This is a genomic window from Devosia sp. WQ 349K1 (assembly GCF_016595685.1).
GTDB lineage: Bacteria > Pseudomonadota > Alphaproteobacteria > Rhizobiales > Devosiaceae > Devosia.
Window position 1 is genome coordinate 968,150 of the sequence record NZ_JAENGO010000001.1, and the last position, 115,343, is coordinate 1,083,492.

Sequence of the window (115,343 nt, forward strand, 5' to 3'; positions counted from 1 at the left end):
CAAACGGCTGTGGGCGCTAGGCGAGGACAAACCCCGCTTTCATGGCCACAATATGAACTGCGGCCATGATCCCATCATCCGCCACCCCGTCTGAACGGGGGATGAACGCCTCTTACGGGCGGCGACCGAGCAGGCGCGCGAGTGCCAGAACCAGATTTGACCGGTTCAGCGTAAAGAAGTGGAACTCGGTTATGCCTTCATCGAGCAATTCGGTGACCTGTTCCGCCGCAACCGCCGCAGCCATGAGCGCATGCGTTTCTGGGTCTTCGTCGAGCCCATCAAACCGCTCCGCGAGCCATTCTGGGATCGACGCACCGCAGCGGCCGGCAAAGCCAGAAATCTGCTTGAACGAGTGGATTGGCTGAATGCCGGGCACGATTGGCGCGGTGATACCGGCCTTTTGCGCGCGCTCGACATAGCGCAGATAGTCCGCGTTCGAGAAGAACATCTGCGTAATCGCACGGTTCGCACCGGCATCGATCTTGCGCTTGAGATTGTCGATTTCGACATCCCAGCTTTCGCTCTGTGGGTGCTTTTCGGGATAGGCGGCAACCGAAATATCGAAGTCGCCAATCTTGCGAATACCCGCAACCAGATCGGCCGCGTTCTGATAGCCTTCCGGATGCGGCGTAAACGGCTGCCCAATGCCTTCTGGCGGATCACCGCGCAGCGCCACAATGCTAGTCACACCGGCATCCTTATAGCCGCGCACAACCTCATCCACTTCGGCCTTGGTCGCGCCAACGCAGGTCAAATGCGCCGCTGCCGGAACGCCGGTGTCCGACGCAATGCGGCTCACCATGCGCAGCGTACGCTCGCGGGTCGAACCACCGGCACCATAAGTCACCGATACAAAGCGCGGCTTAAGCGGAGCAAGCTTGTGCACGCTTTCCCAAAACCGCTCTTCCATAACGTCGGTCTTGGGGGGAAAGAACTCGAACGAGATCTGCAGATCCGGCCGCGTCTCTGCGGTCTTGCGGCTAGCGCGCAAATTGTCATCGAGCATTTTAGTTTTCCGTCTTATTTCGATCGACCAGAGACCACAGACACACGGTCAGCCCCTGATCATTTGTGTCGCTTGGGAACAGACGCACAGACTGCACATCCATTCCCGCTGAATTGGCCCAACCCGACATCTGCTCATCGGAGAGACCGAGACGTCGGTGCGCGTGGTCGGTGCGCAAAAATTCGAGTGTGTGCGGCGCAAAGTCAACGATCAGCACCTGCCCACCGGGTTTCAACAACCCCTTGGCCTGCGCCAGCATTCGGCCCGGATCGTCAAAATAGTGCAACACTTGGTGCACCACGATCACGTCCGCTGGTCCCAGCGTGCTATCCAGCGCCGCCATATCGCCAAGACGGACCTGCGCATGGGCGAGCCCGGCTTCCACCAGGCGCGCTCTGGCAACCGCCAACATTTCACGGCTGGAGTCGATGCCGATCCCGCGCTCATAAGCAGGCGCCAGCACCTCGAGCATCCGCCCTGTGCCCGTCCCCAGATCAAGCAGCAGCTCAATCTTGCGTTCACCCACTGCTTCCAAAACCGCAGCTTCAACCGCAGCTTCTGGCACATGAAGGGTTTTCAGCAAGTCCCAGCTATCCGCCACTTGCGCGAAGTAATTCGCCGCCAGAGCCTGCTGCGCGCTCCGCGCTTCGGCCTGTCGCGCTCTGTCGCGCAACCGCTCAGGGTCAGTGGGGTCAACACGTGAGGTCAGCCAACGGGCCAGATCTGCGCCCTGCCCCGATGGGGTCAGGCGATAGTAGGCCCAGGCCCCTTCCGCATGGCGTTCGATTAGGCCTGCATCGGCAAGCAGCTTCAAATGACGGCTGACACGGGGCTGACTTTGATCCAATATCTCGGTCAGGTCCTTGACCGAGTGATCGCCATCGGCCAGAAGCGCCAAAAGGCGCAGCCGGGTGCTTTCCCCCGCCGCCTTCAAAACGCCCACCAACTCGTTCAGATTGCTCATACACACCTCAGATATAAAGATATGTTTATATCTTTATCGTGACGAGGTCTAGCCTGTTCTTAACCCCTTTGCCGTCATTCTGCCACGCGGTTCCTTTTGAAGGGCCCGCCCGGCAAACCGCCGTATTCCAGCGGATGCCCGCTGATAGGAGTCTTTATGCTGCCACTTGAGTGGATCGACAATCACCCGCTGGTCAGCACAAGCATAGCGCTCATCCTGCTCGCACTCGCCGCTTATGCAGCGAATCTGGTGATAAAGCTCGTCCTCTTGCGTGTTCTGCATCGCCTGCTCAAGTTCACGCCCTATGGCAAAGACCCCGAGCTCAGCCGCCAGAATGTCATTGAGCGCCTCTCCCAGGCCGCGCCACCACTGATCATCGCACTCGGCATCGCCATTGTGCCAAACCTGCATGATGTTGCCGTCGTCGCCATTCGCAACGTCGCCAATGCCACCATTATTCTGATGCTGGCCCGCGCCATTTCGGCTGTGCTCAACGTCGTTGACGTTATCTACCATCGCCGCCCCAAGGCCCGCCTTCGGCCGATGAAGAGCTATATTCAGGTTCTCAAAATCGCGGTCTATGTCATCGCCACGGTGATGATGATCGCAACGCTGATGGATCAATCCCCGGTCATTCTGCTCTCGGGTCTTGGCGCTATGGCCGCCGTCTTGATCCTTGTGTTTCAGGACACGCTGCTCTCGCTGGTCGCAGGCATTCAGATTTCGTCCACCGACATGGTCCGCGTTGGCGATTGGATCGAAGTGCCCAATCAGGACGCCAATGGTGATGTTCTCGCCATCGAGCTGCATACGGTCAAAGTCCAAAACTTTGACAAAACCATCACCACCATCCCCATTCGCCGCCTCGTCACCGATCCGTTCAAGAACTACCGTGGTATGCAGGAATCCGGTGGCCGTCGCATCAAGCGCGCCATCAATATCGACCAAAGCTCCATCCGCTTCCTCAACCAGGACGAACTCGATCGTCTGGCCTCAATCGGCCTTCTCGAAAACTACCTCAAAAAGAAGCGTGAGGAGATTGCGCAGTGGAACGCCAGCCTGGGCGAGCGCGCCACAGTCCCTGCGAACACGCGCCGCTCAACCAATATCGGCGTCTTCCGCGCTTACGCTGAAGCGTATCTGCGCAACCACCCCCACATTCACCCCTCAATGGTGATCATGGTGCGCCAGATGGAGCCCACCTCCACCGGCTTGCCGATGGAGTTCTATGCCTTCACCAACACTGTGGTTTGGGTGAATTACGAAGCTATCCAGTCGGACATCTTCGATCATCTCTATGCCATTCTGGCAGAGTTCGACCTGCGCGTTTTCCAAGAACCCGCAGGTCACGATATGCAACAAATGGGCAAGCTACTCGCTCAGCCAAGCCGGGCCACTCAGGCCGAATAGCGCTCTAGGCTGGGGCCTTTCTTACGAAAGGAATGTGCGCGCCAGAGGGCGAAAATCTCTCTGGCGTCTTCCAGCTCCAGCGCCTTAAACCGCGACAGAACCATCCGCTTTTCTTCTTCAGACGGCAGATCGCGCCACGGCAGTGTGGCAACAATCGCCTCATAAAGGTCTGCGTTCAGCCCCAGCGCCTTCAGCGCCACGGTGAGCGCTGCGTAATCCTGCGAAGCCAGCCAGCGCACCACGATCTCCGGGCCGACCTTGAGCATCACCGCGATCCCCGCAGCCGAATGGTGACCATAGCCAAAGCGGGCAAATCGCGCCAAAGCCCGGTCATCAAGCTGACGGCGATCCGCCAAGCCCTTCACCTGATTATAAGCGACCTTCCACTCCTGCGCATTGAACCCCGCACGAGCGCGCAAGCGGTTGTAAACCACCGCGTTGATCTTGCTCGCCGTAACCGGATCGAGCGCCACGTTGGCTTGCGGAATGGCCTGCAGAACCTTTTCAGACGCCTCATCGATCTCGTTGCGAACCGAGGACCAATCGATGTCATTGCGTCCGCGCAAATCGTCAGCCAGCGCGGCGTCCTGCTGGGCACGCTTGATGAGTTTCGCCAGCGTTTCGCGCGCAAACTCAGCCTTGGGGTTTTGCACCAGACGCACAACCGAAGCGCCGTCGCCATGCTCAACAATGGCTTCCCCAACCCGCTCATTGACGCCATTGCGGCTAGCAATGGCGATGCGATGCTCTTCGGTTTGGTTGGCAATGATGTCGATCAGATCGTCATCACTGAGAACCGTCGAGAACTCGAGCAGAGGATGCGCCACTTCGATCGCGTCATTCGCGAGCCGAAGCACCACCGTGCCGGGTGCGCGCTCCAGTGGAGCCAGAATTTTCGCGACATGCGCCCGCGCTTCGATCTCGACATATTCAGCCAAACGGCAGAGCGCTTCGTCATACTGATTGACCTGATCGTCGTCGCAGCGGTCAGACACAAACGAAAACAGCTGCGCCATGTTCCGAAACAGCATCGTGCGTTCAGACGTATCGCTTTCGGTCGTCAACACGCGAAAACTTGCGAACGCTCTTTGCCCATTATCATTCTCGCCCATGCGCCCTATCTCCGAGTGTGGCTTTTTGGGAGAGATTGAACCCCTATCTGCTTGTGGCTGCTAAAGCTTCACTCCAGCATTTGAATAAAATTGTAGCAAATTGAGTTCCGCGAGCACTTCCGGCGGCATGAGGTTAAGCTCAGGAAACTGCTCATGCAAAACCGCCGTCAACCCTGACAGCACCTGCCGTCTATGCTCGACAGATAGAAAATGACGCGCTGAGGTATAATACAGGTGCTGGATCATCGCCGTGGCGCGCTCAGGCGTTAATGCCGCCAGCATGGTTTCTTGCTCGGGCGTCATGCTCTGCAAGGGCGAGATAAAAAACAACGCAATGGCTTGGGCATGAGGCCACGCCTGAAACAATTCCAACGTTGTCGTCTGAACCTCGGCGCGCCGTCCTCCGGCCATAAGAGCGGTGCATTTGAGGATCAGGAGATAGGCGTAAAACTCTGTACCAAACTCTGCCAGTTCCAGCCCGAGGTCATAGAGCCTTAGCGCCTCCTCGAGTTTCCCCGCACACATATAGAGCTGCGCCCGCGTGGCATAGGCGGCGGCGAAAGCGGTCGATTCCGCAAACGCTTCTTCGGCCAATTGCTCTGCAAATTCATGATGACCGCGATTGATGAAAAACAACATCTTGGCGGCCGCCAACTTCAACAACGGATTGTCTTCCGTGGCCTGCAAATGTCCTAAAACAAGGCTCTCGATCTCATCCTGCAAAGCCTCCACTGCGCCCGGCGCAGACAGAGCCGCATCCGGGGGCCAATCAATGCTTTGCACCATGCGATTGAACGCCCAAAGCATCGCCAAAGTTGAGTCATCGGGCGCATGCCCCCGCGCTGCCTGGAGCTCGCGCTCGCCCACTCGCCAATGCGCTACAGGCGCCATGAGCGCGCGGTTCGCCTGACTCAAGCGGATTTCCAGAGGAACATCGCTCGCGCTGATCGGCGCTGTATGGTCGGGTTGGGCCATATTTTGCCAAATGGCGCTCCGCACCCAACGCGCCAACTCAATCGCTTTTGGCAAGGCATGACCCCGCTCAACGACCAGACGCACGCAGGCCAAAGCACGCGGACTATCGTGACCGGTCAGCGTGAGCACGCCATGAACGCGCCCCTCATCGGCAATACAGGCCAGCGCCAAGCCATATTGATGTTGCCCCTGTCCCCCACCACTCGCGTCGATGACCACAGCGCGGCCGCGTCCGAGAATACTGGTGAGTTGCCGATGGAGTTGGGCGACAAGCTCCTGCGCCAGAGGCGCGCCCACCTCTCCTTGAAGCGGTCCAAGCACGAGAAATGCGTCTGAAGTTTTGCGCGTCTCTTGCGCCACCCACACATAGCCTTCGCCATATTGCGTGGCGACAAACCGGGGCTCCCTTGCGTCGTCCTGCAAATGCCGGCGTAGCTTATTGACGAGAAAATCGACATTCCGCTCGCCCGCCTCGCGACCAGTTTGACTGAGGGATTGAGCCAACTCACTCCGGGTCACCACGGCCCCTGCCTTCCGTGTCAGGGTCAGCAGCAAGGTGCGTTCTTGTCGGGTGAACACCACGACACAGCCATCCGCACGTCGTGCCGACCGCATCGAAGTTTCAAAATCAACACCTTCGTATGAAGGCATTCCCCCTCCTAAAAACCAACCCCATCACAAACAAAATTCAAAAATCAAACAGTGAGCTAACAATCACACAATAGTCTTCATCACTCAAACGCAAATACCACAAAGGAGTGATCATGACCAAAACCAATCACGACTATGGAAATACACCCCTTTGGAGCGCCATGATTAGCGCCAGATCGAACGGCGCCATCAAACAAATGTCAGAGCGTTATTCATGTGACGCTTCAGCACCACCCGACACGCCTTCAGCCACTGTGTGGCAGCGCATGGCTGGCTGGCTAAAACGCACCGATTAGAAGCAAAAAAGCCCCGATGCTGAGCACCGGGGCCTTTATATTCAGAGCAAAGCTCTAGCGATTAGCGCAGATCGAAACGGTCTGCGTTCATCACCTTGGTCCAAGCCGCTACGAAGTCACGAACGAACTTCTCAGCATTGTCGGCCTGACCATACACTTCGGCGATTGCGCGCAGCTGGCTGTGCGAACCAAAGATCAGGTCAGCGCGGGTCGCGGTCCAACGCGCTTCGCCAGTCACACGATCAACGCCTTGGTAGAGGTTGTCGCCAGCTGGGGTCCACTTGGTGGACATGTCCAGCAGGTTGACGAAGTAGTCGTTGGTCAGCGCTTCTGGGCTGTCGGTGAAGACGCCGTGTTCGTTGACGCCAGCCTTCAGCACGCGCAGACCACCAACCAGTGCGGTCATTTCCGGAGCGGAAAGGCCGAGCAGCTGTGCACGATCCACCAGTGCGGATTCTGGAGCCAGACGCTGCTTGAGGTAGTAGTTGCGGAAGCCGTCAGCAGTTGGCTCAAGCCACTTGAAGCTGTCAGCGTCGGTCTGTTCGTCGGACGCATCTACGCGGCCCGGGGTGAACGGAACTTCGATAACAACACCAGCGTCGAGCGCTGCCAGTTCAACACCGACCACACCGGCCAGAACGATCAGGTCAGCAATCGAAACGCGCTTCGAACCGGTCTGGCTTTCGTTGAACTCAGCCTGGATTTCTTCCAGGGCGGTGAGAACTTCAGCCAGCTGTTCTGGCTGGTTGACAGCCCAGTCCTTCTGCGGCGCCAAACGGATACGAGCGCCGTTTGCACCACCACGCATGTCCGAACCGCGATAGGTCGAAGCCGAAGCCCAAGCGGTCGAAACCATTGCCGATACCGAAAGACCAGCAGCCTCAATGTCGCCCTTAAGAGCCACGATGTCAGCATTGTCGATCAGCGCAAAGTCACGCGCTGGAAGCGGGTCCTGCCAGATCAGTTCTTCCGATGGAACTTCCGCGCCGAGGTAACGAGCCTTCGGGCCCATGTCACGGTGGGTCAGCTTGAACCAAGCGCGCGCAAATGCATCAGCCAGTTCATCTGGGTTCGCCAGGAAGTGACGGGAGATCTTGTCGTAAGCTGGGTCCATGCGGAGCGCCAGATCGGAGGTCAGCATCGCTGGAGCCCAGCTCTTGCCTTCGATATGCGCATCCGGAACAGTGCCAGCACCGGCGCCGTTCTTTGGCGTCCACTGCTTTGCACCAGCTGGCGAAGTGGTCAGTTCCCATTCAAAACCATAAAGGTTTTCGAGGAACTTGTTGCTCCACTGGGTCGGGGTCTGCGTCCAGATGACTTCGAGACCCGACGAAATGGTGTCTGCACCCTTGCCCGAGCCAAACTTGCTGTTCCAGCCGAGGCCCTGTGCTTCGATTGGCGCGCCTTCTGGCTCCGCTTCAACCAGCGATGCGTCGCCCGCACCGTGGGTCTTGCCGAAGCTGTGACCACCAACGATCAGCGCAACGGTTTCGTAGTCGTCCATCGCCATACGGGCGAAGGTGTCACGAATGTCACGAGCAGAATCCAGCGGATCGGCGTTACCAGCCGGACCTTCTGGGTTCACATAGATCAGGCCCATCTGCACAGCCGAGAGGGCGTCGTCGAGCTTGCGCTCGCCGGTGTAACGCTCAGCGTCCGAAAGCCATTCGCCTTCCTGACCCCAGTAGATGTCCAGTTCTGGAACCCAGGTGTCAACGCGGCCGCCAGCGAAACCAAAGGTCTTGAAGCCCATGGATTCGAGCGCAACGTTACCGGTCAGGATGAACAAGTCAGCCCAGGAAATACGGTTGCCGTACTTGCGCTTGATTGGCCACAGCAGACGGCGGGCCTTATCGAGGTTGACGTTATCTGGCCAAGAGTTCAGCGGCGCGAAACGCTGCTGGCCTTCGCCACCGCCACCACGACCGTCCTGAACACGGTAGGTGCCAGCGGAGTGCCAAGCCATACGGATCATGAACGGGCCATAGTGACCCCAGTCGGCTGGCCACCATTCCTGGCTGTCAGTCATCAGCGCGCGAAGGTCTGCCTTGAGGCCTTCGTAGTCGAGCTTTGCAAACTCTTCAGCGTAGTCGAATTCTTCGCCAAGCGGGTTCGCCTGAGCAGAATGCTGGTGCAGGACCGAGAGGTCGAGCTGGTTTGGCCACCAGTCGCGGTTCTGCGTACCGGTCTGCTGCTTGCCATGATTCACCGGGCACTTGCCTGCCGGTGCTGCGTCTTTCTGGTCAGGGAATACGTTATCTTCCACAGCGGGGCTCCTTTTTATTGGCCCCACATATACGGATTCGCACGCCATAAGGCCAATTGATAATTCTACCAATCATGATAAGATTATCTTATCATGCAAATCTCGTTGAAACAGATGCGTTACGCCGTTGCAGTCGCCCGCGCTGGCCATTTTGGCCGTGCTGCGGAAACCTGCGCAGTCACCCAACCTGCCCTGTCTCAACAGATCCTCGCCCTAGAGGCGCTGTGTGGCACGCCTTTGTTCGACCGGTTGAAAACCGGCGTTCGCGTCACCCCATTCGGTCAAGAGTTCGTTCTGCTCGCCGAAGAGGCCCTCCGCAGTGCGGAAGCGCTCGACGCTTTCGCCTTGCGTCACGCGGACCGCCCAGATCGCCCGCTCCGCTTTGGTCTTATCCCCACGGTCGCGCCTTATCTGCTGCCCGAAATCTTCCCGGCGCTCGGCCAGACCATGCCCGATTTGCGCTTTGCGATTTCCGAAGCGCAAACAGATAATCTGCTCACCAGCGTCCAAGACGGACGTCTTGATCTCGCGCTGATCGCCACCGAGCCACCGCAAACCGGCCCACGCCTTGTGGTTCATGCCCTATTTGAAGATCACTTCGTTCTGGCCACGCCCAGCAATGAAATCGTTCAGCAGCCGGTTTCGCTTAACACCATCGCGCCTGAACGCATGCTGCTGCTTGATGAGGGCCATTGCTTCCGCGATCAGGCCATTGCCGCCTGCGGCCTGCCGGGCCGTGGCAAGAGCACGTTTTCCGCGACCTCGCTCTCTACCATTGTGGAGTTCGTCGCCTCAGGTCAGGGCGTCACCCTGCTGCCTGAAATTGCGATGCGCAAAGAAGGCCATAACCCGCGCATTGCGGTCCATCGGCTCAATGACCCAACCGCAACCCGTCAGTTGCGGCTCGTCTGGCGCGAAGCCACGCCCTTTGGCAAAACCTTTGAAGCCATTGCTCACCAGATCCGCCAGGCGCAACCGCCAACCGCCGCCTAGGCCTTGCTGCGCCGGTAGCGTCTCAAACCGTCCCACGAGTAGATCGCCAAGGCGAACCAGATCAGGGCAAAGCTGGCAAATCGGACCGGATCAATGCTCTCACCAAAATAGGTAATCGCCAGCACAAAGGTGATCGATGGTGAGAGATACTGCAGCATGCCAATGGTCGTCATGCGCAAGCGACGAATGCCATATGCAAACATAATCAACGGCAAAGCTGTCGCCGGACCGGTCAAGACCAAGAGCGTCATCAGCTTAGGGTCCGCATGAACCCCCGCCCCGTTCGCCGCAAAATAAAGCCCCACCAGCACCATGGCGATGGGCGAAACAACAATCGTCTCGACAAACAGCCCTGAAGTTGAGCCCACCTGTGCCGTCTTGCGGATATAGCCATAGGCCGCAAAACTCAGGGCCAGGCTGAGCGCGACAAGGGGCACCTTCCCCAGTGCCACCCACTGAATAGCAATCGCGAGACACGCCACCGCAATCGCCGAATACTGTACGCGGTTCTGTTTTTCTCCCAAAAGCGCGATGCCAATGGCGACGTTGACGATGGGGTTGATGAAGTAGCCAAAGCTGACCTCCAGCACCTGCCCGCTTTCGACCGCCCACACATAGATCAGCCAATTGCCAAACAGCAGCAGCGCCGAGCTGGCCAAAACCGCCAAGGTCCGCCGATTGGCCAAAACCGCTTTGACCTCTCCAAATCCAGTGGTGAAGGCGAGCAAGAGCCCAACAAACAGCACCGACCAAAACGCCCGCTCTGCCACCACCAACACCGAGCCCGCGGGCTCAAGAAAGTGGAACAACACCGGCAATACGCCCCAGGTGGAATAGGCCCCGACCGCCGCCAGCACCCCACTATTGTCGTTCGCCTTGGCAGGCTGTGGACCACGAACACGATTTGGCGAAGACATAGAACTACCCCGGCACGGACCCGTGCCCCTTGGCAGTAACAGGCTCACAGCACGCCATCAATTGGCCCCGCGCGCCTCCGGTATAAACTTTGCCACCCTTGGCAAACTTTTGACTCTATCCCACGTTGTACTCAGTGACCGCACTTGAACGCGGGACCATAGAGAGGAGAAACAGATGAAAACTGTCACCTGGATCCTGATTGCCAACGGCACGCAAGCCCGCGTTGTCGAATACAACGGCCCCAATAAGGGTCTCACCACAATTGGCGCACTCGATTGGTCGATAGAGCCCCTGCAAGCGCAAGACATCAACACCGATAAAGAGGGCAAGGGCAAAACCTCAGACAAAAGCCCCGCTCAATTGCGCGAAGCCGATTTCATCAAGGAAGTTGCCGCCCGCCTCGATAAGCGCGCTCTCAAAAACGAATTCCAACGCCTCGTCATCGCCGCCGCCCCGATTGCCTTGGGCAATCTGCGCAAGGCGATGTCCGAGCACGTCAAAAAGACCATTATCGCCGAGTTGGACAAAGACCTGACCAACATCCCCACCGACCAAGTCGGCAAGCATTTCGACGGCATTATTCCCGTCTAACTCAAACCTTCGGCACACTCGCTATCGTCCCTCCCCCGACCAAGGGGAGGCTAGGTGGGGGTATGTCCGCCACCGTCCGAAGTCAAACCACCCCAATGAGATGATCGGGGGGTAGACAGCCATGACTGCTACGCTCAACTGGCTGGATTAAGGAAGGTGTCACACCAGCCTCGCCACACACCCGATCTGCCTCCCTCCCCCTAGAGGGGAGGGATTGAGGGTGGGGGGACGAAACCCTCAAACGCGAACGCCTAAACCGCGTCCTCGTCCTCATCTTCGTCATCCACCCCGCTTAGCACGTCCAAAAACTGCAAGAGCAGTGAATTGACCAGGTCCGGCCGTTCAACGCTTGGAATATGCGCCACGCCCTCAAGCACCACGGCAAATGCATTGGGCATGGTTTCCGAGAGGGTTTCGTGTCGCTCAACCAGCGCCGTAAAATCCTCATCACCAACGATCAGCAGCGCTGGCGCCGTCACATCCTCTGTGCGATCCCACGCCTTTGGCCGCGCGATCTCTCCCGTCAGCTCCGGCTTACGCAAAATAGTGCCGTTCATCTCCATAAACAGCGCCCGCGCATCCCCGCTCACACGGCCACTTTTCGCCCGAGGCCCATCCAGCCATTGATGAGTGATAACCTTATTGAGCATGTCGAGATCGCCGCGATCCCATGCGTCTTCTTCGGCCATTTCAATGGCGCGTTCTTCCGCCGTCGCCGTCCATGGCGCGCCTGTCACTGAAGTCCCAATCAGCACCAAACCCAACACGCGTCCCGGATGCGCCAGCGCAAAGTCGATGGCGAGGCCACCGCCCATCGAGCAGCCGACAAACAGCGCCGCGTGAATATCGAGCGCGTCGAGCAAGGCTTCGAGATCGTCGAGATGGTTGAAGGCTTCGTCGGCGCTGGTGGTCTCGCCATAGCCACGGCGGTCATAAGCAATGGCGTGCCAACCGGCATCCGCCACCGCGCTCATCTGCTCGGCCCACATGCGTTTGTCGCAAACACCGGCGTGCAGGAAAATGATCGGGAGCCCGTCCCCCTGTTCTACCCCCTCGATGGTTGCGCCACCAATGTCGATAGAAAAGGGTTCTGCGGTCATTTTAGGAACTCACTCTGCGATACTGGCGCAGAAGGTAATCTCTTTGATCGGCGCAAACCAGCAACCGTCTCGATCCGCTACCGGAAAAAAGCGCCCCAATTGTGCGGGCGACCGACCGGGCTGACTATCCGCCGCGATCACATAGCCAGGACCAGCGCCATCGGCCTCATGGGCGAAAACGAAAGTGTCGCCGTTTGGCAGAGCAAAGGTAATGCCGCCACCGTCGACTGCCACGTCACACGCGAAGCTGTCGTAGCCAGTCAAAGAGCATTCCCCAGAAGCCCCCAGCGCGGGCACTGCGAGAGCGCAGCTGAACAGCAATGCCGCTCCCGTCAAAAACCTCTTCATCAAATCCCCCAGAAAGCCAAGGCTCCGCAACCGCGGTGGTTTTGCACAGCTTACCGTAGAAAGTCCAGCGGCCTCAAAGGGTTTTCGCATCCTCCTGCCGCAATGGTAAAACAGCCCCTTAATTGAGCTTGAGCAGGGTGTTAAGCGCGTTCGAAATGTCGGCCTGAGTGTAAGGCTTTGAAACCACAGGACTGTCCTGCCATTCCGCCGACAGCCCCTCGCGTCCGTACCCCGTTGCAAAGAGGATCGGCACCCCACGGTCGGCCAAAATCTTCGCCACGGGGAACACCGAGGAACCACCAATATTGACGTCCAATATCGCAGCATCGGGCTGTTCAACCGACGCCGCCAGCGATTGGGCTTGGTCGATCCACATCGCTTCACCCACGATTGTGAACCCCAAATCCTCCAAAATGTCTTCGAGATTGAAGAGGACGAGCGTTTCGTCCTCAACCACAAAAATCTTGCCGGATGGATTAGCCAAAATCGCCCTCCTGCGCGCCATAGGCCGCGGGGGGCACCGACAACAGTGCCGAAAATCCCTCAGCGGCATAACGCTGGTTGAGCGTCCCACCCAATTCACCGGTCACGACTGTGCGCAAGAGGCGCGAGCCAAATCCGGTTCGCGTCGGCTCCGCCACACGTGGGCCGCCGCGTTCCACCCAGTTGATCATCAACTCCGTGTTGGCGCCCTGCTCCCAACTGACCGACAACACACCATCGGCCGAGGACAGAGCGCCATGCTTGGCCGCATTGGTCGCCAGTTCATGCAACACCAACGCCAGCGCAATCGTCGACTTGGCATTGATCGGGATGATCGGCCCGCCATAGCGCACGCGCTCATCGTCAAACGCCGAGAGCTCCTCGCGCACCAATTGGCCGATTTCCGTGTCGCGCCAACTGCGCTGGCTCAAAATCGTATGCGCCTTTGAGAGCGCAATCAGCCGAGATTCAAAGTTTGATCGCGCCGTATCGAGGTCATCGGTCGTCCGCAGGGTCTGCCGCGCGATCGATTGCACCGTCGCCATCGTGTTCTTGACCCGATGGTTCAGCTCATCAATCAGCAGGCGCTGCCGCCGCTGCGCTTTGACCGCCTCGGTGCGATCAATCCCATGCACGAAGACCCCGGAGATATGGCCGTCACGATCTTTGATCGGGTTGAACGTGAAATCGAGATAGCGTTCCAATGGAGGCTGGCTCGGATCATTGTTGATGATCACCTTCGCCGCCTCGGCACTATGGAAATAGCCTTCGTGATAGACCCGGTCGAGCAACAGGAAGAACCCTTGCTCGATCATTTCCGGCAGAGCGTCTGCGCCAGCCATCCCCACCGTCGCGCGATTGTTCACCATCGTCGCGAACCCATCAGAGGCGAATTTGATTTCGTGGTTCGGGCCGGAAACCACCACCACAAAGCCCGGAGCCTGCTGAAACAGCCGCCGAAATTCATCAGCTGTTTTCTCAGTCTCCCGCGTGCGCTCGATCAACTGCGACGCCGCCGGAAGCGCTGCGAATGCCAAGGTCCCGTCCGGATCGGCATGGGCCAGCTCGGACACGTCCGAGGCCTGTTGCAGAATATATTGCACCTCGCCATCCTCGCCCAGAATAGGCACTTGAACGGCGGTCCAATATTTTTCGCGGATCGTGCCGTCCGCGCCAGCGATGGGATAATGCAGATAGGGCAGTGTCTGACGCAGCCCCGTCTCTAAAACGCGCTCATAGGATTGCTGGAGCTTGACGCGCCCTTCCCCCGAATTCGGGAACAGCTCGAGCACCATGCGCCCCACGACGTCTTCGCGCTTGCGTTCGGCGGCCTCCAAATAGGCCGCGTTCACAGCCAAAATGCGCAGCTCGCGATTGAGAAGGAGGTAGGGACTGGGGAGCGCCTCAAAGACGCGGGAAAAGACCGTCACATCCATGCGCGCGTCAGCCCCTTACAAAAATAGTCCCAAACCGGAAGACGTTTACGTCTGACATTGGTTCCCGTCAGAAGCAGAACTGCCGGAGGAAACCGGCAAACAAGAGCAGCTTTCCCTCACATTGCTTAAGGCCCAATGAAGAGAACACTGCGTTTTTCTCTAGGTGGAGGCCGGAGAACTTTTCTAGACTTATCCCCGCCGACATAACCTAAGTTAGTTTCATGCCCGTTGCGCCCATGAGCACGGTCATGACGAGTGAACGGGACGCAACGGCAGACGCAATGGGGTCGCCCATTGCTGATCCAACCTCTGGACCTGGTAGTCAGCGTGATACCCTAGGGCCAAGATCGTGGCGGCCGCTGCCAGCGCTGCCACAGCCAAGCCCAAATGCGGCAGCGCAATTGGGCGACAGCTTCTTGCGATGACGGGCCTCGTCATTGGCCAGATCGCCCAGAGGTGAGGATGGTCTGTCACTCCGGCGAGGCGGAAACCTCACCCTTTTCACCACCCCTTTTATCGAGGCCAAGCCTCGCCGGGGTTGCTCATCCAACAAAAAACCGGCCCCGAAATTCGGGACCGGCTGAATTTGCTATGGCGCAGATGGTTTCGAGAAAGGCACAACGTTACTCGCGCCCCCTGCATCAATCCACTCATCACCAATCATGGTGATCAGCATATCGGAGGAAATACCCAACTCATCCAGAACCGACTTCAATCTTCCAGGCTTTGAGGTAATTTGCCTCATAGCGGCGACCATCAATTCGGGAACTTCAAGCGCCAGTTCGTCGTCGTATCGCTCAACCTTAGACTGACCTGTCTTCATCAGATGGATGTTTGCAGACCGATACTGAGACGGGGAAATCAGACCTAGATCGAATGCCCGGTGGATGATTGCGCGCAGCGACAGTTTCCACTTCAGCTTCATTCTGTAGAGCGCGTTCCAGTCGATCCTACTGGTGAGAGGGAAATCTATTTCAAACTGCTTTGCCGGTATCATAAAGGCGCCTGCGAAACGGTGAGCTTGCCGCTCCGTAACAGCATCACCGGTCACTAACCCCTGATGCATAATCAGATGCCCGATTTCGTGCGCTATATCAAAACGCTGTCGAGCTAAACTTGCCTTCGCGTCACCTCGCACAATTATTGGACGCGGCCGGTCCATAGACAATGCATCCACCCGTTCAGAAAGCCCGCTAAAATGAGTGACTACTGCTCCAGCGTTTTCTGCAACACGAATGACATTGGTGATAGGGGCGTCGCTACCCAAGCCCCAGACTGCACGAGCATTTTGCGCAGCTCGCTCAACGTCATGGAAATTCTCAACTTGGACGCGCGGGAAGTTTACAGCAGGCAGCCGAAGGTGTCGTTCCACCACTTCGACTAGCCGATCCATCATCGTTCCTCGCGCAACTACCTGAGAAGCAATATATAGAGGCGTCGTGGCCTGTTTCCTGAAGTGGACCTGCTCTACTCTCACTTGGTTTTGCGCATTCATCGAAAAGAATTCGGGTTTCACCCCTAGCTCGGCCGCGAGTACCGCAATGAACTCAGAAGATGGGAGTTTGATCCCACTCTCCAGCTGATGAAGATACTGCCTACTGACTAAACATTTCTGCCCAAGCTCGTCGAGAGACCACCCTCTACACATGCGCACGAGTCTCAGTTGGTCGGCTGAAAATGTAGCCAACTGGTTCATTTAGGCACTTTTATTCCCGTCCTCATGATCATCATTATCCTGATTATCATCTTCGTCCGCCTCGCGCTCACCCACCGGCGGAGCGCCAAGCTCGACTTCGTCCGCTTCGCGTTCACCGACCGGCGGAGCGCCAAGCTCGACAGCCCCCGTATGTTCTGGCGCAGTTCGAAGATCAATAGGCGAGCTGAAAGGAATGTTCCAATTAAATAGGATCTCGTCAGCATGGGAACCAACGCAAAAAATCGCCAGTGCAGCGCCCTCGGCATCCGTCTCAATGGCGATGCGAACAGTAACATCCAAAAGGTCGGGCGTATCAAAAGCAAGACTTAACTGGCGAAGCTCTGGGAAAGAGACGTTTTTAACGCGATGATTCTGATCTTCAGGATCTCCCCTATAAAATCGTAGAGGAATAGAGCCTAAGCGAAAAACAAAACGCTTCGAAGGATCTACAATTGACAGCCAATTCACGTCTTCCTGCTCAGAAAAGCTAGTAATCATGTGACATGAAGAACGAAATGCGCGGCATCCGAGCACCCAGTCATCATCCCCGATAGACGGCTCATGACGATCAACCACCATGTCTCTCGCCAGAGCAATAAGCCTTGCAACGACTTCTAGACGATCCGCAGTCAGGTCTGGATGAAATTCCCAAGGCTTCATTTTATAGAATCCGTCGTTTCAACAGTCGCTATTGAAATGGCAATATTACGATTCTGTCAACCACCTATAGATATGTCAACTTGAGTAGCTCATCCAACAAAAAACCGGCCCCGAAATTCGGGACCGGCTGAATGTGTTGCTCGTCTTGAAAAGACTTAGCGGGTCAGCGGCTTGTAGGTCGCGCGCTTCGGGTTGACAGCATCGGCGCCAAGACGACGGACCTTGTCCGCTTCATAGTCCTGGAAGTTGCCTTCAAACCATTCAACATGGCTGTTGCCTTCAAAGGCCAGCATGTGGGTCGCCAGACGATCGAGGAACATACGATCGTGGCTGATGATCACTGCGCAACCTGCGAATTCTTCCAATGCTTCTTCAAGCGCTGCAAGGGTTTCGGTGTCGAGGTCGTTGGTCGGTTCGTCGAGGAGGAGAACGTTCGAGCCCGCCTTGAGCATCTTTGCAAGGTGAACGCGGTTACGCTGACCACCCGAAAGATTGCCAACCTTCTGCTGCTGATCGCCACCCTTAAAGTTGAAGGTGGAGGTGTAAGCGCGCGAGTTCATTTCGCGCTTGCCGAGCATCAGAACGTCGTCGCCGCCAGAAATTTCTTCCCAGACGGTCTTATTGCCATCGAGCGCATCGCGGCTCTGATCGACATAACCAAGGTCAACGTTTTCAGCGACCGTGATGGTGCCCGAGTCTGGCTTTTCCTGACCGGTGAGCATCTTGAACAACGTGGTCTTACCCGCGCCGTTCGGCCCGATGATCCCCACGATACCGCCCGGAGGCAGCTTGAACGAGAGGTTGTCGATGAGCAGACGATCACCAAACGACTTGGAGATGCCTTCAACGTCGATAACATTGTGGCCGAGGCGTTCGCCTGGCGGAATGATGATCTGAGCGGTGTGCGACTGGGTACGCGCATCGTTGATCTTGACCAGTTCGTCATAGGCCTTGATACGCGCCTTGGACTTGGACTGGCGTGCCTGAGGCGACATGCCCATCCATTCCTTTTCGCGTTCCAGAACCTTGGCGCGAGCTGCGTCTTCGCTCTTTTCCTGCGCAAAGCGCTTGGCCTTGGCATCGAGGTAAGCGGAGTAATTGCCTTCGTAAGGCACGCCACGGCCACGGTCGAGTTCGAGAATCCAACCGGTCACGTTGTCGAGGAAGTAGCGATCGTGGGTGATGATCAGCACTGCGCCTTCGAATTCACGAAGGTGACGTTCGAGCCATGCGGTCGTTTCAGCGTCCAAATGGTTGGTCGGTTCGTCGAGCAGCAGCAGATCTGGCTTGGAGAGCAGCAGCGCGCACAGAGCCACGCGGCGCTTTTCACCACCCGAAAGGTTGGCCACCGAAGAGTCGCCCGGAGGGCAACCAAGGGCTTCCATAGCCACTTCGACCTGGCTTTCCAGATCCCAAAGGTTTTGGCTGTCAATAACGTCCTGGAGCTTGGCCGCTTCGTCAGCGGTCTCGTCCGAATAGTCCATCATCAACTCGTTATAACGGTCGATGACAGCCTTCTTCTCCTTAACGCCGAGCATGACATTGCCCAGGACGTCGAGGTTTGGATCGAGCTGTGGTTCCTGCTCAAGATAGCCGACCTTGGCGCCATCGGCTGCCCAGGCTTCACCGGTGAATTCGGTGTCGATACCGGCCATGATCTTGAGAAGGGTCGACTTACCCGAGCCGTTCGGGCCAAGGATGCCGATCTTCGCATCGGGGTAGAACGAGAGGTGGATGTTATCCAGAACCTTCTTGCCCCCGGCGTAAGCCTTGGACATGCCGTGCATGTGATAAATGAACTGTCTGGCCATCGCCGCGTTCCTCGAATGGAAATTTGTGCCTCATTTAAGTGATACCCACCAGCTAAGCAACCGCCGCAGCAAAAGCCAAATGCCGCGCTTGCTAGGAATGTCGGCGTAATTTGAAGTCGGAGCTTATAAGTCAATGAACAGGACCATCTCCTGGCCCCTTATCTCTGTTTTTCTGGTGTCACCGGCATTTGCCGAAGATCTCCAGATCATTCCTGATATCAATCACTACACCTTGGATAATGGCCTGCAGCTGGTGGTGATTCCCGATCACCGTGCACCCGTCGTCACACAAACAGCATGGTACAAAGTCGGCTCAGCCGATGATCCCACCGGTCAATCCGGCATTGCCCACTTCCTTGAACATTTGATGTTCAAGGGCACCGAGAAATTCCCCGGTGGCACGCTTGATCGTTTGGTCAGCGAATCCGGCGGCAACCACAACGCCTTCACCACCTATGACACCACCGCCTATCTCCAGACCGTGCCAGCCGGTGTGCTGCCACAGATCATGGAGATTGAGGCCGACCGCATGCGCAATCTGCTTCTGCCCGAAGCAGTGATTGCCTCTGAGCGTTCCGTTGTTGAGAACGAGCGCCGCCAAGTCGTCGACTTCGACCCCGGCAGTGTTTTGACTGAAGAGATCGACGCCACACTCTTCCAGAACCACCCCTACCGCATCCCGATTATCGGCTGGGCCCACGAGATCACGCAGCTCGATCAAAAAGATGCTCTCGGTGTCTATGAGCGGTTCTATGCTCCCAACAATGCAATCGTTGTGATTGCGGGAGACGTAACCCCCGATGCAGCGCTCAAGCTGGCTGAAGAAACCTATGGCAAAGTTCCGCGCGGGCCAGACCTGCCGGAGCGTGTTCGCCCGCAAGAGCCAACACAAGAAACCACGCGCACGGTGACCCTTTTGGATGACCGCGTGTCAACGCCGAGCTTTATCCAGTCTTGGATTGTGCCCTCTTACCGCACCGCCGAACCGGGCGAAGCGGAGGCACTCGACGTTCTCAGCGCCATCCTGAGCAACGGCACTCTGAGCCGTCTCAATCAGGAACTCTATATCAATTCCAGCGACGCCTCTTATGCTGCTACCTATTACGATGGTGGCGCTTACGACTATGGCCGGTTCAGCCTAACCGCTTCGCCCCAGCAGGGCGTTGACCTCAGCGCGCTCGAAGCCAAAGCCTATGGCGAAATCGAAAAGATCATCGAAAACGGCGTCACCGATGCCGAGCTGGAACGCATTAAAAACCGCTATCTGCGCAATATGATCTTCCGCCTCGATAGTGCTGAGGGTGTGGGCGATTACTATGGTTCTTGGCTCGTCAACGGCATGACCATTGACGAGATCAATAAGCGTCCCGACCAAATCCGCGCCGTCACCTCGGCCGATATTCAGGCTGTCGCTGCAAAATACCTGCGCCCCGAAATCTCAGTCAGGGGATATCTCCTGCCCAAGGCCAAAGCTGAAACAGGTGATGCGCCTGCCCCGGCAGAACCCGCCCCAAGCTTGGCCCCAGTAACCGAGGAGACAGCGCAGTGATCGCCTTCCCAATGACCAAATCTGCCCGTCTCGCCACCCTGCTCGCTCCAGTATTGTTGGGCACGCTCACGCTCCCGGCTGTCGCTGAATCCAAGTTCAAGCAGTTCACCACGCCCGGCGGCATCTCCGCATGGATGGTGGAGGATCAGACCTTCCCCATCATCTCCATGGCCTTCGCTTTTAAAGCCGGCGCAACCCATGAGCCTGCCGACAAGGCAGGCGTTGCAGGCCTCACCGCCGCAGTCATGACCGAAGCCACCGCGCAGCTCGACCCCAACCAACTCGCCGCCAAGGTCGAAGAGGTTGGGCTCGAACTCCAGCTCTCTGCTGACCAAGATTACTTCTGGGGCAGCGCCCGCACCACCAGCGACCACGCCGATGAGGCTTTTGACCTCATGGCCGAAGTGCTCAATGAGCCTCGCTTCGCGCAAGTAGATCTCGATCGCGTGCGCCGCATCGCCATTGAAAACATTCGCAGCAACGCTGAAGACCCGAGCTATCGCGCCTCGCTATTGTGGAACGCCGCCATTTATGGCGACCACCCCTATGCCCGCCCTGCTATTGGCACCGAGCAAACTCTGACCGCAATTGCGCCAAATGATCTGCGCGCCTTCTACAAGGCCGGTCTCTCGCGCGACGCGCTCAAGATCGGCATCATCGGTGCTGTGACCGAAGCTGAAGCTGGCGCGATCATCGACAAGGCTTTTGGCTCTCTGCCTGAAAAGAGCACCCTGCCAACGGTTGAAGCCGCCGAGCTCAACATTGGCGAAACTCTCGCCGTGACCTATCCGCTCCCCCAAACGAGCCTCCGTATCACCTATCCAGGCATCGCTATCGAAGACCCGGACTATTACCCGGCTCAGGTGCTCGTTGAGATGCTGGCAGGTGGTGGGATCAGCTCCATCCTCAACACCGAAGTGCGTGAAAAGCGCGGCCTGTCCTATGGGGTCGGCGGCGGCCTAGCCAATTTCCGCTATTCCAACCTCATCACGTTTGACACCTCCACCGAGCCTCAAAAAGCGGTCGAAGCGCATACTTTGATCAATGACATCTTCAAGCAGATCGCCGAAGAGGGCCCGACCCAAGAGCAGGTTGATCTCTACAAGCGCTATCTGGTCGGCTCCTACGCCATCAACAATCTTGGGTCCACCGGCGGTCTCGTCGGCACCATGGTCAGCAATCAATTGCTGAACCTGCCCCTCGATTACGTCGACACCCGCACCGAGTTGATTGAGGCGGTAACACCGGAACGCGTACAGGCCGTCGCCAAACGCATCTTTAGCGCAACGCCAACAGTTCTCACTATCGGCCCAGAAGCCACAGAGTAAAACGCCAAGTTGGCGCGCCGATCACTTCTGCTCGGCGCGCCAGAATTGACTTAGATTAAGCGGAACGAAGTCATCACGCCTTTGTTATGCTGACACTTAGGGATTGTCAGCATGTCAGAACTTCTAACGCCTCCCGCGACGCATTCACGTCGCCCCTCCGCTTTTGAAAGCGTCGCCACTTTCTGCCTCATAGCCGCATTGCTTTTCTTCGGCGCAGGCATTTTTGTTCCTCTGGTTTTGGCGATCCTTCTCGCGTTTGCCCTCAACCCGGTCGTGTCCATGCTCAATCGCAGACTGGGTCTTCCCGACCCTGTCGCGGTTATTTTGGCCGTCCTTTTGGCCATGACCCTTTTGGCCGGTTTTGCGCTCCTCGCTGGCTCGCAAATCGCCCATCTGGCGCAAGAACTGCCGGGCTATCGCCAGACCATTCAAGGTAAGATTGAAGGCCTGCAAAGCCAGTTCAGCGGCCTGACATGGCTGGATCAGTTCAATGGCATGATCTCCAATATCGGCGCAGGCTTCGGCGGCAGTAGCGACGCGCCAGCCGTTGCCGGCCAGATGAAGCCGATCCCGGTCTCCATCTCCAATGAACTGGGGCCCCTAAGCATTGTCACCTCGGTGATGGGCTCTATTGTTGGCCCTGTCGCGACCATTGCCATCGTCACCGTGTTCCTGATCTTCCTGTTGATGGGCCGTGCAGATCTGCAAGATCGCTTCATTCGCCTCGTCAGCGCCGGTCGCTACTCGCTCACCAATCTCGCCATCACCGACGCCAGCCGTCGCGTTGGCCGCTATCTCATCATCCAGCTGTGCGTGAACATCACCTATGGCGTTATCTTCGGCATTGGCCTCTGGCTCATCGGTGTACCTAGCGCCCCGCTCTGGGGCATGATGATCGTGCTGTTCCGCTACATTCCCTTCGTTGGCGCGCTGATCGTGGCCGTGCTCCCCTTCGCCCTCGCCTTCGCGGTCGATCCGGGCTGGAACATGCTGCTGATGTCGGTCGGTCTCTTCCTCATCATCGACCTCACCACCGCCAACGTCATCGAACCGCGCCTCTATGGCACCAGCACGGGCGTTTCCCCGCTCGCCATTCTGCTCTCCGCCATGTTCTGGGCCACGCTCTGGGGTCCGGTGGGCCTGATCCTCGCCACGCCCATGACCGTGTGCCTCGTCGTGATCGGGCGACACCTGCCGCAGTTCCAATTCCTCGAAACCCTTCTCGGCAGTGAACCCGTACTCTCGCCCGCCGAACGCCTCTACCAGCGCATGCTCAAGGGCGACACCGAAGACGCGATTGATCTCAGCGACGACTATCTCGAAGAAAATGGCCGCGCCGCGCTCATCGCCGATGTCATGCTCCCGGCTCTGCGCCTGGGAACAACCGAGCTGTCAGACCGCCCAGAGTCCCTGCCCCAGCGTCGCCAGCTCATCACCTCGTTTGAAACCGTCATTGCCGACGTCTTCGAACATGAGTTTGCCGATAATGCCTCCGTCCTCATCGTGGGCGGCCGCACCGAGATTGACGAAGCGGCCGCGCGGCTCATCGGTCTAGAGCTGGCTGAGCGGACCATCCCCGCCACCATTCTTCCTCCCGGCGCGATCCGTCAGGAATCCATTGGCCGCCTAGACCTCGATCCGGTCGAAACCCTCGTTCTGGTGTTCATGGGACGCGATGTACGCGCTCAATGCCGCTATGTCGCGCGCCGTATCCGCCGCATGAGCCCCAATGTGCGCCTCATCGCCATTGTCACCAATGCGCTTGCTGCCGACGAAACCGCAGACTCGCTCCATGTCGACAACGTCTACCGCGACTTCCACTCCGCCGTTGATGGCATCTCGGAAGTGGCAACACCAAAAACCATTGAGCCTTGGGAAGAAGTACCGCAACCCTTCGCCGGTCTTGGTCGCGGCGATGATGCTCTGGGTCAGGAACTTGACGCGATTGCCGAGCGCTTCGGCGTCCCGGCAGCGCTCATCAATCTTATCGATGATGACCGTCACCTCGACGATGGCGATGCTGCCAAGCTCACCCAGCTTGTCGTTTCCGACAACGCTCCACTGATCGTCCACGCAGCAACGCCGGACGAGCGCATCGGCGACAACTCATATCTGGTGACCAACGGCATAGACTTCTACGCGGCAGTGCCGTTAACGGTCGCCAACGGCACCACCCCGCTCGGCGCACTGGTCCTCTTGGACTATGAGCCACACGAAGGCTTCACGGAGGACGATCTCGCACGCCTCAAACAAGAGGCCGCAAAGCTCGTCGAAAACTTCGCTTAGCAACAATCCCAGTGCCCGCGTAACAGCGGGCACTACTCCGCCGGCAGCGCGGCGACGGACGAACGGCCATCGGCAATGACCTGATCGCGTCCGGCCTTCTTGGCAACATAGAGCCGCCTGTCCGCCTCTGCCAGCAGCTGTGGTCCGCTCAAAATACCCGTCTCAACCAAGCCAATGCTCACCGTGACCTTCAATCCCGGGGCCAGATCACTAAAGTCCGTATCCCGCACAGCGGCAGTGATTTTCCAAGCCAGTGGCGCCGCAGATTCCAACGACAGATTGGGAAACAACAATCCGAACTCTTCCCCGCCGATGCGATAGGGCAGCATACCCCCATCGATCGTGCGCAGAAGTTGCGCGATCCTGCGAAGCACCGCGTCCCCGACCATATGCGAGTATTGGTCGTTGACGAGTTTGAAGTGGTCGATGTCGAGGATGGCTAACGACGACTTCTCATGGCCGATGGTCTCGAAGGCACTGTTAAACGCACGCCTGTTCGGGATCTCGGTGAGCGGATCAACGCCCGCCTGCATCTCGAGCTCTTCAGTCCGCTTGCGCAATTTGTCGTTCGCCAACTGCATCTCAATCACGAGCGCGCGTTGTCGTGTCCGATCATTACTCTGCCGGATATAGGCGGCGTGAAAGCTACGGTGGAATGACAAGGCTCGTGCGAAATCGCCCTTTAGCTCCCAAACATCAGCCAAGCGCTGCAAGCTTTGGACGATCTGATCAAAGATCGAATTTTGCGATGCGATCCGCTCGGACTCGACGTAAGCGGCAAGCGCCTCATCAATGCGCCCCATATTCCGAAACACTTCGCCCCGAGTGTAGAGCATATGTGTTCGCGCTCGCGGGCCAGGCTTGCCAGGCAAGGTCTCTGCTTCCACCAAGTCTTTGAGAGCTTGGTCGTAATGCCCGCAATAGGCTGACAGCTCGGCACGGTTACACAGCGCCACCGACAGGTTCCAAAGATCGCCAGCGGCCCGCGACACATCGGCTGCAGCCCTTAGGATTTTGATCGCTTCATCAATGACTTGCTCACCATTCATACCCGGGTCGAGCTTTTCGGTCACGAATATCGCCGAGAGGAGGGCGTAGGAACGGTTGACCAGCGTCAGGGCAATCGTGCTCTCGTCACCAGAAGCATAGGCAAGATCGAGCGCCTCTGTCAGCATCTGCGATGCCAAGGCTCTCTCGTTGCAAATGACCAGCGCCACGGCCTTGCAGTTCAGCGCAAACGACTGAAGTGCGGGATCACCCGTTCGCGAGGCGATAACCACAGACTCACTGGAGGTCTCAAAGCTAATGTCGCTCAGCCCCAGTTCCAAAATCAGCCAAGAATAAACCGCCAGCGATAGCGCATGGCCCCAGTCGTTCTCGGTCTGCGAGAAATAATTGCGAGCTGCGTCAGCGGCCTGAACGCCTTCTTTGGGATAGCCCAACTGCAAGCAGAACCATCCGATACACCGGTTGCATTCCGCCTCAGCCTCGGCATCGCCAACAGCTTGCGCTTCGGCCAACAACGCGCGCGCTTGTGCCAGCCCCTCAAACGAGCGACCAACACGTCCATGGTCCCAGCACTCTCGGGCGAGCTCTACCAGCTGCTTTTTTGAAACGTCGTTCAATAAACCCTCCGATAGAGCTAACCTGACCGACTTATGTAAATAAATTTAGAAATAAAAATCAAAAATCTACATCAGATGACAAGAGACTGTCTGCGCCACTAAAATACTTCCCTACAACATCGGCCGAATGCTAATCGGAACTGATTTAAAAGCGGGCGTCTTACTGCGCGGATCAACTTCCGTCCCCACGAGCACATTGGCCTCGGGGTAATAAGCCATGGCGCTTCCTGCCGGCAGATCGAAGCTGGTCGCAAAGCCAACCATTTCGCCAGCCTCTGAAGAAACGGCAATTCGCTCCCCTTCGCTGACCCCAAAACGTGCCATGTCTTGCGCATTGAGAAACACCGAATAGCGCCCCGCCTTGCCGCGATAACTGTCCTCTTCCTCATAGATAATGGAATTGAACTGCCCCTCGCTGCGCACGGTCGCGAGCATCAACTGATCTGGCCTCATCGCCGGAATTGGCGTCACCACAAAATGCGCCTTGCCATCCACCGTGCCGAAACTTGGCGTGTGCATGACCCGGTTCTGGATATGGAATTCGCGCTTAGCGACATCAATATCGGCCAAGCCCTCCATGCCCGGAACAATGGCCGCAATGGCGTCGCGAATTTTGCTGTGCTTGGAAAAGCCGTCAAAATCAATTGGACTGTCCGGCAGCATCCGCTGACCCAATTGCCCCAAAATCCAGCTTTCCGGACGCACTGTTTCTATGCGTTCAATGCCGCCGTCCGAGAGGCGAACGAAGTTGAACATCGACTCTTGCGTTGTCGGTTCCCATTCTTCGTCGCGCGCCGTTACCGGCAAGATCATCACCTCACCATCGCCCAGCCCATGAACATGGCCCTGATTGAGCGTCGTGGTCAGAAACAGCTTGAACCCAATATTGCCCATGGCCCGGCTGGAAAATGCTGTGTCTGGCGTCGCCGCCCACAGATTGCCGCCCATAATCACAGCGGCATCAATTTCCCCCGCCTCTGCGCGCTTCATGCACGCCATGGTGTCGAGACCCTTCTCCTCAGGGAAGGTGACACCAAAAGCCTCCTCCATTTTGGCCAACACATCCTTGGCCAAAACAGGCTTCACACCAATCGTACCAATGCCCTGCACATTGGAGTGCCCGCGCAGTGGCAACAGACCCGCGAAGCGTTTGCCCAACATGCCGCGCACCAGAGCAAGGTTTGAAATCGCCTCAACATTGGCAACGCCATGAACATGGTGGGTCATCCCCATGCCCCAGGCAAAAACCGCGTGTTTGGCCCGCCCATAATTGGCCGCCACCCGTTCAATCTCTTCTCGCGCAATCCCGCAGGCCGAAACGATCTCGTCCCAGCTCAGCCCCTCAAGATCGCTCCTGAAAACCTCGAACTCGGCGCTATGGGCTCGGATAAAGTCCGCGTCCTCGGTCCCCTGCTCAAGCACGGCCTTGGCCAGTCCCTTGAACAGCGCGATGTCCGAGCCGATACGCGGCTGCAAATAGTCTGACGCAATATCGCTCCCGCCCTTGAGCATGGACATCGGCGATTTCGGCACCGCAAACTTGACCAGACCCGGCTCCTTGGCCGGGTTGATCACAATCACCTGCCCACCCCGCTCGCGGCAGTTCTTGAGCATATGAATAAAGCGCGGGTGGTTAGACGATGGATTGGCCCCGATGACAAAGATCAAATCGGTCCCGGTCAAATCCTCTAATTCAACGGTTGCCGTGCCCTTGCCGATTGTCGTCACAAGGCCCTCGCTGGTCGCCTGATGGCAATAATAGGAGCAATTGTTGACGTTGTTGGTCCCATAGGCCCGCGCCAGCAATTGAAACAGGAACCCAGCCTCATTCGAGCTGCGGCCGGATGAATAGAAGAATGTGCGCCGCGGGTCGGTCTCGGCCAAACGGTGTGCTGCATGCTCAAGCGCACTGTCCCAATCGATTGGCACAAACCTGTCTGATCCGGCGCGACGGAACAACGGCGTCCCCAAACGCCCCAGATGCTCCATTTCCTTGCCGGTCAGTTCGCCCAACTCAGCAATGGTGTGTTCAAAAATTGGATGTGGAATAGCGGGCTGGATATCAGTCGATTGCGCCTGCACACTCTTGTTGCAAACCGATGGAAACTCATCGAGTTCGTTGGTCATGCCGCCGTGCTGGCCACCCATGCCATAGGCGCAGGCCTTGCACGTGTTCTTGGCCGTAAGTGCCTTGGTCGCTTTGCCCACCCCCATCTTGCCGATGGTTGAGAGCGTATAGAGCACCTTCTTGGGGCCACCGCCCACAATTGCACTGGTATCGGCCACGAAACTTACCCTCCCCCGAAACAGGTGCGGCTATCCTCATGCCCTGGCGAGGCAGACGCAAGTGCTGGCTGCACGAGTTTGAGAAGTGAGGATGGTTTTGATTTTCAAGAAAACCCGCCCCGATCTGTTCCCGTTCCCTCCGTTGAACAAATCGGGGCGTTAAGCCCGGGCGCCCTTATCACCCGAGCCGGGTAACTGAAAACTCAGTGGAGGCAACTGCTACATGCTCATTGCCCTGCACGCCATTGGCCAAAAGGTTAGTGCGCCATCAGAAAAACCTAGGCCCTGAACCTGTGCAAGCATTTTCAAACAAAATCGCCGCGAAAATCTTTTGCTGCCTATTTCCTGCGCTTTGTGCTGCCTTTTTGAAGGCCACAAAACCGAGAAGGGCCGGCCACAGGCCGACCCTCTTTTGCTGCTGTTTTGCTCTTTTAATAAACGAACATCGTCAGCTGCGAGCCATTGCGATGAACTGCAAACACTCTGTCTGGCTTGTGCGAGGTTCGGCTCAGCGAAGCATTGAGCAATGCATCACCCGAAACCGCATATTGAAGATTTGGGGCCATGCCGGTCTGGGCCATGGCCGACTTCAGCCAGTTGCGCAGTTCTGGACAGACATTGACCTTCTGCACCTGCACGTTGCTCGCACGGTTCCAACCGTCAAACTTAGTGCCCTGCATCATCTGTGCGAGCTGACCGCTCGAAACGCCATTGCAGACGATCCCTGCAGCACCGGGGCCGCCGCTACCGTTTCGACCGCCTGCGCCAAGCGCACCAAAGTTGATGACCTGCATCCCGCCACCAGCACCAGGTGCGCCCGGATTACCGGGAGTACCCGGCCCGCCAGGACCACCAGGACCACCAGGGCCTCCTGGGCCACCCGGAAGGATACCGATGCTCACAACGTCTGGCCCAAGCAGGCCAACGTCAACAAGCGTCGTTCCACCCAGACCAACATTAGCATTGATGCCACCGCTGGTGTTCACATTAGCCGTAACGGCGCCATTGCCGATGTTGGCATCGAGCAAGCCGCCACCGCCACCACCAAGACCGACGTCAATCAACGCCCCCGTATCCGCATCGCCAGAACTAACGCCAACGAGACCGCCAACATTAAGGCCACCACCGGAATCCGAGCTGGAGCCTCCACCTCCGCCCAAACCGCCGGTAACAGTCTCGGTGACCGAGCTCAGTGTGTCCGTGACACCGCTGAGCAAGCCACCGCCACCGCTATCACTTCCGCCGCCACCAAGAAGACCTCCCAAAAGTCCCTGAGAATGTGCCGGAATAACCGATCCTACCATCAGCGCCGCAGACAGTAGGGCAATGCCCATTTTCGTCATGATCAACTCCCGTAAGCGCGAAACACGCTATACGGATAAATCCGCATGAATACTTATGTTGCATCACGAAGATCCAAGCTAAAAACACAGAAATCAAAGAGTAACGACACTCAATTCAACTTAATTCAAATGCAATTCAGATTGAATTCTCAATTCACTACGCCCTTAGTAAAAGAGCGCGAAGTCGAAACTTCGCGCTCCTGGGAACTGAGCAAGGAGCGTCAGCCTCACTCACTTCACCCTCTTAAGGCCGACAGATCGCCAGCCTATTTTATGTCGGGGATTGGTAGATTTCCGAAGGCCACGCTGGCGCTAAACATCCCGCAAAACCGTGCAACTGCAGATCCCAATAAAAACGCCCGGTCGAAACCGGGCGCTTTTAACGGAGTGTGATGGGTTACTGAACCCAACCACCGTCCTTGCACTGCTCAAGAGTGATCCCGCTGAGATCAATCGTGGTTGTGGCCTGAGCTAAACCCTCGGCAGGCGGCTTGTCGCCATCAGTTGGCTCTGCATTCGGCAGCGCCCCAGCGGCAGCGTCGCTCAGAGTATTCTTATCAGTCGAGTTCATTTCTGAGGAAGCCCCTGCAGCGAGAGCGATTTCATCGCATTTGGCCTGCACAGCAGCCACATCGCCTTCAATCACGGGATTACCAGAGATGGTCTTGGCGTCTTGCGCCATCGCTGGAACGACCATCATGCCAACAGTTAGTGCAAAAATTGAAATTGCTGATTTCATATGCATTTTAGTGTCCTGTATGGTGTTTCGTACAAGAGCTCTTGCTCGTCCGACAAATGGTAGTGCGGTCAAAACGTTCCGATGGGTGCGATCACGGCAGAAAAACTGATCTATGCTGACCTTCAACGAGCTCGCGGCATTGGCCGGGTCTCGACGAAACAATTCGGCGGTCGGACGCATTTAGCCAGCTTGTACCAAGATGGCTGCGCCAAGATCCGCCTGCCAAAAACTCATTCACAATCGCTGGAAGCAGTGCTGATCAACACTGCTGGCGGCATCACCGGTGGCGATCAAATTGAGTGGGAAGCGTCCGTCGAAGCAGATGGCCACCTCGTTCTGACCACCCAAGCCTGCGAACGCAGCTATCGCTCCACCGGCCAAACGGCCCGTATCCAGACCACTCTTGAAGTTGGTGAAAACGCCCATCTCGATTGGCTCCCGCAAGAGACGATCCTGTTTGAAGCCAGCAAGCTCTCCCGCCGCCTCAACATTCAGCTGGCAGAAGGGGCGACCCTCACCGCCATTGAGGCGATATTACTCGGTCGCGAGGCGATGGGCGAAGATGCACGCGACGCCGAACTCTCCGACAACTGGCGCATCTATCGCTGTGGTCGGCTGATCCACGCCGAAGCCACCAAACTGACCGGCACCGCTGCCGAGCGCGATGCTAACGCCCTTTTGTCCGGAGCGCGCGCCTTCGCCTCGATTGTACATATTACCAAGACCAGCGAGGAAGCCGACCGTATCGCTGACCGCCTCCGCGCCATCATCGCTCCACACAGCCGCACTGCCATATCGGCCAATGGCGAGCGCGTCGTCCTGCGTGCGGCAGCGCCCTCAGGGATAGAATTGCGCCGAAACATCGTTCCTATCCTCGCAAATCTCACCGCAACCGGGACCCTACCCCGCCTTTGGCATCTCTAGGAAACGCCGATGAACCTCACGCCTCGCGAAAAAGACAAATTGCTCATTGCCATGGCTGCCATCGTGGCGCGTCGCCGCCTTGAGCGTGGGGTCAAACTCAACCACCCCGAAGCAATCGCCCTGATCACCGATTTCGTCGTCGAAGGTGCTCGTGATGGCCGCCCCGTCTCGGAGCTCATGGAAGCAGGCGCTCACGTCATCACCCGCGATCAGGTGATGGAGGGCATCCCCGAGATGATCCACGACATTCAGGTCGAAGCGACATTCCCCGACGGCACCAAGCTCGTCACCGTGCATCAACCCATTCGGTAAGGCCGTACCATGCTCAAACGCCTTCTTCTTGCCCTAGCCGTTTCAACGATCGCCACCGTCCCGGCATTCGCCCACCTCGACCCAGAGGCTCATGGCTCCTTCGCTGCGGGCTTCAGCCACCCCCTGTTCGGCCTCGACCACATCCTGGCGATGATCGCCGTTGGGCTGTGGGCGGCACAGCAATCAGGTCGCGCCATCTGGCTCGTTCCAGCCGCGTTCGTTGGGACCATGGCGCTCGGCTTCCTCGCAGCTGTCCTCGGCATGCCCCTCCCCTTGGTTGAGCCGGTCATTCTTGCCTCGGTCATATTCATCGGCCTCGGCCTTGCCTTGGCCCTCCCCGTGCCACCAGTCGCTGTGGCGGGCCTTGTGGCCTTCTTCGCCTTCTTCCACGGCCACGCTCACGGTGGGGAATTGGGTGCGGCTGGCGCATCGCAATTCGCGCTAGGCTTTATTGTCGCAACTGCTATTTTGCACGCCGTCGGTATTGGGGCCGCTCAGTTGTTTGCGCGACTGTCCGCTCCCCTTGCGACGCGTCTGGTCGGCGCAACCACAGCATTCGCGGGTGCGTGGCTTGCATTTGCATAAGGAGTCGTGATGATCCCCGGTGAAGTCATTCCTGCAAGCGGCGAGATTGAGCTCAATCGTGGCGCAGTGCAGATCACCCTCGAAGTTGCAAATGCGGGTGATCGGCCCATCCAAGTTGGCTCGCACTACCACTTCTACGAAACGAACCCAGGCCTGCTGTTTGATCGTCAGCAGGCGCGTGGCATGCGCCTCGACATACCAGCGGGCACGGCGGTGCGTTTCGAACCCGGACAGGCGCGAGAGGTCAAACTCGTGCCCATCTCCGGCGACCGCAAAATCTATGGCTTTCGCCAATCCGTCATGGGCGCCCTGTAAACGCCCAATTCCTTAAACTCGATGTGCGCTGCACACGACCGGCAAAGAAAATGACCCAGGAAACAATCAACGAAAACAATAAAGAAGCGTTCTTCAAGCGTCATTTCATTGCCGTGATCGAGGACTTGAAGGAAAATGGCTTCAACGACGGCGAAGCCATGGCCATGATTGGCTCTCTAGCGCTCACCGTGTCTGAAGGTCTCGGACACAAAAAATGGAGCGAAGCGAAGGCCGCGTGCACTCGCGAGCAATATGACGCTCTGCTCCTGACCTTCCAGCAGCAGGGCGAAAAGGCCCATGCCGAAGGATTGAGCAAGCAGGCCTACGCCATCCAAACGCTCTCCACCGCACTCGTGGCCGCGACCCAGCGCAAAGACCCACACATCGCGCAGGGCGAGCCCCTGCTCGACGACATCATCGATGAAGCGATCACCTTCTACGAAACCTTCAAAGACACAACGGTCAACTGATTCAGAGCTGGCGCAAGCCAGCTCTCTTGTTTTCAGCCGCCAAACCGGCCAATCTGAGCCTTGGGAAGCTTCTGTTCCGGGCTCATACGGGACTCAAAATGCCAGCACGTATCTCGCGCGCCAGCTATGCCGACATGTACGGCCCGACCACCGGCGATAAAGTCCGGTTGGCGGATACGGAACTCTTCATTGAGGTGGAGAAGGACTTCACCACCTATGGTGAAGAGGTCAAGTTCGGTGGCGGTAAAGTCATCCGCGATGGCATGGGCCAATCGCAGCGCACCCGCGCTCAGGGCGCCGTTGATACGGTCATCACCAACGCACTCATCGTCGATCACACCGGCATCTATAAAGCCGATGTTGGCCTTAAGAATGGCGTCATCTCCGGCATTGGCAAAGCGGGTAATCCCGACACCCAGCCGGGTGTAGACATCATCATCGGCCCTTCAACCGAGGCGATCGCTGGCGAGGGTAAAATCCTCACTGCCGGCGGCATGGACGCCCATATCCACTTCATCTGCCCCCAGCAGATCGAGGAAGCGCTGATGAGCGGCGTCACCACCATGCTCGGCGGCGGCTCCGGCCCGGCTCATGGCACGCTCGCTACCACCTGCACTGGCGCTTGGCACATCGAACGCATGATCGAAAGCTTCGACGCCTTCCCGATGAACCTTGCCCTCGCTGGCAAGGGCAATGCTGCCGTGGCCGCCCCGCTCGAAGAAATGATCCTCTCCGGCGCCTCCTGCCTCAAGCTGCACGAAGACTGGGGCACGACCCCGGCCACCATCGACAACTGCCTCTCGGTAGCTGACGATTACGACGTGCAGGTGATGATCCACACCGACACGCTCAATGAATCTGGCTTCGTCGAAGACACGGTCGGCGCCTTCAAGGGCCGCACCATCCACGCCTTCCACACCGAAGGCGCGGGCGGCGGTCACGCTCCGGACATTCTCAAAGTCGCGGGCCTGCCCAACGTCATTCCCTCCTCGACCAATCCGACCCGTCCGTACACGGTCAACACCATTGCCGAGCATCTCGACATGCTCATGGTGTGTCACCACCTTGATCAATCGATCCCGGAAGACGTCGCCTTCGCCGAAAGCCGCATCCGTAAGGAAACCATCGCGGCCGAAGATATTCTGCACGACATGGGCGCGCTCTCGATCATTTCCTCCGACAGCCAGGCCATGGGCCGCGTCGGCGAGGTGCTGATCCGCACATGGCAGACCGCCGATAAAATGAAGCGCCAGCGCGGTCGCCTGCCGGAAGAAACCGGCGATAACGACAATTATCGCGTCCGCCGCTACATCGCTAAATACACCATCAATCCAGCCATCGCCCACGGCATGAGCCAGCACATCGGCTCAATCGAAGTCGGCAAGCGCGCCGACCTCGTCCTATGGAACCCAGCCTTCTTCGGCGTCAAACCTGAAATGATCCTGCTCGGCGGCTCAATTGCAGCAGCGCCAATGGGCGACCCAAACGCCTCCATCCCGACCCCGCAACCGATGCACTATCGCCCCATGTTCGCCGCCTATGGCAAATTGGCCTCACGCTCCTCGGTCGTATTCATCTCACAAGCCGCCCATGACGCTGGGCTGCGCAACCGCCTCGGCGTCGACAAACAGCTTCTTCCGGTCTCCAACACGCGTGGCGGCATCGGCAAAGCCGCGATGAAGCTCAACACCGCGACACCGAACATCGAAGTGCATCCTGAGACCTATGAAGTGCGGGCCGACGGCGTCTTGCTCACCTGCGAGCCCGCAACAATACTCCCTATGGCACAACGGTATTTTCTCTTCTAAGTCTGTTTGACACACCCCCCTCGCTGCCGCACATTGCTGCCGTTGCGAGGGAGGTGCGCCATGTCTAAGTCCAAAGGATTCCCCAAGAATCCCGCACAGGCGCTGCGAGCCCAAGAACTCCTCACGGCGCTGCAACAGCTTACGGCCGCCAATGATTGGAAACGCGCCGCTCCGCTCAGCCTTGAGCTCACCCGCATTGCGCCAGAGCTGACAGAGGCCCATGATATCATGGGCCGCGTCGCCTTCCAAACAACCGCCTTCGATATTGCTGAAACCTGCTTTGAACGCGCTGTTGCGCTCGGGCCAGTCAACGCCATGCGGCTGCACGCTTGGGCCACCGCGCTCATCGCCCGTGGCAATTTCAAAGCCGCTGAAAAGGCGCTGGAGCGCGCGCTCGTCTTCCGCCCCAAAGACCCGCAGATCTCCTGCGATCTGGCCGACGCCTATCTTGCCCAAGACCGCTCGAGCGACGCCTTCAAGCTCTTCCGCTCGGTCGCCAAGCAAAACCCAGCCAACAGTTATGCCCGCCATATGCTGTCGGCGCTGTCAGACGCGCGCCAGCCAGATCGGACCTATGTCACAAATCTCTTCGACAGCTACGCGCCCATGTTCGATCAGCACCTAACGGGCGCGTTGCACTACCGCATCCCAGAAATTGTGGCCGAGGCCGTAACGCCCTACAGCCCCTTCGCATCGGTACTCGACCTCGGCTGTGGCACCGGTCTCATCGCGGAAGCGCTCAAAGGCAAATATGCAGCAATCGACGGCGTCGATCTCTCGCCCCGTATGATTGAGAAGGCGACAGAACGGAGCCTCTACCGAACCCTCACGACGGGCGACTGCGTCGACGCTCTCAAAGCCAGTGCCGAGCTGGCATCGACCTATGACCTAATAGCAGCGCTTGATCTGCTCATCTACATCGGCCCCGCCGAAGACTTGTTCCAAGCCGTAGCCACAAAACTCAGCCCAAAGGGTCTCTTCGTCTTCACCACCGAAGCCGCGGACGACACAGGAATAGTCATCCGATCCAGCGGGCGTTTCGCCCACTCGTCTCAGTACATCCGCTCGTGCTTGGCCGCCAATAGGCTCGTTGTGCTGGACCAACAGCATCACACGATCCGGCTCGAACACGAAAAACCAATCCCCGGCGAAGTCTATATTTGCCGACGAAACTGAACTTGCCTAATCCACGAATAGCCATGATTGTATGTCCGTGATTGGGCTATTCGCATCAACCGCGTGATTGGAGAGTTCCTTGACAGTGATCCGCATAATTTCGGCCATCGGCCTTATCTTAGCCAGCACTGGCGCGGTTCTCAGCCAAGACGCTGTGGCCCCTGAAGAAGTTCCCGCAGCGACAGCTCCCGCGCTCAACACGGCAGGCGTTTCGCTGACCATCTCCATCGATACCGCAGGCGACATTGACCGGAAAATGGTCAGCTATGCCTGCGAGAACGGCGTCACCCTGCCCGTTCAATATATCAATGCCGCGCCGAACTTCCTCGCAATCGTGCCGGTAGACGGCGCAAATCTGGTGATGGTCACCACCCTATCCGGCTCGGGGGCACGATATGTCGCTGGTCCATATGAGTGGTGGAGCACAGGGGATGACGCGACCTTGCGAGACCTTATGCAGGATGAGGATAGTGACCCACTCCTCAGCTGCACCGCTGTCGTAAACACTCCATAAAAACCGGAGGGGGAGGCGATGGACTTAGAAAGTCACACTGTCGACCTCTTCGCTCATACCCGCATCGTGATTGGCATGGTGATCGGTCTGGGGATCACCCGGACCCTTCTCACCTTCGCCAATATCATTCAAACACCGAAGACCCACACCAGATCGCTGCTCCACCTGCTATGGCTCGGGGCCATGCTCGTTGAGCTGGCCCTATTCTGGTACATCCACATTGAACTGGTTCTGCTGCCGCATTGGAACTTCGGCTATTTCGCCTTCTATGTCGGCTATGCGATCGTGCTCTATATGCAGACGGCTCTGCTAACCTCAGACAGAGCACCAGACCATGGTGGCTATCAGGAATTCTTCATTGAGCGGCGCCACTGGTTCTTTGGCTTCTTCATCGCAAGCCAAGTCTTTGATATCTTGGATACAATCTTCCTAGCGCCAAAAGAACAGTTGGAACCGGCCGACCTGATTGTTGGCGGCGTCTTTATCGTTCTAGGCCTCGCTGGATGGATATCGAAGAAGAGGCGTGTCCATTACACCATTATCACGCTGCACATGCTGGGCTTGGCCATTGTGAGCTTCTTCTATGCGATTGAAACAATCTAGCGCTCAGACAAAATAATAAATGTTCAATACTAAGCCATTAGGCTTGGTCCTTGGGTATATAGCTCTCGTGCATTGAGCCATGCCGCAAGGATAACCATGGAACACTTGACGTCTTCCGAAATCTTCCTTCACGTCCGAGTACTTCTCGGCACGGTGATCGGCCTGGGTCTCGCCCGTTTGATCATGACCGTCGCTGGCATCATTCAGCACCCCAAGCGCGCAAGATCCTCACTCCTGCACATGCTCTGGGTGTTCTCCATGATCATCGAGCTGGTGCTCTTCTGGTGGTGGGAACTCTCCCTCTACTCAGTTCACGAGTGGACCTTCGGCGTCACCGGCTTCCTCGTCATCTATGCGATGCTGCTCGTTCTCATCGCCACCATTCTCGCGCCCGACCACATTTCTGAATATTCTGGCTACGAGGACTTCTTCCTCAAACGCCGTCGTTGGTTCTTCGGCCTCTTCGCCGTCGTCGCCATCTTCGACGTTATCGACAACGCCATCAAAGGCGGGGTCTACAGCGCACGCTTTGGCGATGGTTATGCCGTGCAGGCCGGAACTGGCATCATTGTTGCTTTGATTGCGTGTTACAGTAGCAATCGCGCCCTCCATCTCACGATCGTGGGGCTGCATTTCGTCTATCAAGCCTATCTGATGAGCAAGTACTTCAACGGCTAGCTCACGACGAGGAACATTCATGCGCCGAGTGACCGACATCATCCCCTCCGATCCGTCAGCCACCCCGCCCTATGACAACATAAAGCTCGAACACGCTGAGCGTCGTCTGCGGCGCAAGGTGTTGCGCCTCTCTGGAGGCGATGAAGTCCTCATCGACCTGCCGCAAACCACAACACTTGATCACACCAACCTACTCTTGCTGGACGACGGACGCACCGTCAGCATTATTCCGGCCGAGGAACTTCTCTACGAAATTCGGGCCAAAGACCCGACCCACCTCATCCGTCTGGGCTGGCATATCGGTAACCGCCATACCCCCGCCCAACTAGAAGAAACCCGCATCCTGATTCAGCGCGATCACGTCCTCAAAACCATGCTCGAAGGCTTGGGCGCGACAGTCACCAATGTGAGCGAGCCCTTCTTCGCTGAGCACGGCGCTTATCACAGCCACGCGCATGCCGATGCAGGCCACGCCCTCCTCGCCAAACGCTCATGACCTCAGACCTGCAAAAGCTCCTGACTTGGTTGTCCCCGGCCTTCCCAGTGGGCGCATTTGCTTGGTCTGCTGGTCTCGAAACAGCCATTGTGCAGGGCACAGTTAGAGATCGCGCCACGACAGAGGAATGGGTAGCAGCAACGCTCGAACACGGCGGCATCAAGACCGACGCGATCCTCCTCGCGCATGCCCATCGCTCTCATGCCGATCAGGCGACACTGCGCGACTTGGCCGACTTGTGCCTGGCCCTCACCCCAGCGCGGGAGCGCCACGCCGAGACGGTCCTAACCGGCAACGCCTTCGTGCTGGCGAGCGCCGCCTGGCCGACTGAGAGCCCTCTCGCCCTGCCAAAACCCTGTCCCTATCCAATAGCGATAGGGGCAACAGCCGGTGCACACGGCATCGACGCCCTGGCCACACTTACCGCCTTCCTCACCAGCACAGTGCACAGCCAAGTGTCTGTCGCCGTGCGCCTCGTCCCGATTGGTCAAAACGATGGCCTCGCCATCATGGCGAGCCTCGAACCCAGAATTCTCAAATTGGCCGAAATTTGCTTGGCAGCAACACTGGACGATATCGGTTCGGTAGCCTATTGCGCAGACATCGCACAGATGCAGCACGAGACTCTGGGCACGAGGATATTCCGATCATGAGCATGTTGATTGCCGCTTTTGTTTGTATCGCCCTCTTGGCGATCTCCGTCTCCCACTTCGTCTGGGGCGTCGGCCTGTCTTGGCCCTTGAAGAACCGCAAACTACTTGCGCAAACCGTCGTCGGCTTTACTGGCGTTGAGAAAATGCCAAACCCATTGCTGACCTTGGCCGTTGCCATCGGCACCTTCTATGCGGCCTTCATCGCCCTCGCGATGGCCGATCATGACGGTGGCGGCACCAATCTCAATCTTGTCGGCGGCGTCATTGCCGTGATCTTTCTGGCCCGCGGCATCGTTGGCTACACACCCAAGTGGCAAGCCATAACCGCCGAACCCATTTTCCGCTTCAACGACAAGCGCGTATATTCGCCACTCTGCCTGTTTATTGGGCTGGGGTTCCTGTCGCTCATCCTCCTTCGCCTCATCTAGTCTCTCGGAGCACGCAATGTCCAAAAGCCTACACGGTCCCCTTCGCATTGGTATTGGTGGACCGGTAGGCTCGGGCAAAACCACCTTGTGCGAGATGCTCCTCAAGGCCATGCGCGACCGCTATTCCATGGCAGTCGTGACCAACGACATCTACACCCAAGAAGACGCGCTGATCCTCGCCCGGGCTCAGGCCATCTCCGAGGATCGCATCGTTGGCGTTGAAACCGGTGGCTGCCCGCACACCGCTATCCGCGAAGACGCCTCTCTCAACCTCGCCGCCATCGACGCGCTCAACGAAAAATTCCCCGAGCTCGACATCATTCTTATAGAGAGTGGCGGCGACAACCTTGCGGCAACCTTCTCGCCTGATCTTGCGGACCTCACCATCTACGTCATCTCCGTCGCCCAAGGCGAAAAGATCCCACGCAAGGGTGGCCCCGCCATTTCGCGCTCCGACCTCTTGGTCATCACCCACACCGACCTCGCGCCCTATGTCGGTGCCAGCCTTGCGGTTATGGACAGCGACACGCAAAAAATCCGCGACGGTCGCCCCTATGTCTTCACCGACCTCCTGCGCCGCGAAAGCCTCGACCAGATCATCGGCTTCATCGAAAAGCACGGCGGCTTCACCGCCGAGGCAGCCGAGTAATGAAAAGCGCAGCGCCCTACCTCAGATTGCGTAAGGCGCTGATCGCTCCCCTTCCCGCGCCCATCTGGCCGACGGGCCTCGTCAAGGCGACGCTGTCTCACGTCCCTCCCGAGGCAGTCCATAAGCTCCTCAAGGCAACCTTCCGCGACATAGCAAAGCCTTGTTCTGCTTGGTATGCAGCGCTGTCTACCGACGAAGAGTACGATCCCGCATTAGCGATCCTCGCGCTCGGACCTGACGGCACAGTCGCGGGCTATATCCAAAGCTGGACTTCGGGCTTCGTCAAAGACCTCGTGGTGGCCCCAGAGCATCGCCGTCAGAACATCGGCACTTTGCTCATGGCCGAAACCTTCGCGCTATTCGCCGCGCGCGGCCTCTCTCACGTTGACCTCAAGGTCGAACGCAAAAACAAACCCGCGCAGAAGTTCTACGCGGGCTTGGGCATGATTGAGGTGCTTGATTAGCCTGCAGCAGGCCGAACGAGCACCACCACCGAACGCGGCGGCAGGGTCACAGTCGCGCCTGAAAACGGCACATCCGCATTCGTATCGGACTGAATACCCACCGCCCATTCACCTTCTGGAATGTGCGCGACAACGGGTTCAATCTTTCGATTGTACCAGATGATCACCTCATCTTCCTTATGGCGCAAATGCTGGCCGAGAACCGAAGCGCTGCTGTCGTTCCAGTCGCCCTCATTCATTTCGCGACCATCAGGGTGCATCCACACAACATCGCGCACGCCATTCTTGTCGTGCCCGGTCAGGAAGTGGTCGTGATGGATCGCCACGTGATCCCGGCGGAAATGATTGAGCGCGGCGACATAGTTGACGAGGTCCCCGTCGACATTGTCCCAATCGACCCAGGTAATCTCATTGTCCTGCGCATAGGCATTATTATTGCCATGCTGGGTGCGATACATCTCATCGCCCTGCTGGATCAGCGGCACACCGCGCGAGAAGAACAGGGTCGCTAGCATGGCTCGCACATCGCGCTTCCGCGCCGCGACAATCCCCGCGTCGTCCGTTTCGCCTTCGACGCCACAGTTCCACGACAGATTATGGCTGTGCCCGTCGCGGTTCTCTTCCCCGTTCGCCTCATTGTGCTTGTCGTGGTAGCTCACCAAGTCCCTCAGTGTGAACCCGTCGTGCACGGCCAGCATATTGACCCCGTGGCTCGGCTTGCGCCCCGCCACGTCAAAAATCTCAGCCGAGCCTGAAACCTTCCCGGCAAGCGCACCCAAGGCATGGCTCTCGCCCTTCCAGAAGCCACGGATTTCGTCGCGATAAGTGTCGTTATGCTCGGCAAACTCCTTGCCGAACTGACCCACCGCATAGCCACCCGGACCCGGATCCCACGGCTCAGCCACCAAAATGCATTTGGACAGAACCGGGTCTTGCTTGATCTTACGCAGCATCTCCGCGTCCGCGTTAAAGCCCGGATCACGCCCCAGTACCGTCGCCAGATCGAAGCGGAAGCCGGAAACCCCGCATTCCTCGACATAGTAACGCAGGCTGTCGATCACCAACCGCTGCACCGCCGGATGATCACAGCGCAGCGTATTGCCCGTGCCCGTGTCATTGACGAGGTGCTTCTTCCCATCAACTTCCACGAAGCGATAATAGGTCTGCGGATCAAGCCCCATCATCGACAGGATCGGCCCTTGCTGGTCACCCTCACCGGTGTGGTTATAGACCACGTCAAGGATCACCGAGATATTGGCCTTGCGATAGGTGTCCGTCATCACCCGCATCTCTTGCGGCCCACGCGGCGCGAGGCGCGGATCAACGGCAAAATAGGCCACGGGATTATAGCCCCAGGCATTGGTCAGCCCAAGCGCCGGAAGGTGCCCCTCATCAATCCAGGCCGCTGTCGGCATGAGCTGGATCGTATCGACGCCGATATGCTTGAAATGGTCGACCACCCACTTGGTCGTCAGCGCCGCAATAGTGCCGCGCAACGGTCCCTGCACGCTGGGGTGGCGCATGGTGAAGCCACGAACATTGAGTTCGTAATAAAGGCTCGGCGCCTTCTTGCGTGGCACGGCCGGCTCATTGCTCGCGCCCGGCACAATCGCTTTCGGCACCAGCGGAGCGGTATCCACCGCCTCGTCTCGTTCGAGACGCAGCTTTGGCGAGCGCACAAACACCCGATCCAAAATCCGCGCATAGGGGTCAACGAGCAGCTTGTTGGGGTCAAAGAAAAAGCCCTGATCGGGCTCATAAGGCCCGTCAGCGCGCAAGCCATAGCGCGCTCCGGGTCCAATATTGGCGATCAATGCCGCCCTGATGTTGTCCTGATGAACATCAAGCTCAAAGCGCTCGATCTCTTCGTCCAGTTCATTGAACAGACAAACCCAGATCGCCGTGGCGCTTTCGGAGTAAACGGCAAAGTTCACTCCGTCAGCGGTCACGGTTGCACCCAGGTGCTCGATACGACCAGCACCAGGCACCAGTTCCGGCTTCGATGCGAGAGCCAGATTAGGTGATAACGGTGGGAGCGTCCCGTCCAGTTCGGCTCCGGATTCCTGCGATGGCATCTGCGATCCCGATAAGTTCTGCAAGGGCGACTTGAGTGTCGAGATCGTGGTTTCCATCGGCTGCCTCATAGCGTTCAATATAGAGACGCAACGTAGCACCAACGGTCCCGGTTCCTGACAAACGCAGGACCAATCGCGACCCGTCCGTAAAACCGATCCTCACACCCTGCTTGGCGCTGGTCGAACCATCGACAGGATCGAGATAGCTAAAGTCATCGGCATAGGCGACCTGCAGATCATCGCCCAATACCTGACCGACCAGACCCGGCAGCTTGGCGCGCAGATCATCAACCAGCGTGTTGGCAATCCCAGCATCGACTTCTTCATAGTCGTGACGGGTGTAATAATTGCGGCCGTAGGTCTTCCAGTGCTCGCGCACGATCTCATCGACGCCCTGCTTACGCACGGCAAGAATGTTCAGCCACAGCAGCACAGCCCAAAGGCCATCCTTCTCGCGAACATGATCCGAGCCGGTTCCGGCGCTCTCTTCCCCGCAGATAGTCACGCGGCCAGCATCAAGCAGATTGCCGAAGAATTTCCAGCCCGTTGGCGTCTCATGCATTTCAATGCCGAGCTTCTCGGCCACACGATCCGCCGCCGCACTCGTCGGCATGGAGCGTGCAATCCCCGCGATGCCCTTCTTATAGCCCGGCGCCAAATGCGCATTGGCCGCCAGCAGCGCCAGCGAGTCCGAGGGCGTCACAAAACGCTTCTTGCCGATGATGAGGTTACGGTCCCCGTCACCATCCGAAGCCGCGCCAAAATCTGGCCCTGCATCGGTCATCAGCAGATCATGCATGTCCTTACAGTACACAAGGTTCGGATCGGGGTGCCCGTCGTCAAACGACGGCGACGGCGTACCATTGATAACCGTGCCCTTGGGCGCACCCAGCATGTCCTCAATGATCTTGTGCGCATAGGGGCCAGTCACCGCCGACATCGCATCAAAGGTCATGCGGAAACCGCCCTTGAACATCGCTCGGATCGCGTCGAAGTCGAAAAGGCCCTCCATCAGCTTGGCATAGTCGGCGACCGGATCGATCACCTCTACCACCATGTCACCCACCTTCTGGGTGCCAATCGTGCCGAGATCAATGTCCGCCGCGTCGACGCTCTTATAGCTGTCGATGACCTTCGAGCGCGCATAAACCGCGTCGGTAATCTTCTCCGGCGCTGGCCCACCATTGCCAATGTTGTACTTGATGCCGAAGTCACCATCCGGCCCGCCCGGATTGTGCGAAGCGGACAGAACGAGTCCACCAAACGCCTTATAGTGGCGGATCACATGGCTCGCTGCCGGGGTAGAGAGCAGTCCGCCCTGCCCGACAAGCACCTTGCCAAAACCATTTGCCGCCGCAATGCGGATCGCCTTCTGAATGGCGACGTCGTTATAAAAACGACCATCGCCACCGATCACCAGCGTCTGCCCTGCAAAACCTTCAAGGCTATCGAAGATCGCCTGAATGTAGTTCTCGACATAGTTCGGTTGGCTGTAGACGGTGACCCGCTTGCGCAGCCCTGACGTCCCCGGCTTCTGATCCTGATAGGGCGTTGTCTTAATCGTCTGAATTGTCATCGAGCTTATATCCGATCAGCGAAGCGTAGAGTTGGGCGTAGCGGCGTGCACTTGCTTGCCAGCTCACCTCCGACTTCATCCCGCGCTTCTGCATTTTCTTCCAAGATTTTTCATCGGCGTAGAGCGCCAGCGTGCGGCGGATGGCGTTTGCCAACGCCCCTTCGCTCGGCGGCGAAAACTGAACGCCCGTCGCAACATCGGCGGAGAGCGCCGCCACATTGGCGTCGATTACGGTATCATTGAGACCGCCCACACGCGCCACCAGTGGAATACATCCATAGCGCAGCGCATAGAGCTGGGTCAGTCCACAGGGTTCAAACCGTGAGGGCACCATCATCACATCGGCCCCGCCCTGAATAAGATGGCTGAGCGCTTCGTTGTAACCGGTCACGAGCCCGACCTTTCCCGGGTGGCGCTGCGCAGCAGCCCGAATGGCGTTCTCCAACCCCACTTCGCCCGAACCCAGCACAGCCAACTGCGCTCCCGCCGCCACCATCATATCGATATTGGCGGCGATCAGGTCGATCCCCTTCTGCCAGGTCAGGCGCGACACCACCGCGAACAGCGGTCCATCGCTCTTGTCGAGGCCAAAGCTCTCCTGCAACTTGGTCTTATTCGCCTTGCGATACTGGATCGTATTGGCAGAATAATTCTGCGTCAGCGCCGGGTCGGTGGCCGGGTTCCAAGCCTCAAGGTCAATGCCATTGAGAACGCCGTCCACCGTCGATGGGCGATTGTTGAGAATGCCCTCAAGCCCCATGCCAAACTCATGGGTGCGGATTTCAGCGGCATAGCTCGGGCTAACAGTGGTCACAAAGTCAGCGCATTCAATGCCCGCTTTGAGGTAGCTCACGCCGCCATAGTATTCGACGCCATCGACCGCGAAGGCATGAGGCGGCAGGCGCAACTGTCCGAAAATTTCGCCACCGAAATTGCCCTGAAACGCCATGTTATGAACGGTCATCACCGTCTTAACGGACGATGCTGGACCGAACTTCACATAGGCCGGAACAAGACCTGCTTGCCAATCATGGCAATGGATGACCTGTGGGCGATATGCCTCAACCAGCCCCGCACCCAGCTCCGATGCGACCCAAGACAGGGCCGCAAAGCGTTTCCAATTATCCGGCCAATCCCAGCCTTCCGGCCCAAGATAGGGGTTCCCCGGTCGATCATAGAGCGCTGGCGCATCGAGAACGATGAGATCGAGCCCTGCCGCCTGCCCGGCGATGAGCTTGGCCTTGACGCCAAACAAATCGTCGAAACTGGCCACGACCCGACCATCGGTCATCTTCGCCATAATGGCGGGATAACCCGGCACCAGCGTGCGCATGGTCACGCCCTGTTCGGCCAAGGCGGCAGGGAGCGCGCCGGCGACATCCGCCAGCCCGCCCGTTTTGATCAGCGGATAAATCTCCGCCGTGACCGAGAGAACTTCGATCATCTATCCGCCAGATATTTGTTAATCATGGCCTGCGTCACGAGCGTGACCCCTTCTTCAGTTCGCCGGAAATACTTGGCGTCAAATTCTGGGTCTTCGCCCACGACAAGTCCTTCGGGAACACTCACGCCGCGGTCGATAACCACCTTGCGCAAGCGAGCATTCCGCCCGATTTCGCAATAGGGCAGCACCACCGCCTCATCAAGCACCGAATAGGAATGGACGCGCGCCCCGGTGGACAACAGCGTGCGCTGCACATGCCCGCCCGAAATAATGCAATCCCCTGACACCAGCGAATTCACCGCCGAGCCCCGACGCCCGTCATAATCATGCACGAACTTGGCTGGCGGGGTGATTTCGGCGTGGGTCCAGATCGGCCAGTCACGATCATAAAGATCAAGCTGCGGGGTGATGTCGGTCAGATCGATATTGGCCTTCCAATAGGCGTCGACCGTACCCACGTCACGCCAATAGGCGACCTTCTCATTGCTCGAGCGGACGCAGGAGCGATTGAACCGATGCGCCCAGGCTGTACCGTTCTTGACGATGTAAGGGATAATATCCTTGCCGAAGTCACGGCTTGAGCCTTCCGTCGCCGCATCGCGACGCAATTGCTCCATCAGGAAACGCGTCTCAAACACGTAAATGCCCATGGAAGCCAGCGCCATGTCTGGGCGATCCGGAATGCCCGGCGGGTCCTTCGGCTTCTCGACGAAATCGACGACGCGGTCGCGCCCATCAACGCGCATCACGCCGAAGCCCTGGGCTTCCATACGCGGCACTTCGAGGCAACCAATGGTCACATCAGCGCCGGTATCGACGTGCTGACGGAGCATGATTTCATAGTCCATCTTGTAGATATGGTCGCCCGCCAGAATGACGATATAGCGCGCGCCATAATCCTCGATGATGTCCATGTTCTGATACACGGCGTCGGCCGTGCCAGCGTACCACATGTCCTCCGCCACGCGCTGGGATGCAGGCAGCACGTCAAAGCTCTCGTTACGCTCCGTGCGCAAGAAGTTCCAGCCACGCGACAAGTGGCGGATCAAGCTGTGTGCCTGGTATTGCGTCGCCACCGAAATGCGGCGGATGCCGGAGTTGATCGCATTGCTCAGCGCGAAATCGATGATGCGCGACTTGCCGCCAAAGTACACAGCTGGCTTAGCGCGGCGATCCGTCAATTCCATAAGCCGCGTGCCTCGCCCCCCAGCCAGCACATAGGCCATCGCCTCACGAGCTAAAGGCGACGGGACCCGATATTCAGCCATAGTAGTCTCCCTCCTCAAGCCCGGTAAACGCCACCGGGCGCTACTCAAACACAGCCCTTCATTCGGGCTCGAATTTTAAGAAAAGCGTCGCCAGCGGGGGCAGATAAAGTTCGGCCTCCGCAGGCCAGTGTTGCCCCTTCACGGCCCGCGCTTCAACGCCGCCATGATTTCCCGTATTGCTGCCAGCGTACCAGCCAGCATCGGTGTTGATCCGTTCGACCCATCTGCCTGCAGCTGGCAGCGGCACCTTGTATCCGGTGCGCGGTACGGGAGTGAGATTGGTGATCACCAAAACCGGGTCCGCACCCGGCGCCTTACGCACCCAGGCCAGAACCGAATTCTGCTGATCATTGCCGATCACCCAATTGAACCCCTCGGGCTCGCAGTCGCGCTCATGCAATGCGGGCAGGCTCCGATAGGCCGCATTCAAATCGGCAATCAGCCGGCGCATCCCCTCATGGTTGGGCTGATCGAGCAGATACCAGTCTAGCGCCTTGCTTTCATTCCACTCGGCGCGCTGGGCAAATTCTTGGCCCATGAACAAAAGCTTCTTGCCCGGATGCCCCCACATAAACGCCAGATAAGCGCGCAGATTGGCAAATTGCTGCCAGTCATCACCCGGCATCTTCTCGAGCAATGTCCCTTTGCCATGCACCACCTCATCATGGCTCAGCGGCAAAACGAAATTCTCGCTAAAGGCATAGACCATGCCAAAGGTCATATCGGCGTGGTGGAACTTACGATGCACCGGGCTGCGGCTCATGTAGCGCAGCGTGTCATTCATGAAGCCCATGTTCCATTTGAAGCCGAAGCCCAGCCCATTGGCATAAGTCGGCGCCGTCACGCCCGGCCAGCTGGTGCTTTCCTCGGCGATCATGAACCCACCGGGAAACTGCCGATAGACCTCGGCATTCACCCGCTGCAGGAACGCCACCGTCTCAAGGTTCTGATTGCCCCCGTGCTCATTGGGCACCCATTCCCCCGGCTCACGCGAGTAATCGAGGTAAAGCATCGAAGCCACCGCATCGACCCGCAGACCGTCGATATGGAACTGATCAAACCAATAGAGCGCATTATTGGTAAGGAAAGCCGAAACCTCTTTGCGCCCCAGATTATAGATCGCCGTGTTCCAATCAGGGTGAAACCCTTGGCGCGGATCGGCATGCTCATAAAGCGCCGTACCATCGAAATTGGCGAGGCCGAATTCATCGGTCGGAAAATGGGCTGGCACCCAATCGAGGATCACCCCAAGTCCCGCCTCATGCGCCGCATTCACAAAGCGCGCAAACCCTGCCGGATCGCCAAAACGCGCCGTTGGCGCATAGAGCCCCGTCGGCTGATAACCCCAGCTCGGATCATAGGGATGCTCAGAGATCGGCAGCACTTCGATATGGGTGTAACCCAAGTCTGCAACATAAGGCACAAGCTGTTCAGCCAATTGGTCATAGCTCAAAAAGCCGCCATCCGGCCGCCGCCGCCACGAGCCTAAGTGCACCTCGTAAATCGACATTGGCGCGCGCCGCCAGTCCTTGGCCTTGCGCTCTTCCATATACTGTGCGTCCGTCCAAACGAACGGCGTCGGATCGGGCACAACCGATGCATTTTTGGGGCGCATCTCGGCCTGCCGCGCAAACGGATCCGCCTTGAGGGGCAAGATTTGGCCGTCTGGCCCAACGATCTCATACTTGTAGATCGTCCCCGTACCGAGCACCGGGATGAACACTTCCCAAATGCCCCCGCGGTTGCGCATGGGGTTGCGCCGCCCATCCCATTCATTGAACGAACCAACGACCGAAACGCGCAATGCGTTGGGCGCCCAGACCGCAAAATGCGTTCCGTGAATGCCCTCAAACGCCATCTCATGCGCGCCGAGCTTATCGAAGAGCCGCAAATGCGTGCCTTCTCCGATATAATAATCGTCCATTGGCCCGAGCACTGGCCCGAACGTATAGGGGTCGTAAACGTCCCACTCCCCGCCCGCGTTCTTGGCCCGATAGCGAACCGGTTGCGGGGTATCGATCGCAACCTTGCCCTCAAAGAACCCCGCACCATGACGTGGGATCAAATGACCAAGCTCAGCGCCATCCAGCGTATAGGCGGTCAGCGTTTCCGCATTGGGCACAAAGGCACGCAATACCCACGCACCTTCGATCTGATGCAGGCCGAGAAAGCCGAAAGCGTCACTGTGCCGACCGGCAACAATGGCTTCGACCTCATGTGTCTCGGCTTGCCAGACTTCCTTACCCAAGCTCACGCGCTTCCCCTCATCACGACCGTCCAATCCGACCCGAGCCTAACGCTGCATAGTGCTATGTGTTCATTCTTACTGACGCCAAGCCAGCATTTATTTCGTTGGCACTCCCCAAATCTCCGATGCGTACTGCCGAATGGTTCGGTCCGAGGAGAAGAAACCAACACTGGCCGTATTGCGAATGGCGATAGCATTCCAACGCGCACGATCCTTCCAGATCGCATCCACTTCCGCCTGCGCCGCCACGTAGGCATCGAAGTCGCGCGCCACCATGAACCAGTCATGGTCATAAAGCCCGCCGATCAAGTCACGATAGCGATGCGGATCATCGGGCGAGAACACGCCAGACGAGATCGACTCCAGCGCTTCCTTGAGCGCGTGAGATTTGACAATCGCCGACCGAGGCACTTCCGCCCGCGAGCGCTTCTCAGCAACCTCATCCGCCGTCATGCCGAAGATAACGATATTGTCGTCGCCAACTTCCTTGTGCATCTCGACATTGGCACCGTCCATCGTCCCGATGGTGAGCGCACCATTGGCCATGAACTTCATATTGCCGGTGCCCGATGCCTCCATCCCCGCAGTCGAAATCTGCTCGGACAAATCCGCTGCCGGAACGATCACCTCAGCCAAGCTGACATTGTAGTTCGGCATGAACACGACCTTGAGCAGCCCGCGCACCGCCGGATCATGGTTGATCACGCGCGCCACGTCATTGATCAGCTTGATGATCAGCTTTGCGTTCCAATAGCTCGGCGCGGCCTTACCGGCGAAAATCTTGACGCGCGGCACATATTCCCGCTCCGGATGCGCCCGGATTTCATCATACAGCGCCACCGCATGAATGATGTTCAACAGCTGGCGCTTATATTCGTGGATACGCTTGATCTGCACGTCGAACATCGCGTCCGGCGACACCACAATATTCATCCGGTCCTTGATGACCTTGGCCAGTCGCTCCTTATTGGCGCGCTTCACCGCCGCAAACTGGGTTTGGAACCCAGGGTCCTCAGAGTGCGGGATGAGCGCCTTAAGCGCATCGATACGATCCAAAAACTCAGGGCCAATCCGATCCGACAACAGCTTGGTCAGCGCCGGATTACACTGCATCAGCCAGCGGCGCGGGGTGATCCCATTGGTCTTGTTATTGATGCGCTCGGGATAAAGCTTATGGAGGTCCGCAAACACGGTCTGCTTCATCAGATCAGTATGCAGCGCCGACACGCCATTGATCGAGTGCGAACCCACGAACGCCAGCTGACCCATGCGCACGCGACGGCCACCATGCTCGTCAATCAGCGACACAGCAGCAATCTGCTGATCGGTAAACTTGGCCCGTGTCCGCGCTTCCGACAATACATCAGCGTTGATCTGATAGATGATCTGCATGTGGCGCGGCAGCAGCCGCTCCAGCAGAGCCACCGGCCAGCTCTCCAACGCTTCGGGGAGCAGCGTATGATTGGTGTAGCCAAATGTGCCCTTGGTCAGGCGCCAAGCCTCAGCCCACTTAAGCCCATTCTCATCCACCAAAATGCGCATCAATTCGGCAACGGAGATCGCCGGATGGGTATCATTGAGCTGGATCGCAACCTTATCGGGCAGCGAGCCCAAGTCACCAAATTGCTGGCGATGACGACGCACAATGTCCTGCAAAGACGCCGACGAGAAGAAGAACTCTTGGCGCAGACGCAGCTCTTGCCCCGCTGCCGTCGAGTCCGCTGGATAAAGCACGCGCGTAATCGCACTCGCCTTCCCACTCTCCTCCAGCGCACCAATATGATCGCCCGAATTGAACCGATCGAGAAGGATCGGATCTATGGGCTGCGCGCTCCAAAGGCGCAGCGTATTCACGCGCTGCCCGCGCCACCCCACGATGGGCGTATCATAGGCGACAGCCAGCAAATGCTCATTGGGGTGCCATTCCTGGCGCACTTCCCCATCGGGGTCCATAACAGGTTCGACCTTGCCGCCAAAGCCAACCTCATAGGCGCTTTCCCGACGCTCGAATTCCCATGGATTGCCGTGCGTCAGCCAGTCTTCAGGCAGCTCCACCTGCCAGCCTTCACTCATTTCCTGACGGAACAGGCCGTGGACATAGCGAATGCCATAGCCATAGGCCGGAATATCGACCGACGACATGGACTCCAGAAAACACGCCGCCAGACGACCGAGACCACCGTTGCCCAGCGCGGCGTCAGGTTCGAGATTGATCAGCTCGCCAAGGTCAACATCGAGGTTCTTAAGCGCCGCTTGCACAGGCTCCATCAGCCCCACATTGCTCATCGCGTCGCGCATCAGGCGACCAATGAGGAACTCTAGGCTGAGATAGTAGACGCGCTTATTGGAGGTCCGCCACGTCTCGCGGGAGCTCTCCATCCAACGATCCATGACGCGGTCGCGCACCGCCAAGATAGTAGCGCGCAACCAGTCATGTGGACGAGCAACAATCGGGTCCTTACCGACTGAGTAAATCAGCCTCTCAAGGATTTCCGCCTGTATCGCTTCAACAGTAGTGGCACGTGGCTCCGGCGTAGGGGCATCGTAAACAATAGGCTTTTGCGGCATGACGCAGTCCAATATTCATTGCGATGTTCCCCTCAGAACTGCACTGACTGTTGCACTTATTTTTCAACACGAAAAGCCCTAATAACGCCCGCCTAGAGAGGGCTAGTTGGCCCTCTCTTCTTTCCCCTCTGCGACGGCAGGCTTAACTGTTGGTGCTATTCCGCTTTCTCGTGCCTGATCTTCGGCATTCGACAACAGCAAGCCCGTTCCTGCTGTCACGCCGCCCAGCACCTGAGCCTCAAATCGAGCACGATCGCGGACGCGCACGCCCTCGATCATCTCTTCGATTTCGATCTCGTCCGCACCCATCACGCGGATCGCGTGAGCACCAAATTGCAATGCCGATTCAAACGTCTCACGCAGCTCGAAGTCGACGCCAATCTCACGCAATTCGATTGCATGACCACGGTCGTAAGAGCGCACCATGACCTTCACCAGCGGAAATTCATGACGCAAAAGCTGCGCAATCTTGGTCGCATCGTCCTTCTTGTTGACGCACACGAGCACGAGATCGGCATTACCCGCCCCTGCCGCATGCAGCACATCAAGACGCGTTCCGTCACCGTAATAGATCTTAAAGCCAAACGGCTGCGCCGCCTGGATCATCTCGACATCATTATCGATGATGGACACCTTGTGCCCCTTGCCCAGCAGCGATTGGCTGGCGATCTGTCCAAACCGGCCAAAGCCGATCATCAGCACGCTGCCATTCAGGCCATCCGCCAGTTCAACACCATCGAGCGACTGCACGCGCTTGGGCATCAGCTTCTGCATAGCAATGATGGCAAATGGGGTGAGCACCATCGAGACGATTACGGTCGCGGTGAAAATGGCATTGGTCGGACCGTCGATAATCCCCGCCGTTACCGCCGTCGTATACAGCACGAAAGCGAATTCGCCGCCCTGCCCCATCAGCACCGCGCGCTCTAGCGCTTCGGCATGATCCGACTTCAAAACCCGCGCGATGACATAGATCGCCACGGCTTTGACCAGCATATAGGCCACGACGCTCAGCGCGATGATCTGCCAGTTCTCACCTACGATCCCCAGATCGAGCGACATCCCAACCGCAAGGAAGAAAAGGCCAAGCAGCAGACCACGGAAGGGCTCCACATCTGCTTCAAGCTGATGCCTAAAGGTTGAGGTTGAAAGCAACACGCCCGCCATGAACGCGCCCATGGCCATGGACAGGCCGCTCAGTTGGAACAACAGCCCCGCGCCGAGCACAACAAGCAGCGCCCCAGCCGTCATAACTTCACGCACTTTAGCGCGAGAGAGGATGCCGAAGAACGGGTTCATGATGCGACGACCAAGGAAAATCAGCAGCACAATGGCGCCAACCGCCACGCCAACCGAAATCAGTCGCGTCGTCAGCGAGATCTCTTCGTGTGGTGCCAACAAAGCGACAACGCCAAGAAGCGGCACAATCGCCAGATCCTCGAGCAGCAGAACGGAAACCATCTTCTGGCCGCTCGGACTGTTGAGTTCGCCTCGCTCCCCCAAAATCTGCATGACAATCGCAGTCGAGGTCAGAACGAAGCCCATGCCGAACACAAAGGCCACGACGGGTGCAAAGCCGAGCAAAATACCAACGCCCGTGAGCAGCGCGCCGCACAACCCGACTTGGATCACGCCGAGCCCAAATATCTGCTTGCGCAACGCCCAGAGCTTGGACGGCTCCATCTCAAGGCCAATAATGAAGAGGAAGAGCACCACCCCGAGTTCCGAGGCGGCCAAGACCGAACTTGGGTCAGCAATCAGAGCAATGCCCGATGGCCCGAGCAATAGACCCGCCGCCAGATACCCCAATACCGATCCAAGCCCCAATCGCTTGAAGATCGGCACAGCAATCGCGGCAGCTGCCAACAGAGCAACGATTGGGATCAGATCAATCCCATGATTCGCCGCATCGCCTGCGTGACCGGCCAGTTCACCTGCCATTCTCGTTCCTCAATCTAAAAAGAGGTCGCAAACTCTGCCTCTCTAGTGCAGCCGTCAAGCGCTCAAAAAGCGGCCAAATACAGTCGCAAACGCCATTGGGCCACAGAAATCAGGAGGTAATTACACGCGATCTCGACCGCTTTTTCTCGCTAGGCGAGCACCTTAGTCAAAGCCGTCTTTACCCCTCTGAGGTGTGTCGACCCCGCCAATGCGATCCGATAAAGTGACCTCAAACTGCGGTTTGTTCAGAGAAGCCATCTATGTCCCGTAAGATTATTATCGACACCGATCCCGGCCAAGACGATGCCGTTGCCATTCTGTTGGCGCTGGCATCCCCAGAGGAACTCGACGTTCTGGGTATTGTCGCTGTTGCCGGTAACATCGGTCTCAAGCAGAACGCCATCAACGCGCGCAAAGTGGTTGAACTCTCCGGCCGCACCGACGTCCCAGTCTACGCTGGTTGCTCGCGCCCAATGCGCCGCACCCTCGTCACTGCCGAACATGTTCACGGCGACACCGGCATGAACGGCCCGGTTCTGCCCGATCCGACCATTCCGCTGCAGGAGCAGCACGGCGTCGATTTCATCATCGACACCATCATGAACAACCCGCCCAAGACCATCACCTTGGCAACGCTTGGCCCACTGACCAACATCGGCATGGCGCTGGTCAAAGAGCCAGCCATCGCTGAGCGCATTCAGGAAATCGTCCTGATGGGCGGCGCTTACTTTGAAGTGGGCAACATCACGCCCGCAGCCGAGTTCAACATCTATGTTGACCCGGAAGCCGCAGATCTGGTGATGAAGTGCGGTGCCAAGATCACCATCCAGCCGCTCGACGTCACGCACATGATCCAGGCCACCCCTGCCCGCCTCAACGCCATTAAGGCGCTGGGCAATAAATCGGGTGCAGCCGTTCACGCCATGCTGACGTTCTCAGAACAGTTCGATCTCAAGAAATACGGCTGGGAAGGCGCTCCGCTGCACGACCCAACCGTCATAGCCTACCTCTTGAAGCCAGAGCTGTTCGAAGGTCGCGTCTGCAACGTCTCGATCGAAACAGCTTCCGAGCTAACTGTCGGCATGACCGTCGCCGACTATTGGCATGTCACCGACAAGCCCCGCAACGCGCTCTACCTGCGCTCGGGCAATGCCGAAGGCTTCTACGCGCTCCTCACCGAACGCCTATCCCGCCTGCCTTAATCGGCCTCGCGTTCATAATGAAGACCCCGATAGTTCACTCTATCGGGGTCTTTTTTTATGCCGAGCAAACCCCCGTCGCCTCCATCCCGCTTGAATGGGGGGACCGAGGGTGCGGGTAAAAACCTCCCACCCTCTACCCACCAATCTCCACCCACCGGGTCACCCCAATATTCTCCAAAAACGCCGTGTCATGGCTCACCACCAACAGTGCCCCGTCAAACGCGCGCAACCCCGCCTCCACCACCTCTATCGCTTCAATATCGAGATGGTTCGTCGGCTCATCCAGCACCAGTAGCATCGGTGTTGTCACGCCTCCGAGCACGCAGGCCAATCCCGCCCGCAAAAGCTCACCGCCACTGAGCGTCCCCACGGTTTGCTGTGCTGCATCATTGCGGAACTTAAACGCCGCCAACACTGCTCGGCCATCATTGATCGTATTGTCCGCGTTGAGCCTCTGAAAATTCTCCAGCACCGTCTCGTCCCGATTGAGCAGACCAACATGTTGGTCGAGCATAGCGACAGGCCCAAAAGCCTCCACCCGCCCAGCTGTTGAAGGCAGCGCCCCGGTCAACAATTTCAGTGCCGTGGACTTCCCCGCCCCGTTGCGACCAACGAGCGCCACCCGTTCCGGCCCAATGATCTCAAAATCAAAGCCACGGATCACAGGCGCATCGGGAACATAGCCCCCCGTCAGTCCACTTGCGCGCAACACGACTTTGCCCGCATGCAGACCGGTCGGCGCCAGTTTGACCGCGAAAGGCGCCAACACTTCGATCTGCTCACGAGCAGCCCTAATGGCGTCATCGGCCGCCGCAGCCTGCCGCTGACCAAGCTTATCGATAGAACCCGATGTGCCTTCCGCCTGCCGCTTGAGCCCGCCGAGCAGTATCTTGGGTGCGCCGCCCCGTGCAGCACTCTTGCGCCCACTGGCATTGCGCCGATCTTGCCGCTCCTTGGCCTGCTGCGCCGACCGCGCTGCATCGTCTTTCTGCTGCTGCGCCACATCCAGATCATGCTGAGCTGCCGCCAGCTCCAGCGCCTTCCGCTCCCGATAGAAACTGTAATTGCCGCCATAGCTGCGGGCGCCCAGTCCCGTCAGCTCAACGATCGTATCCATTTCTTCGAGCAACTCACGGTCGTGGCTCACCACAATGGCCGTGCCGCGCCAGCGCTTAAGCAGATGCAAAACAGCCGCCCGTCCCTCGCGGTCCAGATTGTTAGTCGGCTCATCGAGGAGAATGATGTGGGGCTGAGAAAATTCGAGCGCAGCCAAAGCCGCCCTGACGCGCTGCCCTCCCGACAACTCGGCCAGCACAGTTTCAGCCGTAGCCACGAGACCAAAGCTGCTCAACGCCTCCTCGATCCGCGCATCGAGCGTCCAGTCTATGGTGTCGAAGTCCTCAAGCGCGGCATCACCCGCAATGGCTTTCTGCATCGCCTGCCACGGTGCGCTGACATCAAACAAATCCATGATGGTTTCACCATCGGACGCGCCGACATCCTGCCGCAACATGGCAACCCGGCCGTGCACGGCAACAGTGCCACTGGATGCCACAAGCGTGCCCATCGTGAGGCCCAAAAGTGTGGACTTGCCGCCACCATTACGCCCAACGATGCCAGTCCTGCCGGCGTTGAAACTAAGGTCGATTTTATTGAAAAGCTGGCGGCCGTCAGGCGCAGAATAGCTCAGCTGAGAGATGGTAATAGCGGAAGGCATGGCTGGAACAGTCCTCAAAAGCAAACGGGGAAACTCGTGTTTGCGGGACAAATTCCATTGGGCACCTACCGGTCCAGTTGCGACGTTCTGACCATAACCCCTTCAAGCCAAACGTCAACTCCCCCTAGGCAAGGCCAAAGTCTAGCGCTAGAGATGTTTGGATAATTGGATGACCGCCATGGATCTGTTTACGCTTTTTGCTTTCACCATTGCCTATTTGATTGCCCTGATTGTTCCGGGCCCGGGCATCGCAGCAGTGGTCGCCAGAGCGCTCGGTGGCGGATTCAAAAATGCCATCCCGATGACCTTAGGCATCCTCGCCGGTGACCTCGTCTATTTCTTCTTCGCCATCTTTGGCCTCGCCGCGCTCGCCACCTATTTCGCGCCCATCTTCGTTATCATCCGCTGGGTCGGTGCGGCCTATCTGCTTTATATCGCTTATCAATTCTGGACGGCCAAGCCTGGCTCCGAACAGATGCGTCCGAAAAAAGAAGACGCCATGAAGACCTTTTTGGCCGGCTTCTCGCTCACCATGGGCAATCCCAAAACCATTATTTTCTACCTCGCAATTCTGCCCACAGTGGTTCCTCTCGGCCAGATCAACGCCCTCGCCATCGTCGAGTTGACCATTCTGGTTATCGTCTGCCTGCTCCTCGTGTGCAGTGCCTATGCCGCCTTGGCATCAGCCGCCCGCGACATGTTCCGCAGCGAAAAAGCCTTGCGCCGTCTCAATAAAACCGCTGGCGCCATGCTGGCGGGCGCAGCAACACTTGTGGTCCTACAGCACTAAACTCTTGGGCGGCCGTGCTTTGCTGCCCAACTTATTCCCACAAGTTCGCGCCAAGTCTACAATCACCCTTGACCGCGCAGGCCGACACAAACTAGGAAAATCCCCGTGCGACGCACATGGGGGCCTATAGCTCAATGGTTAGAGCCGACCGCTCATAACGGTCTGGTTCCAGGTTCGAGTCCTGGTGGGCCCACCAAATTTCCTCACCTCATGCGCTCTAGTCTTGCCAAGCTTCGCGGTTTTTGACGCCGAGAAAATGCTGCGCGGAATCTCTGCCGACATGTGGTAAGGCCTTAGCCAACCACGAGGACCAATATGCCAACACTCTATTACGTTCAGGGTTTCCGCGCTAAAGGCCGCAAGCTGGACCCTGATGTGCCCCAGGCAAAGAAGACTGCTGAAGCGGCGATTGCCGCCGCCGAACGGATCGCTCCAACGCGCGCTGGGGTCTGGGCCTACTCCGCCGATGTCGACGTGGAAGCGGACACTTATGACGAGCCTAAAGTACTGTTCAGCGCGGGCACCCTCCCGGAAGGCCTCTTGGGGTAATCCAGACTGGCAAGCTGATAATCCCGCGCCATTAAAACGCTATCGTGAGCTCTGGCGCTCGCGATAGGCCTGCCTTCACAAATCTGCGCACTGCAGCACTGTTGTTTTAGGTGCGCAAAAGCCTATCTATGCCACATGGCCAGCAAACGAAAATCTCCTGAACCAGCAGTCCATATCGCGGAGTGGTCACTGCCAACAGCGGCGACACTGGGCTCCGCCGTGCGCACCAAAGGCATCATGCTGGAGATGCGCGCCAAGCTGCCCACAACGCTCCGCAAATTTCTGGATGTACGACCCGGCACTCTCATCTTGGGAATGCCGGAAGGCCACGAACAAGAGTTCGCTCGCGCCTCAGAGACGATTGAGCGCAATCTCGCGGGCATCGAGAAACTCGCTATAATTCCACGCGAAATTCAGGACATTCTCACGATCACCACCAGCGAACGCCATCGCTGGCTAAAAGATGGCCGACTCCCAAGCGCAGGAACACGTACCGTCAAGCTCCACGGTCGCGCCCGCAAAATCACCTTTCACGTGTTTGACCCTAAGGTCGTCGAAGACATGCTCAACGACGATAAAATGAGTGAATGGCGCGAACAGGATAAGCTCACCGCGGCCGAAAACCGTCGACAGGCCGCTTGGAAACGCCGCCTCGCGCGCGAGGAAAAAGCCAAGCCTGCCGAGACCCCTAAAGATGCGAAAGCAGCAAAACTAGCGGGTTGGGCCGAGTTCGAACGCGAAGGCCTCTTGCGGTAGAGTGTCCGGTGTTAGCGGCCCCGACACACTGACTTTAGCGCGCGCACACACAAAGCCGAACCGTGCGGCATCGATGGCAGCACTTCCCGTGAGCCAAGCCCACAAGAACGCCCCGCAGAAAGTGTCACCCGCCCCATTGGCATCAACGACGCTGACAAGATCGTTCGTCTTCGGCAATTCGTACTGGGCTGAAACCTCGCCCCCCTGCCCTTGGTAGACACCTACCCATTCGTGGTGCCGGGATACAATCATCCAGCCAGACTGCGCCAATCGCACACCGACGCCGCTAATATCCCCGGCGCTTGATTTCATGAGATGCTCAAGCTCTTCATGATTGAGGTGCAAAATGTCGGTCTGTTTGAGGATCTGCGCAAAGCCATCCCCGCCCGGAAACACCCACGCAGCGCCCGGATCAAGCGAGAGCTTCAGCTCCGGATTGACCTGTTTGGCATCCGCCACAATGCCCGCCAGCAGCGCAGGCACCTCGGCATCGAGAAACGAGGTGATATGCACCACATCACACTCGGCGACGGCAGACACGATGCGCGCGCGCTCCGCGATAAGAAATTCGCGCACCTTCGCATTGGCGCCCAAAGCCGTCAGCAGCGTGCGTCCGCCCGGCTCAACCATGGCGAGACAGGTGGCCGGGGGCAGCTCGAGCATCGCTATCTGGCGCGGAGCAATCCCGAGTGCGGCCAAGGTTTCGACATGCGGCCAACCGCCATCAATCGCGCCTGCGATCCCGATAAATTGCCCGTCGATTTTTCGGTTTGTTTCGTTCAGCAGACCGACGACGCGCGCAACATTAAATGCAGATCCGCCCAAAAAGGTTTTTGCGCCAAGCCGCGCCAACGCTTCAGCACCACTGTTGGCCGCCTCATCGCTGACCGCAGTCTCGACCAATAGCACGGCCTCAACGCCGATTTGTTTTATCAAATCCGCGCCGGATAGATTTGCCACCAAATCGCGATTCATCGCGCCGAGAAAACCAAGCTTTGTCATGTCGCTTTCGTTGCCATTCTCGGACGCGACACGCAAGCGCTGTGCAATCACGCGAGCGAAGGATTGTCCCTGAGTCTGGAGTCAAATCGGCCAAAGTCGAGCATGGAGCGGCGCTTCAGACCTCAATCCAAAAATATTCTTAGCGACCCATCGTCGCCCCCTGCACTTGAACAAAGATAGGTAAGTACTTCTGTCATTTCAATTCTTCGGCGTGAAGCCATCCTAACCCCTCGATAGTATTAAGAATTCTCCGTACCCGCCGGTACGTTGATCGTTGACAGCGTCTCATACTTTAGACATGTTCGCGCCATGTTGGCTCATATGGCAGAGATCATTGTGGAGCCTTTGCGGGGTATCCCCGTCGAAGGATTACAGCCCGCGGCCGCGCTGAATAGCACGGCGCGCGGGTCAGGTTAGTATTTCCCTCCACAACACGGTCTCACAAAGCACGTCGAACACAGCCCCGGCACGGCGACCACCGAATTGTCCATCATGATCCTTCATCACCAAGCCATAGCTGAATTTCTATGTCTTGATCCGTCGCAAACCCAGCGACGCCCTAAGCGCGAGACGCACGGTGCTCAGCCTGCCGCCTCCGCCGCCGAGGGTTTCGTTTCAAAGTCCATTGCGAGTTGGACTTTCGGGGTTGTGACACTCCATTTACCTGCAGTGTTCTAGGAGGAAGCTAAGAACATGACGGATACACTACTGTCCCGCGCCCTTGTTCGTCTCGATGAGGCTGCGTCGCATATCGATGTCGACGCCGACGTGCTTGAAAAGCTGAAATTCCCGCGTGAAACGCATAAGATGCGCCTCATGATCCGTATGGATGATGGTTCGCGTAAGTCTTTCCTGTCCTGGCGTTGCCGCTACGATGATACCCGTGGCCCAACCAAGGGCGGCATTCGTTTCCACCCGCACTCCACTGAAGACGAAACCGAAACCTTGGCGTTTTGGATGACCTTCAAGTGCGCGGTTATGAACCTGCCTTACGGCGGTGGTAAGGGTGCGGTTCAGGTGAACCCACGCGACCTTTCCAAGTCTGAGCTAGAGCGCCTTTCGCGCGCTTACATGCAGGCTTTCTCCCGCGTCATCGGTCCAGATCGCGACATTCCGGCTCCAGACGTTTACACCAACTCCATGATCATGGGTTGGATGGCTGACGAATATAACCAGATCGTCGACGCAGTTACTCCAGCCGTAATCACCGGTAAGCCAATCGCTCTCGGCGGTTCGCTGGGTCGTGACGACGCAACTGCACGCGGTGGCTTCTATCTCGTCCGCCGCCTCGCCAACGACCTAGGTCTTGCCGACAAGTTGCGCGTAGCGATCCAGGGCTTTGGTAACGCAGGCCAGCACATGGCTCGCCTTATGGCGTCCGATGGCCACATCATCGTTGCTGTCTCCGACACCGGTGGCACCGTTTACAACGCCAACGGCCTCGACATCGAAAAGCTGTTCGAAGCCAAGAAGAACGGCAAGTCGGTCGCTTCCCTAGTCGCCGACGGCCAGGCAACGGCAATCGACGACGTCGTCGGTGTTGACTGTGACGTGCTTGTTCCATCGGCGATGGAAGACATGATCACCATCGACAATGCCGATCAGGTCAAGGCCAAGCTCGTTGTTGAACTCGCAAACGGCCCTGTCACCGCGCAGGCAGATGCGATCCTCAACAAGAAGGGCGTCATTGTCCTCCCAGATATTCTGGCGAACGCTGGCGGCGTGACTGTTTCCTACTTCGAGTGGGTTCAGAACCGTCAGGGCTTCTACTGGCCACTCGACGAAATCCATGAACGCCTTCGCGTCATCATGGAACGCGAAGGCGCTGCTATCTGGCAGGTGGCAAAGGACAAGAACATCAGCGTCCGTACGGCCGCCTATGTGACTGCACTGAGCCGCATCTCGACCGCCATTGAAGCGCATGGCACTCAGCCGTTCTTTCAGAGCTGAAAAGCCGTAGATCGCTGAACCTTACCGCCCGGATGGTCCCAGACTGTCCGGGCGTTTTCGTTTTAGGCGGAAGCCAGAGCCTTAAACCGCTCTAGCTGATACAAATTCCGACAATTAAAACAAACTAATCCAACAATAAAATCTCAAGCACAAACAACGCATTACCCCGCCATATTTAATCTCGAGTTAGGAAGATAGAGACATAATACAAGCAACAGCAACTGGTTAATGCCATGCAAAAAACAGTATTACGATCCGCCTGCCAAGCTTTCATGGCAACACTATTGTTCATCACCCCAAACTTTGCTGCCGAAAACACACGCCCAATTCTCACGATATCAGGGCACAGCGGCGCAACGTCTGACGCGGACGAGATCACTTATGATCAGGCCAGCTTAGAGGCGATGATGACTGCATCGATCACCACAAGTACGCCGTGGTTCGATGGCACCTCCGTTTTTGAGGGCATACCCCTCGAAGAGCTAATCGGCGAGCTGAATGCGGGCGCCACCAAGATCACCGCCATCGCGCTAAATGATTACATGACCGAGATTCCGTTCGACGACATCAAGGCCAACAAGCCGATCCTCGCCCTCAAGCGGGATGGTGAGTTTATGAGCGTTCGCGACAAAGGCCCGCTGTTCATAATCTACGCGTACGACTCCAAGCCAGAGCTACGCACGCACCTCTATTATTCACGGTCAGCTTGGCAGGTTGCAAAACTTGTCATCGAATGAGGCCAACCAGCTCGGCATAATAAGACTGCTCAACTGGCTTCTGGTTGGCACAGTGGTCCTGTTTGCCGCCGCGACCTACTATGTCAACTCGATCGAAGTTGAGCGTCAGCAAGCACACGACACCTTCTCACCCTACGAAGTGGCCTTCGCGGTCGCTCAGACGGTGAATGAGTATTTGCGTTTCGAGCAAACCCTAGCGATTTACGCTCTGCCGGGAAGCCAGCTGTCTATTGACGATGTGCGGCTCCGCCTCGACATCATTATTGGTCGCTTGCAGCAGTTCGAGCGCAGCACCGATCATGTCGGCGAAGAGCGCCTCGTCGTACACTTCATGCACACAGATCCAGGCTATGGCGAGACCATGGCGGAGGTCAAAAAGGCGCTGGATATCGCCGATATCGCCATCAACTCTGGCGACACCCCAAACATGGCGCTTGTTCACACCAGCCTTCGCGCTCTCAATCGGCTGGATAGCAAAATGGCAAGTTTCGCGGCGCAAGCGTCCAGCCATTCCGCTCAGCTTTATGCCGGCGACAAGCGCGAGTTGCAGGATATCGCGCGCTTCTCTGAAATCCTCAAAGCCATTCTGATCGGGTGCGGCGCACTCCTCGTCGGCGTCCTCACGCTCAAGCTGCGGCTCCTTGATCGAACACAGGTCAAGCTTCGCGACCTGACGGCCGAACTCACGCGCACCATGCAGTCCGTGACCGTCCAGAACGAGCGGTTTGATGCGGCACTCAACAACATGAGCCACGCGCTCTGCATGTTCGACAAGCACCGGAAACTCGCCGTCTATAACAGTCGGTTCAGTGCATTGACGGGCATCGACGAGAGCGAACTAGAGGGGCTTTCAATCAACGCCCTGCGCAAAAAGGGCAACCGCACCTTTCAATATCTGTACGATGCCATTGCCCCCTCCGTGATCAAGCGTCTGCCCCAGCTCGTCATCACGGATCTACCAAATAAACACAGCTACACCGTCAACCAAACCCCAATGGCAAATGGCGGTTGGCTCGCAACTTTTGAGGATATCTCTGGCGTCCGCGAAGCCGAGGCGCGGATCACCCATATGGCACTGCATGACTCATTGACCGGCCTGCCCAATCGCGCGCACTTCCGCCAGCGCCTCGAGCATGTGTTGGGCCAGAAGGATGAGAAGGACAGCCATATGGCCTTCTTCTTCCTCGACCTCGATAAATTCAAAGACATCAACGACACGCTCGGTCACCAAGTTGGTGATGACCTCTTGCGCGCTGTCGCCGCCCGCATGCTCGCCGCCCTTCCAGACGGGTACTTCCCCGCGCGGTTTGGCGGCGACGAGTTCGCGGTGATGAGCACATTAGGCGAGGCCAAAGACCACCAGCGCTTTAGTGTATGGCTGATTGACCAGCTCTCCCGTCCCTACCTTATCGGGACGAACTCTTTACGTGTTGGCGTCAGCATTGGCATAGCGACGTGGTCTAATCGATCTCCGATTTCGTCCGAGGAATTGATCCGACGCGCCGATGTGGCGCTATACCAAGCCAAAGCTGACGGACGCGGTCAAACCAGCTTCTATCTTCCGCAGTTGGACGAAACTCGGGTCCGTCACGCACGACTAGAGGCTGACCTAGCGGTGGCCCTTGAGCGCAATGAGATGTCGTTGGTCTTCCAACCCATCGTCTGCACAATTTCGGGCAGACCTATCAGCTACGAAACCTTGGCGCGCTGGGCGCATCCGGAGTTTGGTCCCATTCCCCCTGAGACCTTTATCGCGCTCGCAGAAGCGAACCAGACGATTTTCAGCATTGGAGACTGGGTGCTCAATCAAGCATGCGCCCAAGCGGCGACTTGGGAGGAAGACACCTGCGTTTCTGTCAATATATCCCCTGTCCAGTTCCGCGACCCAACGCTCGCTTACAAGATATCATCCACCCTCGAGCAAACTGGATTACCACCGTCGCGTCTCATTTTGGAGATAACCGAAACAGCATTTCTATCCGCGTCAGACACAACACTATCGACATTGAAGCACCTCAAAGACTTGGGCGTTAAATTTTCAATGGACGATTTTGGCACGGGCTACTCTTCACTTCAGAGCCTGCTTCGCTTTGAATTTGACAAGGTAAAGATCGACCAATCCTTCATACGCGAACTTCCACACTCAACCCGTGCCCGGGCCGTTGTTGAGATGGTCACACAAATCACCAAGAAGATGAACATTACCAGCACGGCTGAAGGGGTCGAAACTGAAGAGCAACTTGCCTGCCTAGCTGAGCTTCTTTGCCCAGAAGTCCAAGGGTTCCTGATTAGCCCACCGTGTCCATTAAATGAGCTGCCGGCGGAACTTCAGCCCAGAATAGCCGGACCAACCGCCGAAGCTTTACTGCGCGCATAAAACTCGCCCACTGTTCGCGGGCTGCCTGTTGAAAATTGTTCACAAAATTAATCAAATTGACCAGCTACGCTATTGCAATAGCGCCCCAAATTGCTGCCAAATAGGGCTGCACAGCGCTGCCAAGGGTAAAAGATTCTACTCATAGGTTAGCGGCCCCCTTACACTGGAGACCAACCGCGTGAACCGATGCCCGGCATAACTATCGCTTTCTTGTGTGTCGTGCCCTTCATCGCCAGTGCACTGGTGCTGAATTTTCCTGCTGCTGCTCGAAATGCTGTTGCCTGGGTGGCCGGCGCTGTTTGCGCTGCGGGTCTTGCGGCAACGATCAGCTTCTTCCCCCAAATCGCGAGTGGTGGGGCTGTTCAACACACGATCGAGTGGATGCCTTCGGCAGGACTCAACCTCACGTTCCGCATGGACGGCCTTGCTTGGCTCTTCAGCATTCTGATCACCTTTATCGGCGTTCTGGTTGTTCTTTACGCGCGCTATTACATGTCGCCGCGCGATCCCGTTCCTCGTTTTTATGCCCTTTTGCTCGCCTTCATGGGCGCCATGCTCGGCGTGGTGCTATCCGGTAATGTGATCCAACTCGCCATCTTTTGGGAAATGACCAGCTTGGTCTCCTTCCTGCTGATCGGCTATTGGTATCACCGTGGCGACGCCCGCGATGGCGCGCGCATGGCGCTCATTATTACCGGCACGGGTGGGCTCGCCCTGTTCGTGGCGCTGCTGCTCATCGGCCATATTGTGGGTAGCTACGAGCTCAACGACATTCTCGCCTCTGGCGATCTGATCGTTTCGCACGAGCTCTATCCGGTCACGCTGATCCTCTTCCTGCTTGGCGCTTTCACCAAAAGCGCACAGTTCCCCTTCCACTTCTGGCTGCCGAACGCGATGACCGCGCCGACCCCTGTGTCGGCCTATCTGCACTCCGCAACCATGGTGAAGGCGGGCGTGTTCATGCTCGCGCGCTTCTGGCCTGTTCTGTCGCAATCTGACCTCTGGTTCTGGATTGTTACCTATTCCGGCCTCGCAACGCTTCTGCTCGGCTCTTACGTCGCGCTCTACCAGCGCGATCTGAAGGGCCTTTTGGCCTATTCGACCATCAGCCATCTGGGCCTGATCACCACACTTCTCGGCATGGGCACACCGCTCGCTGCGGTCGCTGCGATCTTCCACATTGCCAACCATGCGACCTTCAAGGCGTCGCTGTTCATGGCAGTGGGCATCATCGACCACGAAACCGGCACCCGAGACATCCGCAAACTGTCGGGCCTACGCAAGGCCATGCCATTTACCGCGCTATTCTCGATCATTGCCTGTGCGGCCATGGCCGGCGTTCCGCTGTTGAACGGCTTCCTCTCCAAGGAAATGTTCTTCACCGAAACCGCAGAGTTCGACGAGAACCCCTTCGTCAACATCTCGCTGCCACTCATCGCAACGATTGCAGGCGCCTTCTCGGTCGCCTACTCGCTGAAATTCGTCCACGGCGTCTTCTTCGGCCCGGAAAGCACCGAGCTCGAAAAGACCCCGCACGAGCCCCCAGCGCTCATGCGTCGCCCGATCGAGCTCTTGGTTATCATCTGTCTCGCCGTCGGCATCGTGCCCGGCCTGACTATCGGGCCTTACCTCGCCGCCGCTGTAGCATCAGTGCTTGGGCAAGATGTGCCTTACTACAGCCTGTCGATCTGGCACGGCTTCAACCTGCCGCTGATCATGAGCTTGATTGCCCTCGCGGGCGGCGTGCTCATCTACATGCTTTACAACCGCCAGCTGCGCGACACCGATCAGGCGCCACTGTTCCGGGGCATCATCGGCCAGCGTATTTTTGAGCGCCTCTTGCTGACGGCGACCAATCGCTGGGCCAAGAACACCGTCCAAAAGCTCGGCACCACCCGTCTGCAAACACAGCTGCTTATCGTTGTCCTCGCCTCCCTCTTCGCGGGCTTTGGCGCCGGTTGGGCACGCATGGGCAATTTGCCGCTGCCAGAGAGCTTCGACCCGATTTTGGCCATTGTCTGGCTTTTGGGCGGCTTCAGTGCTTTGGCCGCAGCACAGCAAGCCAAATTCCATCGCCTTGCTGCGCTTATTCTCATGGGCGGAGCGGGTCTTGCGACCTGCCTAACCTTTGCATGGTTCTCCGCTCCTGATCTTGCCCTAACCCAACTTCTGGCCGAAATTGCCACGACCGTACTGATCCTACTTGGCCTGCGTTGGCTGCCAAAGCGCAGCCCCGTTGCTGAAGACACCACTTGGGCGGTTCGCATTCGCCGTCACCGCGACTTCGCCATCGCAACTGCCGTTGGCCTCGGCGTTGGCTTGGCAGCCTATGCCATTATGACCCGCCCTGCCGTCGATGGCATCTCGCGCTACTTCGTCGAGAATGCCTACGCCAAGGGTGGTGGCACCAATATCGTCAACGTGATGCTGGTCGACTTCCGCGGTTTTGATACCTTGGGCGAAATCACCGTTCTCGGTGTTGTCGCGCTCACGGTCTTCGCCCTGTTGCGCCGCTTCCGTCCAGCCAGTGACTCGGTCTCTCGCCCTGAGCAGCAGGTCGCGCAAGCCACCTTCGCCGAAACCGAAGAAGACGACCGCAAGGCGCTCAACGAGTTCATGCTCGTTCCAGCCCAAATCATGCGCTGGCTTTTCCCGGTCATTGTCACCATTGCGCTCTACATGCTGTTGCGTGGCCACGATCTGCCAGGTGGTGGCTTTATTGCCGGCATCATCATGTCGCTGGCCTTCATTCTCCAGTACATGTCGAATGGCATTCGCTGGGTTGAGAGCCGCCTCCGTATCCGTCCGATCCTCTGGATTGGTTGGGGCCTTATGGCAGCCTTGGTCACGGGCTTAGCGTCTATGGCCCTCGGTTATCCGTTCCTAACCACGGCTTTCGCCTATCTCGACATACCGCTCATCGGCAAAGTGCCGCTAGCGAGCGCTCTCATTTTCGACATTGGCGTGTTCACACTCGTGGTCGGCGCAACTGTGCTCTTGCTCATTGCTCTCGCCCACCAGTCCATCCGTGGACCAAAGCCTGCCTCCGCGCCGCGCCGTAAGCCAACCAAGGGAGCCGACCAATGGAACTGACCCTTGCCATCGCCATTGGCGTTCTCACCGCGTCCGGCACCTATCTCGTCCTGCGTCCACGCACCTTCCAGGTGATCATTGGTCTGTCGCTCATTTCCTATGGCGTGAACCTATTTATCCTCTCGATGGGCCGCCTGCGCACGGACGCCCCACCAATCATCACAGACAAAGCAAACATCGACCCATCTCAATATGCAGACCCGGTTCCGCAAGCGCTAGTTCTGACCGCAATCGTCATCGGCTTTGCGATGACTGCTCTTTTCCTCGTCGTCATGCTGGCCACCCGTGGCCTGTCGGGCAATGACCACGTCGACGGAAAGGGGAGCTAAGGATGGATCTCGCTCACGTCGCTATTCTACCGATCATCATTCCGATGATCGCCGTCGTCACCAATCTGCTGATTGGTGACGGTCGCAGCGATCGTTTCGTCGGATTGAATATCGCATTTGCCGCAATGAGCGTACTGGTTGCAGTACTGCTCGTCGCTTCGATCATTCTAGCGGGCGATGCGGCAGTGGCCGTTTACCCGCTTGGCAATTGGCCCGTACCATTCGGCATTGTGTTGGTTGCGGACCGACTGGCAGCAATCATGGTATTGCTTACAGCGGTCCTCGCCTTTGCCGCCTTGGTGTTTGCATCGGCCCATTGGTATCGCAATGGCACGAACTTCTTCCCGCTCTTTCACGCCCTGACCATCGGTCTCTATGGCGCGTTCCTGACTGGGGACTTGTTCAACCTTTTCGTCTTCTTCGAAATCCTGCTGGCCGCGTCCTATGGTCTGGTTTTGCACGGTGGTGGTCGCAATCGCGTACGCCCTGCCCTGCACTATATCGCCGTCAATCTGGTCGCCTCGTCGCTCTTCCTCATCGGCGTTGCCTTGATCTATGGCACCACCGGCACGCTAAACATGGCCGATATCGCTCGCGTATCGGCGCAATTGGGTGAAGAGAACCGCGGTCTGTTCGAAGCAGGCGCTGCTATTCTCGGCGTTGCGTTCCTCGTCAAGGCTGGCGCGTGGCCCCTGCACTTCTGGCTCCCGACCGCCTATTCGGCAGCAGTTCCGCCGGTCGCAGCACTCTTTGCGATCATGACAAAGGTTGGCTTCTATGCCCTCTTGCGTCTCTGGACCCTCGTCTTTGGCGAAGGCAATGATTTCGGTCAGAACACGCTGTTCGTGCTCGGCCTTCTCACCATTGCCTATGGCAGCTTGGGTGTTTTGCAGTCGAAGGCACTCGACCGCCTCGCGAGCTACCTGATCATCGTCTCTGCAGGCACGCTGCTGCTCAGCGTTGCCTATAATGACCCCGGCGTTACAGCTGGCGCGCTGTTCTACGTGATCGTCGCAACTCTGGCAGCGGGTGCGCTTTTCCTCCTCAAAGACATCATCGACCAAGGCTTGCCTGCGGAAGCGCAGGTTCTCGCCGTTTCGCTCGAGTTCTACGGCGACGAAGAAGATGAAGAGATCGACGAAGATCAGGAAGTTAGCCCCACGATTCCCGCCGGAACGGCGCTGATCAGCTGCTGCTTTGCCATTATCGCCCTGCTGATGGCTGGACTGCCGCCTTTTGCTGGCTTCTTGTCGAAGTTCATCATGCTGTCCTCAGCGTTCGACGCAAGCAATGCTCCAACTGCGGCGACCTGGTGGTACACCGCAGCCATGATCATCTCCGGGCTTTTGGTGCTCATCGCCATGGTGCGTAACGGCATCAACATCTTCTGGACCTCCATGCCTGAAGAAGGCATCCAGGTGCGGGTGGCCGAAATTCAGCCCATCATCGGCTTGATCGGCATCTGCGTGCTGATGACCTTGTTTGCCGGGCCCATCCTCGACATCCTCAACGACACGGCCGCCCTGTTGCATTCGCCTCAGGCCTATATCGACGCTGTCTTCACCAGCATGAGGAACACACAATGAGCAGGCTGTTCCCCTATCCTGTCCTTTCGCTCATGCTGCTGTTGTTGTGGCTCACGCTGCAGCAATCTGCCGGGCTCGGCCACATCATCATGGGCATCGCCATAGCGATTGCCGTGCCCCACTTCGCACTCCCCGTTCTGCCGGATCGTGTCCGCATCAAACGGGTCTTGCCCTTGGTTAAAATGACCTTTGTTGCAGGGCTCGACATTATCCGGTCGAACTTGGCCGTGTTCACTATTCTCATTCAGAGACGCCCAAAGCCCACGGCGGAATTCATCGAGATGGAACTCCAACTCACCAATGAGTTTGCCCTGGCCATCTTGGCCTGCATCGTCACCGCCACGCCGGGCAGTGCTTGGCTGCAATACGACAAAGAACGCAATGTCGTTTTGCTCCACGTCTTCGATCTTATTGATCCCGATGAATGGATCAACACCGTCCGCAATCGCTACGAGAAACCGCTGTTGGAGGTATTCCAATGAGCCACGATATTCTGATGTGGAGCATTACCAGCGCACAGGTCATGCTTGCGGCCGCGATGATCGCGACCCTCTATCGTATGTTCATGGGCCCGCGCGCCCAAGACCGCATCCTGGCGCTCGACGCTCTATACGTCGTCGCCATGCTCCAGCTGATCGCTTTGGGCATTCGCACGGCAAACCAGATCTACTTTGAACTGGCCATGCTCATCGGTCTTTTGGGCTTTGTCGGCACCGTCGCCTTGGCAAAGTTCCTCATGCGTGGCGAGGTTGTCGAATGATCCCCGATCTTCCCCTCTGGCTCGCAATCATCGTTTCGGCATGCGTGGTTATTGGCTCCTTGCTTACTCTTGCAGGGTGCCTTGGCCTGGTACGGCTCAATGATTTTTATCTGCGCATTCATGCCCCCACGATGGGCACAAGCATGGGTGGCGGACTGATACTCTTGGGCTCGGCAATTTATTTTACCGTCATCCAAGAGCGTCCTGTCTTCCATGAGATCGCGATTTTTGTCTTCATGACACTCACGACCCCGGTGACGCTGATGCTGCTCGCACGTGCGTCCTTGTTCCGGGATCGCTATGAAAAGGCATTGACGGAGGCCAATAAGGCCGAAGACGTCAAGATCGAGAACCAGCCTACAAACTAGTAGCGGCGTCCAAGAACGCGGTTCGCAACCTCATTATTCCGGCGTGAAATCATGCCGGGAATAAGCAAGGCATCAATGAGCCACCACGCGCCCATGATGAACCACAAAAATGCGAACAGTCCGAAGCTGACAAAAGTCAGCAGCGCAAAAAGCGCAGACATCGCCAGCATGATAAAGCCGCTTACCACACGCCCGAGGTAAAAGCGGTGTACACCGATATAGCCGAGGAAAAACCACAGCACATAGGCGATGATCGGGGACTTCTTTTCGATGTCATACTGCGCGTAAGCACGATCTTGCGTCATTTTTTCTCCTAGAAAATTGCGCCTTATGTGGTGGTGGAACCACCAAAATACAAGCGTATCAACGGAACCGCGCTTGACCTTGTTCCGAGACAACGCGACAAAGCTCCCATGCGTGATGGCGATATCATTCACGGCCTGATTAGAGGCCTATCGGTTATCGAATGTTTCGATGAGGAACATTCACGGATGTCGATCACCGAAGTTTCCGCGAGAACTGGTCTGGAGCGCGCAACCGCACGCCGATGCCTGCTCACTCTCGTGCATCAAGGCTATGCCACTTATGATGGTAAGTTCTTCCAGCTCACGCCACGCGTCCTAAAGCTTGGGCATTCCTACCTCGCCACCACGCCCCTACCCCGCCTGATCCAGCCATTTTTGGAAGAGCTATCGCGGGATACCAATGAGTCAACGTCGGCAGCAGTGCTCGATGGAACCGACATTCTTTATGTCGCGCGCGTCTCGACGCGCCGCGTGATGTCCATCAATCTGGCCCAAGGCGCGCGCCTACCGGCTTATTGCACCTCCATGGGACGCATATTACTAGCCGCCCTGCCCCAAGACCAAGCGCGCGATATTCTCGAACGGTCCGAGTTGATCGCCTACACAGAGCGCACCAAGGCAGATATGCCCTCAATTCTGACAGAGCTGGCCGTAGTCGCGGCTCAGGGCTTTGCGGTCATTGATCAAGAGCTCGAACTCGGCCTCTGTTCCATCGCCGTGCCGCTCTATAACACGTCCGGAAAAATCGTCGCCGCCGTCAACATTGGCGCCCAAACAGCGCGTGCCCCGACCTCGAAAATGATTGCGCATTTCCTGCCCCTCATCCGCAAAATTCAGTCCGAGCTGCGCCCCCTTCTGCGCTAAACGTCTCAGATTCTCTGTGTCACACTCCGTCACATAAGATGTCACACAGCATGTCATATCTGTTTTTCACCATATCTGTCAGCATGTTAGCGCGTCACATACCTGTCACTGAACTGCAATAAATCTGTCGCCGTGCAGCAATATGGTCCTCCACGTTCAGGGCGGCCAGACAGATGGCTGGCCAAGACCTAAAACGAATTTCGAGAGGGAATTCCCTATGAAGATCGCACTCTACGCTAGCACCGCTGTTGTCGCCCTCGCCGCTTTTGGCACTGTCGCCGCTCAGGCCCGTGACACTATCCAGATTGCTGGCTCCTCGACCGTTCTCCCATTCTCTTCCATCGTCGCTGAAGAGTTTGGCGCGACCTTCCCTGAATTCAACACTCCAGTGGTCGGCTCCGGCGGCACCGGTGGTGGCTTCCGTCAGTTCTGCGAAGGTGTTGGTGAAAACACCATCGACATCGCCAATGCATCGCGTCCAATCCGTGACAGCGAGCGGGAAGCTTGCAACGCCGCTGGCGTTACCGACATCCGCGAAATCCAGTTCGGCTTTGACGGCATTGTCTTCGCATCGGCCGCAACGGGCGCTGATTTCGCCCTGAAGCCAGAACACGTTTACAAGGCCATCGCCGCTAAGGTTACTGTTGATGGCGCCCTTGTCGACAACCCATACACCACTTGGGATCAGGTCGACCCATCCCTGCCGAACCAGCCAATCGCCCTCGCGATCCCTGGCTCGAACCACGGCACCCGCGAAGTCTTCCAGGAGAAGGTTGTCGCTCCAGGTGCTGAAGCTGCAGGTCTGCCAGAAGGTCTTTCGGAAGAAGAAGCCGAAGCCGCTGTCACCACCTTCCGTCAGGACGTCGTTGTCGAAATCGCCGGTGACTACACCGAAACTCTGGCGCGTCTGACCGCAGACAAGAACACCATCGGCGTGTTCGGCCTCTCGTTCTACGACCAGAACAAGGACACCCTCAAGGTCGCGACCATTGATGGCGTTGTTCCTTCGCTCGAAACCGTTGCTGCGGGCGAATACCCAGTTTCCCGTCCACTCTACTTCTACGTCAAGGGTCAGCACATCGGCACGATCCCGGGCCTAGCTGAATTCACCGAATACTTCATCTCTGAAGGCATGTCGGGTCAGGGTGGCACTCTCGAATCCGCGGGTCTGATCCCGCAGCCGGCAGAAGTCACTGCCGAAGTACTGGCTACCTTCCTGGGCCAGTAATTCTCCCAAACAGCGGGCCGCATCTGATGCGGCCCGCATCTCTTAGGGCCAGTAAGGACCCCACAAAGTGAACACAGCGATCGTTGCCGGATTACTCATCGTCCTGCTTGGTCTTGCTTACCAGCTCGGCTGGTCCAAGAGCCGCGCTCTCGCAACGCCAAACGGCGTTCGCGTCCATTCTCGTTCCCAGTATCACGGCTCCCTCGCCGCGATTTGGACTCTGGTGCCTGCCGTTCTCGTGCTGGCCATCTGGGCCTTTTTCTCCCCCGGCGTCACCCACTGGTTCACGGTCTCGCAGATCCCAACGGATGTTCTGACGGGGCTCGACCAAATGGGCCTCAACGCCCAACTCAAGCGCATTCAGGATCTTGCCTCTGGCTTCGGTGTCACTGGCGAGCTTTTGCCGTTTGAACAAGCCGCAGGCGAAAATCTTGGCCGCTTCCAGCTTCTCTCGTTTCTGATCATGCTGGCGTCCGCAGCAGGTCTGGGCGTCCTCGGCCTACACCTTGCCCGCCGCCGCATCAGCCCGCGCCTACGCGCCCGCAACGAAGTTGAACGCGCCATTTCCTGGCTGCTGATCGCCTTCTCGGCCGTCGCGATCCTCACCACCGTAGGCATTGTTGCCTCGCTGGTCAGTGAAGCGCTGCGCTTCTTCACCTTCGTCAATCCGCTCGATTTCTTCTTCGGCACCGTCTGGGCGCCAAAGTTCTCCTCCACCGGGTCGGGTGATGCCGGGTCTTATGGCCTGCTCCCGCTCCTCGGCGGTACGCTGATGATTTCAGCCATTGCCATGCTGGTTGCGGTACCGATCGGTCTGATGACCGCCATCTACCTCAACCAATACGCGCATAAAAAAGTCCGTGCCGTCATCAAGCCTGTGGTCGAAATCCTCGCGGGTATTCCAACCATTGTTTATGGCTTCTTCGCCCTCGTCACCGTCGGTCCCTTCCTGCGCGACTTCGGCGCCTCCATTGGCATCTCCGTCAGCGCCACCAGCGCTCTGACCGCCGGCATCGTTATGGGCGTGATGATCATCCCGTTCATCTCCTCCCTGTCCGACGACATTCTCAATCAGGTTCCGCGTACGCTCCGTGATGGTGCCTACGGCCTCGGCGCCACCCAATCTGAAGCCATCCGCAATGTGCTTCTGCCAGCAGCTCTCCCGGGCATTGTCGGCGCTTTCCTCTTGGCCGTATCCCGCGCCATTGGTGAAACCATGATCGTGGTTCTCGCTGCCGGTAACGCTCCAATCTTGCGCGGCAACCCGCTAGAGCCTGTCTCCACCATCACCGTGTCGATTGTTAATCAGCTGACCGGCGACACCGACTTCACCGGCCCGCAATCGCTGGTTGCCTTCGCCTTGGGCCTGACGCTCTTCGTCATGACCCTCTGCCTGAACATTGTCGCCCTCTACATTGTCCGTCGCTTCCGGGAGCAGTACGAATGACCAACACTGTCCTCGACACTGCCGCCGAACGCCGTAAACGCGTCCGCGATGGACTGGCGCGCCGTCACCGCACCGAAAAGCTTTTCCGCGGCTTTGGCGTCGTCGCCATTGCGCTGGCTCTTGGGTTCGTCGCCATTCTATTCACCGACGTTCTGCGTAAGGGCGTTCCGGCGTTCATGCAGTCGAACCTGCATCTGGAAATCACCTACGATCCTGAACTGATCAAGATCGAGCCTGCCCCTGTCCGCACTGCCGGTCAGTCCGATGCTGAGTTTCATGCTGCCAACATGGCCTGGCAGCGTAAGCTCGCCATGCTCAACTGGAATAACGTCATCGAAGCCTCCCTGCGCAAAGCAGCGCCGGAAGGGTATGAGATCGACACCCGCCAGCTCCTGACCATTGCCGAGACCGACGCCCGTCACGAAGTCCGTGAGCGTCTCGTCGCCGACCCATCCCTGATGGGCCAAACCGTGCAGATGGAGCTTCTCGCTTCGGCCAATGCCGATAACTGGATCAAGGGCAATATTGACCGCAGCTTGGGCGACGGTCAGCAACAGCTCTCGGCCCCGGCGCGTGCTCTCATCGACATTTTCGAAGAAGACGGCACCATCACGCAGGGTTTTGCATGGTCGCTGCTCTCCAGCGTTGATAGTCGCTCTGCTCCCGCATCGGCAGGCCTCCTGGGTGCCTTCATGGGTTCGCTCTGGATGATGCTGATTGTGGTTGTGCTCGCCGTGCCAATTGGCGTGGGCAGCGCGATCTATCTTGAAGAGTTCGCTCCCAAGTCGCGCCTTACCGACCTGATCGAAGTGAACATCAACAACCTCGCGGCTGTTCCCTCGATCGTCTTCGGTCTTCTGGGCGCCGCAGTGTTCATCAACTGGTTCCGCCTCCCCATCTCTGCCCCCTTGGCTGGTGGTCTCGTCCTCACCTTGATGACGCTCCCCACCATCATCATTGCCACCCGCGCAGCTTTGAAAGGCGTATCCCCGGCTCTGCGCCAGGCGGCGCTCGGCATGGGTGCTTCCAAGACGCAGATGGTGTTCCACCACGTGCTTCCCGTCACCTTCCCTTCGATCCTGACCGCTACCATCATCGGCGTCGCTCAGGCTTTGGGTGAAACCGCGCCGCTCCTCTTGATCGGCATGAACGCCTTCGTTGCGTCGGTCCCCGGAACCCCGCTCGATCAGGCGACCGCCCTCCCCGTTCAGATCTACCTCTGGCAGGGCAACGAAAACCGCAACTTCTTTGAAGCCCGCACCTCCGCCGCTATCATGGTCCTGCTGGCCTTCATGATCTCCCTCAATGCGATCGCGATCTTCCTCAGATCTCGCCTCGAAAAGCGCGCATAAGGATCACATAATGGATATCCTTGCCTCCAAGGCCAAGACACCCCACACTGCCCTCGGCGCCAATACGGATCTGTCTGAAATGATCGCGCATCCCATTCGTCTGACTGCCCGCGATGTCACCGTGCACTATGGTGCCAAGCAAGCTTTGCACGGCATTTCCATCGACATCCCGGATCGCTCGGTCACCGCTTTCATCGGTCCATCGGGCTGCGGTAAGTCGACCTTCCTGCGCTGCATCAACCGCATGAACGACACCATCGAAGGCGCCAAGGTTGGCGGTAAAATCGAACTCGACGGTCAGGACATTTACGCGCCAGACCTCGATGTGGTTGAACTGCGCGCCCGCGTTGGCATGGTGTTTCAGAAGCCGAACCCGTTCCCGAAGTCGATTTACGACAACGTCGCCTACGGTCCGCGCATTCACGGCCTTGCCCGCAACAAGACCGATCTCGACGCTATCGTCACCTCGTCGCTGCAAAAGGCAGGTCTTTGGAACGAAGTGAAGGATCGCTTGCAGGAACCAGGCACCGGCCTATCCGGCGGTCAGCAGCAGCGTCTGTGCATTGCGCGCGCCATTGCCGTTGGCCCAGAAGTCATTCTCATGGACGAGCCCTGCTCGGCCCTCGACCCGATTGCAACCGCAATCATCGAAGAGCTGATTGACGAGCTGCGTACCAATTACACCATCGTCATCGTCACCCACTCGATGCAGCAGGCAGCCCGCGTCTCGCAAAAGACTGCCTTCTTCCACTTGGGTAATCTGATTGAACAGGGCGACACTGAAGACATCTTCACCAACCCCGTCCACAAGCAGACCCAAGACTACATCATGGGCCGTATCGGCTAATCTAAGGGGAGAGCAAAGCCATGCCACACAATACCGGCACAGAGCACATCGTTACTTCGTATAACGAAGAACTTCTCGCCCTTGCGCAGGCCATCGCCGAAATGGGTGGTCAGGTGGAAACGGCTGTCGAAAACGGCACGCGCGCCCTGCTCAAGCTCGACCGCGAACTTGCCGACGTGACCATCATCGCCGACCAGCGCATCGACGACATGCAGCGCAAAATCGACGAAATGGCCGTGTCCATGATCGCCCGTCGCCAGCCAATGGCGTCTGACCTGCGTTCGATCATCACTGCCATCCACGTGGCGTCTGATCTTGAGCGCGTTGGCGATATGGCCAAGCAATTGGCCCGCCGATCGCTCAAGCTCGAAGCGATCAACCTGCAGGCCTCGTTCTACAGCGGCGTTCGCAACATGACCGCTCTCGTGCTTGGTCAGCTCAAGGAGGCACTCGACGCCTACGCCAATCGCGATGCTGAAGCTGCCGTGGTCGTCTGCAACCGCGACGACGATGTCGACGCCATGCACACCTCTCTGTTCCGCGAACTCCTCACCTATATGATGGAAGATCCGCGCAACATCACCTCGTGCACCCAGCTTTTGTTCTGCGCCAAGAGCCTTGAACGTGTCGGCGACCACGCAACCAATATCGCTGAACGCGCTTACTATCTCTCGACTGGTAAGCAGCTCACCAGCGACGTTCAAGAACTCCATCGCCAGCAGATCAAAGCCTAAGCGCAAATTCCGTCACGCCGCCCAATCGGCGTGACGAACTCTTCGAATATCCCCTATATTGAGTAACGGTCCCTTGGGACCGATTGACGGAGCACGCCCATGCCCGCGACGATCCTTGTTGTCGAAGACGAAGCCGACATCTCCCTGCTCCTGCAATACAATCTGCAGGCTGAGGGCTTTGATGTCGTCACAGCGGAAACCGGCGATGAAGCGCACCACGCCATCGCAGAACGCGTCCCTGACCTGATCCTGCTCGATTGGATGCTACCCGAAGTTTCCGGCATCGAAATCTGCCGTCGCCTCCGTGCGCGTGAAGAAACCGCCCGCGTTCCAATTATTATGCTCACGGCACGCGGCGAAGAAGAAGAGCGCGTCCGCGGTCTCACCACCGGCGCAGACGATTATATCGTCAAGCCATTCTCTGTCCCCGAACTCGTCGCGCGCATTCAGGCCCTGCTCCGCCGCACCAGCCCGAACCTTGTGACCAACGCGCTCAAGGTCGGTGAATTAGAACTCGACCGCACCACCCATCGCGTCAGCCGTGGCTCCCGAGACATTCACCTCGGCCCAACAGAGTATCGCCTGCTCGAATACCTCATGACCCATCCGGGCCGCGTTTACACCCGCGAGCAGTTGCTCGACGGCGTCTGGGGTAATGACGTTTATGTCGACGAACGCACGGTCGACGTCCACATCGGCCGCCTCCGCCGCGCCATCAACCGTGGCAAGGAAGCCGACCCCATCCGCACCGTGCGCGGCGCCGGCTACTCCTTCGACGAACGCTTCTCGCAACTGGCTTAGATCGCGTGCCCTTAGGCACAACAAGGTCTGACACTCGGCACTGTTTTCTGGTCACCGCAAGTCGCCGGTGATCAGAAAAAAGCCAAAAAATCTCTCTGCGCGCGGCGCATCGAAACTGTTTTGCGCGTTCTACGAGGCCCAAAAACGCAATCCACCAAATCAGACGCTTGACGGGTAAAGTCCTTTCATATCATAGGATTAACCATAATATTCTTCGTGTCTCCTGATTTGTTGAGCAGCACCAAAAGCTGCGGATTGCCGCGCCACCATGTTGTCCAAGCCAATTGCCGTTGTACCGGCGATCGTCGCCCTACTTGCTGCTACCAATATCACCGCAGCGCAGGCCCGAGATATCACCATCAGTGATGGTCAAACCGAAGGCGCTCAGAGCCTTTCCGGGACCGGGGACACGCTCTTTATCGCAAGTGGCGGCACATTGGACTCCACAAGCAACGTGATTTCCATCACCGGCTTGGATACGGTGACCACGAACTACGGTACGATCGAAAATCGCGGAACCGCCACCTACGCGCTGGAAACGCTGGCAGCTAACACGCGAGTGGTCAATCACGGCGGCATCTTCTCCTACGAAGACTGCTCCTATGGCGTCTACGCCACTGGTGATTATTTCACACTCACCAACACCGGAACGATTGAGACCAAGGGCAGCTGGGCGGGCACAGGTATCCAGGTCGAAAACAGCGCCAATAATGTGCTCAATGTGACGTTGGACAATAGTGGCAGCATCATCACCCACGGCACACAATCCCACGGTATTAGCCTTTACGGCACCAGTTCACGCATCACCAATACGGGCAACATTAGGACAGCGGACCACGGCAGCGCCGGTATCTATGTCTACTCCCCCACGACCCAAAGTGATATTGTCATCACCAACTCCGGGACCATCCATGCAAAGGGTGGAGAGTACCAAACCTCTTCTGGCGGCTACGTCCAGAGCCATGGCATCCAAACCAATGCCGCCAATGTTCACATTATCAACAGCGGCACCGTAATCAGCGAACAGTTCGATGCTTTCGCAATGGGTTTTGCCAATAGCAAACTCACGCTCTTGCCCGGCTCTGTGGTTTCTGGTGGCATTCGCTTCTCGCAGGCTGCAACGGGCTCTCTCGAAATCGGCAACGGCCTTGAAGGCGTTATCAAGATTACTGGAGAGTTGCGCGACGATCAGATCGAAACGCATGGCCAGGCCTATACCCGCGCTGTCACAACCGAAGCCACAGAGCACCGCCGCAATGGCGATGCCGCGACGAGCACCTACACAACCTTCACCGTTGTTTCCACCGCCTCCATCGAAGCGGCCAACACCGCGACCGTTCAAACTGCTAGCACGGTGACATCCAATATCGCCAACCATACTGGCGATCGCCGTCAAAGCCTGCCGAGCAGCACCTCGGCTCTGGGCTATGCTCCGTCCCCGGCGACACCAGACTTCCCTGATTTTGCCCCGAGCGACGATTTTGGAGCATGGGCCAGCGCTTATGGCGAACTCACCGCCCCCACTTCGGGCAAGACAGGCTCCAAGTCCTTGCAAGGTGGCGCACTGGTTGGCTCAGACATAAAACTCTCCGATGAGAGCCTCGCGGGGCTTTTCGTTGGCCTCGGCCGTGGCCACGTTGAGACCGTTTCCAAGTCCGAACTCGATGTCACATCTCTGCTCGGCGGCGGCTATGCCTCGCTGGCTGTTGGGTCCGTGTTCATCGACATCAACGCGACACTTGGCGTTTCCGCCAATGACAGCGCGCGCCGCTTCGTCAACAACACGGTCGCAGCAGGGTATGAAACGGCCTATGCCAACTATGTTAGCATGTTCGCCAGTCCGTCGATCAAACTCGGCATGGACCAGTATCTCGGCTTCGCTCGCCTAACTCCGAGCGTCACCTTGACCTATGCTGGCATTCATCAGGCTGGCTATTCGGAATCAGGCTCCTCTGCCAATGTCACCATGGGCTCCAGCTTCTCGCAGCTGCTCAACGCCCGTGCAGAACTTGAACTCGGCACTATCGACCTCGGCGAAGCGGGCAGTGGCTGGAGTGGCAGCGCCAAGATTGGTGCCGATGGCACATTGACCTATGGCGGCACGACCGACGCTCAAGTGCTCGGCACGACACTGAGCCTTGCGGGCAACTCGACCAATGCCGCGCGCGGCTTCATCGGTGCCAATGCCCAATACCAGTCCGGCACCTACAGTTTTACCGCCGGCACAGAACTCGGACTCAACACCCAAGGCATGGTCTCGGCCAGCCTACGCGGCGGTGTCGGGATGCGTTTCTAAAGCCTTCAGTTCTCTTCGACTTTAATCGCTCGTCACCGACGGGCGATTTTGGTTTCGACGTGGTTCACGTTCTCGCTGTACGTTCCTCACAGCTCAGCTAGTCTCCTAGCAACCATTTGAGTCGGAACTTCATGACGTCCTTTTCAACGCAGCGGGTCAACCCGCTCTACCTGCTCGCTGCGTTCGCCAGTGGGTGCTTACTCACCCTCGCAGTTTTCTTTAATGGTGAGGCCGGTCGATATGGCGGCGGCATCTTTTCATCGTGGCAGGCTCATGGCGTCGGCACGGTCGTTTCAATGCTGCTGCTCGCCATCATATGGCGCAAGGAACGCGCCAAAGCCGCCGCTGCCAAGGCCATTCATGGCAAAGCCCCCCTCTGGGCCTATCTCGGGGGCGTGTTTGGTGGTCTGACGGTTATTCTCACGTCCTACTCAGTCAATTCGCCCATCGCCTTGGGTGGCACTTTGGCGATTGGCCTCGTGGGTCAGTTCGCTCTTTCGCTCGCCGCTGATCACTGGGGGCTGCTGGGCTTGCCGAAGCGTAAGCTCGACCTGCGCGACGGCGCCGCCGTACTACTGATTTCCGCCGGTAGCATGATCATCATTCTCTTCGGCGTCGGTGCAGCATGATCGGCCCCATTATCTCTGCCTTCGTGATCGGCCTGCTGATCATCCTCAGCCGTCAGGTCAATGGGCGCGTCTCCGTCTCTACCACGCCGCTCATTTCGTCCTTTTGGAACCACATCGTCGGCTTCGTCTTCATGACCGTCCTCGGTCTTGCCGTGGGTGGGCTCATTCCCGAAAACATCGGCGAAATCCCGCTCTGGGTGTATTCGGGCGGTGCAATCGGTGTGATCTTTGTTGCCGCAGGCTCATTCCTCATCACCAAGATTGGCGCGACCAATACAACCCTATTACTCATTGCAGGTCAGATGATTTCGAGTGTCGTTCTCGACATGCTGCGCGGCGTGCCCCTGACCATGTGGGCGAGCGTCCTGGGCATTGTGCTAATCCTTGCAGGCATGGCACTCACGCAACGCCCTGCCAAAGACCAAGCAGAATAAAAAACGGGGCCCGAAGGCCCCGTTCGCATTTCCAATTTAGCCAGCGGCTGTGTAAGCCGTCTTCACCACGGTGAAGAATTCTGCCGCATAACGGCCCTGCTCGCGGGGGCCATAGCTCGATCCCTTGCGACCACCAAACGGCACGTGGAAGTCCACCCCGGCCGTCGGCACATTGACCATCACCATGCCCGCTTCGACATTGCGCTTAAAGTGCGTCGAGTATTTTAGTGAGGTGGTGACGATACCTGCCGACAGACCGAACTCGGTGTCGTTACAGATCGCCAGACCTTCTTCGTAATCCTTGGCCTTGATCACCGCTGCAACCGGCCCGAATATCTCTTCGCGCGCAATACGCATGGAATTGGTGGCTTCAGTGAACAGTGCAGGCTGCAGGAAGTAGCCCTCTGTATCCTTCTTCACACGACCACCGCCTGCGACGAGTTTTGCGCCCTCAGCTTGACCGATAGCGATGTAATCGGTGTCCTGCTTGAGCTGGCTCGGATCGACGACTGGCCCGATTTCGGTATCCTTGTCGAGCGCCGCGCCAACACGCAAATTGCGGGTGCGTTCAGCCAAAGCTTCGACGAACTTGTCGTGAATGCCTTCAGTGACAATCACGCGGCTCGATGCCGTGCAACGTTGACCGGTCGAGAAGAAGGCCGACTGCGCCACGCTCTCGACGGCGACCTTGAGGTCCGCATCATCGAGCACCAGAACCGGGTTCTTGCCGCCCATTTCCAGCTGGAACTTACGATTGTGCTTGATCGAGGCTTCCGCCACGCGACGGCCAGTGCCAACCGAACCGGTAAAGCTAAGCGCCGCGACATCAGGGCTATCCAGCAGTGTCTGCCCGACGACAGAGCCCTTGCCCATGACCAGATTAAGAACACCCTTCGGCAGGCCTGCGCGCTGCAGAATGTCAACAATTGCCCAGGTGGAAGCTGGCACCAAGTCAGCAGGCTTGATGACAACCGTGTTGCCATAAGCGAGCGCTGGAGCAATCTTCCATGCTGGGATCGCAATGGGGAAGTTCCAAGGCGTGATAATCCCCACGACGCCAATCGGCTCGCGGGTGATTTCAACGCCAACGCCCGGACGAACCGAAGCCATAACTTCGCCTGTCAGGCGCAGCACTTCGCCCGAGAAAAAGTCAAAGATCTGCGCAGCGCGGGTCACTTCGCCAATTGCTTCTGGCAGTGTCTTGCCTTCTTCGCGCGCCAACAGCTCGCCCAATTCGGCCTTGCGCGCCAAAATCTCGTCGGACGCTTTGCGCAGTATGCCATGACGCTCAAGCAGGCCGGAACGCGACCATGCAGGGAACGCAGCCTTAGCTGCCGCGATTGCCGCTGTTGTGTCGTCAACCGATGCGCGCGCATAGACGCCCACAACATCCGAAAGATTGGATGGGTTGATGTTTTCAACGCCGTCAGAGCCGACCCACTCGCCGTCGATAAGGTTCTTAAACAGTTCAGTCATGAATGTGCCTTTCAGCAATGGGTCACAAGAGGTCCGCGCGAGCAAGATCGCGCAGCAAATGGCTCGCGCCATAGATCCAGGGTGGACAAACAGTTGAGAGATTAACCCGGTTGCGCAGTGTGCCAAGGCTTGGCGTCGAAACAGAGACAACGTCCCCAAGTTTATGGGTAAAGCCCATGCCCTGCCCGCCGCGATCCTTCACCGGGGCAAACATCGTCCCCAGATAAAGCACAAGACCGTCTGGATATTGGTGATGTTCGCCAATCGTGGCGGCAACCAGCGATTCAGGCGTGCGCGAGATTTGCGCCATGTTGGAATGGCCATCGAGTTCAAAGCCGTCTTCGCCTTCAACCCGTAAGGCGATCTCAGCGTTTTTGACGGTGTCGAGAGTGAACTCGCCATCGAACAGGCGCACGAATGGGCCGAGCGCGGCCGAAGCATTATTGTCCTTCGCCTTGCCCAAGAGCAGCGCCGAACGTCCTTCAACGTCACGCAGATTGACGTCATTGCCCAAGGTCGCGCCGATAATCGCGCCCTTGCTGGTCACCAGCAGAGCCACTTCCGGCTCAGGATTGTTCCAGCTCGAAATCGGGTGCAGCCCAACTTCGGCACCAAAGCCAACAGCGCTCATCGGCTGGGACTTGGTGAAAATCTCAGCGTCCGGTCCAATCCCAACTTCGAGATACTGGCTCCAAACACCCTTGGCGATCAGCGCGGCCTTGACCTTCATGGCGCTGTCCGATCCCGGAACCAGTTCGCTGAGGTCTGTACCAATCAAATCGAGAATTTCGCTACGTAGAGCATCTGCACGGCTCTTGTCGCCGCGTGCTTGCTCCTCAATCACGCGCTCAAGGAGCGACACCACAAAGGTCACCCCCGAAGCTTTCACTGACTGCAAATCAATTGGCGCGAGAAGCCGGGCGACATCATCGCGTGGGGAAGCCGCCTCCGAATTCGCGAGCACGGCCTCGACAGCACCGACAGCAGTGCCCGCCACAGTGCGCACGTGCTCGGTGGCTCGCCCGCTTTCGGCAATATCGCGAACCGCAGCAAATCCCTTGGCGGTGATGTCGACGAGTTGCCCGTCCCTAACGGTCACAATGCGCGGATATGCATATCCCGGCACCATTGCACGTCCCAACAACACTCCACCCGGAACCAAGCCCATATTCGCAACCTCTTTTGCCTCTGGCCGCGACTGCACCGCAGCCAGCGCCCTCCCATGACGCAAGGGTATAAGTCATACTTTTCTGGAAAGGAAGGGAAAGTGGGCAACATCGCTTTGCCCAAATCGGAACAAATCCAACCTGCTTGCACCAGCGTAATCATACGCAAGACTCTTGCAAGCCTGCGCTCCTAAACCCTCGCCCCAAACGCCTATTCCTTGGCGTTAAAGTGAAACGTTCAGGCACAGTTCATCTCTGCCGCAATACTGACGCATAGACAGGGGATTCTCCCCTGACCTCATCTAGGAGTATGACATGCGTGCATTAAGCCTGATCGTTCCCTTCGCTTTGCTTGCTAGTGTTGCGCCTGCTTTTGCCGGTACCATTGCGATTGAGGGCAGCGGCCAAGTCCGCGCAGCGCCTGACATGGCAACAGTGTCGTCTGGCGTGACCACACAGGGCGCGACAGCCAAGGAAGCGCTCGACGCGAACAGCACTGCCATGACGGCGCTGATTGAAGCCCTCAAAGGCTCGGGTATCGAGGCACGCGATATTCAGACCTCTGGCTTCTCGGTCAGCCCCAACTATGTCTATTCGGAAGAGCGTGACGCGAGCGGCTATAGTCTGCCGCCCAAGATCAATGGCTATCAGGTGGCCAACAGCGTTTCCGTCGTCGTTCGCGACCTCGAAAAGCTTGGCTCGATTCTCGATCAATCGGTCACCGTAGGCGCCAACACCGTCAATGGGATCGAGTTTTCGGTCACCGACCCGTCGGAATTGCTCGATGAAGCGCGCAAGGCCGCTTTCGCCGATGCCCGCGCCAAGGCTGAGCTTTACGCACTAGCCTCTGGCACAACCCTTGGCGATATTGAGAAGATCAGCGAAAGCCGAGATTACGCCGTACCAGTCGCTTACGCCATGGCAGAACGCGCAGTCGCCGCCGACAAGGTCCCGGTTGAGGCCGGCGAGCTGAGCTTCTCCATCACCGTCAATGTCGAATGGGACCTTGAGAACACCAAAAAGTAATCGGTGGAACTCTGTCGCACCTGCCTTGTTTTGAACAAACGGGACCCGACATAGGCACAGTTACATTCCGGCAGACATGTCTGCCGCGAGAACCCGGATCCCCTCCTTAGAGGGGGCTTGGGCGGTGGGGACGGAACCACCGTAGTCACTCCGTCCCCACCAACCCCTCCGAACCGGCTGGCCGGAGGCCAGCAAAAAGGCGCCAGTGGCGCCTTTTTAGGAGAGGAGGCCATGAGAGCTAAGCTCGAATGGCCCGGCTCATCAAAAGACAACCTCCCTACCCCGCCAGCACCTTCCAAAGCATATTGAGCCCCACCAGCACCAGGAACACGGCGAACACGCGCTTGAGCGTCTTCTGGTCGAGCTTATGCGCCAACGTCGCGCCAAGCGGCGCACAAACGGCGGCCAAAACGCCCACCAGCACCAGCGCTACGATATTGATGTAGCCAATGCTCAACGGCGGCAGGTTCGGCACGCCCCAGCCTGAAATCAAAAAGCCCGCGGTCCCGGACAGCGCAATCGCAACGCCGATCGCAGCCGACGTCCCGACGGCCTTGTGCATGCTGTCCCCAAAAGCCACCAGTGTCGGCACAGTTAGCGAGCCACCGCCAATACCCATCAGCGACGAAATATAGCCGACGACAAACGCCGAAATTCGGTGCGTCAGCGACGAGCCTTTTAAGTGCCCCATAACCTTGGTTTGCAAACCAAAGATAATGTTCGCCGCGATGACGAAAGCCATTACCGCAAAAACAATGCGCAGCACATTGGCCGAGAACAAGCCGGCCATAAGCCCACCGATGAACGTGCCAACCACAATGAACGGCGCCCACAGCTTGAACACATTCATATCGACCGCGCCGCGCTTATGATGCGAGCGCGCACTCATGATCCCGGTCGGTATGATAATGGCGAGCGAGGTCCCAACAGCAACGTGTTGAACGATCTCACTGTCATAACCCATCAGCAGCAGCGCATTGGATAGCGCAGGCACAATCACCGCGCCCCCGCCAATCCCCAGCAGGCCAGCGGCAATTCCGGACACAATACCAGTGGCGAGCAGCCCGACAACGAACGGCCAATAGCCGATAAGTTCGCCCCAATTCATGTGTTATTCTCCGATGAGGTGGAGCACGATCTCGCGCCGATGCGGTCGGCGGCGGTGCTCAAATAGATAAATACCCTGCCAGCTACCGAAAACGGGACGCCCCTCGCTCACCGGCACACCGATTGAGGTCTGCGTCAGCGCGGCCTTTATGTGCGCCGGCATATCATCAGGCCCTTCAAGCGTATGGACCAACCAATCCATAGTCTCCGGCACAAGGCGCTTGAAGAAACCATCAAGGTCCACTTGCACGTCCGGATCGGCATTTTCCTGGATGAGCAGAGAGCAACTGGTGTGCCGGACAAAAACTGTCACCAGCCCCGTCGACATGCCAGTTTGCGCAACGAAACTGTTCACTGCACGAGAAAATTCGTAAAGCCCCGGCCCTTGCGTCTGAATGCTGTGACTGTGTATCGCTTGCTGCATCGCACATGCCTATCACGACGGGTTGGACTGGAGGAGCCTGACCACTGCGAAATCGTCCAGCGCCCCAATCCCGCCGCATTGTCGGATTGCTTGTGTTATCCAGAATGTCTTGAGGAACTGCCCCAACAGCCCGGCGTTAGGGGATTATTACAAGATCTCCACCTGCTCCTAGCGACTGACACTTCGTTCAGACTGGGTTCAGGCAAATAAATCGATCTTCCCGTCATAGTGTTACACACTCGAAGGAATTGACATATGAGTTTCAAGACCTGGCTCCTCACCGGGACCAGCATCGGCCTAATGGCCGTCGCGCCGCTTCCCGCCAATGCACAGGGTGCAGAACTCCAATCTGCAATCCAGTCCTACCTGCAAGCGCAGGCATCGGGCGATGCCGCCGCTCTTGAAGCTGCACAGTCGACGTTGACCAATGAGTGTATCGTCGCGGGCTTCTCTAGCGTCGAAGAATGCTTGGCATCGGGTGGTAGCGCTCCTGCGGCCCCAGCCGTCGATAATGCCGCCGCAGAAGCTGAAGCGGCCGCTGCTGCAGAAGCAGAAGCCGCTGCACAGGCCGAAGCTGCCGCTGCCGCAGAAGCTGAAGCTGCTGCGCAGGCAGAGGCCGAGCAACGTGCTGCCGCCGAGGCCCAGGCCGCCGCTGAAGCTGAACAACGCGCTGCTGCCGAAGCAGAAGCTCAGGCTGCTGCGGAAGCGGAGGCTGCCGCCGCACAGGCCGCAGCTGACGAGCAAGCGCGCCAGGCAGCGGAAGCCGCTGCCAATGAAGCAGCAGCACAAGCTGCTGCCGAGGCCGAAGCACGTGCCGCTGCTGAACAGCAGGCCGCCGACGAAGCCGCTGCCGCTGCAGCGCGTGAGCAGGAAGAAGCCGCAGCCCGCGCTGCAGCTGAAGCTGAAGCTGAGGCTGCCGCACAGGCTCAGGCCGAAGCTGACGCCGCCGCTGCAGCTCAGGCAGAACAGGCCGCTCCTGTTGAGCAGCCAGCCGTAGAGCAACCCGCACCAGCCCCTGAGGCTGCACCCGCTCCTGAGCCAACCCCTGCCCCTGAGGAACAGGTAGCCCCAGAAGCCGCACCAGCTCCAGCACCAGAAGCTGCGCCAGCACCCGAAGTCGCGCCTGCGCCTGCTCCAGAAGCGGTGCCAGAAGCACCGGGCGTTGACTATCAGGCAGAGTTGACCCGTCTCGTCACCGACTACGAAACGGCTATTTCCGATCTGCTGAATGGTGCCAATGCAGACGAAGTGAACCAGCGTCTCACGGCCATCCGTGCAGAAATCTCCGACCTCTGTGCCGCTCAGGGCAATGGTGACGCCACCTCGTGCCTCGCCGCCTTTGGCTTGGCATTGCCAGAAGTCCCTGGAATTGCCGCTCAGCCTCCAGTCGTACAGCCTGTCGAACAGCCTGTAGTCGCGCCAGAAGTTCCAGTTGAACAGCCTACGCCTGTCGAGGAAACCACCTCTGATGGTCAGACTGCAGAACCGATCACGGAACTGCCAGCTGGCATCGAAGCCGAGCAAATCGCTCCGCTGCTCGATAGTGCCAAGGATGAGCCAATGGTGGCAGCGCCAGCCCCTGTTGACGGCCAACCAGCTGTGATTGCACCAGTCGAAATTGCGCCGGCAATCGTGACGGTCGAAACCCTGCCACAGACGGATGAAGCGGCGCAGTCCGAAGAAATCCGCGCCATGGTCGAGGCGCCTCTCGCCAACGCAGAGGCAGGGACCGAAGTCGCTGCGACGAACAACACAACGGTCAACCAGACCGTGGTCAACAACTACGTGACCAATATCGTCAACAACGTCTCGAACGTCGACAACAGCGTCACCAACAACACCACCGTGAACAACACGGTGACGAATAACAACACCAACATCACGAACAATCAGAACACCACCAATATCGGGCAGCAGAACAACTACGTTCAGATCATTGAGGCCCCGGTACTGCAGCAAACCTCAACTGGCGATGCCATCGCTCAGGTGATCCTGCAGGTTGGTACACAGCTGATTGTGAACTCCATCGGTCAGGACACCAACCGCTTCTACAATCCGCAGCAGGACGAGATTTACTACGAAAATCTCTCCAACGGCCGCACGCGTGAAGTGATTGTCCGTCCTGATGGCACGCAGGTCATCACCGTCCGCAACCGCAATGGCGACATCCTGCGTCGCACGCGCATCACCCCAGATGGTCAGGAATATATCCTCGCCTACTTCGATGATCGCTATGAGGACAACCTCAACAACTGGCGCGATCCGGGTCTGGACCTGCCTCCGCTGCAGCTCAACATTCCAGCACGCGACTACGTTCTGGATGCCCGTTATGCCGATGACCGTCAGCTGACGACCTTCTTTGCTCAGCCTCCGGTTGAACAGGTTGCCCGTCTTTATTCGATCGACGAAGTGAAGCGCTCGGCTCGTGTTCGTGACAGTGTGCGTAAGCTCGAAGTGGGTAACCTCACTTTCGATACGGGTGCTGCAACCATCGGCCGCGATCAGGTCGGTTCGCTCCAGAGCGTTGCCAACGCAATGCTGGCACTGCTGCGCACCAATCCGAACGAAACCTTCCTTATCGAAGGTCACACGGACGCGGTTGGCTCGGACATTTCCAATCTCCGCCTCTCGGATTCTCGTGCAGCCACAGTCGCCCGTGTTCTGTCGGACTTCTATGGCGTACCGCCTGAAAACCTTGCCACCCAGGGTTACGGCGAACGCTATCTGAAGATCCGCACCGAAGCTGGCGAACGTGAAAATCGTCGCGTTACCATCCGCCGCATTACGCCGCTGGTGACAGTGGCAAACCGCTAAAACCACCCTCAAGGTCGGCCTTCGGGCCGACCTTACTTTTTACCCTGCGGCGCAGAGACACTTGCGCGCCACAATCGTCTTGATAAGCCTGAGGCAATTGCCTTGGAGTTATCATGAAAAAACTCGAACTCTTTGTTGAAAGCATTATCCTGGCGTCGCGCTGGCTGCTGGTCGCTTTCTACATCGGCCTGGCCGCTGCGCTTGGCCTCTACGCCCTCTCCTTCTTCGGCAAGCTCTTTGACTTTGCCACGAAGTTCATGGAGCTGAGCGAAAACGACACCATCCTCAAGCTACTCAGCCTGATTGATGCAGCCCTCATCGCTAGCCTGGTGGTTATGGTGATCATCTCCGGCTATGAAAACTTTGTCTCGCGCTTTGACGACGACAAGGACGTTCACTGGCTCGGCAAAATCGACGCAGGCTCGCTAAAAGTTAAGGTCGCTTCGACCATTGTTGCGATCTCTTCAATTCACTTGCTGCAGATTTTCCTCAACATCCCGAAGTACGAAAACAACGAGATCATGTGGTACACAATTCTGCATGTGACCTTTATTTTCTCGGCCCTCTTCTTGGCCTACATCGACAAAATTACAAAAAAAACTGGCAAAGACGACACTCCGGGTCTCTAAGGATCAGAGCAAACTACTGTCAGCAGGGCGGAAATCGAAAAGATTTCCGCCCTCTTCACGTCTTTCGTCGTTTTGGAACCAGCTAATTAAAAACGCGTTGAATCGGGGACGTTGAAACAAAGGAAACCTAAAATGGCGACCCCAGAACGTGATCCAGTCTACACCCGCGACGAAAGCCGCACCGTTTACACTCGTGAGAGCAATGGTACCGGTTGGTTTGTCGGCATCATCGTAGCCCTAGCACTCCTCGCAATTGGCTATCTGGTTTTCTCGGCCAATACCGGGCCAGCGACCGTTGATACCACTGCGCCAGCGCCTGCTATCGAAAGCACCGCTCCAATGACTGAAGCGCCTGCGACAGACGTTGCGCCTCCAGCTGCCCCAGCAGCACCAGAAGCGACCACCCCAGCTCCGGCCGCTCCAGCCGCTCCAGTGACACCAGCCGCTCCGGCTACTCCGGTTGTGCCAGCCAACTAATTGATTGCACAGCCACATTAAGCGCGTTTAGCAGACCCCGGCTTGCCGGGGTCTTGCTATTTTGACTTCATAGGACCGCTCCTATTGTAATCCTCGACCGCGCGCACCATGTGCAGTTTTTCACGGAGACGACATGTTCAACATCGACCAAATTCTAAAGACGCTGCAGTCCGACCCGAACCTCAAGAGCAAGGCTCTGACCGGTGCAGCTGGCATGGCTGCTGGTATGTTGCTCTCTGGCGGTAAGCCGCACAAACTTTTGGAAACCGGCCTCAAGGCTGGCGCTATCGCAGCCGTTGGTGGCCTTGCGTATAAGGCGTGGCAGAACCATCAGGCCAACCAGGCCGGTCAAGCCGCGCCAGTGCGCGAAGATGCCTTCATCCCACAGCCGAACACGCCAGCGCAGGAAGATTTGGGCAAAACCCTCGTTCGCGCCATGATCGCCGCATCCAAGGCCGATGGCCGCATCGACGCCGACGAAAAAGAAGCAATCTTCGCCAAGCTCAACACCATGCAGCTTTCCGGCGAGGAAAAGGCTTGGGTGTTTGACGAGCTCTCGTCCCCACTCGATATCAATGCTGTTGTCGCCCGCGCAGATACGCCTGAGCACGCCGCCGAAATCTATGCGGCCTCGCTCGTCGCGATCACCGCTGATACCGCCGCAGAACAGGCTTATCTCGAAGCGCTGGCCGTAAAGCTCAAGCTTGACCCAGCCCTCGTTGCTGAAATCCATCGTCAGGCCGGCGAAAAGCTCCCTCAGCCGAGCCAGCAGCCAATCGCCCCGCTCGCCTACACCCCACAGTGGCAGCGCTAATATCTCCGATCCAAAAAGGCCCTCCTCCCGAGGGCCTTTCATTTCTGGCAACAAAAACCTACCGTAGTTACATCCATGTGCGCTCTTGCGCCGTGCACCGGCTGCCTCCACTTCTCCCGATAAGGAGATACACCCATGGAACTTGGCCTCTATTCCTTCGCGGAAAACACCCCAGACATGCTCAACAATGGGCATCTGCAATCCCCGGCGGAACGCTTGCGGGATTTGATTGAAGAGATCGAGCTTGCCGATCAGCTCGGCCTTGCGTTCTACGGCTTGGGCGAACATCACCGCTCCGACTATGTCGCCTCGTCTCCGGTCACCATCCTGGCCGCCGCCGCCGCCCGCACCAAACAGATCAAACTTTCGACCGCCGTCACCGTCCTCTCGTCAGAAGACCCTGTGCGTGTCTGGCAACAGTTTTCAACGCTCGATCTTCTGTCCAATGGCCGCGCTGAAATCATGGCGGGTCGTGGCTCCTTCATCGAAAGCTTCCCGCTCTTCGGGCTCGATCTCAACGACTACGATGATCTCTTCGAGGAAAAGCTCGACATGCTCCTCGCTATCCGCAAGGGCGGCAAGGTCGCTTGGCCGGGCAGCCAGCATACAACCCCCATTCCGGGTCTGGAGATCTACCCCAAGCCCGCTCAAGAGCAATTGCCACTCTGGATCGCCGTTGGCGGCACCCCCAATTCCGTCGCGCGCGCCGCCTATCACGGCCTCAACCTGATGATTGCGATCATTGGTGGTCGCCCCCGTCAGTTCCAGCCGCTAACCGAGCTCTATCGCCAGACCGCCGAGAAGGTTGGGCATGATGTGACCAAGCTCAAACTGGGTGTCTCCGGCCATGGCTTCATCGCAGAAAACAGCCAAGACGCCCGCGACATAGCGTACCCCGCCCATAGCGCCGCCATGAACAAGATCGGCGCCGAACGCGGTTGGGGCCCAAGCTCTCGCGCTCAGTTTGATGCCAGCACCACGCTGGAAGGCGCCTATTACATGGGCTCGCCGCAAGAAGTGATCGACAAGATTTTACTTCAGCACGAATGGTTTAAACATGACCGTTTTGGTCTGCAGCTCAGCGTTGGTACGCTTCCTCATGACAAGGTCATGAAGGCGATTGAGCTTTACGGCACGGTCGTAAAACCGGCGATTGATAAGGCATTAGCATAAGTGAGTACGTCTTAAGCGCAGGCCCGACTTAACCATCGGTTAAGCGGGCCACGCCTAGCTCACGCGCATGTGTTTTTCTTATCTCGTGCCTGAAAACCCAGCGAGCCGAACCAAGACATCGCACCTGAAAAACGCTCTGACTTGGCTCCCCGCAGTCGCTTTTGCGCTAGTCGGCGCCGGACTTCTTGCTGCTCCACAAGCGGCAGCAGACACCGGCGAGATGGCGGTGATCTTCCCCCCGTTCACCTCAGAAGCCACTGCTTGGGAACGCATCCACGAGGCTGGCGGCTTTGTTGTCGGTCCGACCCGCTTTTCCAACATTGTCGTCGTCTACGCCGACGATCCAGATTTTAAGTACCGCGCCAGCCAATTTGGCGCCCTTTGGTTCACCGCTGCCACTGGCCTATGTGCCGAGGCCTAAAGCTAGTTCAATGACACTTACCAATATTCGTTCTGTCGCGACCATTATGGTCACGGCCCTGACCCTGTTTATGGCGGCGACTGCTATCGTCGTCGAGCTGCTCATGCAGGGCAATTTTGGCACCACAGCGCTCATCGGCGCTGCCGGCATCGCAACCGTAGTAACCGGATTCTTGACCACAAGATCGAGCGCCGGTTTCCGCTATCTGCTGGTGACTGTACTGATGGTCTCCATCTCGGCCATCATCGCCGCAACCAAGGGCACGCCTTGGCAAACCGACCTGCACATGGCTTTCTTCGCCTCACTCGCTTTGAGCTCTTTGCTCTACGACGCGCGCGTCATTCTGGTGGGCACCATCGTTATCGCCATCCACCACCTTCTTCTGGGCATGACCCTGCCCGATCTGGTGTTTTATGGCGGCGGCGGCTTCCCCCGCATCGTACTTCACGCTGTCATTCTGCTTGTCGAGGCCGCAGGCCTGATTTGGCTGCTCCGCAATACTTTCGCTTTCGTCTCGCTCGCTGATCAGAACGCAAATGATGCGAACGCCAATGCCGAGCGTGCCATTTCGCTCGCTCGTGACGTCGAGGAAAGCGAAGAAACACGCGTTGAAGACCGTCAGCGCACCCTGCAAGAGCTGCGCGATCAGTTCGGCACAGTCATCACGGCTACGCTCAATGGCGAATTTGGCCGCCGTGTGCCCGAGACCTTTGCAGAGCCCGACCTCAACAATCTGGCGCATGCCGTCAACGATCTCATTGCCAACCTTGAGACCGGGCTTGCGGAAACGTCATCCGTCATGGCGGCACTGTCGCAGAAGGACTTGAGCGCGCGCGTTACCGGCACCTATGCCCCCGTGTTTTCCGGGCTCAAGACCGACACGAACCTCGTTGCCGACCGCATGAGTGACGTCATCACCACGATCCGGACCGCCACAACCACGCTGGCGCATGCAACGGGTGAACTCCTCGACGGCGCAGAAGCACTCGCTCGCCGCACCAACGAGCAGTCAGAGGCCGTGCGCGAGACCGCCGTCGCCCTTGAGCAGCTGAGCCGCAATGTGGACGAGACCGCCGAGCGTGCTTCCAAAGCCCGCGCCGCCACGGAGTCCGTTGCCACCACGGCCGATCGCGGCACCACGGTCATGACCAATGCAACCGCCGCCATGGAGCGGATTGCCGCCTCCTCCCAGCAGATCGCTGGCATTATCACCATGATCGATGACATCGCCTTCCAGACCAACCTGCTAGCGCTGAACGCCTCTGTTGAAGCGGCCCGTGCCGGCGATGCCGGTCGCGGCTTTGCTGTGGTCGCCGTGGAAGTGCGCCGTCTAGCGCAATCTGCCGCCTCCTCATCCGCTCAGATCAAAACCCTGATCGAACAGGCCACAAGCCAAGTTGGACAAGGTACGGTTCTGGTCAAGGAGGCAGCGAGCGCCTTAAGTGAGATCACCCAGGCAGCCCATGTGAGCGACAGGCTCATGCACGACATTGCCGAGGCCACCTCCGAGCAGAACCACGCCTTGCGCGCGATCGACGAAGCAGTGCAGCACATCGACGTGCTCACCCAGCACAATGCGCAACTGGTTGAAACAACCCACAGTGCGGTTGCAGAAGCTCAGGGCGAAGCTGGAGCGCTCAATACGCTCGTCGGTGAGTTCCAGCTCGAAACCCGAGTTCCACTCGCCAAGAGCGCGTAAACGAGAAATGGCGCCATCGCGGGATGGCGCCATTCATAGCAGCTTACGCTCGCACTGTTCCAAGATAGACCTTACTTACCTGAACGGCTCAGCGACTTGATAGCCAGTGGTGGCATACCGGACTTTTCAGAAATCGCACGGTCCTGAGCTTCAATCTCAGCACGTGCAGGCTCATCGCCATCGAGGCCACCGAGCAGTCCTGCATCAACCTTACGGTTCGAGCGCTGGGAGCCATCTTCGTACACAACGTCAAACATCACGAATTCAGTGCGGGCAGTTGGCTTACGGGCCATCAGAGTTCTCCTTGCAAAAAACAACCGCGGGCCGATCGGCCCGCGGTCGTCAAAAAGTCAGTTATTCTGGGCTTAGCGGAAGATGTGCTCGCCCTGCTCATCGATGATCTGCCGACCCTTGCTCAGGGCTAGCATAACCAGATCTTCGCGCGAGCTCATGCGGTCGGCGCGAATAAAGCGGTAGGTTTTCACCTCGCCGCCAATTTCTTTTTCGATGGTGCCAGCGAGCTGGAGCTCGGAGCCGACCTTCATCTCAATGGCCTTGATCTTGAAGCCCTTGTAGTCTTCTTCGCCCAGCGACTTATCGCCAGCAGGCGCGGCTTCCGAATTCCCGCCACCAAATAGCTTCTTCAAGAACGACATGGGAGCTCCCCTCAATCTACCGTCGCCGCAGTGGTCTCGGATGTTCGAGTTCACCGCGTTTCTCCATCTCCTCCTGCAACCACGCAGGCGAGATATCAAAATAGTTGGGCCAGATCGGCTTGCCGTTGACCAGCTCGACCTTAGCGAAGAAATTCCGATCCCGCAGAGGCTCTGTCCCCTCCCCCCGCTCGGAGAGCATGGGGGCCGCGTTGAACGTACCATAAGTGGCGTCCGAGAACGTCACCACCAGCTTGAACGGCACAACGGCCTTCAAGCTGGTCACCTTCAGCCGAACCGGCTTTAGCGGAATGATCTCAGTTATCGAGGAAGCTCCGCAGCTTGCGCGAACGGCTCGGATGCTTGAGCTTACGCAGTGCCTTGGCCTCAATCTGACGAATACGTTCACGCGTAACCGAGAACTGCTGACCGACTTCTTCGAGCGTGTGGTCGGTGTTCATACCGATACCAAAACGCATACGCAGAACGCGTTCTTCACGCGGGGTGAGCGATGCCAGAACGCGCGTGGTGGTTTCACGCAGGTTCGACTGGATCGCCGCATCAATCGGCTGGATCGCATTCGAGTCCTGGATGAAATCGCCCAAGTTCGAATCTTCTTCGTCACCGATTGGCGTTTCGAGCGAGATTGGCTCTTTGGCGATCTTGAGGACCTTGCGGACCTTGTCGAGCGGCATCTGGAGCTTTTCGCTGAGCTCTTCTGGCGTCGGTTCGCGACCGATTTCGTGGAGCATCTGACGGCTGGTGCGAACGATCTTGTTGATCGTTTCGATCATGTGAACCGGAATACGGATCGTACGGGCCTGATCCGCGATCGAACGCGTGATCGCCTGACGGATCCACCAGGTCGCATAGGTCGAGAACTTGTAGCCGCGACGGTATTCGAACTTATCAACGGCCTTCATCAGACCGATGTTGCCTTCCTGAATAAGATCGAGGAACTGCAGACCGCGGTTGGTGTACTTCTTGGCAATCGAGATCACGAGGCGAAGGTTGGCTTCCACCATTTCCTTCTTGGCGATAGCCGCTTCGCGCTCACCCTTCTGAACCTTGTGCACGATACGGCGGTATTCAGCGATATCGAGACCAGTTTCAGTGGCCAGCGTAGCGATTTCCGTACGGATGTCGCCAATGGTACCAGCTTCACGGCGAGCGAACTCACCCCAGCCCTTACCGTCAAAGTTTTCGAGTTCCCATTCCCAGCTCGGATCGACTTCACGACCGTAGTACTTGTCGAGGAACTTCTCGCGCTTAACGCCATAGCTTTCAGCCAGACGCAGCAGGCGACCTTCCAAACGCACGAGGCGCTTGTTGATGTCGTAAAGCTGTTCAACCAGGCTTTCGATACGGCTCGCGTTCAGCGACAGCGACTTAACGTCGGCAATCACTTCGCCGCGCAGCACGCCCAGCTTGGTGTTTTCGTCAGCGGAAACAGCAATATTGCGGTCTTCGGCGTGACGATCCTGCATCTCACGCATCGCGCCATAGGCTTCTGCGATACGGTTGAAGGTTTCCACGACCTGCGGCTTGAGTTCTGCTTCCATCGCCGAAAGCGACAGTGCGTTATCAAATTCATCGTCGTCGTCTTCGACTGGGTCCTGCGGAGCTTCTGGCTCTTCTGGCACGTAATCGTCGTCTTCGCCCGAACCGGCCGAGCGACGTGGCGCAGGCTTAGCAGCAGGCTTAGGAGCCTCAACCACAGGCTTAGCAACAATCTGCACTTCCGGTGCAGCCTGCTTGGCGTCTGGGCCAGCATAGGTGGCTTCCAGATCGATAATGTCGCGCAGCAGAATTTCGCCCTGAGCGAGCTGATCGCGCCAAATAATAATCGCCTGGAAAGTCAGCGGGCTTTCGCAAAGCCCTTCGATCATGGTTTCGCGGCCAGCTTCAATGCGCTTGGCGATGGCGATTTCGCCCTCGCGGCTCAGAAGCTCAACCGAACCCATTTCACGCAGATACATACGCACCGGATCATCGGTACGGTCAGAACCGGCCTTGGCGTTGGACGTGTTGGCAACAGCGGTGCCAGCAGATGTGGCGACTTCCGTGCCGGTGTCGTCTTCGTCCTTCTCCACCTCGGTTTCTTCAACTTCGTCTTCGTCGACGACGTTGATGCCCATTTCCGAGAACATGGACATGAAATCTTCGATCTGCTCCGAGCTGACTTCTTCCGAAGGCAGTACGGCATTCAGCTCTTCATACGTGACGTAGCCACGCTTCTTGGCGACCTTGATCAGCTTTTTAACAGCTGCATCGTTTTGATCGATTAGCGGGCTGTCGTTGGATGTTTCCGGAGCCGCGCCTTCGGGCTTCTCGGTATCCTTAGTATTTTTGTTCGCTGCCTTGGTGGCCATCTGCTACTCCTCGGGACCGTTGGGCACGGAGGTCCCGGCTTTGTCTTAGGTGGTGACAACTCAAGACAAGGTAAAGGTTTGGTCACCAGACCGTTAACGGGGTGCCATACGCTGGTCCGCTATGGAGCATAGCAACGAGTGATTCGCCACAACGCAAAATCGCGCAATTCGCCCGTAATTAGAGAATGACCTCTAAAAACTGCGACTTGCGCGTCCAGATAGCGAACCAAACCCTTCAATCAATGCTTCAGTGCCATCGACAGTGGTAATCTGGTTCTTGATGTCCCGCAGCCGTTCAAAGGTTTCTTCGCTCGGGTCTTCGCCCAGCGCCGCTTCTGCTGCTTTGAGCTCTCTATTTAGCTCAACTTTCTTTTTATGCAAGGCCAAGGCGTGACTCAAACCGATTTCCGCGTCCGTTGCCGCGACCTCGGTATCGACTTGCCAGACCCCCTGAATTTTTAAAATCTCATTCATCCGGTACAACGCCGGACCATGCCCACGCACACCCAAAGCGGCCCGCAAATCTTCTGCAGAAATGTCGTGGTGGCGCACGACTAGCGCCAAAATGTCGCTCAAAACTTTCTGTGCAATAGTCGTCTCACAGTCAAATGCACCCAGCGCATCGAACTTGTCCTCGACCAGCGAGGGGTGATTGACCAGCGTCAGAATAATAGTGGCTTCACGCGGAGTAGCGTCGACAGCGGTCGCGCCACTGCGCACGAGGCGTGAGTTGCGCAGCGTATCAGAGACCACGAGCTTGGGCGTACCGCGTGATGGGAAACCATAGCCCCCGCTCTGACCATAGGCCGGCTTGCCACCACCACTCCAATTTCCCTGCCGCCCCTGCTGCCGAATTGGCGCAAAGAACGCTTTCAGTTTTTCCTCAAACGCCTGCGCGTAGTGGAAGCTGACATTGGAGTCCTGAATGGATTTCGCCCGATCACGAAGTCGTGCCTGCAAGGCCGCGCGCTCTTCCGGCGCCTCTGGCACAATCCCGCCAGTCTCAATGCTCCAGATCGTGTCGGAAAGGCTGCGTGCCTTGTCGATCACATCAGCAAAAGCACCCCGCCCCTGCGCCTTGATCAAATCGTCCGGGTCTTGCCCTTCAGGCAAGGTCGCGATTTTGACCGTTTTTCCGGGCTGCAAATGCGGCAGAACGATTTCGGCAGCGCGCTGCGCCGCCTTTTGCCCAGCCTTATCGCCGTCAAAGCACAAAACCGGCGCATCGCTCATGCGCCAGAGCAATTGCACATGCTCTTCGGTCAGCGCCGTACCGAGCGGCGCAACCGTGCCCTCAAAACCTGCTGACACCGCTGCGATAACGTCGAGATACCCCTCAACCACCACGACCGTCGCGCCTTCATAGGCCGCGCGCTTTGCTGTCTGACCGTTGTAGAGCGTCTGCCGCTTGGAAAAGAGCTGCGTTTCCGGCGAATTGAGATATTTCGCCGGCACATCTGCGCTCATCGCTCGACCACCAAAGGCGATTACCCGCCCTTTGAAATCGGTGATCGGGAACATCACGCGGTTGCGGAACCGGTCATAGGTCAACGGATCGCCATCACGACTTGTCACGAGGCCGGTATCGATCATCGCCTGCGCCGAAACCCCGTTCGCCGCCAGATGCTCTTTCAAGCCATTGCGACTGTCAGGAGCAAAGCCAATACGAAACCGGCTCTGGCTCGCGGCCGACACGCCGCGCTCAAACAGATAGCCCCGCGCTCTCGCGCCAATATTATGCGCCAGCGCCGCCTCGAAATACCGCGTCGCCAGCTCCATCACATCGATCAACGAACGTTGTGCAGCCTCGCGACGCTCTGTGCGCTCGTCGCGCGCCGGCATCGCAACACCAGCCATGCTGGCCAGTTTTTCGACGGCTTCGGGGAAGCTCATCCCCGTCTTTTCCGTGAGGAACCGGAAATGGTCCCCACTCACGCCACAGCCAAAGCAGTGATAGATCCCGCGACGATCGTCAGCGTGAAAACTTGGGCTCTTTTCGCCGTGGAACGGACAACAGGCCCACATATCGCCTTTGCCGGGCTGCGATTTCCGCTTATCCCAAAGCACGTGTTCGCCCACCACCTGCGTTATCGGCAGGCGCTGACGAATTTCATCCAAGAAATGATCGGAAAAGCGCATATAGAGTACTTAGGGTCTAACCCTCCGAAAGTCACGGCTCAGGATTTTGATTATACATGCGACCAATCCGCAAAACGCCAAAGCCCATGCTTGCCGCTTTAATCATCGGGCCCGTGCTGTGTGTTGTGCTGACGCTGTGGTTCGTCTGGACGCTCATCCCGGCCTAGCGGGACAAGCGCCCATTGTGTCGCTTAAGCCTTGCTCGCCTTGTAGAGCCGCCAAGCCCAGCCAAATAGGCCAATAGCGAAGGCGATCAACAAGACACCGCCCAACATAACGCTCACCACTGCCGTCAGCATCGGGAACAGCAGGAACACGAGCCCTAGGAGCACATAGGAAATCCCGGCCAACACCACGGGCCAAATTCGTGCGTAGCTATCGCGCTCGCGCACCACGACGACAATCTGCATTACCCCGACCACAATGGCGACCAAGCCCACCATGGTGGACATGAATGTCACGGTCAAAACCGTCGCCAGCAGCGGGCTGATCAGAATGACAATACCCAGCACCAGCGACGCCGCATTGGCCACAACGTCAAACCAATAATTGCCGCTCTTGCCGCCCCCGAAGGTCAGGCTCCACAGGCCAAGCGCACCGTCGATTAACAACAGCGCGCCACCAAAGAGCACCAAAACGGTCAGCGCCTCGGCAGGCACGAGCAGGGCATAAACGCCCCCAACAAACATCAAAAGACCCCGCAGCGCTGTAATCAAAGCGAAGCGGCGTTTGGTTTCGGACGACACAGGCATCGGCATTCCCCTCTTTGACGGCTCTGCTGCCGTCACCTAACTGCGACACCCACGTTACGCCCATTGTGCAGTGGCGCAAGAGCGCAAGCATCGGATGCCACGGGCTGACCAGCGGCGATTTAGCCGTTGCCCTTTGCCCCCGCACATGGGATGCAGCACCCGCCCCTCCCAAACCGGTCGCCTTTTTATGTCTGTGCCTCTCCTCGCGCTTTTCCTGACTGCTTTTGCTTTCGGCACAGCTGAATTCGTTATTGCCGGCCTTCTCCCCGAAGTCGCCCTCGGCCTGGATGTCTCCGTTCCCGTCGCGGGCTATCTCATTTCCGGTTACGCCAGCGGCATTGCCGTCCTTGGTCCGCTGCTGACGCTGGCGACCAAGAGGTTCAATCGCAAGACCACAGTCGTTGTGCTCGGCGCACTCTTTGCCGTGGGTCAGGCGCTCTGCGCCATCGCGCCCAATTTTGAATTGCTCATGGCGGCCCGCGTCTTCGTCTCGGCGCTCCATGGCGCATTCTTCGGCATGGCCTTCGTAATTTCCACCGGTCTGGTGCCGCCCGAGCGTCGCGGCTTTGCCGTTGCGCTTGTTCTCTCCGGCCTCACCGTTTCCAATGTCATCGGTGTGCCGCTGGGCACGGCCATTGGTCAGCTGTTCGATTGGCGCGCGACGTTCTGGGCTGTCGGTGCTCTCGGCCTTATCGCTTCAATTGTCATCGCCGTTTTCCTGCCCAAGACTGCGGGTTCTGAATCAACCCAGTCTAGCTTTGCCCGCGAATTCAAGGCACTCGGCCGTCAGCAGGTCTATCTGGGCCTCGCCATCGCGACCTTGGTGATGCTGGCCCAATACGCCGTCTTCACCTACATCGCCCCGCTTTATCTCGAAGTGACCCGCCTCGAGGAAGAAATGGTTCCGATCATGCTGCTGATCTACGGTGTCGGGGCCACCATTGGCGTGTTTCTGGGCGGGCGTTTGGCCGATTGGAACCTCGGCAAGTCCATTGTCCTCGTTCTTGCCGGTCAAGTGCTGCTGTTCGGGTCGCTCTATTTTGTGGCGCCCTACCCGCTCGCCATGGGCATCACCACCTTCATCTGGGGCGGCGTCAACTTTGCCTTTGGCTCACCCTTGCAGTCGCGCATGCTCCTCTGGGCCAATGACGCGCCAAACCTGACCTCGTCACTCATCCCAACCGGCTTTAACGTCGGCATAGCTGTGGGCGCGATCCTATCGGCCAATCTGCTTGAGCAAGGCATGGGCTATCACAACTTGCCTTGGGTCGGCACGGTCGTCATCACCGTCGCGCTTCTGCTCGCCATCATTTCTGTGGTCTGGGAAGCCAAGAGCACGGCCACCCCGCCGACAGCGCCAAACACCGAAATTTAGTCACCGCGCGTAAAATGCTGACCGCTTAGCAAAAATTTTGGTCTGTTTAGGAAGTTTGCTGTATACCCCCCGCCATTCCCAGAAGGGATGCCGGGGGGCACATTTATGGAAATCGATACTCTTCGGCTAGCAATTGCTATTGCCAGCCTGTCGTTTGTGGCCGCTCTGTTAATCGGCTGGCTCAACGTGAAGCGCGAGAGTTTTCTGATCCACGGAGCCATCGGCACCATCGCCATTGTCATTGCCCTATTGATCATGGGCTTTCAGGGCGAGAGTTTTGTTCCGGAACGAAAAATCCTGCCCTATGTGCTGATCCTCTTCGGCATCGCCAGCACCTATTCCTGCACACGCCGCTTTCGTAATGCCAAGAGCTCCATCATCACCCCACTCGTGTTGGGTGCAGTGGCCAGCATCCTAACCGTCACCCCGATGTTGTTCGGGTTGTCCGCCCTGCTCTTCTTGGGGTTCAACACCTTCAGCGGCATCCTCTTGCTGCTCTGCGCTTATGAGAGTTGGCAGGCTCGCCAAGAGGCCAATGGCCAACTCATGGCAATTACGTTCCTCTACGCCCTCGTGGGGGCCTCTTACCTATTCTGCAGCTTCTTTATTCTGCTCGATTGGCAATGGACCATCACGGTCATGCCAGACAATATAGCGGAAGCCTTTAACGCCGTTCTGTCTCTCATCGGCCTGACCTTGATCGGCGCGCTCACGCTTACGCTGCACTACGCCCGCGCCTCCCGTCATCACAAGCTCATGGCCGATACGGACGCACTGACCGGCGCCTTTAATCGCCGCGCGCTCTTTGAGCGCTTCCCAGAAGACTCCAAGGTTCCGGGCACGAGCGTCATCATGCTCGATCTCGATCACTTCAAGCAGATCAACGATCACTTCGGCCATGCCCATGGCGACACAGTGCTGCGCCAATTCACCAATGTCCTACGCGACTGCCTGCGCCCAGCCGATCTCATCTCTCGCCTTGGCGGCGAAGAGTTTTGTGTCGTCGTGACAGGTCTCGACAAATCAAGCGCAGAGTCGATCGCCGATCGGATCCGTCTGGCTTATGCGGGCTTACGCATTCCCATCAATGCCGCGGGACAGTCTTCAACTGTCAGCGCAGGCCTGGCAATCGTTGGGCCGGGTGAAGCCTTTTCGGCCGCCCTACGCCGCGCCGATGCCGCGCTATATGAAGCAAAGCGATCCGGACGCAATCAGGTCCAGATCGCTTCACTCAGATTGGTGGCGTGATTAAGCCGAAAGGCTCGAGCGAACCTGGCCGCTGACCTTACCAAAATCGATTCGGCCCGGGTAATCGGCGCGCAACTGGGCGATAACCTTGCCCATGTCCTTTGGCCCTTCAGCCCCTACGGCAGAAATTGCTGCTGTAATTGCCGCAGCGACTTCTTCTTCGGTCAAAGGCTTGGGCAGGAACTCATTGAGAATATCAATTTCTTCCTTCTCGACGGTGGCGAGATCGGCGCGACCGGCGCCAACATAGATCGCAAAGCTCTCTTCGCGCTGCTTCACCATCTTCTGAATAATGCCCAAAACCTCGTCATTCGTGGCTGGACCCTTGCCATCACCGCGATTTGCAATGTCGCGGTCTTGCACCGCCGCATTGATTGCGCGCAATGTTGCTGTGCGGCGCTGATCACGGGCTTTAAGAGCCTGTTTCAGACCCTCGCTGATGTCTTCGCGCATGTGGTTTTGGCTCCTTGCTATGCAAAATCTTGCCCCCATATAGGCATTAAAGCGCAGCTACGCCACTTGCGTTGATCGCTTTGGCCTTCTAAGGAAAGGCCTCAACCGACATCTTCACTGCGCGACCCGCTAGGCCCCAAGCTTAGGTCCTTGTCGCGCGACCGTATAAACCGAGCCTTGGAGACCCAAAGTGACCGGCTGGCAAAACACACCCGCGACCGCAGTTCTAATTCTGGCTGATGGCACGCGACTTGAAGGCCAGGGCATCGGCGCCGTCGGTCATTCGGCAGGCGAAGTTTGCTTCAACACCGCCATGACCGGCTATCAGGAAGTCCTCACCGACCCGTCCTACGCTGGCCAGATCATCACCTTCACCTTCCCACACATCGGCAATGTCGGCACCAACGACGAAGACATTGAAACCGTTAACATGGCTGCCCTCTCCGGTATTCGTGGCGTTGTGCTCAAGGCCGACATCACCAATCCATCGAACTATCGCGCCGCTGAAAAGCTCGACGCATGGCTCAAGAAGCGTAACATCGTCGGCATCACCGGCATCGATACCCGCGCCCTCACTGCGTTGATCCGTGAAAACGGCATGCCGAACGGCGTGATCGCGCACGAACCATCGGGCATTTTCGACGAAGCCTCGATCAAGGCCGAACTCAACGCCTTCCCGGGTCTTGAAGGTCTCGACCTTGCCAAGGAAGTTACCACGGCTCAGACCTATCACTGGGACGAAGCCAGCTGGGAATGGAACAAGGGCTACAGCGCCCTTGAAAACCCAGACTTCCACGTCGTCGCCATCGACTTCGGTGCCAAGCGCAACATCCTGCGCTGCCTCGTTGATCAGGGTGCCAAGGTTACTGTTGTTCCGGCCACAGCAACCGCAGCGGACGTGCTTGCGCACAATCCAGACGCAGTGTTCCTGTCGAACGGCCCTGGCGATCCGGCAGCGACTGGCGTTTACGCTGTTCCAACCATTCAGAAGCTGATGGAATCCGGCAAGCCAATGTTCGGCATCTGCCTAGGTCACCAGCTGCTCGGTCTGGCTCTTGGCGGCACCACATCCAAGATGCATCAGGGCCACCACGGCGCGAACCATCCTGTGAAGGACCTCACCACTGGTAAGGTCGAAATCACCTCGATGAACCACGGCTTTGCTGTGGACGCCGAAAGCCTGCCTGCTGGGGTCACCCAGACCCACATCTCGCTGTTCGACAACACCAATGCTGGCCTTGCGGTTGATGGCAAGCCGATCTTCTCGGTTCAGTACCACCCAGAAGCCTCCCCAGGCCCACAGGACAGCCACTACCTCTTCACGCGCTTCCTCAACCATGTCCGCAAGCAAAAGGGCATGGCCGAGCTCCCAGAGCACCAAGCTCCCGGCGCAGCAGCGTAAGACACGAAAAAAGAAAAACCCGGCTCTGGCCGGGTTTTTTGTATCAAGCGTCAGGTGCCGCCAAGTTCTCGAACCAGTCTCCCCCTACCACGGGGAGGTTAGGTGGGGGTATTCGCGTAACCCTGATTACCGCCCCGTCACCGCCGTAACATTGGGCAGTGCTGCCACATCAAAGCCCGCATCACGCGCTGCAATCGCCAGCCCTGCCGCATCGCGGTGGAACTTCACCGGCTCCACCGCAAACCGAACACCGGCTGCAATCACATCCGCGCGCACGAACACCACATCAGCGCCAACAATCGTCACCGGCGCGACATCAAGCGGGCGCAGATCGACTAATGGCAATCCCCCGGGATGGCTCATACGTCGAAACGCGTTTTCGCGCGCCCCACCACGATAGAGCCCCTTAAAGACGCTATCGCTATACAACAGCGTATCCTCATTGCGGCTCTCACCCGTCGGCGAAACCACATCGAGCGTCACAACGCCCTTGTCCGCGCCCACAAGCGCCTCTACAGCGCCCGCAGCCAATTCCACCAGCCTGCCATCTAGGATCAGGCAGTGCTTACTTCCCGCAGCGACCAACATCGCATTGTGCTGTTGAGCCGCGCCCTCGGTTGCCGGGAACACTTCAAAGCCAAATCCGTCCGCTGCCAGCTTGGCGCTCACCGCGCCGATCACTTCTGGCGTGCCGCCAAACAGCCCAAAGCTCAGCTTTGCCCGATCATAAGTGATCGACGTCAACACCGTGCCAATAGCGTCCCCGCCCTGCCCCAGATCGACCGCCACGAAAACCTCAGGCCAGTCGGTAAACCGAGCAAACTCTTGCTTATGGAAAATCCGACGCGTCGCCGTAAACTTCGTCTGCGCAATCTGCGGATTGGTCTGACGGCGCCACCACCATTGGATCTTGTTTGGCACCTTCCAGAATTCTGGGCCCTTATAGAAAAAGGGCATGAACCAGCTGTTGCGCCAGAGGTGCGAGACGAGCGTCGGCTTTCCCCGACCGATCACGGTGAACTCAGCTTCCACAGCGTCCGCATAAGCGTCCGACATTGGCGCGAACGTGCCATGTCCCGATTGCGGGCTCCACCGATCCGGCAGCAGCACATCTGGCCGCTCGTCCTTGGGCGCTCGCAGCGCCACGCCATTGACGAGACGCGGCCCCGTCGCATCCACCACGTCATTGCTGGCCGCACAGCGCGCCATCGCGCCCATGCAGCGTTCCCAGAACTTGTGCCCCGGCACCGAGCCCATAAACGCGTTGCACAGCACAAACGGCATGCCGCGATACAGCCCGTCGTTCTCCTCGACATGGCGTTCCGGCTCCGCGCCGACGAAACACTCTGTGTCCTCGATCAGCTCATCAATCCGCGCCTTGGGCAGCACATCGAGATCGGCATAGATCCCGCCCTCATGATGCAGCACGAAAAAGCGCCACGCATCGGCGCGGAAAATCCCCGAACGATAGCCATCATAAGTGGAGAGGTGTTCCGGATAATGCTCGGCAATCAGCGCCCGGCAATCCGCATCGTCCCAGAGCTTTAGCTCAAAATCGGGGTGCGTTCGCTGCCATTCATCCCAAGTGCGCTGCGCAAACTTCGTCAGAGTTTTGGTCTTCCACGTAAAGTGTACGACTTTAGGGATGCTCATAAGAAAAAGGCCCGGGCAAAAAACTATGCCCGGACCTATAAATCACAAACTTAGACGTTGCCAGTAAACGTATCGCAGGCGCCGGGATCGCCGGTTTCATATCCACGCTGGAACCAGTCTTTACGCTGCGCCGACGTGCCGTGGTTGAACGTCTTAGGCACGGCAAAGCCCTGCATCCGCTTTTGCAGCGTATCGTCGCCAATCTGATTGGCCGCGTTCAGCGCTTCGTCTATGTCCCCGCCTTCGAGCAGGTTCTGCTGCCCAGCGTGGTTCGCCCAAACACCTGCATAGCAGTCTGCCTGCAACTCAACGCGCACCGAATAGGCATTGGCCTGTTCCTGGCTCATGCTCGCCCGGCGCTGGTTAAACTGCGGCAGAACGCCGGTTAGGTTCTGAACGTGGTGACCCACTTCATGCGCCAACACATAGGCCTGCGCAAAGTCGCCCGGCGCACCGAACTTGCGGTGCAGCTCGTCATAAAAGCTCAGGTCAATGTAAACCTTGCTATCCGCCGGGCAATAGAATGGGCCAACCGAGGAGTCCGCTGCGCCACAGCCCGTGCTCACCGCATTGGTGAACAGCACAACATTTGGCTCAGGATAATCCTCGCCGATTTTGGCGAATTCTGCGTTCCAGAGGTCCTCGGTTTCCCGAACCACAACAGCGACGAAATCGGCAAGTTCATCTTCGCCCTCAGCCGGCAATTGGCGAGAACTCGATGCCGAAGGCGCAAAATTCGAACCTGCCCCGCTGCCGCCTGCGAGCATATCAAGCGGGTTCTGCCCCGTGGCAAACCAGATAATGCCCAGCACGACGACAATGCCGATCAGACCGGAAATCCCGCCTTTGCCACCACCGCCGCCGCCGCCACCCATAGGGATGCGAAAGCCGCCACGCTGGCCTTGTCCAAAGCCACCGCCCAGTCCACCGCCGCCACGTTGACCGCGTAGGTCCTGCACATTGGAGCTGCGCTCCCTCCCACGCCACTTCATGTCGCGCCTCTCAAAAATTCTTTCAACACAGATGAAAAGTAAAAAAGCGCGGGTGAAGTTCCCGCGCCTTTCGCATTCGCTCTGCTTCTGTCGCTATTCCTGCGCCGACAGTTGATAATTGGCAACGGTTTCATGCGCCCCGTCTTGCCAGAAGCTCCACAATTGCTCGAGCACAGCGTTGCGGAACACCTCATTATCGATGAGATCGGTGCCGAAGATCGACTGGATCGACACCAGCCCGTTGAAATAGGCTTCCGGGTCTTCGCCTGCGTCTGCCGCTATAGCGAGCAGTTTCAGCGCCAACGGATCCCGCACGTCGATCTCATTGCCCTCTTCGTCGATCGCCATCACATAGCGCATCCACGCCGCGACGCCCAAAGCCAGACGATCAATGCTCTGCCCCGCCGCGAGGCGATCCCGGATCGTCCCCAGCAAGCGCTGCGGCAGCTTCTGCGAGCCGTCCATAGCAATCTGCCAAGTGCGGTGCTTCAGCGCCGGATTGGCAAAACGCGCCAGCAACTGATCGCGATACGCTTCCAGATCAACACCGGGCATGTCGAGGGTCGGTATGACTTCTTCCGTCATCAACCCATGCACCAGCTCGCGGTAGTCTTCGTCGCCAACCACTTCAGCGATATACTCATAGCCACCGAGATAACCGGCATAGGCCATGGTCGAGTGCGAGCCATTGAGCATGCGCAGTTTCATATGCTCGAACGGCTCAACGTCCTGCACCAGCTGCGCCCCAACCTCTTCAAACGCCGGACGCCCACTTGGGAAATTGTCTTCAATCACCCATTGGGTAAACGGCTCGGTCATGATCGGCCACGCGTCTTCCGCCCCGATCAGGCTCGCAACCTCTTCGCGATCCGCATTGGTGGTGGACGGCACAATGCGATCAACCATGGTCGATGGGAAAGCAACGCCCTTCACCCATTCGCCCAGTTCCGCATCGCGCTTGGCCGCAAATGCTGTGACGATGCGCTTGGCCGTCTGCCCATTGTTCGGCAGATTATCACAACTCATCACGGTAAAAGGCGCGATCCCCGCGGCCTTGCGGCGCGCTAGCGCTTCCACCAGCATCCCCGGCGCAGATTTCGGCGCGCCCGGGTTGCTCAGATCGTGCTGAATATCGGCGTGGTTCAGGTCCAGCTCACCCGTCGAAGGCTCGTAGCAATAGCCCTTTTCTGTCACCGTCAGCGACACGATACGAACGTCAGGGCTCGCCATCAGATCGAGCAGCGCGTCGCGCTCAGTATTGGCGTCCATCACCTTAAGAATCGAGCCGATCACGCGCGGATGTGTCCCCTCCGCGTCGCGCACAGCAATCGTATAGAGCCCGTCTTGCGGCTCCAAAGCGTCCTTGGTGTCAGGGCGACGCAAGCTCGCGCCAATAATGCCCCAACTCGGGTCCTTGCTCAGCAGATCGTCGACATAAACCGCCATATGCGCGCGATGGAACGCACCAATGCCCAGATGTACGATCCCCGCCGTCACCGCGCTGCGGTCATAATTCGGAACGGTAATGCCTGCCGCCAAAGTCGACACGGTCTTCTGATTGAGGCGTTGCTTGCTCAAATCGATCTCCTCATATCCACACCATCTTGTATGGAAGTTTGACGCAGGTTAGGAGCCTGTTTAATGATCCCATCTTGCTCGCGCAAGACCGCACCTGCATAAGCGAGCAAAGACATTTGGAGGGAATGGCAGTGTCGCAGCGTATCGTATCCATCGGTGAGTGCATGATCGAGATGAGCGGCGGCGAAGATCGCAGCTATCGCCTTGGCTATGCTGGCGACACACTCAACTCCGCTTGGTACCTCCGCGCCCTCCTCCCCGACGCTTGGAAGGTCGATTATGTCACCGCTCTGGGGGCTGACAAATACTCCGGCGACATTCGTAACTTCCTCCAAACCAACAACATTGGCACCGATCATATCCAGACCATCCCGGCCCGCCGCCCCGGTCTCTATATGATCCACCAGGAAGCAGGCGATCGTCACTTCACCTATTGGCGCGACATGTCTGCGGCTAAACTTCTTGCCGACGATAAATCCGCCCTCGCCGCTGCCGTTGAATGCGCAGACCTTGTCTATTTCTCCGGCATCACCCTTGCCATTCTGGCCCCCAAGGCTCGCGGCCGCCTCCTCGGCGCTATCGTAAAAGCGCGCGACAATGGCGCCAAAATCGCCTTTGACACCAATCTGCGCCCCGCTCTCTGGTCGTCGCCCCGCGTCATGGCCTCTGTGCTCACTGCTGCCGCCAGCCTTTGCGATATTGTCCTGCCCACCCACACCGACGAAGCCCCCCTCTTCGGCGACGCGACAGTGGACGACACCGCCAACCGTTATCTCGAGCTCGGCGTTGAAGAAGTCGTCGTCAAAGACGGCTCCAAAGAAGCCCTCATCGCCACCGCCACCGAGCGCGTCCGCATGGCCCCGCCCCCTGCCGCATCCGTGGTCGACGCCACCGGCGCTGGCGACAGTTTTAACGGCGCCTATCTCGCCGCGCGCCTGCAAGGCAAATCCATCACCGAAGCCGCTCAGGCCGCCCACCGCACCGCAGGCATCGTCATCGGCCACAAAGGCGCACTCGTCGATCCAGCTTTAGTGCGCTGACGAACCCATGTAGTCGCAATATTGCAAAGGTAAGGAATTTCCATTACCTTTTGCATTCCATGAGAGGTTGCGTGATGACATCGGTTCTCAAAGAAGAAAGCACCATCACCGCCAAGGGCCAAACCACAGTACCAAAATCGGTGCGTCAGGCCTTGGGCGTCGATTACGGTGGCCGCATCACCTTCACCGTTGATGCGCAGCGCCGTGTCATTGTCGAAAAAGTTGAGGACGAGGCTGCAGACCCGGTCGTCGGCAGCTTCCTCAATTTCCTCGCTCAAGACATGGCGGCCAATCCCCAACGATCCATCGTCCCCCTGACGCCAGAATTGCGCTCTCGGGTTGCCGCGCTGGTAGACGACCTTGAAAGCGATCCAGGCGAGACAATCGACGGCGAGACGGTGCTTTAGCATGCTCACAGTCAACGGCTGGACCCTGCTCGCCCATCCGCTGTTTGTTCAACAAATCGAAAAGCTCACCGCGGCCGTTCAGGTCCTGAAGGCCAAAAAGCCCGACACCTACGCGCAAAACGCCAATACCAAGCTTCTCGCGGCGCTTTATCGGTTAGCCTTCGAAATCATACCTTCTGATCCGACCGTCACCGTCTACAGGCAAGGGGCAACACTGGGACCGGACTACAAGCATTGGTTCCGCGCCAAGTTCGGTGGCGGACGGTTCCGACTGTTCTTCCGCTACGATACTGCGTCCAAAATCATCATATACGCTTGGGTGAATGACGAGAATTCCTTGCGCACATACGGGTCCAAGACCGACGCCTATCACGTCTTTAAATCCATGCTAGACGGTGGCACCCCGCCCGATGATTGGCCCGCGCTTCTTTCTCAAGCGCAGCCAATCGATGTCGACGAAGCCTAGTCCAACTTTGCATTTCCGCGACAATTTCCGTTAGACTGACCAAGTACTATCCGAGGACCACCATGCTGCGCAGATTGACCACTCTTGCCTTTGCCTTGATCTGCGCTCCAGCCTACGCGGAAGTCCCACTCTCGGGCACATTCACCGCCGCCGAAGCCTGCCCAGCATTTCAATCGATCAGCCGCGAAACCAATCCCGGCAACATCACCACTCAGGCTGGCACGCAGTATGAGCTGCTCGCAGGCAACCGGACCCCGCCGACCCATGTGCGTGTTCGCGTCCCCGGAGCGCAGCCCGATTTGCGCTGGGTGAGCATCGCGTGCGGCTCCTCTCCGGCCCTCACGGGCGAAGCCCCCAGTCAGCCAACGCGCAATGCCGCATCAGCGCCCAAGCAACACTATATTCTCGCCGCCAACTGGCAGCCGGCCTTCTGCGAAACCGCACCGCGCAAAACCGAGTGCCGCAATCAGCGCCCCAATAGCTTTGAGGCGACCAACTTCACCCTGCACGGCCTCTGGCCACAGCCCAAAGATGCAGAGTATTGCGACGTCTCCAATCGCGACCGCTACGCCAGCCAGGACGGTCGTTGGCGCGATCTGCCGCAACTTGACCTCACCATCGCCCAACGTCGGGAACTCGACGTCGTCATGCCCGGCAGTGCCTCAGGGCTTGATCGCCACGAGTGGGTCAAACACGGCACCTGCTATGATGGGACCCAGCGCGACTATATCGACGCCTCGCTCTTTCTTATGCAGGCCCTCAACGATTCCGAAGTGGCGCATCTCTTTTCGGAAAGCATTGGCCGCCGCGTCGCCATTGATCAGGTCCGTGCCGCATTTGATGCCAGCTTTGGCCGTGGTGCGGGCGAACGTGTCGCCATGGATTGCGAGACCGATGGCAACCGCACCATCATCACCGAACTGCGGATCGCGCTTGCGGGCGAGATCACCTCACCAGACGATTTCGCCGATCTCGTGCGCGCAGGCACGCCGCAACGCCACACCTGCCGCTCTGGCCACGTCGACGCGGTCGGACTGCAATAAGCCCAGACCCGAGATTTGTGATCGCGCCGCCCCGTGGCGTGATCCGCCCTGTTCGCCCGGCGCACTAACCCACTGTCAGACCGTAGTTTTATTCCCTTCACGCGCATTTAGGCGTGTATCAGACACACCCTAATGCATTGATTTTTCACGCCAATTTTATCTCCTCATTTGCTTTGACCAAGCGATCAAAACCGTCCTACGCTCCTCACGTCGTCGTCATTGCCGTGTCACAGCACGCCGCCATGAAGAGACCACGCTAGGAAAACTGGCGCACAATGACCGGTCGAAAAGCCGGGTTCGGGAGCACGCCCCCGCACAAGCATTGGTCAGAGGAGAGGTAAGCATGAATTTCTTCCCGAGCATTTCCCGCCGTGCGTTTCTCGCCGGCTCCGCCAGTGTCGGGGTCGCAGTCGCCCTGCATCCCTTCGCGGTCTTCGCGCAGGCCAATCAGGCCCATCTGCGCATCATCGAAACCACCGATATTCACGTCGCCATCCTGCCGTACGACTATTACGCCGATGGGGCCAATGACACGATGGGCCTCGCTCGCACCGCGACAATCATCGAGAACATCCGCGCCGAAGCGGGCAATGCCGTGCTCTTTGACAATGGCGATCTGATCCAGGGCAATCCGATGGGCGATTACATGGCGTATGAAAAGGGCCTCAATCAGGGGGATACTCACCCCGCCATCAATGCCCTCAACACCCTGGGCTATGACGCTGCCACTCTGGGCAATCACGAATTCAATTACGGCCTCGAATACATGGACCGCGCGCTCGCGGGCGCAAAATTCCCCTATGTTTCGGCCAATGTCGTGCGTGGCGTAGATCTGGGCGAAGACCCAACCGACGACGACACCTATATCGCGCCCTATAAAATCATCGAGAAAACTCTCCTTGATGGCTCGGGCGCTGAACACACGATCAAAATCGGCGTCATCGGCTTCGTCCCCCCGCAAATCCTCACTTGGGATTCAACCCATTTGACCGACAAGGTTGTCGTCCGCGACATGGTCGAAACCGCCCAAGCTTGGGTGCCAAAAATCCGCGAAGAAGGCGCTGATATTGTCGTCGCCCTCGCCCACACTGGCATCGAAGCTGGCCCCCATGTCCCCGGCATGGAAAACGCCGCGCTCCAACTGGCCGCCGTTGACGGCATCGACGTTGTCCTCACTGGCCACCACCACCGTGTCTTCCCTGGCAAGGACTACGAAGGCATCGAGGGCGTCGACACCGTGGCAGGCACACTCAACGGCAAGCCAGCCGTCATGCCGGGTTTCTGGGGCAGTCACATGGGTCTGGTTGATCTGCTGCTCGAAGTCGATGGGAGTGGCAAATGGACCATCGCCTCGCACACCTCCGAAGCCCGCCCGATTGTCGAACGCATCGACAATAAGAACGTCCCAACAGTCGATTCTCTCCCGGCCGTTGAAGCTGCTGTCGCCACCGAACATCAGGAAACGCTGGACTATATCCGTCGTCCGGTCGGCGAAACCTCAGCCCCGCTCCATTCCTATTTCGCCCTCGTCGCCGACGACCCATCCATTCAGATCGTCACACAGGCTCAATCTTGGTATCTGACCCAGATGATGATTGGCACCGAATGGGAAATGCTGCCCATCCTCTCCGCCGGTGCGCCGTTCAAAGCTGGCGGCCGTGGTGGTCCGGATTACTACACCGACGTGCCCGTCGGCCCGGTGGCGATCAAAAACGTCGCTGACCTTTACCTCTATCCCAACACCATCCAAGCCGTTCTGATCACCGGTGCGGACGTGAAAAACTGGCTTGAACGCTCAGCGGGCATTTTTAACCAGATCGAGAAAGGCGCGACCGACGCCCAACTGATCAACCCCGCCTTCCCGTCCTATAATTATGACGTTATCGACGGGGTCACCTATAAGATCGATCTCACCCAGCCGTCGAAATATGCCGCGGATGGCGGTGCGCTCGAAAACCCCGACGCCAACCGTATCATCGATCTGCAATTTGATGGGCAGCCCATCGATCCGGCGCAGCAATTCATCGTCGTCACCAATAACTATCGCGCTGGCGGCGGCGGCGGTTTCCCCGGCATTGGCCCGGACAAAATCATCTTCATCGGCCCCGATACCAATCGCGACATCATCGTGCGCTACATTATCGAGCAGGGCACCATCGACCCCAAGGCCGACAGCAATTGGTCCCTCGCCCCAATCGGCGACACCACTGTGCTCTTTGCCACCGGCCCAAAAGCCGCCGACAAAGTGGCCGATGTCACTGCCGTAAAAATCGAAGCAACCGGCGATACCGATGAGGCCGGTTTCGGCATCTATCGCATCGCGCTCTAAACGGTTCTGGGGGAGAGGCTCCGGCCTCTCTCCTACTTTTCTGCCAGCGCCGCATCCAAGCGCTCGCGCAAGGCCAATAGCTCAGCCCGCATCGCCGAAATATCGTCCATCGCCAATCCTGTGCCCTTGGCCACGGCCAGCGGCACCGCCAAAGCCTTAGCTTTCAGCCCCTGCCCCTCCTCGGTCAGCCCTATGCGCACCTGCCGCTCGTCGCCCGCATCACGCTTTCGCGTCACCAGCCCCCGCGCTTCGAGCCGCTTTAACAAGGGCGTTATTGTGCCACTATCGAGGAACAATCTCTCCCCGAGCGCCTTGACGGTGATGTCGTCCTTTTCCCAAAGCACCAGCAAGGCGAGGTACTGCGGATAGGTCAGCTCCAAGGCATCCAGCCTCGGCTTGTAAAACCGCGTAAAGGCATGACCCGCCGCATAGACGGCGAAACACAGCATATTGTCGATCGTCGGCATGGTCTCGTCAGCCATCGCCCTACCTTCGCTAAGTTGCAAAAACAGCCTACATAAAAAATAGATTGCGCGCAATTGAATTGCGCACTATGAATCATCCATCTTCAAGGAGAACTGTCATGAGCATCAAATCTGCAGTCTACACCGCCCACGCCCACACCACTGGCGGCCGCACTGGCACCAGCAAGACCGACGATGGCCGCCTAGAAGTTACTCTCGATACGCCCAAGGCCATGGGCGGCAATGACGGCCCGGGCACCAATCCCGAACAGCTGTTTGCCGCTGGCTACTCCGCATGCTTCCTCGGCGCGCTCAAGGCTGTTGCCCGCGCTGAAAAGGTGAAAATCCCAGACGAAACCACCATCGACGCGTCCGTCTCCTTCGGCGAAAACGCCAAGGGCATTGGCTACAATATCGCCGTCGCGCTCAAGGTCAGCATCCCAGGCTTTGATCACGCCGAGGCCGAAGCTCTCGTGGAAAAGGCCCACCAGGTCTGCCCTTATTCCAATGCCACCCGTGGCAATGTCGACG

Annotated in this window: 105 protein-coding genes and 1 tRNA gene (1 of these 106 cut by a window edge); 64 read left to right on the forward strand and 42 right to left on the reverse strand. The window is 57.9% G+C overall.

Annotation, left to right across the window (positions count from 1 at the left end):
- Positions 1–112 precede the first annotated feature (112 nt).
- Together metF and JHL21_RS04605 are read right to left on the reverse strand one after the other, a co-directional pair.
- Complete coding sequence (metF, locus tag JHL21_RS04600) at positions 113–1,006, reverse strand: methylenetetrahydrofolate reductase [NAD(P)H] (protein WP_169195138.1); 894 nt, start codon at positions 1,004–1,006, stop codon at positions 113–115.
- Between the two features lies 1 nt (position 1,007).
- Positions 1,008–1,970: a metalloregulator ArsR/SmtB family transcription factor gene (locus tag JHL21_RS04605; protein ID WP_169195137.1), complete on the reverse strand. Its 963-nt coding sequence runs from the start codon at positions 1,968–1,970 to the stop codon at positions 1,008–1,010.
- Positions 1,971–2,126: 156 nt separating this feature from the next.
- On the opposite strand from JHL21_RS04605, the gene JHL21_RS04610 reads away from it, so the two are divergent.
- The gene (locus tag JHL21_RS04610) at positions 2,127–3,380 is read left to right on the forward strand and encodes a mechanosensitive ion channel family protein (RefSeq protein WP_200212099.1); all 1,254 of its coding nucleotides are present in this window, start codon (positions 2,127–2,129) and stop codon (positions 3,378–3,380) included.
- Here JHL21_RS04610 and JHL21_RS04615 read toward each other — a convergent pair.
- Both JHL21_RS04615 and JHL21_RS04620 read right to left on the reverse strand, forming a co-directional pair.
- Complete coding sequence (locus tag JHL21_RS04615) at positions 3,368–4,492, reverse strand: DUF2336 domain-containing protein (protein ID WP_200212100.1); 1,125 nt, start codon at positions 4,490–4,492, stop codon at positions 3,368–3,370. The genes JHL21_RS04610 and JHL21_RS04615 overlap by 13 nt on opposite strands.
- Before the next feature lie 60 nt (positions 4,493–4,552).
- Positions 4,553–6,118 carry a winged helix-turn-helix domain-containing protein gene (locus tag JHL21_RS04620; RefSeq protein ID WP_200212101.1) on the reverse strand — a complete coding sequence of 522 codons (1,566 nt, stop codon included), beginning with the start codon at positions 6,116–6,118 and terminating at the stop codon, positions 4,553–4,555.
- Between the two features lie 113 nt (positions 6,119–6,231).
- Here JHL21_RS04620 and JHL21_RS04625 point away from each other — a divergent pair, with 113 nt between their 5' ends.
- On the forward strand, positions 6,232–6,414 hold the full coding sequence (locus tag JHL21_RS04625; RefSeq protein WP_200212102.1) for a hypothetical protein: 183 nt from the start codon (positions 6,232–6,234) through the stop codon (positions 6,412–6,414).
- Between the two features lie 61 nt (positions 6,415–6,475).
- Here JHL21_RS04625 and katG read toward each other — a convergent pair whose 3' ends face one another.
- Positions 6,476–8,680, reverse strand: a complete 2,205-nt coding sequence (gene katG, locus JHL21_RS04630) for a catalase/peroxidase HPI (protein ID WP_367948153.1) — start codon at positions 8,678–8,680, stop codon at positions 6,476–6,478.
- A gap of 93 nt (positions 8,681–8,773) precedes the next feature.
- Between katG and JHL21_RS04635 the strand changes: the two genes are divergently transcribed.
- The gene (locus JHL21_RS04635) at positions 8,774–9,673 is read left to right on the forward strand and encodes a hydrogen peroxide-inducible genes activator (protein ID WP_200212104.1); all 900 of its coding nucleotides are present in this window, start codon (positions 8,774–8,776) and stop codon (positions 9,671–9,673) included.
- On the opposite strand, the gene rarD is transcribed toward JHL21_RS04635, so the two are convergent.
- Positions 9,670–10,590, reverse strand: a complete 921-nt coding sequence (rarD, locus tag JHL21_RS04640) for an EamA family transporter RarD (RefSeq protein WP_200212106.1) — start codon at positions 10,588–10,590, stop codon at positions 9,670–9,672. The genes JHL21_RS04635 and rarD overlap by 4 nt on opposite strands.
- Before the next feature lie 175 nt (positions 10,591–10,765).
- Here rarD and JHL21_RS04645 point away from each other — a divergent pair, with 175 nt between their 5' ends.
- Positions 10,766–11,182: a host attachment protein gene (locus JHL21_RS04645; RefSeq protein ID WP_169195128.1), complete on the forward strand. Its 417-nt coding sequence runs from the start codon at positions 10,766–10,768 to the stop codon at positions 11,180–11,182.
- A gap of 251 nt (positions 11,183–11,433) precedes the next feature.
- Here the strand turns inward: JHL21_RS04645 and JHL21_RS04650 are convergent, their stop codons facing one another.
- From JHL21_RS04650 to ettA, 7 genes are all read right to left on the reverse strand, one after another.
- Entirely contained in the window at positions 11,434–12,282 is an 849-nt protein-coding gene (locus JHL21_RS04650) for an alpha/beta fold hydrolase (protein WP_200212108.1), read from the reverse strand.
- Between the two features lie 9 nt (positions 12,283–12,291).
- Positions 12,292–12,630 (reverse strand): hypothetical protein, encoded by a 339-nt coding sequence (locus JHL21_RS04655; RefSeq protein WP_210338833.1) that lies wholly within the window; start codon positions 12,628–12,630, stop codon positions 12,292–12,294.
- A gap of 118 nt (positions 12,631–12,748) precedes the next feature.
- On the reverse strand, positions 12,749–13,114 hold the full coding sequence (locus tag JHL21_RS04660) for a response regulator (protein ID WP_248305962.1): 366 nt from the start codon (positions 13,112–13,114) through the stop codon (positions 12,749–12,751).
- Entirely contained in the window at positions 13,107–14,549 is a 1,443-nt protein-coding gene (locus tag JHL21_RS04665) for a sensor histidine kinase (protein ID WP_200212116.1), read from the reverse strand. The genes JHL21_RS04660 and JHL21_RS04665 overlap by 8 nt, the downstream gene beginning before the upstream one ends.
- Before the next feature lie 589 nt (positions 14,550–15,138).
- A complete protein-coding gene (locus JHL21_RS04670) occupies positions 15,139–16,245 on the reverse strand; it encodes an XRE family transcriptional regulator (RefSeq protein ID WP_200212117.1) in 1,107 nt (368 codons plus the stop codon).
- Positions 16,246–16,905, reverse strand: a complete 660-nt coding sequence (locus JHL21_RS04675) for a hypothetical protein (RefSeq protein WP_200212118.1) — start codon at positions 16,903–16,905, stop codon at positions 16,246–16,248. It lies immediately after the preceding gene.
- Positions 16,906–17,060: 155 nt separating this feature from the next.
- Positions 17,061–18,716 carry an energy-dependent translational throttle protein EttA gene (gene ettA / locus JHL21_RS04680; RefSeq protein ID WP_169195123.1) on the reverse strand — a complete coding sequence of 552 codons (1,656 nt, stop codon included), beginning with the start codon at positions 18,714–18,716 and terminating at the stop codon, positions 17,061–17,063.
- Between the two features lie 133 nt (positions 18,717–18,849).
- Between ettA and JHL21_RS04685 the strand changes: the two genes are divergently transcribed.
- The 3 genes from JHL21_RS04685 (at position 18,850) to JHL21_RS04695 (ending at position 23,879) form a co-directional block, all read left to right on the forward strand.
- Positions 18,850–20,265, forward strand: a complete 1,416-nt coding sequence (locus tag JHL21_RS04685) for a pitrilysin family protein (protein WP_200212119.1) — start codon at positions 18,850–18,852, stop codon at positions 20,263–20,265.
- On the forward strand, positions 20,262–21,593 hold the full coding sequence (locus tag JHL21_RS04690) for a pitrilysin family protein (protein ID WP_200212121.1): 1,332 nt from the start codon (positions 20,262–20,264) through the stop codon (positions 21,591–21,593). The genes JHL21_RS04685 and JHL21_RS04690 overlap by 4 nt, the downstream gene beginning before the upstream one ends.
- 111 nt (positions 21,594–21,704) lie before the next feature.
- Positions 21,705–23,879: an AI-2E family transporter gene (locus JHL21_RS04695; RefSeq protein ID WP_200212123.1), complete on the forward strand. Its 2,175-nt coding sequence runs from the start codon at positions 21,705–21,707 to the stop codon at positions 23,877–23,879.
- Positions 23,880–23,911: 32 nt separating this feature from the next.
- Here JHL21_RS04695 and JHL21_RS04700 read toward each other — a convergent pair whose 3' ends face one another.
- From JHL21_RS04700 to JHL21_RS04710, 3 genes are all read right to left on the reverse strand, one after another.
- Positions 23,912–25,504 (reverse strand): GGDEF domain-containing protein, encoded by a 1,593-nt coding sequence (locus tag JHL21_RS04700; protein ID WP_200212124.1) that lies wholly within the window; start codon positions 25,502–25,504, stop codon positions 23,912–23,914.
- 111 nt (positions 25,505–25,615) lie between these two features.
- Positions 25,616–27,790: an FdhF/YdeP family oxidoreductase gene (locus JHL21_RS04705; protein ID WP_367948155.1), complete on the reverse strand. Its 2,175-nt coding sequence runs from the start codon at positions 27,788–27,790 to the stop codon at positions 25,616–25,618.
- Positions 27,791–28,221: 431 nt separating this feature from the next.
- Positions 28,222–29,133: a hypothetical protein gene (locus JHL21_RS04710; RefSeq protein WP_200212126.1), complete on the reverse strand. Its 912-nt coding sequence runs from the start codon at positions 29,131–29,133 to the stop codon at positions 28,222–28,224.
- A 45-nt stretch (positions 29,134–29,178) separates the two neighbouring features.
- Between JHL21_RS04710 and JHL21_RS04715 the strand changes: the two genes are divergently transcribed.
- Positions 29,179–29,526, forward strand: a complete 348-nt coding sequence (locus JHL21_RS04715) for a hypothetical protein (RefSeq protein ID WP_200212128.1) — start codon at positions 29,179–29,181, stop codon at positions 29,524–29,526.
- Positions 29,527–29,530: 4 nt separating this feature from the next.
- Here JHL21_RS04715 and JHL21_RS04720 read toward each other — a convergent pair whose 3' ends face one another.
- On the reverse strand, positions 29,531–29,878 hold the full coding sequence (locus JHL21_RS04720) for a hypothetical protein (protein ID WP_169195117.1): 348 nt from the start codon (positions 29,876–29,878) through the stop codon (positions 29,531–29,533).
- 75 nt (positions 29,879–29,953) lie between these two features.
- Here JHL21_RS04720 and JHL21_RS04725 point away from each other — a divergent pair, with 75 nt between their 5' ends.
- The 15 genes from JHL21_RS04725 to JHL21_RS04795 all read left to right on the forward strand — a co-directional run bounded on the left by JHL21_RS04725 (position 29,954) and on the right by JHL21_RS04795 (position 39,947).
- Entirely contained in the window at positions 29,954–30,796 is an 843-nt protein-coding gene (locus tag JHL21_RS04725) for an urease accessory protein UreD (protein ID WP_200212129.1), read from the forward strand.
- 9 nt (positions 30,797–30,805) lie between these two features.
- The gene (locus tag JHL21_RS04730; protein ID WP_169195115.1) at positions 30,806–31,108 is read left to right on the forward strand and encodes an urease subunit gamma; all 303 of its coding nucleotides are present in this window, start codon (positions 30,806–30,808) and stop codon (positions 31,106–31,108) included.
- A gap of 9 nt (positions 31,109–31,117) precedes the next feature.
- Positions 31,118–31,693: a HupE/UreJ family protein gene (locus JHL21_RS04735; protein WP_200212130.1), complete on the forward strand. Its 576-nt coding sequence runs from the start codon at positions 31,118–31,120 to the stop codon at positions 31,691–31,693.
- 9 nt (positions 31,694–31,702) lie between these two features.
- Positions 31,703–32,008: an urease subunit beta gene (locus JHL21_RS04740; protein ID WP_169195113.1), complete on the forward strand. Its 306-nt coding sequence runs from the start codon at positions 31,703–31,705 to the stop codon at positions 32,006–32,008.
- Between the two features lie 50 nt (positions 32,009–32,058).
- Positions 32,059–32,478 carry a hypothetical protein gene (locus JHL21_RS04745; protein WP_169195112.1) on the forward strand — a complete coding sequence of 140 codons (420 nt, stop codon included), beginning with the start codon at positions 32,059–32,061 and terminating at the stop codon, positions 32,476–32,478.
- Between the two features lie 98 nt (positions 32,479–32,576).
- Positions 32,577–34,286, forward strand: coding sequence for an urease subunit alpha (gene ureC, locus JHL21_RS04750; RefSeq protein WP_200212131.1), 1,710 nt, complete (start codon positions 32,577–32,579; stop codon positions 34,284–34,286).
- A gap of 60 nt (positions 34,287–34,346) precedes the next feature.
- On the forward strand, positions 34,347–35,462 hold the full coding sequence (locus JHL21_RS04755; RefSeq protein ID WP_200212132.1) for a methyltransferase domain-containing protein: 1,116 nt from the start codon (positions 34,347–34,349) through the stop codon (positions 35,460–35,462).
- An 85-nt stretch (positions 35,463–35,547) separates the two neighbouring features.
- Positions 35,548–35,976: an MliC family protein gene (locus tag JHL21_RS04760; protein WP_248306612.1), complete on the forward strand. Its 429-nt coding sequence runs from the start codon at positions 35,548–35,550 to the stop codon at positions 35,974–35,976.
- An 18-nt stretch (positions 35,977–35,994) separates the two neighbouring features.
- A complete protein-coding gene (locus JHL21_RS04765; RefSeq protein WP_169195108.1) occupies positions 35,995–36,579 on the forward strand; it encodes a hypothetical protein in 585 nt (194 codons plus the stop codon).
- Positions 36,580–36,675: 96 nt separating this feature from the next.
- Positions 36,676–37,257 (forward strand): hypothetical protein, encoded by a 582-nt coding sequence (locus JHL21_RS04770; RefSeq protein WP_169195107.1) that lies wholly within the window; start codon positions 36,676–36,678, stop codon positions 37,255–37,257.
- A 19-nt stretch (positions 37,258–37,276) separates the two neighbouring features.
- Entirely contained in the window at positions 37,277–37,753 is a 477-nt protein-coding gene (locus JHL21_RS04775; RefSeq protein WP_200212133.1) for an urease accessory protein UreE, read from the forward strand.
- On the forward strand, positions 37,750–38,406 hold the full coding sequence (locus JHL21_RS04780) for an urease accessory protein UreF (protein ID WP_200212134.1): 657 nt from the start codon (positions 37,750–37,752) through the stop codon (positions 38,404–38,406). The genes JHL21_RS04775 and JHL21_RS04780 overlap by 4 nt, the downstream gene beginning before the upstream one ends.
- Entirely contained in the window at positions 38,403–38,834 is a 432-nt protein-coding gene (locus tag JHL21_RS04785; RefSeq protein WP_200212135.1) for a DUF3995 domain-containing protein, read from the forward strand. Before JHL21_RS04780 ends, JHL21_RS04785 begins: the two co-directional genes overlap by 4 nt.
- 16 nt (positions 38,835–38,850) lie before the next feature.
- On the forward strand, positions 38,851–39,483 hold the full coding sequence (ureG, locus tag JHL21_RS04790) for an urease accessory protein UreG (protein WP_200212136.1): 633 nt from the start codon (positions 38,851–38,853) through the stop codon (positions 39,481–39,483).
- Positions 39,483–39,947, forward strand: a complete 465-nt coding sequence (locus JHL21_RS04795; RefSeq protein ID WP_200212138.1) for an N-acetyltransferase — start codon at positions 39,483–39,485, stop codon at positions 39,945–39,947. The genes ureG and JHL21_RS04795 overlap by 1 nt, the downstream gene beginning before the upstream one ends.
- Here JHL21_RS04795 and glgX read toward each other — a convergent pair.
- The 7 genes from glgX to JHL21_RS04830 all read right to left on the reverse strand — a co-directional run bounded on the left by glgX (position 39,944) and on the right by JHL21_RS04830 (position 53,067).
- Positions 39,944–42,079, reverse strand: coding sequence for a glycogen debranching protein GlgX (glgX, locus tag JHL21_RS04800; protein ID WP_254081911.1), 2,136 nt, complete (start codon positions 42,077–42,079; stop codon positions 39,944–39,946). The two genes, JHL21_RS04795 and glgX, sit on opposite strands and share 4 nt — an antisense overlap.
- Positions 41,964–43,598: an alpha-D-glucose phosphate-specific phosphoglucomutase gene (locus JHL21_RS04805; RefSeq protein WP_200212139.1), complete on the reverse strand. Its 1,635-nt coding sequence runs from the start codon at positions 43,596–43,598 to the stop codon at positions 41,964–41,966. Before JHL21_RS04805 ends, glgX begins: the two co-directional genes overlap by 116 nt.
- Entirely contained in the window at positions 43,579–45,039 is a 1,461-nt protein-coding gene (gene glgA, locus JHL21_RS04810) for a glycogen synthase GlgA (protein ID WP_200212297.1), read from the reverse strand. Before glgA ends, JHL21_RS04805 begins: the two co-directional genes overlap by 20 nt.
- Complete coding sequence (glgC, locus tag JHL21_RS04815) at positions 45,039–46,310, reverse strand: glucose-1-phosphate adenylyltransferase (protein ID WP_169195100.1); 1,272 nt, start codon at positions 46,308–46,310, stop codon at positions 45,039–45,041. Before glgC ends, glgA begins: the two co-directional genes overlap by 1 nt.
- A 58-nt stretch (positions 46,311–46,368) precedes the next feature.
- Positions 46,369–48,564: a 1,4-alpha-glucan branching protein GlgB gene (gene glgB / locus JHL21_RS04820; RefSeq protein WP_200212140.1), complete on the reverse strand. Its 2,196-nt coding sequence runs from the start codon at positions 48,562–48,564 to the stop codon at positions 46,369–46,371.
- A 90-nt stretch (positions 48,565–48,654) separates the two neighbouring features.
- A complete protein-coding gene (locus JHL21_RS04825; protein WP_200212142.1) occupies positions 48,655–51,126 on the reverse strand; it encodes a glycogen/starch/alpha-glucan phosphorylase in 2,472 nt (823 codons plus the stop codon).
- Between the two features lie 102 nt (positions 51,127–51,228).
- A complete protein-coding gene (locus JHL21_RS04830; protein ID WP_200212143.1) occupies positions 51,229–53,067 on the reverse strand; it encodes a monovalent cation:proton antiporter-2 (CPA2) family protein in 1,839 nt (612 codons plus the stop codon).
- Between the two features lie 260 nt (positions 53,068–53,327).
- On the opposite strand from JHL21_RS04830, the gene JHL21_RS04835 reads away from it, so the two are divergent.
- Positions 53,328–54,269 (forward strand): nucleoside hydrolase, encoded by a 942-nt coding sequence (locus tag JHL21_RS04835; RefSeq protein ID WP_169195096.1) that lies wholly within the window; start codon positions 53,328–53,330, stop codon positions 54,267–54,269.
- 133 nt (positions 54,270–54,402) lie between these two features.
- Here JHL21_RS04835 and JHL21_RS04840 read toward each other — a convergent pair whose 3' ends face one another.
- Entirely contained in the window at positions 54,403–55,986 is a 1,584-nt protein-coding gene (locus JHL21_RS04840; RefSeq protein WP_200212144.1) for an ABC-F family ATP-binding cassette domain-containing protein, read from the reverse strand.
- A 169-nt stretch (positions 55,987–56,155) separates the two neighbouring features.
- Here JHL21_RS04840 and JHL21_RS04845 point away from each other — a divergent pair, with 169 nt between their 5' ends.
- The 4 genes from JHL21_RS04845 to JHL21_RS04860 all read left to right on the forward strand — a co-directional run bounded on the left by JHL21_RS04845 (position 56,156) and on the right by JHL21_RS04860 (position 58,081).
- Positions 56,156–56,776 (forward strand): LysE family translocator, encoded by a 621-nt coding sequence (locus tag JHL21_RS04845; RefSeq protein WP_199530843.1) that lies wholly within the window; start codon positions 56,156–56,158, stop codon positions 56,774–56,776.
- Positions 56,777–56,896: 120 nt separating this feature from the next.
- A tRNA-Ile gene (locus tag JHL21_RS04850) sits at positions 56,897–56,972 on the forward strand.
- A 119-nt stretch (positions 56,973–57,091) separates the two neighbouring features.
- Positions 57,092–57,325, forward strand: a complete 234-nt coding sequence (locus JHL21_RS04855; RefSeq protein WP_200212146.1) for a hypothetical protein — start codon at positions 57,092–57,094, stop codon at positions 57,323–57,325.
- A gap of 135 nt (positions 57,326–57,460) precedes the next feature.
- The gene (locus tag JHL21_RS04860) at positions 57,461–58,081 is read left to right on the forward strand and encodes a hypothetical protein (RefSeq protein WP_200212147.1); all 621 of its coding nucleotides are present in this window, start codon (positions 57,461–57,463) and stop codon (positions 58,079–58,081) included.
- Here JHL21_RS04860 and JHL21_RS04865 read toward each other — a convergent pair.
- The gene (locus tag JHL21_RS04865; protein WP_200212148.1) at positions 58,037–59,083 is read right to left on the reverse strand and encodes a carbohydrate kinase family protein; all 1,047 of its coding nucleotides are present in this window, start codon (positions 59,081–59,083) and stop codon (positions 58,037–58,039) included. The two genes, JHL21_RS04860 and JHL21_RS04865, sit on opposite strands and share 45 nt — an antisense overlap.
- A gap of 693 nt (positions 59,084–59,776) precedes the next feature.
- Between JHL21_RS04865 and JHL21_RS04870 the strand changes: the two genes are divergently transcribed.
- The 9 genes from JHL21_RS04870 (at position 59,777) to mnhG (ending at position 70,283) form a co-directional block, all read left to right on the forward strand.
- Complete coding sequence (locus tag JHL21_RS04870) at positions 59,777–61,033, forward strand: Glu/Leu/Phe/Val dehydrogenase (protein WP_169195090.1); 1,257 nt, start codon at positions 59,777–59,779, stop codon at positions 61,031–61,033.
- Between the two features lie 272 nt (positions 61,034–61,305).
- A complete protein-coding gene (locus JHL21_RS04875) occupies positions 61,306–61,770 on the forward strand; it encodes an oxidoreductase (RefSeq protein WP_200212150.1) in 465 nt (154 codons plus the stop codon).
- Positions 61,757–64,147 carry a bifunctional diguanylate cyclase/phosphodiesterase gene (locus tag JHL21_RS04880; protein ID WP_200212151.1) on the forward strand — a complete coding sequence of 797 codons (2,391 nt, stop codon included), beginning with the start codon at positions 61,757–61,759 and terminating at the stop codon, positions 64,145–64,147. Before JHL21_RS04875 ends, JHL21_RS04880 begins: the two co-directional genes overlap by 14 nt.
- Positions 64,148–64,333: 186 nt before the next feature.
- Positions 64,334–67,240 (forward strand): monovalent cation/H+ antiporter subunit A, encoded by a 2,907-nt coding sequence (locus JHL21_RS04885; RefSeq protein ID WP_200212152.1) that lies wholly within the window; start codon positions 64,334–64,336, stop codon positions 67,238–67,240.
- On the forward strand, positions 67,231–67,569 hold the full coding sequence (locus JHL21_RS04890) for a Na+/H+ antiporter subunit C (RefSeq protein ID WP_169196418.1): 339 nt from the start codon (positions 67,231–67,233) through the stop codon (positions 67,567–67,569). Before JHL21_RS04885 ends, JHL21_RS04890 begins: the two co-directional genes overlap by 10 nt.
- A 2-nt stretch (positions 67,570–67,571) precedes the next feature.
- Entirely contained in the window at positions 67,572–69,155 is a 1,584-nt protein-coding gene (locus JHL21_RS04895; RefSeq protein ID WP_200212153.1) for a monovalent cation/H+ antiporter subunit D, read from the forward strand.
- Positions 69,152–69,637 carry a Na+/H+ antiporter subunit E gene (locus tag JHL21_RS04900; protein WP_200212155.1) on the forward strand — a complete coding sequence of 162 codons (486 nt, stop codon included), beginning with the start codon at positions 69,152–69,154 and terminating at the stop codon, positions 69,635–69,637. The genes JHL21_RS04895 and JHL21_RS04900 overlap by 4 nt, the downstream gene beginning before the upstream one ends.
- Entirely contained in the window at positions 69,634–69,915 is a 282-nt protein-coding gene (locus tag JHL21_RS04905) for a K+/H+ antiporter subunit F (RefSeq protein ID WP_200212156.1), read from the forward strand. Before JHL21_RS04900 ends, JHL21_RS04905 begins: the two co-directional genes overlap by 4 nt.
- Entirely contained in the window at positions 69,912–70,283 is a 372-nt protein-coding gene (gene mnhG, locus JHL21_RS04910; protein WP_182394114.1) for a monovalent cation/H(+) antiporter subunit G, read from the forward strand. The genes JHL21_RS04905 and mnhG overlap by 4 nt, the downstream gene beginning before the upstream one ends.
- Here the strand turns inward: mnhG and JHL21_RS04915 are convergent.
- Positions 70,280–70,588 (reverse strand): TM2 domain-containing protein, encoded by a 309-nt coding sequence (locus JHL21_RS04915; RefSeq protein ID WP_169196423.1) that lies wholly within the window; start codon positions 70,586–70,588, stop codon positions 70,280–70,282. The two genes, mnhG and JHL21_RS04915, sit on opposite strands and share 4 nt — an antisense overlap.
- A gap of 108 nt (positions 70,589–70,696) precedes the next feature.
- On the opposite strand from JHL21_RS04915, the gene JHL21_RS04920 reads away from it, so the two are divergent.
- The 10 genes from JHL21_RS04920 (at position 70,697) to JHL21_RS04965 (ending at position 81,220) form a co-directional block, all read left to right on the forward strand.
- On the forward strand, positions 70,697–71,452 hold the full coding sequence (locus tag JHL21_RS04920; RefSeq protein ID WP_200212157.1) for an IclR family transcriptional regulator: 756 nt from the start codon (positions 70,697–70,699) through the stop codon (positions 71,450–71,452).
- Between the two features lie 217 nt (positions 71,453–71,669).
- Positions 71,670–72,680, forward strand: coding sequence for a substrate-binding domain-containing protein (locus JHL21_RS04925; RefSeq protein WP_200212158.1), 1,011 nt, complete (start codon positions 71,670–71,672; stop codon positions 72,678–72,680).
- Positions 72,681–72,747: 67 nt separating this feature from the next.
- Positions 72,748–74,127, forward strand: a complete 1,380-nt coding sequence (pstC, locus tag JHL21_RS04930) for a phosphate ABC transporter permease subunit PstC (protein WP_200212159.1) — start codon at positions 72,748–72,750, stop codon at positions 74,125–74,127.
- Positions 74,124–75,479 (forward strand): phosphate ABC transporter permease PstA, encoded by a 1,356-nt coding sequence (pstA, locus tag JHL21_RS04935; RefSeq protein WP_200212161.1) that lies wholly within the window; start codon positions 74,124–74,126, stop codon positions 75,477–75,479. Before pstC ends, pstA begins: the two co-directional genes overlap by 4 nt.
- Before the next feature lie 79 nt (positions 75,480–75,558).
- A complete protein-coding gene (pstB, locus tag JHL21_RS04940) occupies positions 75,559–76,326 on the forward strand; it encodes a phosphate ABC transporter ATP-binding protein PstB (RefSeq protein WP_216860349.1) in 768 nt (255 codons plus the stop codon).
- A gap of 20 nt (positions 76,327–76,346) precedes the next feature.
- On the forward strand, positions 76,347–77,060 hold the full coding sequence (gene phoU / locus JHL21_RS04945) for a phosphate signaling complex protein PhoU (protein WP_200212162.1): 714 nt from the start codon (positions 76,347–76,349) through the stop codon (positions 77,058–77,060).
- A gap of 99 nt (positions 77,061–77,159) precedes the next feature.
- Positions 77,160–77,861: a phosphate regulon transcriptional regulator PhoB gene (phoB, locus tag JHL21_RS04950; RefSeq protein WP_200212163.1), complete on the forward strand. Its 702-nt coding sequence runs from the start codon at positions 77,160–77,162 to the stop codon at positions 77,859–77,861.
- A gap of 268 nt (positions 77,862–78,129) precedes the next feature.
- Positions 78,130–80,157: an autotransporter outer membrane beta-barrel domain-containing protein gene (locus JHL21_RS04955; RefSeq protein ID WP_200212165.1), complete on the forward strand. Its 2,028-nt coding sequence runs from the start codon at positions 78,130–78,132 to the stop codon at positions 80,155–80,157.
- Positions 80,158–80,288: 131 nt separating this feature from the next.
- The gene (locus JHL21_RS04960; RefSeq protein WP_200212166.1) at positions 80,289–80,786 is read left to right on the forward strand and encodes a DMT family transporter; all 498 of its coding nucleotides are present in this window, start codon (positions 80,289–80,291) and stop codon (positions 80,784–80,786) included.
- Positions 80,783–81,220: a DMT family transporter gene (locus JHL21_RS04965; RefSeq protein WP_200212168.1), complete on the forward strand. Its 438-nt coding sequence runs from the start codon at positions 80,783–80,785 to the stop codon at positions 81,218–81,220. The genes JHL21_RS04960 and JHL21_RS04965 overlap by 4 nt, the downstream gene beginning before the upstream one ends.
- 36 nt (positions 81,221–81,256) lie before the next feature.
- On the opposite strand, the gene JHL21_RS04970 is transcribed toward JHL21_RS04965, so the two are convergent.
- Positions 81,257–82,696: an aldehyde dehydrogenase family protein gene (locus JHL21_RS04970; protein WP_200212170.1), complete on the reverse strand. Its 1,440-nt coding sequence runs from the start codon at positions 82,694–82,696 to the stop codon at positions 81,257–81,259.
- Positions 82,697–82,718: 22 nt separating this feature from the next.
- Entirely contained in the window at positions 82,719–83,864 is a 1,146-nt protein-coding gene (locus tag JHL21_RS04975) for a fumarylacetoacetate hydrolase family protein (protein WP_254081912.1), read from the reverse strand.
- 313 nt (positions 83,865–84,177) lie between these two features.
- Between JHL21_RS04975 and JHL21_RS04980 the strand changes: the two genes are divergently transcribed.
- The gene (locus tag JHL21_RS04980; RefSeq protein ID WP_169196435.1) at positions 84,178–84,888 is read left to right on the forward strand and encodes an SIMPL domain-containing protein; all 711 of its coding nucleotides are present in this window, start codon (positions 84,178–84,180) and stop codon (positions 84,886–84,888) included.
- A gap of 277 nt (positions 84,889–85,165) precedes the next feature.
- Here the strand turns inward: JHL21_RS04980 and JHL21_RS04985 are convergent, their stop codons facing one another.
- Positions 85,166–85,996 carry a sulfite exporter TauE/SafE family protein gene (locus JHL21_RS04985; RefSeq protein WP_200212171.1) on the reverse strand — a complete coding sequence of 277 codons (831 nt, stop codon included), beginning with the start codon at positions 85,994–85,996 and terminating at the stop codon, positions 85,166–85,168.
- Between the two features lie 3 nt (positions 85,997–85,999).
- Positions 86,000–86,419: a secondary thiamine-phosphate synthase enzyme YjbQ gene (locus JHL21_RS04990; RefSeq protein WP_200212172.1), complete on the reverse strand. Its 420-nt coding sequence runs from the start codon at positions 86,417–86,419 to the stop codon at positions 86,000–86,002.
- Between the two features lie 255 nt (positions 86,420–86,674).
- On the opposite strand from JHL21_RS04990, the gene JHL21_RS04995 reads away from it, so the two are divergent.
- From JHL21_RS04995 to JHL21_RS05025, 7 genes are all read left to right on the forward strand, one after another.
- On the forward strand, positions 86,675–89,233 hold the full coding sequence (locus JHL21_RS04995; RefSeq protein ID WP_200212173.1) for an OmpA family protein: 2,559 nt from the start codon (positions 86,675–86,677) through the stop codon (positions 89,231–89,233).
- Between the two features lie 113 nt (positions 89,234–89,346).
- Positions 89,347–89,862 (forward strand): TIGR00645 family protein, encoded by a 516-nt coding sequence (locus JHL21_RS05000; RefSeq protein ID WP_169196439.1) that lies wholly within the window; start codon positions 89,347–89,349, stop codon positions 89,860–89,862.
- A 132-nt stretch (positions 89,863–89,994) separates the two neighbouring features.
- Positions 89,995–90,339: a hypothetical protein gene (locus JHL21_RS05005; RefSeq protein ID WP_200212174.1), complete on the forward strand. Its 345-nt coding sequence runs from the start codon at positions 89,995–89,997 to the stop codon at positions 90,337–90,339.
- A gap of 133 nt (positions 90,340–90,472) precedes the next feature.
- A complete protein-coding gene (locus tag JHL21_RS05010) occupies positions 90,473–91,153 on the forward strand; it encodes a tellurite resistance TerB family protein (RefSeq protein WP_169196441.1) in 681 nt (226 codons plus the stop codon).
- A gap of 135 nt (positions 91,154–91,288) precedes the next feature.
- Complete coding sequence (locus JHL21_RS05015; RefSeq protein WP_200212175.1) at positions 91,289–92,326, forward strand: LLM class flavin-dependent oxidoreductase; 1,038 nt, start codon at positions 91,289–91,291, stop codon at positions 92,324–92,326.
- Between the two features lie 67 nt (positions 92,327–92,393).
- Positions 92,394–92,747 (forward strand): hypothetical protein, encoded by a 354-nt coding sequence (locus tag JHL21_RS05020; RefSeq protein ID WP_200212176.1) that lies wholly within the window; start codon positions 92,394–92,396, stop codon positions 92,745–92,747.
- A 10-nt stretch (positions 92,748–92,757) separates the two neighbouring features.
- The gene (locus JHL21_RS05025; RefSeq protein WP_200212178.1) at positions 92,758–94,446 is read left to right on the forward strand and encodes a methyl-accepting chemotaxis protein; all 1,689 of its coding nucleotides are present in this window, start codon (positions 92,758–92,760) and stop codon (positions 94,444–94,446) included.
- 71 nt (positions 94,447–94,517) lie between these two features.
- Here the strand turns inward: JHL21_RS05025 and JHL21_RS05030 are convergent, their stop codons facing one another.
- From JHL21_RS05030 to JHL21_RS05055, 6 genes are all read right to left on the reverse strand, one after another.
- The gene (locus JHL21_RS05030; RefSeq protein WP_169196445.1) at positions 94,518–94,739 is read right to left on the reverse strand and encodes a hypothetical protein; all 222 of its coding nucleotides are present in this window, start codon (positions 94,737–94,739) and stop codon (positions 94,518–94,520) included.
- 72 nt (positions 94,740–94,811) lie between these two features.
- Positions 94,812–95,102: an HlyU family transcriptional regulator gene (locus JHL21_RS05035; RefSeq protein WP_200212179.1), complete on the reverse strand. Its 291-nt coding sequence runs from the start codon at positions 95,100–95,102 to the stop codon at positions 94,812–94,814.
- Positions 95,103–95,118: 16 nt separating this feature from the next.
- A complete protein-coding gene (locus JHL21_RS05040) occupies positions 95,119–95,385 on the reverse strand; it encodes a DUF2442 domain-containing protein (RefSeq protein WP_169196447.1) in 267 nt (88 codons plus the stop codon).
- A gap of 31 nt (positions 95,386–95,416) precedes the next feature.
- Positions 95,417–97,471 carry an RNA polymerase sigma factor RpoD gene (rpoD, locus tag JHL21_RS05045; RefSeq protein ID WP_169196448.1) on the reverse strand — a complete coding sequence of 685 codons (2,055 nt, stop codon included), beginning with the start codon at positions 97,469–97,471 and terminating at the stop codon, positions 95,417–95,419.
- 192 nt (positions 97,472–97,663) lie between these two features.
- A complete protein-coding gene (gene dnaG, locus JHL21_RS05050; RefSeq protein WP_182394125.1) occupies positions 97,664–99,610 on the reverse strand; it encodes a DNA primase in 1,947 nt (648 codons plus the stop codon).
- A 191-nt stretch (positions 99,611–99,801) separates the two neighbouring features.
- Complete coding sequence (locus JHL21_RS05055; RefSeq protein ID WP_169196450.1) at positions 99,802–100,362, reverse strand: DUF308 domain-containing protein; 561 nt, start codon at positions 100,360–100,362, stop codon at positions 99,802–99,804.
- 187 nt (positions 100,363–100,549) lie between these two features.
- Here JHL21_RS05055 and JHL21_RS05060 point away from each other — a divergent pair, with 187 nt between their 5' ends.
- Together JHL21_RS05060 and JHL21_RS05065 are read left to right on the forward strand one after the other, a co-directional pair.
- The gene (locus JHL21_RS05060; RefSeq protein WP_200212181.1) at positions 100,550–101,737 is read left to right on the forward strand and encodes an MFS transporter; all 1,188 of its coding nucleotides are present in this window, start codon (positions 100,550–100,552) and stop codon (positions 101,735–101,737) included.
- A gap of 105 nt (positions 101,738–101,842) precedes the next feature.
- Complete coding sequence (locus JHL21_RS05065) at positions 101,843–102,985, forward strand: GGDEF domain-containing protein (protein WP_200212182.1); 1,143 nt, start codon at positions 101,843–101,845, stop codon at positions 102,983–102,985.
- Here the strand turns inward: JHL21_RS05065 and JHL21_RS05070 are convergent, their stop codons facing one another.
- Positions 102,986–103,438, reverse strand: coding sequence for a GatB/YqeY domain-containing protein (locus JHL21_RS05070; RefSeq protein ID WP_200212183.1), 453 nt, complete (start codon positions 103,436–103,438; stop codon positions 102,986–102,988).
- Between the two features lie 190 nt (positions 103,439–103,628).
- Here JHL21_RS05070 and carA point away from each other — a divergent pair, with 190 nt between their 5' ends.
- Complete coding sequence (carA, locus tag JHL21_RS05075; protein WP_182394129.1) at positions 103,629–104,840, forward strand: glutamine-hydrolyzing carbamoyl-phosphate synthase small subunit; 1,212 nt, start codon at positions 103,629–103,631, stop codon at positions 104,838–104,840.
- Positions 104,841–104,966: 126 nt separating this feature from the next.
- On the opposite strand, the gene JHL21_RS05080 is transcribed toward carA, so the two are convergent.
- From JHL21_RS05080 to JHL21_RS05090, 3 genes are all read right to left on the reverse strand, one after another.
- Positions 104,967–106,493, reverse strand: a complete 1,527-nt coding sequence (locus tag JHL21_RS05080; protein WP_200212184.1) for a glycosyltransferase family 32 protein — start codon at positions 106,491–106,493, stop codon at positions 104,967–104,969.
- 50 nt (positions 106,494–106,543) lie between these two features.
- A complete protein-coding gene (locus JHL21_RS05085) occupies positions 106,544–107,485 on the reverse strand; it encodes a neutral zinc metallopeptidase (RefSeq protein WP_182394131.1) in 942 nt (313 codons plus the stop codon).
- A 93-nt stretch (positions 107,486–107,578) separates the two neighbouring features.
- Positions 107,579–109,063 carry a mannitol dehydrogenase family protein gene (locus JHL21_RS05090; protein ID WP_200212185.1) on the reverse strand — a complete coding sequence of 495 codons (1,485 nt, stop codon included), beginning with the start codon at positions 109,061–109,063 and terminating at the stop codon, positions 107,579–107,581.
- Between the two features lie 131 nt (positions 109,064–109,194).
- Here JHL21_RS05090 and JHL21_RS05095 point away from each other — a divergent pair, with 131 nt between their 5' ends.
- From JHL21_RS05095 to JHL21_RS05115, 5 genes are all read left to right on the forward strand, one after another.
- Positions 109,195–110,103 (forward strand): sugar kinase, encoded by a 909-nt coding sequence (locus JHL21_RS05095; RefSeq protein ID WP_367948156.1) that lies wholly within the window; start codon positions 109,195–109,197, stop codon positions 110,101–110,103.
- Positions 110,104–110,177: 74 nt separating this feature from the next.
- Positions 110,178–110,510: a type II toxin-antitoxin system PrlF family antitoxin gene (locus JHL21_RS05100; protein WP_200212189.1), complete on the forward strand. Its 333-nt coding sequence runs from the start codon at positions 110,178–110,180 to the stop codon at positions 110,508–110,510.
- A gap of 1 nt (position 110,511) precedes the next feature.
- A complete protein-coding gene (locus tag JHL21_RS05105) occupies positions 110,512–110,976 on the forward strand; it encodes a type II toxin-antitoxin system YhaV family toxin (RefSeq protein ID WP_200212191.1) in 465 nt (154 codons plus the stop codon).
- A gap of 62 nt (positions 110,977–111,038) precedes the next feature.
- The gene (locus JHL21_RS05110; RefSeq protein ID WP_200212193.1) at positions 111,039–112,019 is read left to right on the forward strand and encodes a ribonuclease; all 981 of its coding nucleotides are present in this window, start codon (positions 111,039–111,041) and stop codon (positions 112,017–112,019) included.
- 343 nt (positions 112,020–112,362) lie between these two features.
- Entirely contained in the window at positions 112,363–114,348 is a 1,986-nt protein-coding gene (locus tag JHL21_RS05115) for a bifunctional 2',3'-cyclic-nucleotide 2'-phosphodiesterase/3'-nucleotidase (protein WP_200212194.1), read from the forward strand.
- 32 nt (positions 114,349–114,380) lie between these two features.
- On the opposite strand, the gene JHL21_RS05120 is transcribed toward JHL21_RS05115, so the two are convergent.
- Positions 114,381–114,830, reverse strand: a complete 450-nt coding sequence (locus JHL21_RS05120; RefSeq protein ID WP_200212195.1) for a MarR family winged helix-turn-helix transcriptional regulator — start codon at positions 114,828–114,830, stop codon at positions 114,381–114,383.
- A gap of 101 nt (positions 114,831–114,931) precedes the next feature.
- On the opposite strand from JHL21_RS05120, the gene JHL21_RS05125 reads away from it, so the two are divergent.
- A protein-coding gene (locus tag JHL21_RS05125) for an organic hydroperoxide resistance protein (protein ID WP_199530803.1) crosses the window boundary here: on the forward strand, positions 114,932–115,343 show its 5' portion. 20 nt of this gene lie beyond the right edge of the window; 412 of the gene's 432 nt are visible here — the first part of the coding sequence; the start codon lies at positions 114,932–114,934; its stop codon lies beyond the right edge, outside the window.

Excerpts from the sequence above, each read along its gene's own strand:
- JHL21_RS04770 (WP_169195107.1), top strand. The coding sequence starts at position 36,676 with ATGGAACACTTGACGTCTTCCGAAATCTTCCTTCACGTCCGAGTACTT.
- JHL21_RS05055 (WP_169196450.1), bottom strand. The coding sequence starts at position 100,362 with ATGCCTGTGTCGTCCGAAACCAAACGCCGCTTCGCTTTGATTACAGCG.
- rarD (WP_200212106.1), bottom strand. The coding sequence starts at position 10,590 with ATGTCTTCGCCAAATCGTGTTCGTGGTCCACAGCCTGCCAAGGCGAAC.
- JHL21_RS04745 (WP_169195112.1), top strand. The coding sequence starts at position 32,059 with ATGACCCAGGAAACAATCAACGAAAACAATAAAGAAGCGTTCTTCAAG.
- JHL21_RS04960 (WP_200212166.1), top strand. The coding sequence starts at position 80,289 with ATGACGTCCTTTTCAACGCAGCGGGTCAACCCGCTCTACCTGCTCGCT.
- JHL21_RS04765 (WP_169195108.1), top strand. The coding sequence starts at position 35,995 with ATGGACTTAGAAAGTCACACTGTCGACCTCTTCGCTCATACCCGCATC.
- JHL21_RS04825 (WP_200212142.1), bottom strand. The coding sequence starts at position 51,126 with ATGCCGCAAAAGCCTATTGTTTACGATGCCCCTACGCCGGAGCCACGT.
- JHL21_RS04780 (WP_200212134.1), top strand. The coding sequence starts at position 37,750 with ATGACCTCAGACCTGCAAAAGCTCCTGACTTGGTTGTCCCCGGCCTTC.
- JHL21_RS05015 (WP_200212175.1), top strand. The coding sequence starts at position 91,289 with ATGGAACTTGGCCTCTATTCCTTCGCGGAAAACACCCCAGACATGCTC.
- JHL21_RS05010 (WP_169196441.1), top strand. The coding sequence starts at position 90,473 with ATGTTCAACATCGACCAAATTCTAAAGACGCTGCAGTCCGACCCGAAC.
- JHL21_RS04605 (WP_169195137.1), bottom strand. The coding sequence starts at position 1,970 with ATGAGCAATCTGAACGAGTTGGTGGGCGTTTTGAAGGCGGCGGGGGAA.
- JHL21_RS04755 (WP_200212132.1), top strand. The coding sequence starts at position 34,347 with ATGTCTAAGTCCAAAGGATTCCCCAAGAATCCCGCACAGGCGCTGCGA.
- JHL21_RS04635 (WP_200212104.1), top strand. The coding sequence starts at position 8,774 with ATGCAAATCTCGTTGAAACAGATGCGTTACGCCGTTGCAGTCGCCCGC.
- JHL21_RS04985 (WP_200212171.1), bottom strand. The coding sequence starts at position 85,996 with ATGAATTGGGGCGAACTTATCGGCTATTGGCCGTTCGTTGTCGGGCTG.
- JHL21_RS04695 (WP_200212123.1), top strand. The coding sequence starts at position 21,705 with ATGTCAGAACTTCTAACGCCTCCCGCGACGCATTCACGTCGCCCCTCC.
- JHL21_RS04675 (WP_200212118.1), bottom strand. The coding sequence starts at position 16,905 with ATGAAGCCTTGGGAATTTCATCCAGACCTGACTGCGGATCGTCTAGAA.
- JHL21_RS04775 (WP_200212133.1), top strand. The coding sequence starts at position 37,277 with ATGCGCCGAGTGACCGACATCATCCCCTCCGATCCGTCAGCCACCCCG.
- JHL21_RS05070 (WP_200212183.1), bottom strand. The coding sequence starts at position 103,438 with ATGCGCGAAGACATCAGCGAGGGTCTGAAACAGGCTCTTAAAGCCCGT.
- glgX (WP_254081911.1), bottom strand. The coding sequence starts at position 42,079 with ATGGAAACCACGATCTCGACACTCAAGTCGCCCTTGCAGAACTTATCG.
- JHL21_RS04730 (WP_169195115.1), top strand. The coding sequence starts at position 30,806 with ATGAACCTCACGCCTCGCGAAAAAGACAAATTGCTCATTGCCATGGCT.
- JHL21_RS04795 (WP_200212138.1), top strand. The coding sequence starts at position 39,483 with ATGAAAAGCGCAGCGCCCTACCTCAGATTGCGTAAGGCGCTGATCGCT.
- JHL21_RS04620 (WP_200212101.1), bottom strand. The coding sequence starts at position 6,118 with ATGCCTTCATACGAAGGTGTTGATTTTGAAACTTCGATGCGGTCGGCA.
- JHL21_RS04965 (WP_200212168.1), top strand. The coding sequence starts at position 80,783 with ATGATCGGCCCCATTATCTCTGCCTTCGTGATCGGCCTGCTGATCATC.
- pstA (WP_200212161.1), top strand. The coding sequence starts at position 74,124 with ATGACCAACACTGTCCTCGACACTGCCGCCGAACGCCGTAAACGCGTC.
- pstB (WP_216860349.1), top strand. The coding sequence starts at position 75,559 with ATGATCGCGCATCCCATTCGTCTGACTGCCCGCGATGTCACCGTGCAC.
- JHL21_RS04720 (WP_169195117.1), bottom strand. The coding sequence starts at position 29,878 with ATGCATATGAAATCAGCAATTTCAATTTTTGCACTAACTGTTGGCATG.
- JHL21_RS05060 (WP_200212181.1), top strand. The coding sequence starts at position 100,550 with ATGTCTGTGCCTCTCCTCGCGCTTTTCCTGACTGCTTTTGCTTTCGGC.
- JHL21_RS04805 (WP_200212139.1), bottom strand. The coding sequence starts at position 43,598 with ATGACAATTCAGACGATTAAGACAACGCCCTATCAGGATCAGAAGCCG.
- JHL21_RS05065 (WP_200212182.1), top strand. The coding sequence starts at position 101,843 with ATGGAAATCGATACTCTTCGGCTAGCAATTGCTATTGCCAGCCTGTCG.
- JHL21_RS04615 (WP_200212100.1), bottom strand. The coding sequence starts at position 4,492 with ATGGGCGAGAATGATAATGGGCAAAGAGCGTTCGCAAGTTTTCGCGTG.
- JHL21_RS04885 (WP_200212152.1), top strand. The coding sequence starts at position 64,334 with ATGCCCGGCATAACTATCGCTTTCTTGTGTGTCGTGCCCTTCATCGCC.
- JHL21_RS04900 (WP_200212155.1), top strand. The coding sequence starts at position 69,152 with ATGAGCAGGCTGTTCCCCTATCCTGTCCTTTCGCTCATGCTGCTGTTG.
- JHL21_RS05110 (WP_200212193.1), top strand. The coding sequence starts at position 111,039 with ATGCTGCGCAGATTGACCACTCTTGCCTTTGCCTTGATCTGCGCTCCA.
- mnhG (WP_182394114.1), top strand. The coding sequence starts at position 69,912 with ATGATCCCCGATCTTCCCCTCTGGCTCGCAATCATCGTTTCGGCATGC.
- dnaG (WP_182394125.1), bottom strand. The coding sequence starts at position 99,610 with ATGCGCTTTTCCGATCATTTCTTGGATGAAATTCGTCAGCGCCTGCCG.
- JHL21_RS04860 (WP_200212147.1), top strand. The coding sequence starts at position 57,461 with ATGGCCAGCAAACGAAAATCTCCTGAACCAGCAGTCCATATCGCGGAG.
- JHL21_RS04710 (WP_200212126.1), bottom strand. The coding sequence starts at position 29,133 with ATGACGAAAATGGGCATTGCCCTACTGTCTGCGGCGCTGATGGTAGGA.
- JHL21_RS05030 (WP_169196445.1), bottom strand. The coding sequence starts at position 94,739 with ATGGCCCGTAAGCCAACTGCCCGCACTGAATTCGTGATGTTTGACGTT.
- JHL21_RS04870 (WP_169195090.1), top strand. The coding sequence starts at position 59,777 with ATGACGGATACACTACTGTCCCGCGCCCTTGTTCGTCTCGATGAGGCT.
- ureC (WP_200212131.1), top strand. The coding sequence starts at position 32,577 with ATGCCAGCACGTATCTCGCGCGCCAGCTATGCCGACATGTACGGCCCG.
- JHL21_RS04625 (WP_200212102.1), top strand. The coding sequence starts at position 6,232 with ATGACCAAAACCAATCACGACTATGGAAATACACCCCTTTGGAGCGCC.
- JHL21_RS04715 (WP_200212128.1), top strand. The coding sequence starts at position 29,179 with ATGAATACTTATGTTGCATCACGAAGATCCAAGCTAAAAACACAGAAA.
- JHL21_RS04975 (WP_254081912.1), bottom strand. The coding sequence starts at position 83,864 with ATGGGCTTGGTTCCGGGTGGAGTGTTGTTGGGACGTGCAATGGTGCCG.
- JHL21_RS05100 (WP_200212189.1), top strand. The coding sequence starts at position 110,178 with ATGACATCGGTTCTCAAAGAAGAAAGCACCATCACCGCCAAGGGCCAA.
- JHL21_RS04995 (WP_200212173.1), top strand. The coding sequence starts at position 86,675 with ATGAGTTTCAAGACCTGGCTCCTCACCGGGACCAGCATCGGCCTAATG.
- JHL21_RS04855 (WP_200212146.1), top strand. The coding sequence starts at position 57,092 with ATGCCAACACTCTATTACGTTCAGGGTTTCCGCGCTAAAGGCCGCAAG.
- JHL21_RS05025 (WP_200212178.1), top strand. The coding sequence starts at position 92,758 with ATGACACTTACCAATATTCGTTCTGTCGCGACCATTATGGTCACGGCC.
- JHL21_RS04835 (WP_169195096.1), top strand. The coding sequence starts at position 53,328 with ATGTCCCGTAAGATTATTATCGACACCGATCCCGGCCAAGACGATGCC.
- glgC (WP_169195100.1), bottom strand. The coding sequence starts at position 46,310 with ATGGCTGAATATCGGGTCCCGTCGCCTTTAGCTCGTGAGGCGATGGCC.
- rpoD (WP_169196448.1), bottom strand. The coding sequence starts at position 97,471 with ATGGCCACCAAGGCAGCGAACAAAAATACTAAGGATACCGAGAAGCCC.
- JHL21_RS04905 (WP_200212156.1), top strand. The coding sequence starts at position 69,634 with ATGAGCCACGATATTCTGATGTGGAGCATTACCAGCGCACAGGTCATG.
- JHL21_RS04830 (WP_200212143.1), bottom strand. The coding sequence starts at position 53,067 with ATGGCAGGTGAACTGGCCGGTCACGCAGGCGATGCGGCGAATCATGGG.
- JHL21_RS04920 (WP_200212157.1), top strand. The coding sequence starts at position 70,697 with ATGCGTGATGGCGATATCATTCACGGCCTGATTAGAGGCCTATCGGTT.
- JHL21_RS04655 (WP_210338833.1), bottom strand. The coding sequence starts at position 12,630 with ATGAAGAGGTTTTTGACGGGAGCGGCATTGCTGTTCAGCTGCGCTCTC.
- JHL21_RS04725 (WP_200212129.1), top strand. The coding sequence starts at position 29,954 with ATGGGTGCGATCACGGCAGAAAAACTGATCTATGCTGACCTTCAACGA.
- JHL21_RS04785 (WP_200212135.1), top strand. The coding sequence starts at position 38,403 with ATGAGCATGTTGATTGCCGCTTTTGTTTGTATCGCCCTCTTGGCGATC.
- JHL21_RS04875 (WP_200212150.1), top strand. The coding sequence starts at position 61,306 with ATGGCAACACTATTGTTCATCACCCCAAACTTTGCTGCCGAAAACACA.
- JHL21_RS04610 (WP_200212099.1), top strand. The coding sequence starts at position 2,127 with ATGCTGCCACTTGAGTGGATCGACAATCACCCGCTGGTCAGCACAAGC.
- JHL21_RS04685 (WP_200212119.1), top strand. The coding sequence starts at position 18,850 with ATGAACAGGACCATCTCCTGGCCCCTTATCTCTGTTTTTCTGGTGTCA.
- JHL21_RS04955 (WP_200212165.1), top strand. The coding sequence starts at position 78,130 with ATGTTGTCCAAGCCAATTGCCGTTGTACCGGCGATCGTCGCCCTACTT.
- ettA (WP_169195123.1), bottom strand. The coding sequence starts at position 18,716 with ATGGCCAGACAGTTCATTTATCACATGCACGGCATGTCCAAGGCTTAC.
- JHL21_RS05005 (WP_200212174.1), top strand. The coding sequence starts at position 89,995 with ATGGCGACCCCAGAACGTGATCCAGTCTACACCCGCGACGAAAGCCGC.
- JHL21_RS04915 (WP_169196423.1), bottom strand. The coding sequence starts at position 70,588 with ATGACGCAAGATCGTGCTTACGCGCAGTATGACATCGAAAAGAAGTCC.
- JHL21_RS05105 (WP_200212191.1), top strand. The coding sequence starts at position 110,512 with ATGCTCACAGTCAACGGCTGGACCCTGCTCGCCCATCCGCTGTTTGTT.
- ureG (WP_200212136.1), top strand. The coding sequence starts at position 38,851 with ATGTCCAAAAGCCTACACGGTCCCCTTCGCATTGGTATTGGTGGACCG.
- phoU (WP_200212162.1), top strand. The coding sequence starts at position 76,347 with ATGCCACACAATACCGGCACAGAGCACATCGTTACTTCGTATAACGAA.
- JHL21_RS04645 (WP_169195128.1), top strand. The coding sequence starts at position 10,766 with ATGAAAACTGTCACCTGGATCCTGATTGCCAACGGCACGCAAGCCCGC.
- JHL21_RS05000 (WP_169196439.1), top strand. The coding sequence starts at position 89,347 with ATGAAAAAACTCGAACTCTTTGTTGAAAGCATTATCCTGGCGTCGCGC.
- JHL21_RS04980 (WP_169196435.1), top strand. The coding sequence starts at position 84,178 with ATGCGTGCATTAAGCCTGATCGTTCCCTTCGCTTTGCTTGCTAGTGTT.
- JHL21_RS04865 (WP_200212148.1), bottom strand. The coding sequence starts at position 59,083 with ATGACAAAGCTTGGTTTTCTCGGCGCGATGAATCGCGATTTGGTGGCA.
- JHL21_RS04735 (WP_200212130.1), top strand. The coding sequence starts at position 31,118 with ATGCTCAAACGCCTTCTTCTTGCCCTAGCCGTTTCAACGATCGCCACC.
- JHL21_RS04970 (WP_200212170.1), bottom strand. The coding sequence starts at position 82,696 with ATGACTGAACTGTTTAAGAACCTTATCGACGGCGAGTGGGTCGGCTCT.
- JHL21_RS04840 (WP_200212144.1), bottom strand. The coding sequence starts at position 55,986 with ATGCCTTCCGCTATTACCATCTCTCAGCTGAGCTATTCTGCGCCTGAC.
- JHL21_RS04895 (WP_200212153.1), top strand. The coding sequence starts at position 67,572 with ATGGATCTCGCTCACGTCGCTATTCTACCGATCATCATTCCGATGATC.
- JHL21_RS04845 (WP_199530843.1), top strand. The coding sequence starts at position 56,156 with ATGACCGCCATGGATCTGTTTACGCTTTTTGCTTTCACCATTGCCTAT.
- JHL21_RS04650 (WP_200212108.1), bottom strand. The coding sequence starts at position 12,282 with ATGACCGCAGAACCCTTTTCTATCGACATTGGTGGCGCAACCATCGAG.
- JHL21_RS05080 (WP_200212184.1), bottom strand. The coding sequence starts at position 106,493 with ATGAGCATCCCTAAAGTCGTACACTTTACGTGGAAGACCAAAACTCTG.
- JHL21_RS05020 (WP_200212176.1), top strand. The coding sequence starts at position 92,394 with ATGTGTTTTTCTTATCTCGTGCCTGAAAACCCAGCGAGCCGAACCAAG.
- JHL21_RS05035 (WP_200212179.1), bottom strand. The coding sequence starts at position 95,102 with ATGTCGTTCTTGAAGAAGCTATTTGGTGGCGGGAATTCGGAAGCCGCG.
- JHL21_RS04925 (WP_200212158.1), top strand. The coding sequence starts at position 71,670 with ATGAAGATCGCACTCTACGCTAGCACCGCTGTTGTCGCCCTCGCCGCT.
- JHL21_RS04890 (WP_169196418.1), top strand. The coding sequence starts at position 67,231 with ATGGAACTGACCCTTGCCATCGCCATTGGCGTTCTCACCGCGTCCGGC.
- metF (WP_169195138.1), bottom strand. The coding sequence starts at position 1,006 with ATGCTCGATGACAATTTGCGCGCTAGCCGCAAGACCGCAGAGACGCGG.
- JHL21_RS05085 (WP_182394131.1), bottom strand. The coding sequence starts at position 107,485 with ATGAAGTGGCGTGGGAGGGAGCGCAGCTCCAATGTGCAGGACCTACGC.
- JHL21_RS04665 (WP_200212116.1), bottom strand. The coding sequence starts at position 14,549 with ATGGATGTGACGGTCTTTTCCCGCGTCTTTGAGGCGCTCCCCAGTCCC.
- phoB (WP_200212163.1), top strand. The coding sequence starts at position 77,160 with ATGCCCGCGACGATCCTTGTTGTCGAAGACGAAGCCGACATCTCCCTG.
- JHL21_RS05115 (WP_200212194.1), top strand. The coding sequence starts at position 112,363 with ATGAATTTCTTCCCGAGCATTTCCCGCCGTGCGTTTCTCGCCGGCTCC.
- JHL21_RS04670 (WP_200212117.1), bottom strand. The coding sequence starts at position 16,245 with ATGAACCAGTTGGCTACATTTTCAGCCGACCAACTGAGACTCGTGCGC.
- JHL21_RS04740 (WP_169195113.1), top strand. The coding sequence starts at position 31,703 with ATGATCCCCGGTGAAGTCATTCCTGCAAGCGGCGAGATTGAGCTCAAT.
- JHL21_RS05120 (WP_200212195.1), bottom strand. The coding sequence starts at position 114,830 with ATGGCTGACGAGACCATGCCGACGATCGACAATATGCTGTGTTTCGCC.
- JHL21_RS04990 (WP_200212172.1), bottom strand. The coding sequence starts at position 86,419 with ATGCAGCAAGCGATACACAGTCACAGCATTCAGACGCAAGGGCCGGGG.